Source organism: Streptomyces sp. NPDC051041, assembly GCF_044456065.1.
Classification (GTDB): Bacteria; Actinomycetota; Actinomycetes; order Streptomycetales; family Streptomycetaceae; genus Streptomyces; species Streptomyces glaucus.
Map to the genome: position 1 here is coordinate 244,049 of NZ_JBITFM010000003.1, position 115,343 is coordinate 359,391.

The 115,343-nt window shown below is 74.7% G+C and carries 89 protein-coding genes, 1 pseudogene and 1 riboswitch; of the genes and pseudogenes, 49 read left to right on the forward strand and 41 right to left on the reverse strand.

Features of this window, described 5'->3' with window-relative positions:
* Nucleotides 1–160: 160 nt before the first annotated feature.
* Nucleotides 161–1,615, reverse strand: coding sequence for a glyceraldehyde-3-phosphate dehydrogenase (locus ACIBAI_RS07300; protein ID WP_399031762.1), 1,455 nt, complete (start codon nt 1,613–1,615; stop codon nt 161–163).
* Between the two features lie 481 nt (nt 1,616–2,096).
* Between ACIBAI_RS07300 and ACIBAI_RS07305 the strand changes: the two genes are divergently transcribed.
* The 3 genes from ACIBAI_RS07305 (at nt 2,097) to htpG (ending at nt 5,957) form a co-directional block, all read left to right on the forward strand.
* The gene (locus ACIBAI_RS07305; protein ID WP_399031764.1) at nt 2,097–2,879 is read left to right on the forward strand and encodes a hypothetical protein; all 783 of its coding nucleotides are present in this window, start codon (nt 2,097–2,099) and stop codon (nt 2,877–2,879) included.
* 119 nt (nt 2,880–2,998) lie between these two features.
* On the forward strand, nt 2,999–3,694 hold the full coding sequence (locus ACIBAI_RS07310) for a class F sortase (RefSeq protein ID WP_399031766.1): 696 nt from the start codon (nt 2,999–3,001) through the stop codon (nt 3,692–3,694).
* Nucleotides 3,695–4,037: 343 nt separating this feature from the next.
* Nucleotides 4,038–5,957, forward strand: coding sequence for a molecular chaperone HtpG (gene htpG, locus ACIBAI_RS07315; RefSeq protein ID WP_399031768.1), 1,920 nt, complete (start codon nt 4,038–4,040; stop codon nt 5,955–5,957).
* Between the two features lie 52 nt (nt 5,958–6,009).
* Here htpG and ACIBAI_RS07320 read toward each other — a convergent pair whose 3' ends face one another.
* Genes ACIBAI_RS07320 through ACIBAI_RS07330 form a run of 3 tightly spaced genes read right to left on the reverse strand, consistent with a single transcriptional unit; the run spans nt 6,010 to nt 8,997 of the window.
* On the reverse strand, nt 6,010–7,503 hold the full coding sequence (locus ACIBAI_RS07320; protein ID WP_399031770.1) for a tripartite tricarboxylate transporter permease: 1,494 nt from the start codon (nt 7,501–7,503) through the stop codon (nt 6,010–6,012).
* A 1-nt stretch (nt 7,504) separates the two neighbouring features.
* Nucleotides 7,505–8,017 (reverse strand): tripartite tricarboxylate transporter TctB family protein, encoded by a 513-nt coding sequence (locus ACIBAI_RS07325; protein WP_399031772.1) that lies wholly within the window; start codon nt 8,015–8,017, stop codon nt 7,505–7,507.
* Complete coding sequence (locus tag ACIBAI_RS07330) at nt 8,014–8,997, reverse strand: Bug family tripartite tricarboxylate transporter substrate binding protein (protein ID WP_399031774.1); 984 nt, start codon at nt 8,995–8,997, stop codon at nt 8,014–8,016. Before ACIBAI_RS07330 ends, ACIBAI_RS07325 begins: the two co-directional genes overlap by 4 nt.
* Before the next feature lie 319 nt (nt 8,998–9,316).
* Between ACIBAI_RS07330 and ACIBAI_RS07335 the strand changes: the two genes are divergently transcribed.
* Nucleotides 9,317–10,096 (forward strand): response regulator, encoded by a 780-nt coding sequence (locus tag ACIBAI_RS07335; protein WP_399031775.1) that lies wholly within the window; start codon nt 9,317–9,319, stop codon nt 10,094–10,096.
* 11 nt (nt 10,097–10,107) lie between these two features.
* Here the strand turns inward: ACIBAI_RS07335 and ACIBAI_RS07340 are convergent, their stop codons facing one another.
* Nucleotides 10,108–10,680 carry a hypothetical protein gene (locus ACIBAI_RS07340; protein ID WP_399031776.1) on the reverse strand — a complete coding sequence of 191 codons (573 nt, stop codon included), beginning with the start codon at nt 10,678–10,680 and terminating at the stop codon, nt 10,108–10,110.
* A gap of 321 nt (nt 10,681–11,001) precedes the next feature.
* Here ACIBAI_RS07340 and ACIBAI_RS07345 point away from each other — a divergent pair, with 321 nt between their 5' ends.
* From ACIBAI_RS07345 to ACIBAI_RS07355, 3 genes are read left to right on the forward strand one after another with little or no spacing between them, the layout of a single operon-like run.
* Nucleotides 11,002–12,117: a Gfo/Idh/MocA family protein gene (locus tag ACIBAI_RS07345; protein WP_399031777.1), complete on the forward strand. Its 1,116-nt coding sequence runs from the start codon at nt 11,002–11,004 to the stop codon at nt 12,115–12,117.
* A complete protein-coding gene (locus ACIBAI_RS07350; protein ID WP_399031778.1) occupies nt 12,114–13,037 on the forward strand; it encodes a PmoA family protein in 924 nt (307 codons plus the stop codon). Before ACIBAI_RS07345 ends, ACIBAI_RS07350 begins: the two co-directional genes overlap by 4 nt.
* Nucleotides 13,031–13,804: a cupin gene (locus tag ACIBAI_RS07355; RefSeq protein ID WP_399031779.1), complete on the forward strand. Its 774-nt coding sequence runs from the start codon at nt 13,031–13,033 to the stop codon at nt 13,802–13,804. The genes ACIBAI_RS07350 and ACIBAI_RS07355 overlap by 7 nt, the downstream gene beginning before the upstream one ends.
* A gap of 200 nt (nt 13,805–14,004) precedes the next feature.
* On the opposite strand, the gene ACIBAI_RS07360 is transcribed toward ACIBAI_RS07355, so the two are convergent.
* The 3 genes from ACIBAI_RS07360 to ACIBAI_RS07370 form a co-directional block, all read right to left on the reverse strand.
* The gene (locus tag ACIBAI_RS07360) at nt 14,005–14,664 is read right to left on the reverse strand and encodes a phosphatase PAP2 family protein (protein WP_399031781.1); all 660 of its coding nucleotides are present in this window, start codon (nt 14,662–14,664) and stop codon (nt 14,005–14,007) included.
* A 228-nt stretch (nt 14,665–14,892) separates the two neighbouring features.
* Complete coding sequence (locus ACIBAI_RS07365) at nt 14,893–16,716, reverse strand: glycoside hydrolase family 15 protein (RefSeq protein WP_399031783.1); 1,824 nt, start codon at nt 16,714–16,716, stop codon at nt 14,893–14,895.
* A gap of 95 nt (nt 16,717–16,811) precedes the next feature.
* Nucleotides 16,812–17,945, reverse strand: coding sequence for a methyltransferase (locus tag ACIBAI_RS07370; protein ID WP_399031785.1), 1,134 nt, complete (start codon nt 17,943–17,945; stop codon nt 16,812–16,814).
* A 68-nt stretch (nt 17,946–18,013) separates the two neighbouring features.
* On the opposite strand from ACIBAI_RS07370, the gene ACIBAI_RS07375 reads away from it, so the two are divergent.
* Together ACIBAI_RS07375 and ACIBAI_RS07380 are read left to right on the forward strand one after the other, a co-directional pair.
* Nucleotides 18,014–18,664, forward strand: coding sequence for an alpha-ketoglutarate-dependent dioxygenase AlkB family protein (locus ACIBAI_RS07375; protein ID WP_399031786.1), 651 nt, complete (start codon nt 18,014–18,016; stop codon nt 18,662–18,664).
* Nucleotides 18,665–18,700: 36 nt separating this feature from the next.
* Nucleotides 18,701–19,939: an ROK family protein gene (locus ACIBAI_RS07380; protein WP_399031787.1), complete on the forward strand. Its 1,239-nt coding sequence runs from the start codon at nt 18,701–18,703 to the stop codon at nt 19,937–19,939.
* A gap of 217 nt (nt 19,940–20,156) precedes the next feature.
* On the opposite strand, the gene ACIBAI_RS07385 is transcribed toward ACIBAI_RS07380, so the two are convergent.
* The 5 genes from ACIBAI_RS07385 to ACIBAI_RS07405 all read right to left on the reverse strand — a co-directional run bounded on the left by ACIBAI_RS07385 (nt 20,157) and on the right by ACIBAI_RS07405 (nt 23,562).
* A complete protein-coding gene (locus ACIBAI_RS07385) occupies nt 20,157–21,086 on the reverse strand; it encodes a phosphotriesterase (protein ID WP_399031789.1) in 930 nt (309 codons plus the stop codon).
* Nucleotides 21,083–21,667: a DUF4865 family protein gene (locus tag ACIBAI_RS07390; protein WP_399031791.1), complete on the reverse strand. Its 585-nt coding sequence runs from the start codon at nt 21,665–21,667 to the stop codon at nt 21,083–21,085. Before ACIBAI_RS07390 ends, ACIBAI_RS07385 begins: the two co-directional genes overlap by 4 nt.
* A gap of 9 nt (nt 21,668–21,676) precedes the next feature.
* Entirely contained in the window at nt 21,677–22,264 is a 588-nt protein-coding gene (locus ACIBAI_RS07395) for a TetR/AcrR family transcriptional regulator (protein ID WP_399031793.1), read from the reverse strand.
* Nucleotides 22,265–22,512: 248 nt separating this feature from the next.
* Nucleotides 22,513–23,055 (reverse strand): ATP-binding protein, encoded by a 543-nt coding sequence (locus ACIBAI_RS07400; protein WP_399031795.1) that lies wholly within the window; start codon nt 23,053–23,055, stop codon nt 22,513–22,515.
* Between the two features lie 183 nt (nt 23,056–23,238).
* Complete coding sequence (locus tag ACIBAI_RS07405) at nt 23,239–23,562, reverse strand: hypothetical protein (protein ID WP_344601294.1); 324 nt, start codon at nt 23,560–23,562, stop codon at nt 23,239–23,241.
* 402 nt (nt 23,563–23,964) lie between these two features.
* Between ACIBAI_RS07405 and ACIBAI_RS07410 the strand changes: the two genes are divergently transcribed.
* Entirely contained in the window at nt 23,965–25,125 is a 1,161-nt protein-coding gene (locus ACIBAI_RS07410) for a PLP-dependent cysteine synthase family protein (RefSeq protein ID WP_399031797.1), read from the forward strand.
* A gap of 300 nt (nt 25,126–25,425) precedes the next feature.
* Here ACIBAI_RS07410 and ACIBAI_RS07415 read toward each other — a convergent pair whose 3' ends face one another.
* Nucleotides 25,426–26,250, reverse strand: coding sequence for a DeoR/GlpR family DNA-binding transcription regulator (locus ACIBAI_RS07415; RefSeq protein ID WP_344601291.1), 825 nt, complete (start codon nt 26,248–26,250; stop codon nt 25,426–25,428).
* 325 nt (nt 26,251–26,575) lie between these two features.
* On the opposite strand from ACIBAI_RS07415, the gene ACIBAI_RS07420 reads away from it, so the two are divergent.
* Nucleotides 26,576–28,960 carry a hypothetical protein gene (locus tag ACIBAI_RS07420; protein ID WP_399031799.1) on the forward strand — a complete coding sequence of 795 codons (2,385 nt, stop codon included), beginning with the start codon at nt 26,576–26,578 and terminating at the stop codon, nt 28,958–28,960.
* On the opposite strand, the gene ACIBAI_RS07425 is transcribed toward ACIBAI_RS07420, so the two are convergent.
* The 3 genes from ACIBAI_RS07425 to ACIBAI_RS07435 form a co-directional block, all read right to left on the reverse strand.
* Nucleotides 28,930–31,368 carry a right-handed parallel beta-helix repeat-containing protein gene (locus ACIBAI_RS07425; protein WP_399031800.1) on the reverse strand — a complete coding sequence of 813 codons (2,439 nt, stop codon included), beginning with the start codon at nt 31,366–31,368 and terminating at the stop codon, nt 28,930–28,932. The genes ACIBAI_RS07420 and ACIBAI_RS07425 overlap by 31 nt on opposite strands.
* 294 nt (nt 31,369–31,662) lie before the next feature.
* Nucleotides 31,663–32,490 (reverse strand): MOSC domain-containing protein, encoded by an 828-nt coding sequence (locus ACIBAI_RS07430; protein ID WP_399031801.1) that lies wholly within the window; start codon nt 32,488–32,490, stop codon nt 31,663–31,665.
* A gap of 39 nt (nt 32,491–32,529) precedes the next feature.
* Complete coding sequence (locus ACIBAI_RS07435; protein ID WP_399031803.1) at nt 32,530–32,970, reverse strand: DUF6643 family protein; 441 nt, start codon at nt 32,968–32,970, stop codon at nt 32,530–32,532.
* A 319-nt stretch (nt 32,971–33,289) separates the two neighbouring features.
* Here ACIBAI_RS07435 and ACIBAI_RS07440 point away from each other — a divergent pair, with 319 nt between their 5' ends.
* A complete protein-coding gene (locus ACIBAI_RS07440; RefSeq protein ID WP_399032207.1) occupies nt 33,290–34,558 on the forward strand; it encodes a TerD family protein in 1,269 nt (422 codons plus the stop codon).
* Nucleotides 34,559–34,577: 19 nt separating this feature from the next.
* Here ACIBAI_RS07440 and ACIBAI_RS07445 read toward each other — a convergent pair whose 3' ends face one another.
* Nucleotides 34,578–35,771, reverse strand: coding sequence for a glycosyltransferase (locus ACIBAI_RS07445; protein WP_399031805.1), 1,194 nt, complete (start codon nt 35,769–35,771; stop codon nt 34,578–34,580).
* Nucleotides 35,772–35,810: 39 nt separating this feature from the next.
* Here ACIBAI_RS07445 and ACIBAI_RS07450 point away from each other — a divergent pair, with 39 nt between their 5' ends.
* The 6 genes from ACIBAI_RS07450 (at nt 35,811) to ACIBAI_RS07475 (ending at nt 42,369) form a co-directional block, all read left to right on the forward strand.
* Nucleotides 35,811–36,596 (forward strand): glutamate racemase, encoded by a 786-nt coding sequence (locus tag ACIBAI_RS07450; RefSeq protein WP_399031807.1) that lies wholly within the window; start codon nt 35,811–35,813, stop codon nt 36,594–36,596.
* Between the two features lie 90 nt (nt 36,597–36,686).
* Nucleotides 36,687–37,232, forward strand: coding sequence for a hypothetical protein (locus ACIBAI_RS07455; RefSeq protein ID WP_399031809.1), 546 nt, complete (start codon nt 36,687–36,689; stop codon nt 37,230–37,232).
* Nucleotides 37,233–37,335: 103 nt separating this feature from the next.
* A complete protein-coding gene (gene lnt / locus ACIBAI_RS07460) occupies nt 37,336–38,946 on the forward strand; it encodes an apolipoprotein N-acyltransferase (protein ID WP_399031810.1) in 1,611 nt (536 codons plus the stop codon).
* Between the two features lie 68 nt (nt 38,947–39,014).
* On the forward strand, nt 39,015–39,494 hold the full coding sequence (locus ACIBAI_RS07465; protein ID WP_399031812.1) for an NUDIX hydrolase: 480 nt from the start codon (nt 39,015–39,017) through the stop codon (nt 39,492–39,494).
* A 54-nt stretch (nt 39,495–39,548) separates the two neighbouring features.
* On the forward strand, nt 39,549–40,349 hold the full coding sequence (locus ACIBAI_RS07470; RefSeq protein ID WP_399031813.1) for a 3-hydroxybutyrate dehydrogenase: 801 nt from the start codon (nt 39,549–39,551) through the stop codon (nt 40,347–40,349).
* Between the two features lie 73 nt (nt 40,350–40,422).
* A complete protein-coding gene (locus tag ACIBAI_RS07475; RefSeq protein WP_399032209.1) occupies nt 40,423–42,369 on the forward strand; it encodes a helix-turn-helix domain-containing protein in 1,947 nt (648 codons plus the stop codon).
* Nucleotides 42,370–42,414: 45 nt separating this feature from the next.
* Here ACIBAI_RS07475 and ACIBAI_RS07480 read toward each other — a convergent pair whose 3' ends face one another.
* From ACIBAI_RS07480 to ACIBAI_RS07495, 4 genes are all read right to left on the reverse strand, one after another.
* Nucleotides 42,415–43,788 (reverse strand): MFS transporter, encoded by a 1,374-nt coding sequence (locus ACIBAI_RS07480; protein ID WP_399031814.1) that lies wholly within the window; start codon nt 43,786–43,788, stop codon nt 42,415–42,417.
* Nucleotides 43,789–44,319: 531 nt separating this feature from the next.
* The gene (locus ACIBAI_RS07485) at nt 44,320–45,198 is read right to left on the reverse strand and encodes an ABC transporter ATP-binding protein (protein WP_399031815.1); all 879 of its coding nucleotides are present in this window, start codon (nt 45,196–45,198) and stop codon (nt 44,320–44,322) included.
* Nucleotides 45,195–46,259: a FecCD family ABC transporter permease gene (locus tag ACIBAI_RS07490; RefSeq protein ID WP_399031816.1), complete on the reverse strand. Its 1,065-nt coding sequence runs from the start codon at nt 46,257–46,259 to the stop codon at nt 45,195–45,197. Before ACIBAI_RS07490 ends, ACIBAI_RS07485 begins: the two co-directional genes overlap by 4 nt.
* Nucleotides 46,256–47,320: an ABC transporter substrate-binding protein gene (locus ACIBAI_RS07495; protein ID WP_399031818.1), complete on the reverse strand. Its 1,065-nt coding sequence runs from the start codon at nt 47,318–47,320 to the stop codon at nt 46,256–46,258. Before ACIBAI_RS07495 ends, ACIBAI_RS07490 begins: the two co-directional genes overlap by 4 nt.
* 33 nt (nt 47,321–47,353) lie before the next feature.
* Nucleotides 47,354–47,484, reverse strand: a riboswitch (cobalamin riboswitch).
* A gap of 370 nt (nt 47,485–47,854) precedes the next feature.
* Here ACIBAI_RS07495 and ACIBAI_RS07500 point away from each other — a divergent pair.
* The 7 genes from ACIBAI_RS07500 (at nt 47,855) to ACIBAI_RS07530 (ending at nt 56,376) form a co-directional block, all read left to right on the forward strand.
* Nucleotides 47,855–48,172: a hypothetical protein gene (locus ACIBAI_RS07500; protein WP_399031820.1), complete on the forward strand. Its 318-nt coding sequence runs from the start codon at nt 47,855–47,857 to the stop codon at nt 48,170–48,172.
* A 255-nt stretch (nt 48,173–48,427) separates the two neighbouring features.
* Nucleotides 48,428–48,517, forward strand: coding sequence for a K(+)-transporting ATPase subunit F (gene kdpF, locus ACIBAI_RS07505; protein ID WP_399031822.1), 90 nt, complete (start codon nt 48,428–48,430; stop codon nt 48,515–48,517).
* An 8-nt stretch (nt 48,518–48,525) separates the two neighbouring features.
* The gene (gene kdpA / locus ACIBAI_RS07510) at nt 48,526–50,187 is read left to right on the forward strand and encodes a potassium-transporting ATPase subunit KdpA (protein WP_399031824.1); all 1,662 of its coding nucleotides are present in this window, start codon (nt 48,526–48,528) and stop codon (nt 50,185–50,187) included.
* 32 nt (nt 50,188–50,219) lie between these two features.
* Nucleotides 50,220–52,313, forward strand: a complete 2,094-nt coding sequence (gene kdpB, locus ACIBAI_RS07515; protein WP_399031826.1) for a potassium-transporting ATPase subunit KdpB — start codon at nt 50,220–50,222, stop codon at nt 52,311–52,313.
* 24 nt (nt 52,314–52,337) lie between these two features.
* Nucleotides 52,338–53,006, forward strand: a complete 669-nt coding sequence (locus ACIBAI_RS07520; protein WP_399031828.1) for a potassium-transporting ATPase subunit C — start codon at nt 52,338–52,340, stop codon at nt 53,004–53,006.
* A gap of 130 nt (nt 53,007–53,136) precedes the next feature.
* Nucleotides 53,137–53,820: a response regulator gene (locus ACIBAI_RS07525; RefSeq protein ID WP_399031830.1), complete on the forward strand. Its 684-nt coding sequence runs from the start codon at nt 53,137–53,139 to the stop codon at nt 53,818–53,820.
* Between the two features lie 12 nt (nt 53,821–53,832).
* Complete coding sequence (locus ACIBAI_RS07530) at nt 53,833–56,376, forward strand: ATP-binding protein (protein WP_399031832.1); 2,544 nt, start codon at nt 53,833–53,835, stop codon at nt 56,374–56,376.
* A 75-nt stretch (nt 56,377–56,451) separates the two neighbouring features.
* Here the strand turns inward: ACIBAI_RS07530 and ACIBAI_RS07535 are convergent, their stop codons facing one another.
* Together ACIBAI_RS07535 and ACIBAI_RS07540 are read right to left on the reverse strand one after the other, a co-directional pair.
* Complete coding sequence (locus tag ACIBAI_RS07535) at nt 56,452–57,747, reverse strand: glycosyltransferase (protein WP_399031833.1); 1,296 nt, start codon at nt 57,745–57,747, stop codon at nt 56,452–56,454.
* A 298-nt stretch (nt 57,748–58,045) separates the two neighbouring features.
* Nucleotides 58,046–60,859: a SpoIIE family protein phosphatase gene (locus ACIBAI_RS07540; RefSeq protein WP_399031835.1), complete on the reverse strand. Its 2,814-nt coding sequence runs from the start codon at nt 60,857–60,859 to the stop codon at nt 58,046–58,048.
* Between the two features lie 585 nt (nt 60,860–61,444).
* On the opposite strand from ACIBAI_RS07540, the gene ACIBAI_RS07545 reads away from it, so the two are divergent.
* From ACIBAI_RS07545 to ACIBAI_RS07560, 4 genes are all read left to right on the forward strand, one after another.
* Nucleotides 61,445–62,317 (forward strand): short-chain dehydrogenase/reductase, encoded by an 873-nt coding sequence (locus ACIBAI_RS07545; protein ID WP_399031837.1) that lies wholly within the window; start codon nt 61,445–61,447, stop codon nt 62,315–62,317.
* 303 nt (nt 62,318–62,620) lie between these two features.
* Nucleotides 62,621–70,015, forward strand: a complete 7,395-nt coding sequence (locus tag ACIBAI_RS07550; RefSeq protein WP_399031839.1) for an SDR family NAD(P)-dependent oxidoreductase — start codon at nt 62,621–62,623, stop codon at nt 70,013–70,015.
* A complete protein-coding gene (locus ACIBAI_RS07555) occupies nt 70,012–71,385 on the forward strand; it encodes a hypothetical protein (protein WP_399031841.1) in 1,374 nt (457 codons plus the stop codon). Before ACIBAI_RS07550 ends, ACIBAI_RS07555 begins: the two co-directional genes overlap by 4 nt.
* Nucleotides 71,386–71,407: 22 nt before the next feature.
* The gene (locus tag ACIBAI_RS07560; protein WP_399031843.1) at nt 71,408–72,514 is read left to right on the forward strand and encodes a diiron oxygenase; all 1,107 of its coding nucleotides are present in this window, start codon (nt 71,408–71,410) and stop codon (nt 72,512–72,514) included.
* 177 nt (nt 72,515–72,691) lie between these two features.
* Here ACIBAI_RS07560 and ACIBAI_RS07565 read toward each other — a convergent pair whose 3' ends face one another.
* Nucleotides 72,692–73,249 carry a tryptophan synthase subunit alpha gene (locus ACIBAI_RS07565; protein WP_399031845.1) on the reverse strand — a complete coding sequence of 186 codons (558 nt, stop codon included), beginning with the start codon at nt 73,247–73,249 and terminating at the stop codon, nt 72,692–72,694.
* Nucleotides 73,240–73,698 carry a tryptophan synthase subunit alpha gene (locus ACIBAI_RS07570; protein WP_399031846.1) on the reverse strand — a complete coding sequence of 153 codons (459 nt, stop codon included), beginning with the start codon at nt 73,696–73,698 and terminating at the stop codon, nt 73,240–73,242. The genes ACIBAI_RS07565 and ACIBAI_RS07570 overlap by 10 nt, the downstream gene beginning before the upstream one ends.
* An 803-nt stretch (nt 73,699–74,501) precedes the next feature.
* Here ACIBAI_RS07570 and ACIBAI_RS07575 point away from each other — a divergent pair.
* From ACIBAI_RS07575 to ACIBAI_RS07595, 5 genes are all read left to right on the forward strand, one after another.
* The gene (locus ACIBAI_RS07575; RefSeq protein WP_399031847.1) at nt 74,502–76,805 is read left to right on the forward strand and encodes a nitrate- and nitrite sensing domain-containing protein; all 2,304 of its coding nucleotides are present in this window, start codon (nt 74,502–74,504) and stop codon (nt 76,803–76,805) included.
* Nucleotides 76,802–77,248, forward strand: a complete 447-nt coding sequence (locus ACIBAI_RS07580) for a roadblock/LC7 domain-containing protein (RefSeq protein WP_399031849.1) — start codon at nt 76,802–76,804, stop codon at nt 77,246–77,248. The genes ACIBAI_RS07575 and ACIBAI_RS07580 overlap by 4 nt, the downstream gene beginning before the upstream one ends.
* The gene (locus ACIBAI_RS07585) at nt 77,245–77,646 is read left to right on the forward strand and encodes a DUF742 domain-containing protein (RefSeq protein ID WP_399031850.1); all 402 of its coding nucleotides are present in this window, start codon (nt 77,245–77,247) and stop codon (nt 77,644–77,646) included. Before ACIBAI_RS07580 ends, ACIBAI_RS07585 begins: the two co-directional genes overlap by 4 nt.
* Nucleotides 77,627–78,217, forward strand: coding sequence for a GTP-binding protein (locus ACIBAI_RS07590; RefSeq protein WP_399031852.1), 591 nt, complete (start codon nt 77,627–77,629; stop codon nt 78,215–78,217). The genes ACIBAI_RS07585 and ACIBAI_RS07590 overlap by 20 nt, the downstream gene beginning before the upstream one ends.
* A 571-nt stretch (nt 78,218–78,788) precedes the next feature.
* A complete protein-coding gene (locus ACIBAI_RS07595) occupies nt 78,789–80,921 on the forward strand; it encodes a cellulose binding domain-containing protein (RefSeq protein WP_399031854.1) in 2,133 nt (710 codons plus the stop codon).
* A gap of 126 nt (nt 80,922–81,047) precedes the next feature.
* Here the strand turns inward: ACIBAI_RS07595 and ACIBAI_RS07600 are convergent, their stop codons facing one another.
* Nucleotides 81,048–83,888 carry a M4 family metallopeptidase gene (locus ACIBAI_RS07600; protein WP_399031855.1) on the reverse strand — a complete coding sequence of 947 codons (2,841 nt, stop codon included), beginning with the start codon at nt 83,886–83,888 and terminating at the stop codon, nt 81,048–81,050.
* A 301-nt stretch (nt 83,889–84,189) separates the two neighbouring features.
* Here ACIBAI_RS07600 and ACIBAI_RS07605 point away from each other — a divergent pair, with 301 nt between their 5' ends.
* Nucleotides 84,190–84,855 (forward strand): maleylpyruvate isomerase family mycothiol-dependent enzyme, encoded by a 666-nt coding sequence (locus ACIBAI_RS07605; RefSeq protein ID WP_399031857.1) that lies wholly within the window; start codon nt 84,190–84,192, stop codon nt 84,853–84,855.
* A gap of 289 nt (nt 84,856–85,144) precedes the next feature.
* Here ACIBAI_RS07605 and ACIBAI_RS07610 read toward each other — a convergent pair whose 3' ends face one another.
* The 6 genes from ACIBAI_RS07610 to ACIBAI_RS07635 all read right to left on the reverse strand — a co-directional run bounded on the left by ACIBAI_RS07610 (nt 85,145) and on the right by ACIBAI_RS07635 (nt 88,890).
* Nucleotides 85,145–85,519 carry a hypothetical protein gene (locus ACIBAI_RS07610; RefSeq protein ID WP_399031858.1) on the reverse strand — a complete coding sequence of 125 codons (375 nt, stop codon included), beginning with the start codon at nt 85,517–85,519 and terminating at the stop codon, nt 85,145–85,147.
* Between the two features lie 392 nt (nt 85,520–85,911).
* Nucleotides 85,912–86,340 (reverse strand): SHOCT-like domain-containing protein, encoded by a 429-nt coding sequence (locus ACIBAI_RS07615; RefSeq protein ID WP_399031860.1) that lies wholly within the window; start codon nt 86,338–86,340, stop codon nt 85,912–85,914.
* A 23-nt stretch (nt 86,341–86,363) separates the two neighbouring features.
* Nucleotides 86,364–86,624 carry a hypothetical protein gene (locus ACIBAI_RS07620; RefSeq protein WP_399031862.1) on the reverse strand — a complete coding sequence of 87 codons (261 nt, stop codon included), beginning with the start codon at nt 86,622–86,624 and terminating at the stop codon, nt 86,364–86,366.
* On the reverse strand, nt 86,621–86,986 hold the full coding sequence (locus ACIBAI_RS07625; protein WP_399031864.1) for a DUF2089 domain-containing protein: 366 nt from the start codon (nt 86,984–86,986) through the stop codon (nt 86,621–86,623). The genes ACIBAI_RS07620 and ACIBAI_RS07625 overlap by 4 nt, the downstream gene beginning before the upstream one ends.
* 224 nt (nt 86,987–87,210) lie before the next feature.
* Entirely contained in the window at nt 87,211–88,215 is a 1,005-nt protein-coding gene (locus ACIBAI_RS07630) for a HEAT repeat domain-containing protein (protein ID WP_399031865.1), read from the reverse strand.
* Between the two features lie 6 nt (nt 88,216–88,221).
* Nucleotides 88,222–88,890, reverse strand: a complete 669-nt coding sequence (locus tag ACIBAI_RS07635) for a HEAT repeat domain-containing protein (RefSeq protein WP_399031867.1) — start codon at nt 88,888–88,890, stop codon at nt 88,222–88,224.
* 258 nt (nt 88,891–89,148) lie between these two features.
* Between ACIBAI_RS07635 and ACIBAI_RS07640 the strand changes: the two genes are divergently transcribed.
* The gene (locus tag ACIBAI_RS07640) at nt 89,149–90,384 is read left to right on the forward strand and encodes a TolB family protein (protein WP_399031869.1); all 1,236 of its coding nucleotides are present in this window, start codon (nt 89,149–89,151) and stop codon (nt 90,382–90,384) included.
* Between the two features lie 54 nt (nt 90,385–90,438).
* Here the strand turns inward: ACIBAI_RS07640 and ACIBAI_RS07645 are convergent, their stop codons facing one another.
* Both ACIBAI_RS07645 and ACIBAI_RS07650 read right to left on the reverse strand, forming a co-directional pair.
* The gene (locus tag ACIBAI_RS07645) at nt 90,439–90,852 is read right to left on the reverse strand and encodes a VOC family protein (RefSeq protein ID WP_399031870.1); all 414 of its coding nucleotides are present in this window, start codon (nt 90,850–90,852) and stop codon (nt 90,439–90,441) included.
* 85 nt (nt 90,853–90,937) lie between these two features.
* Nucleotides 90,938–91,729 (reverse strand): ribonuclease BN, encoded by a 792-nt coding sequence (locus ACIBAI_RS07650; RefSeq protein ID WP_399032211.1) that lies wholly within the window; start codon nt 91,727–91,729, stop codon nt 90,938–90,940.
* A 341-nt stretch (nt 91,730–92,070) separates the two neighbouring features.
* Here ACIBAI_RS07650 and ACIBAI_RS07655 point away from each other — a divergent pair, with 341 nt between their 5' ends.
* The 4 genes from ACIBAI_RS07655 (at nt 92,071) to ACIBAI_RS07670 (ending at nt 98,016) form a co-directional block, all read left to right on the forward strand.
* Complete coding sequence (locus ACIBAI_RS07655; RefSeq protein ID WP_399031871.1) at nt 92,071–94,443, forward strand: glycoside hydrolase family 65 protein; 2,373 nt, start codon at nt 92,071–92,073, stop codon at nt 94,441–94,443.
* Between the two features lie 76 nt (nt 94,444–94,519).
* On the forward strand, nt 94,520–95,401 hold the full coding sequence (locus ACIBAI_RS07660) for a universal stress protein (protein WP_399031873.1): 882 nt from the start codon (nt 94,520–94,522) through the stop codon (nt 95,399–95,401).
* Nucleotides 95,402–95,739: 338 nt separating this feature from the next.
* Entirely contained in the window at nt 95,740–97,188 is a 1,449-nt protein-coding gene (locus tag ACIBAI_RS07665) for a purine-cytosine permease family protein (protein WP_399031874.1), read from the forward strand.
* Nucleotides 97,189–97,608: 420 nt separating this feature from the next.
* On the forward strand, nt 97,609–98,016 hold the full coding sequence (locus ACIBAI_RS07670) for an SseB family protein (protein ID WP_344601214.1): 408 nt from the start codon (nt 97,609–97,611) through the stop codon (nt 98,014–98,016).
* Between the two features lie 64 nt (nt 98,017–98,080).
* Here ACIBAI_RS07670 and ACIBAI_RS07675 read toward each other — a convergent pair whose 3' ends face one another.
* From ACIBAI_RS07675 to ACIBAI_RS07695, 5 genes are all read right to left on the reverse strand, one after another.
* Nucleotides 98,081–98,470 carry a MarR family winged helix-turn-helix transcriptional regulator gene (locus ACIBAI_RS07675; protein ID WP_399031877.1) on the reverse strand — a complete coding sequence of 130 codons (390 nt, stop codon included), beginning with the start codon at nt 98,468–98,470 and terminating at the stop codon, nt 98,081–98,083.
* Between the two features lie 308 nt (nt 98,471–98,778).
* Nucleotides 98,779–99,810 (reverse strand): LacI family DNA-binding transcriptional regulator, encoded by a 1,032-nt coding sequence (locus tag ACIBAI_RS07680; protein ID WP_344601210.1) that lies wholly within the window; start codon nt 99,808–99,810, stop codon nt 98,779–98,781.
* Nucleotides 99,807–100,712 (reverse strand): carbohydrate ABC transporter permease, encoded by a 906-nt coding sequence (locus tag ACIBAI_RS07685; protein WP_399031879.1) that lies wholly within the window; start codon nt 100,710–100,712, stop codon nt 99,807–99,809. The genes ACIBAI_RS07680 and ACIBAI_RS07685 overlap by 4 nt, the downstream gene beginning before the upstream one ends.
* Nucleotides 100,709–101,698 (reverse strand): carbohydrate ABC transporter permease, encoded by a 990-nt coding sequence (locus tag ACIBAI_RS07690; protein ID WP_399031881.1) that lies wholly within the window; start codon nt 101,696–101,698, stop codon nt 100,709–100,711. The genes ACIBAI_RS07685 and ACIBAI_RS07690 overlap by 4 nt, the downstream gene beginning before the upstream one ends.
* Nucleotides 101,695–103,014, reverse strand: coding sequence for an ABC transporter substrate-binding protein (locus ACIBAI_RS07695; RefSeq protein WP_399031883.1), 1,320 nt, complete (start codon nt 103,012–103,014; stop codon nt 101,695–101,697). Before ACIBAI_RS07695 ends, ACIBAI_RS07690 begins: the two co-directional genes overlap by 4 nt.
* 231 nt (nt 103,015–103,245) lie before the next feature.
* On the opposite strand from ACIBAI_RS07695, the gene ACIBAI_RS07700 reads away from it, so the two are divergent.
* The 8 genes from ACIBAI_RS07700 to ACIBAI_RS07735 all read left to right on the forward strand — a co-directional run bounded on the left by ACIBAI_RS07700 (nt 103,246) and on the right by ACIBAI_RS07735 (nt 113,442).
* The gene (locus tag ACIBAI_RS07700; RefSeq protein WP_399031885.1) at nt 103,246–105,267 is read left to right on the forward strand and encodes a beta-galactosidase; all 2,022 of its coding nucleotides are present in this window, start codon (nt 103,246–103,248) and stop codon (nt 105,265–105,267) included.
* A 111-nt stretch (nt 105,268–105,378) separates the two neighbouring features.
* Entirely contained in the window at nt 105,379–106,956 is a 1,578-nt protein-coding gene (locus tag ACIBAI_RS07705; protein WP_399031886.1) for an arabinogalactan endo-beta-1,4-galactanase, read from the forward strand.
* Between the two features lie 231 nt (nt 106,957–107,187).
* On the forward strand, nt 107,188–107,709 hold the full coding sequence (locus ACIBAI_RS07710; protein WP_399031888.1) for a fluoride efflux transporter FluC: 522 nt from the start codon (nt 107,188–107,190) through the stop codon (nt 107,707–107,709).
* On the forward strand, nt 107,706–108,080 hold the full coding sequence (gene crcB / locus ACIBAI_RS07715) for a fluoride efflux transporter CrcB (RefSeq protein WP_399031889.1): 375 nt from the start codon (nt 107,706–107,708) through the stop codon (nt 108,078–108,080). Before ACIBAI_RS07710 ends, crcB begins: the two co-directional genes overlap by 4 nt.
* A gap of 461 nt (nt 108,081–108,541) precedes the next feature.
* Nucleotides 108,542–109,243 carry a FadR/GntR family transcriptional regulator gene (locus ACIBAI_RS07720; RefSeq protein WP_399031891.1) on the forward strand — a complete coding sequence of 234 codons (702 nt, stop codon included), beginning with the start codon at nt 108,542–108,544 and terminating at the stop codon, nt 109,241–109,243.
* A complete protein-coding gene (locus ACIBAI_RS07725) occupies nt 109,243–110,265 on the forward strand; it encodes an asparaginase (protein ID WP_399032212.1) in 1,023 nt (340 codons plus the stop codon). Before ACIBAI_RS07720 ends, ACIBAI_RS07725 begins: the two co-directional genes overlap by 1 nt.
* Before the next feature lie 424 nt (nt 110,266–110,689).
* The gene (mptB, locus tag ACIBAI_RS07730) at nt 110,690–112,084 is read left to right on the forward strand and encodes a polyprenol phosphomannose-dependent alpha 1,6 mannosyltransferase MptB (protein WP_399031893.1); all 1,395 of its coding nucleotides are present in this window, start codon (nt 110,690–110,692) and stop codon (nt 112,082–112,084) included.
* Entirely contained in the window at nt 112,081–113,442 is a 1,362-nt protein-coding gene (locus ACIBAI_RS07735) for a glycosyltransferase 87 family protein (RefSeq protein WP_399031894.1), read from the forward strand. The genes mptB and ACIBAI_RS07735 overlap by 4 nt, the downstream gene beginning before the upstream one ends.
* Nucleotides 113,443–113,480: 38 nt before the next feature.
* Here the strand turns inward: ACIBAI_RS07735 and ACIBAI_RS07740 are convergent.
* Nucleotides 113,481–114,368: pseudogene (locus ACIBAI_RS07740) on the reverse strand (D-alanyl-D-alanine carboxypeptidase family protein); the annotation flags it as partial.
* A gap of 193 nt (nt 114,369–114,561) precedes the next feature.
* Between ACIBAI_RS07740 and ACIBAI_RS07745 the strand changes: the two are divergent.
* Nucleotides 114,562–115,287, forward strand: a complete 726-nt coding sequence (locus ACIBAI_RS07745) for a methyltransferase domain-containing protein (RefSeq protein WP_399031896.1) — start codon at nt 114,562–114,564, stop codon at nt 115,285–115,287.
* The last annotated feature ends 56 nt before the right edge of the window (nt 115,288–115,343 follow it).

Below are 115,343 nucleotides of genomic sequence, written 5' to 3' on the forward strand. Positions count from 1 at the left end.
CCCGGGTATTTGGGCGCCCAAAAAGCGGGATCGTCGCCGCCCGGGGGGGGGCCATCGGGGGGCGCGGCGGCCGGGGCGGGGCGCCCCCGCCCCGGCCGCCGTGCTCCCGCCGCCGACGGCGGGAGCACGGCGGAACCCGTGCCCGGGCCGGAGCGCCCGGTCAGGCCGCCGGGGCCGGGTACGTCGGGTACTCCACCCCGGAGACGTACTGGACGACGCGGATGACCTGGCAGGAGTAGCCGAACTCGTTGTCGTACCACAGGTAGAGGATCGCGTTGTCGCCCTCGACCTTGGTGGCGCCGGCGTCGACGATCGAGGCGTGGCGCGAGCCGATGAAGTCGCTGGAGACCGCGTCGGGGGCGCTGATGAAGTCGATCTGGCGCTTGAGCGGCGAGGTCAGCGACACGTTGCGCAGGTGGTCGAGGACCTCCTCGCGGGTGGTCTCGCGCGCGAGCTGCAGGTTGAGGATCGCGATCGAGACGTCCGGCACCGGTACGCGGATCGAGCTGCCGGTGATCTTCGCCTTGAGGTCGGGCAGCGCCTTGGCGACGGCCGAGGCGGCGCCGGTCTCGGTGATGACCATGTTGAGCGGCGCGGAGCGGCCTCGGCGGTCGGCCTTGTGGTAGTTGTCCAGCAGGTTCTGGTCGTTGGTGAACGAGTGGACGGTCTCCACGTGGCCGCGCAGCACGCCGTACTCGTCCGCCATCGCCTTCAGCGGCGGGACGATCGCGTTGGTGGTGCACGAGGCGCAGGACAGGATCCGCTCGTCCGGCTTGATCGTCTCGTGGTTGACGCCGTGCACGATGTTCGGGACGTCGCCCTTGCCCGGCGCGGTCAGGACGACCTTGGCGATGCCGGGGCGCAGGTGCTTCGACAGGCCCTCGCGGTCGCGCCACTTGCCGGTGTTGTCGATGAGGATGGCGTCCTTGATGCCGTACGCCGTGTAGTCCACCGACGCCGGGTCGTCGGAGTAGATCACCTTGATCTCGTTGCCGTTGGCGACGATCGTGCCGTTCGCCTCGTCGACGGTGATGGTGCCCTGGAACTGGCCGTGGATGGAGTCGCGGCGCAGCAGCGAGGCGCGTTTGACGAGGTCCTCGGCGACCCGGCCGCCGCTGTCGCGGACGACGACGGCCCGCAGCCTGAGCCCGTTGCCGGAGCCGGACTTCTCGATCAGCAGGCGGGCGAGCAGACGGCCGATGCGGCCGAATCCGTAGAGCACGACGTCCCGCGGCGCACGGCGCTCGATCTTGTTGGCGCCCGTGGCGCCCGCGACGGCCTCGGCGGTGAACTCCGCCACCGACAGGCCGCGGCCGTCGGTCTTGTACGTCGCGGCGAGCATGCCGATGTCGATCTGCGAGGGGCCGAGATCGAGCGTGGTGAGCGCCTGCAGGAACGGCAGGGTCTCGGTGACCGAGAGCTCCTCGCCGGCGATCTGCCGGGCGAACCGGTGGGCCTTGAGGATGCTGATCACCGATTTGTTCACCAAGGAACGGCTGTGGAGGAGGACGGTGACGTCCCGCTCCCGGTGCAGCTTCCCGATGATCGGGATCATCGACTCCGCGATCTCCTCGCGGTACTTCCAGTGGGTGAACGAGTCCTCGTTGACAGTCACAGGCTTATCTTTCGAGCTAGGCGGCGCTCATATGCTAACCACATGATCGATCGCCCCTTCGTGCAGGGGTCCGCTCACCTGTGATCAGCCGTTCGGATGCCGTCCTGCTCCCGTTCTCCGCGGCGGCACCCCGCGTTCTTCCGGGCGTCACCCGTCCGGCGCCCCGGAACGGGCCGGCCGGAGAGGCGGGCGCGGCGCCTCCGTCCGGCGAGCCGGGGCCGGATCCGTCCAGCCCCGTGCGCCGGCGTGCGGGGCGGGGGCGTCTTCACCCGTGTGCCGGTGTCCGGGGGCGGGCCGGGCGGGCGCGCGGCCGCGGAATCCGGCACGGGTCCCGCGCCCCGCCGGACCGCGGGTGTAACCCGACTGCGCGCCTCGAATGGTGGGCGAGCCCGGAATGACTGACGGTGGATCAAGCCAAGGCCTCGGGTCACACCAGCTGATGTGGCTTCAGCTGCCCGTGCGCCACGGAAGGAACTCTCAGATGCGTTCTGCCCGCATGCTGCTCGCCACCGCGACGGCCACGGCCGCCCTGGTGATCACCGGATCCGCCGCCTATGCCCAGGTGGCGGGTGACCAGGACCGCGAGGACACCTCCTACAGCCAGAAGCACGAGGACACCTCCGGCGAGAAGAAGGAGGACACCTCCTCCGGCGAGAAGCACGAGGACACGTCGTCCGACGAGAAGTACGAGGACACCTCCGACAAGAAGTACGAGGACACCTCCGACGAGAAGTACGAGGACACGTCCGACAAGAAGTACGAGGACACGTCCGACAAGAAGTACGAGGACACGTCCTCCGGCGAGAAGCACGAAGACGGCTCCTCCAGCGAGAAGCACGAAGACACTTCCTACAGCAAGAAGGACGACAAGGACGACAAGTACGACAAGCCCCGCGGTGGGGTCCACACGGGCGGCGGAGCACTGGCGGCGGTGAACAGCGACGACTGGGACGCCGACAAGTACGAGAAGCACGACGAGGAGGGCTACAAGGACAAGGAGGAGGGCTACAAGGACAAGGAGGAGGGCTACAAGGACAAGGAGCACGAGAACGGCGAGGACTCCTGGAACGGCAACCACGAGAAGGACTACGACAAGGGGCACGAGAAGAGCTCCGACCACGACAAGCCGCGAGGCGGGGTGCACGCCGGTGGCGGCGCGCTCTCCCAGCAGGACGTCACCACCAGCGGGCTGGCCGCCCTGGCGGTGGCCGGCACCGGCCTGTACGCGCTGAGGCGCAAGAAGGCGGCTCAGAACGCCGCGTGACATCGACGCCCGACGCCCTGACGACCGGGTCCGCCGCACGCGCACGTCGCGTCGCGGCGGGCCCGGCCCGTCCTCCCGCGTGTCGTGTCCCCTGTCGTGCCCGAGTGAGATGGTGACCGATGGCAGCCCTTCCCTCCGCTCCTCCTTCCTCCGCCGACGGCGATCCGGCGCCGCCGCAGCAGAAATCCCGCACCGGCACGACGCTGCTCTGGGGCGCGGCCGCCCTGGTGCTGGCGATGGGCCTGCTCGGTGGTGAGGACAGGTCGCCCGACTCCGGCCGGGCGCCGCACGCGCCGCCGCCCGTCGCGGCGGCCTCGCCCGCCGCGACGGACTCGCCCACCGCGCGCCCGGCGGGGAAGCAGCTGCCCCGGTCCAGACCGACCCGACTGCTCATCCCCAAGATCTCGGTCGACGCGCCCTTCATCCGCCTGGGCATCGGCCGCTCGGGCGAGCTCGAAGCCCCTCCGGCAGACGACGTCAACCTCGTCGGCTGGTACGCCGGGGGAGCCTCCCCCGGCGAGGCGGGCACGTCGATCATCGCCGGGCACGTGGACACGGCCACGTCGGCCGCCGTGTTCGTCGACCTGCACAGGCTCAGGAGGGGCGACCGGTTCCACGTGGAGCGGGCGGACGGGCGCCGGGCGTCCTTCGTGGTGGACAGCGTGGAGTCGTTCGACAAGGACCGCTTCCCCAACGAGCGGGTGTACGCCGACACCCCCCAGGCGCAGGTCCGGCTCATCACCTGCGCGGGGGACTACGACCGCGCGGCCAAGGACTACACCGAGAACCTGGTGGTCTTCGCCCACCTGGTCTGACGAGCCCGCCCGCCCTCCCCGGCCGGGGCGGCGTCCGCCAGGATCCGGGTGCGGGGTGCGGGGTGCGGGGTGCGGGGTGCGGGGTGCGGGTGCGGGATGTACCGCCGTTCGGTCCGCCGTGGCGGCGCAGGGTCGCAGGAGTCGCAGGAGTCGCGGGGATCGCGGAGTCGCGGGGATCGCGGAGCCGCGGAGTGCGCAGGGCCGCGGGAGCCGTGGGAGTCCTTCCGGGAGCCGCCGGAGTCCGGGGAGAGTGCCGAAGACCGGCATTTCCCCCTGACCGGGTGTCTTACAGTGACAACCACCTGTTCCGGAGACCCAGTGATCTGTGAGGTAATCGCGAACCATGGCGACCGAAACGTTTGAGTTCCAAGTCGAGGCCCGTCAGCTGCTCCAGCTGATGATCCACTCGGTCTACTCGAACAAGGATGTCTTCCTGCGCGAACTCGTCTCGAACGCCTCCGACGCGCTGGACAAGCTGCGCCTGGAGAAGCTGCGCGACGACAGCCTCGACGCCGACGTGTCCGACCTGCACGTCGAGATCGAGGTCGACAAGGACGCCCGCACCCTCACCGTGCGGGACAACGGCATCGGGATGTCGTACGACGAGGTCGGACAGCTCATCGGCACGATCGCCAACTCGGGCACGGCCAAGTTCCTCCAGGAACTGAAGGAGGCCAGGGACGACAAGGACGGCGCCGGGGCCGATGGCCTCATCGGCCAGTTCGGCGTCGGCTTCTACTCCGCCTTCATGGTGGCGGACGAGGTGACCCTGCTGACCCGGCGCGCCGGCGAGAGCCGGGGCACCCGCTGGTCGTCCCGCGGCGAGGGCACGTACACGCTGGAGACGGTCGACGAGGCGCCGCAGGGCACCTCGGTCACCCTGCACCTGAAGCCGGCCGACCCCGACAACCAGCTCCACGACTACACCTCCACCTGGAAGATCAGGGAGATCGTCAAGCGGTACTCGGACTTCATCACCTGGCCGGTCAGGCTGGTCCCGGAGAAGACCGACGGGGACGCCGACGGGGACGAGGCGCCCGAGCCGGAGACGCTGAACTCGCAGAAGGCCCTGTGGGCGCGCTCGCGCGACGAGGTGTCCGACGACGAGTACCACGAGCTGTACAAGCACATCAGCCACGACTGGCGCGACCCGCTGGAGACCATCCGGCTCCAGGCCGAGGGCACCTTCGAGTACCAGGCGCTGCTGTTCCTCCCGTCGCACGCCCCGCACGACCTGTTCACGCAGGGCTTCAAGCGCGGCGTGCAGCTGTACGTCAAGCGCGTCTTCATCATGGACGACTGCGAGGAGCTGCTGCCGCCGTACCTGCGCTTCGTCAAGGGCGTCGTCGACGCGGCGGACCTCTCCCTCAACGTGTCCCGGGAGATCCTCCAGCAGGACCGGCACATCCAGGCGATGCGGCGCCGCCTGACGAAGAAGGTCCTGTCCACCGTCAAGGACATGATGGCCAAGGACCCGGAGCGCTACGCCACGTTCTGGCGGGAGTTCGGCGCCGTCCTGAAGGAGGGACTGGTCACCGACTCCGAGAACCGCGACGCCCTGCTCGCCGTCGCGTCGTTCGCGACCACCCGCTCCGAGGACGAGCCGACCACGCTCCAGCAGTACGTGGAGCGGATGAAGGACGGCCAGGAGGACATCTACTACATCACCGGCGACAGCCGGCAGAGCATCGAGAACTCCCCGCACATGGAGGCGTTCCGGGCCAAGGGCATCGAGGTGCTGCTGCTCACCGACCCCGTCGACGAGGTCTGGGCCGACACCGTCGGCGAGTACGAGGGCAAGCGGCTGCGGTCCGTCGCCAAGGGCGAGATCGACCTCGACGCCGAGGGCGGCGAGAAGGACGGCGGCGAGCGGGAGAAGCAGAACGAGGAGTACGCCGGTCTGCTCGGCTGGATGAAGGAGCAGCTGGCGGAGGACGTCAAGGAGGTGCGTCTGTCGTCGCGCCTGACCGTCTCCCCGGCCTGCGTCGTCTCCGACGCGCACGACCTCACCCCGGCGCTGGAGAACATGTACCGGGCGATGGGCCAGGAGGTGCCGAAGGCCAAGCGGATCCTCGAACTCAACCCCGACCACCTGCTGGTGAAGGGGCTGAACGAGGCGTACAAGGAGCGCGAGGACCGGTCGGGCCTGGTCGAGACCGCCGAGCTGCTGCACGGCCTCGCGGTGCTCGCCGAGGGCGGGCAGCCGAAGGAACCCGCCCGCTTCGTCAAGCTGGTCGCGGACCGGCTGGAGCGCACCCTGTGAACACCCGGGGCGCGGCCCGCACCGGGCCGCGCCCCCGCACCGGGCGAGCGGGTCAGGCCCCGGACCGCCCGCGCGTCACGGCCCGCCGCAGCGCCGGCCAGGCCAGCAGGACGACGATCGTCCCGTACACCGTCACCGCGAACGGCGTGTCGACCAGCCCGGTGACGCTGCCGTCGCTGATCTGCAGGGCGCGCCGCAGCTGCTGCTCGGCGCCCGGCCCGAGGACGACGCCCAGGACGGCGGGCAGCACCGGCAGGCCGTAGCGCCGCATGCCGAACCCGATCAGGCCGATCACCAGCAGGATCACCAGGTCGATCACCTCGCCGCCGACCGCGTACGCGCCGACCGCCGCGAAGAACAGGATCCCCGCGTACAGGTACGGCCGCGGGATGCGCAGCAGCCGCGCCCACACCGGCGCCAGCGGCAGGTTGAGCGCGAGCAGCAGCACCATGCCGACGAAGAGCGACGCGATCAGGCCCCACACCAGATCGGCCTCCCGCTCGAACAGCAGCGGGCCGGGCTGGATGCCGTACTGCTGGAACGCGGCCAGCATCACCGCCGTGACCGCCGTGGTGGGCAGGCCGAGGGTCAGCATGGACACCAGCGTGCCCGCCGCGGAGGCCGACGCCGCCGACTCCGGGCCCGCGACGCCCTCGATCGCGCCCCTGCCCCACTCGTCGGGACGCTTCGACAGCCGTTTCTCCGCGACGTACGACAGGAAGGTGGGGATCTCCGCGCCGCCCGCCGGGATCGCGCCGAACGGGAAGCCGATGAACGGGCCGCGCAGCCACGCCTTCCAGGTCCGGCGCACGTCGCCGCGGCTCAGCCAGGGACGGCCCACCGGGATCGGCTCGCCCGGGCCGCGCCGCAGGTGCGCCGCCACCCACAGGGCCTCGCCGACGGCGAACAGGCCCACCGCGACGATCACCACGTCGATGCCGTCGGCGAGTTGCAGCGAGCCGAACGTCAGCCGCTGCTGACCCGTCAGCCCGTCCAGGCCCACCAGGCCCAGTGTCAGCCCGATCAGCAGGGACGCCAGTCCCCTGACCCGGGACGCGCCCAGCACCGACGTCACCGCGACGAACGCCAGCACCATCAGGGCGAAGTAGTCCGGCGCGCCGATGTCCACCGCCAGGCCGGCGACCGTCGGGGCGAGCGCGACCAGCAGGACGGTGCCGATCGTGCCGCCCGCGAAGTGGCCGATCGCGGCGGCCGCGAGCGCCTGCGCGCCCCGCCCCGACCGCGCCATCGGGTTGCCCTCCAGGGCGGCGACCACGGCGGCGCTCTCACCGGGCGTGTTCAGCAGGATCGAGGTGGTGGAGCCGCCGAACATCGCGCCGTAGTAGATGCCCGCGAACATGATGAACGCGCCGACCGGGTCGAGCCCGTACGTCACCGGCAGCAGCAGCGCGACCGCCATCGCCGGGCCGATGCCGGGCAGCACGCCGATCGCCGTGCCGAGCAGCACGCCGATCGCCGCCCACAGCAGGTTGAGCGGGGTGAGGGCGGTGCCGAAGCCGTCCAGCAGGGAGGTGAGGGCGTCCATGTCACAGCACTCCCATCAGCGGGCCGCCGGGCAGCGGAACCCCGAGCAGCTTGTCGAAGACCGCGTAGGTGACCAGGGAGAGGACGGCCGCGACGAGGGGGTCCCGGTCGGTCCGGCGGCTGCCGAGCGCGAAGGCGGCGCCCCAGAACAGCAGCGCGCCCGCGGCCGGGAAACCGAGCGGCTCGATGAGGACCGCCGCGCCGAGGAACACCCCGGTCAGCAGCAGCACCGTGCGCCGGTCGGCGGGCTCCGACAGGTCGACGTCCTCGCCGGTCTCCGCCCGGCCCCGGCCGCCGCGCAGCACGTCGACGGCGAGCAGGGCGGCGACGGCGAGCAGCCCGGCGCCGACGGCGACCGGGACGGTCCGCGGCCCGACCGGGCCGCGCCGGGCGACGTCGACGTCCATGGCGAGCGCGTCGGTCAGCACCAGCACGCCGAGCGCCAGCAGCAGGACGCACACGCCCAGTTCGGAGTTCTCGCGCAGCCAGGAGCGGCGGCCGGTTCGCGTCGTCACAGCCCCAGCTCCTTCAGCACCGACACCACGCGCCCGTCCTGGGCGTCCAGGAAGGCCCCGAACTCCTCACCGGTGAGGAAGGCGTCGTCCCAGCCGTTCCGCCGCATCGACCCCTGCCACTCCGGCGAGCGGTGCAGCTCCTCGAACAGGCGGACCAGCTTGCTCCGCTCGGCGTCGGACAGGCCGGGCGGGGCGACCACGCCGCGCCAGTTGGTGAAGTCCACGTCGTAGCCCGCCTCCCGGAGGGTGGGCGCGTCGAGACCGCGGGCGCGCCGCGGGCCGGTGACCGCGAGCAGGCGCAGTTCACCCGCCCTGATCTGGTCGAGGCACTCGCCGACGCCGGAGACGCCGAAGGCGACCTTGCTGCCGAGGACCGAGGCGAGCAGTTCGCCGCCGCCGTCGAACGGTACGTAGTTGACCCGCTTCGGGGCGATCCCGGCGGCCCGCGCCGTCAGCATCGACGCGAGGTGGTCGGGCCCGCCGGGCGAGGACCCGCCGCCCACCGGGAGCCCGCCGGGGTCCTCGCGCCAGGCGCCGACCAGCTCGTCGATCGTCCGGTACGGGGAGTCCGCGGCGACCACCACGACGTTCTGCTCCTCGGTGAGCCGGGCGATCGGGGTGGTGTCGGCGAGGGTCTTCGGCGCGTCGTTGGAACGGACGGCGCCCACGACGCCGAGGCCCATCGACATCGCCAGCTTCCCGTTGCCGTGCTCGCTCACCAGCCGGCTCAGCCCCACGGTCCCGCCGGCGCCGGGCAGGTTGAACACCTCGATCGAGTGGGTCAGCCCGGCGTCCTCGGCGTTCTTCGCGGCCGTACGGGCCGTCACGTCGTAGCCGCCGCCGGGCGTGTTGGGGACCATGAAGCGCAGGCCCGGGATCCGCGTGCCGGTGTCGGCGTCCTCGCCCGCCGTCAGCAGCGGCGGCCCCACGAACACGAGCACGGCGGCCCCGAGCAGGGCGAGGGGGGTACGCAGGCGCACGAGTGCCACCACCTGTCGGTCCGGGGGTCGAGGGGTACGGGGGTCCTGCGGGGAGGGGGACGAGGGCCACATGGTGCCCGCGCGCCGGCGAGGTGTCGCGCTTGTGGAACCAACGGTCGTTGTGGTCGTTGTGGTCGCCGCGCGGGCGTCCGTCGCCCCTTCTCGCCGGGCGGGTCCGGCGGCGGCCTGGCGCTCGCCCGGCCGGTCTGCGAACGTCACGGTGGGGAAGATCCCGGCGGCCGGCGCCCCGACGGGCCGCGGCCGCCGCACGCACGACCGTCAGCCGCCTCGTCGGCGAGGCGGCGGAAGGAGCGCCACGATGAGCGACACGTCCCGCGGCGGCACGCCGGGCGGCGACACGTACGGTGCCGGCGCGATCGACGTGCTCGTGGTCGACGACGACTTCATGGTGGCCCGGGTCCACCGCGCCTTCGTCGACCGCGTCGAGCCGTTCCGGGTCGTCGGCGTCGCCCACACCGGCGAGGAGGCGGCCCGCGCCGCCGACGCCCTCCACCCGGACCTGGTCCTGCTCGACCTGTACCTGCCGGACGTCTTCGGCCTGGACGTCATCCCCCGGCTGCGCACCGCCGGGCACGACTGCGACGTCATGGTCGTCAGCGCCGCGCGGGAGGCCGACGCGGTCCGCGGCGCCGTCCGCCGCGGGGTCGTCGACTACCTCCTCAAGCCGTTCGAGTTCGCGGACCTGCGGACCCGGCTGGAGCGCTACGCCGTGCGGCGGGGCCGGCTGCTCGCCGCCGTCGTGCGCAGCCAGGCCGACGTCGACCGGGTCCTGGCCGAGGCGGCCGGGCCGGCGGTCCCCGACGCGCTGCCCAAGGGCATGAGCGTGGAGACCGCCGAGCTGGTCGAGCGCGCGCTGCGCGCCGCGGACGGCACCCTGTCCGCCGCCGAGTGCGCGGCCCTGACCGGCGTCTCCCGGGTCAGCGCCCGCCGCTACCTGGAGCACTTCCACGCCGTCGGCAGCGCCGAGGTGTCCCTGCGCTACGGCACGACGGGCCGGCCCGAGCGCCGCTACCGGTTCCGCGAACCCGACGCGGGACGCCGGACCGGCGACGGGGCGCGGGCCGGCAGCGGTTCCTGAACCGCCCGGGGTCAGCCGGAGGCGGTCCAGGTGTGGGCCACGTCCACCACGACACGCCCGTCCAGCGGCGTCACGCGGAACGGCAGCCGGGCCCGGACGCCGAGTCCGAACTTGGTCTCGCCCTCGAAGCTGCCGGCGAACCGGGCGTCCCGGAACGTGCGGTATCCGGTGAGGTCGACGCCCGGCAGGGGGTGGCCCACCTGCGCGGGGTACGTCGGCGCGCCGGTGCCGGGGTCGTAGGCGGGCGCCGCCACCCGCACCTCCAGGACGGCTCCGCCGTCGACGGGGACCGGCCGGCCCGATCCGTCCTGCTGGATGCGGTCGACGTACTGGACGGAGTAGCCCAGGTCGTCGCGGGCCGCGCCGGGGACGTCGATGACGAACCGGTCGTAGCAGGCGTGCCGGCCGGTCCTGACCTGGGTGACCGGCTCGGCCGTGGCGGAGGTGTCCGTCTCGAGGAGGCTGCCCCAGCCGGTGGGGCAGACGGCCGTCGTGGCGGGGGCGGCGTGGGCCGGGAGGGCGGCTGCTCCCAGCGCGGTGCCCGCCAGGACGAGAGCCGCCCAGGCCGTTCTGGTTCGTGTCACGATGTCCCCCGAAGAGTGTGTGGTTCCGTTGTGCGTCTGTTGTCGGGTGAGACATCCGGGTCGGCCGGAGGGTTGCACCGGGCGGCCGGCGATTTCCGGACGGCGGCCGCGGGCCGGGGCGCGGAGCCCCGGCGTGCCGCACGCCCGGCCCGGGTGGGGGCCGCGCGCGTGCCGGGCCGGACCGCCGGCCGGCCCCGAGGGCGCCGGCGTCCCGGAATCGCCGTAGGGGGGTTGTTCCGGCCATCGCCCGGCACCTAGGGTCACCTCCGTATGCAAGCGCTTTCTACATCTGATGTCCGCCGGACGTCCGAGGAGGACCGCATGTCCCCGCTCCCCGCCCGCCGCCGCGTCGCCGTCGTCGGCACCGGCGCCATCGTCAGCGGCAGCCACCTGTCCGCGCTCAGAGCCCACTCCGGCCGGGTGGAGCTGGTGGCCGCCGTCGACGTGGACCCGGGGCGGCTCGACGCCTTCCGCGAGCTGGCGGGCGGCGAGGTCGCCGGGTACACGTCGACGAGCGCGATGCTGGACGCCGTGCGGCCCGACCTGGTGCTCATCGGCACGCCGCCGGCGCTGCACCGGGAGCAGACCGTCGCGGCGCTGAAGGCGGGCGCCTGGGTGCTGTGCGAGAAGCCGCTGTGCCTGTCGCTCGCCGAGTACGACGAGATCGCGGCGGCCGAGGAGGCGTCGGGGGCGTACGCGTCCGTGGTGTTCCAGCACCGCTACGGCTCCGGCGCCGTGCACGCCCGTGAGCTGATCGCGCGCGGCGAGCTGGGCGCCCCGCTGGTCGCGCACTGCCAGACCACCTGGCACCGGGACGCCGCGTACTACGCGGTGCCGTGGCGCGGGCGGTGGTCCACCGAGGGCGGCGGCCCGACGATGGGGCACGGGATCCACCAGTACGACCTGCTGCTCCACCTGCTGGGGGAGTGGACGGAGGTGCGGGCCATGGCGGCGCGCCTGGTGCACGACACCGAGAGCGAGGACGTCTCCACCGCCCTCGTGCGGTTCGCGAACGGCGCCCTCGCCACCGTCGTCAACAGCGTGCTGTCCCCGGACGAGGTGAGCCGCATCCGGATCGACTGCGCCGACGCCACGGTCGAGCTCACCCACCTGTACGGCCACCGCAACGACGACTGGAGGTACACCCCGGCGCCGCACGTGGCCTCCGAGCGCGTCGCGGCCTGGCGCGCCCCCGCCGCCGACGTGCCCAGCTCGCACACGGCGCAGCTCGGCGCCCTGCTGGACGCGTACGACGACGGCCGCCGGCCGCCGGGCAGCGGGCCGGAGGCCCGCGCCACCCTGGAGTTCGCCGCCGCCCTCTACAAGGCGGCGTTCACCGGGCACCCCGTCCACGCGGGCGAGATCGGGCCCGGCGACCCCTTCTACCCGGCGATGCACGGCGGGCACCCCGACTGGGCCCCCGAGGAGCGCGCATGAGCACCCTGCGGATCAGCCACGTCCACGGCGAGCACATCGCGGTGGCGGCGGGCGGGACCGAGATCCTGCGCTACGTCTACCGCCCCGACCCCGAGCCGTTCGAGTCGCGCAAGCCCTACGCCCACCCGGTGCGCACCCTCGCCGGGCACACGGTGACCGGCTACCGCCCGAACGACCACCGCTGGCACAAGGGCCTGCAGATGACGGCCAGCCACCTGTCCGGGCAGAACTTCTGGGGCGGCAACTCCTACGTGCACGGCCGGGGTTACCTGGCCCTGCCCGAGCGGGTCGGCTCGATGCGGCACGACGGCTTCCCCGTGTTCGAGGCGGAGGACGACCGGCTCACCCTCGCCGAGGACCTCACCTGGGTGGAGAACGGCGGCCGGGAGTGGGCGCGCGAGGAACGCGGGATCGTGCTCCACTCGGTCGACGAACGGGCCGGCGCCTGGGCGCTGGACTGGTCGATCCGCCTGACCAACATCCGCGACGAGCCGCTGGTGTTCGGCTCCCCGACCACCGCGGGGCGGGAGATGGCCGGCTACACCGGGCTGCAGTGGCGCGGCCCGCGGGACTTCACCGGCGGGAAGGTGTTCGCCCCGGACGGCGCCGGCGCGGAGGAGCTGATGGGGCGTCAGGGGCCGTGGCTGGCGTTCACCGCCGAGCACGACGGGACCGACGGGCACTCCACGCTCGTCTTCGCGCACGCGCCCGAGAACCTCGACGCGGGCGGCGCGATCCACCCGTCGCACTGGTTCGTGCGGTCCGAGCCGTTCCCGACGGTCGCGTTCTCCTGGGCGTTCTTCGAGGAGTTCGCGCTGCCGCCCGGCGAGTCCTTCGCCTACCGCTACCGGATCGTCGTCGCCGACGGCGCCTGGGACCCCTACCGGGTGGCCGCCCACCTGGAGGGGCTGCCGTGGTGAGCGCCGCCCGGCCCGCGCCGCCGCACCCGCTGCCGGGCGCCGTCGGCCTGTCCCACCTGAGCGCCTACGACTGGGCCGCCGCCGACGGCGTGTGCGGCGGCAGCCCGCACCTGCACCTGGTGTGCGCCGAGGCGTACGTCGTCACCGGCGGCCGGGGCGCGGTGCAGACGCTGAGCCCCGACGGCTACCGGGACATCCCGCTCCGGCCGGGCTCGGTCGCCTGGTTCACGCCGGGCACCGTGCACCGCATGGTGCAGGGCGGCGGCCTGCGCGTCACCGTGCTGATGCAGAACAGCGGGCTGCCCGAGGCCGGGGACGCCGTCTTCACCTTCCCGCCCGACGTGCTCGCCGACCCGGAGCGCTACGCGGCGGCCGCCACGCTGCCGCCGGGCGCGGGACCGGGGACGGAGGCCGCCGCCCGGCGCCGCCGGGACCTCGCCGTCGAGGGCTACCTCGCCCTGCGCGCGGCCCTGACGGCGGGCGACGACGGCCCCTACCGGGAGTTCCAGCGTGCCGCCGCCCGGCTCGTCCGCGACCGGGTGCCGGCCTGGCGCGAGCTGTGGCGGACCGGCGCGCTGGCCGCCGCCGAGCGCACCGGCGCCCAGCTCGACGCGCTGGCGCAGGGCGATCCCGCGTACCTCGGCGAGGCGACCGCGTACGCGGCGGTGCCCACCCGGCTCGGCGGTTTCGGGATGTGCGGGCGCCGTGACGAGTACGCGCTGCCGGGGACCACGCCGCCCCACCACGACGGACGGCGGGGGGCTTGAGGGGACCGCCCGCGCGAACCGGCCCGCCCGGGCCGCGTACGGCTTCGGCCACCGCGACCACGGGACCGCGGGCGCCGTCGACGCCGGCGGGTCCCGCCTCGGCAGCGCCTCCCGGGAGGACCTCGAACGGGTGTGCGCCCGGTGCGCCGGCGGGACGAGGACCGTCCGCGCCGGCACGGCGCGGATCCGCCGCCGGACCGTCAGGGCCTTCGGCCGACGGCTCGTCCGCCCGGCACCTCGGCCGCCGCCACCGCCGTCAGCGCGGTGGCGGCGCTCGCGATGCCCAGCACGACGCCGGCGACCACGTCGCCCGGATAGTGCACGCCGGTGTGGACGCGGGAGTACCCGACGGCGCCCGCCAGCGCCCCGAGCGGCACCGCCGCGGCGGGCAGGACCACCCCGACGGCGGTGGCGAACGCGACCGCCGACGCCGTGTGGCCGGAGGGGAACGACGCCGACGTGGGCATGGGCACGTGCCGGTCCACGGTCACCCGGGCCGCCTCCCGGTCGGGCCGGGCCCGGCGCACCAGGCGCTTGCCGAGCAGGTTGGCGGAGGCCGAGGCGACGGCGACGGCGCCGACCCCGGCGAGCGCGGCCCTGCGGGGCCGGGGACCGCCCAGAGCGAGGGCGGCGGCGATGGACAGCGAGATCTTGGAGTGGTCGGCCGCGTGCGACAGACGCCGCAGGGCGCGGTCCAGCGTGGGGGTGGGGGTGGCGGCCACGGCCGCGTACAGGGCGCCGTCCACGGCCCGCAGGTCGCGCAGTACCGCGGACAGGGCGCGCCGGGGCCCGGCCGGGGGGGACGCCTTGGCCGGGAGCGGGCCGGTGGTGTCGCCGTCGGCGTCGGTCGGTTCGGTCACGGTGCTCCTCCTCCACAGCGTTCCCGCACACCCTGCCACGAGCCGGTACCCGGCCGGCGTCACGCGGGCGGCGCGGACGGCGTTTCGCGGGACCTGCCCGGTGAGGCGGCCGGGGCCCGCCCGCGCGACGCCGGGGACGCGCTCCGGGCGGCCCGCGCGACACCGGGGGCACCGGCCCTCGACGTCACCGCGGGAAACCGCCCGCGCGGCGGCCCCGGGCACCGGGCGTCAGCCGAGCGCCCGGTCCAGGTTGAACGCGGCGCTGATCAGCGCCAGATGCGTGAAGGCCTGCGGGAAGTTGCCCTGCTGCTCACCGGTGCGGCTGATCTCCTCGGCGTACAGGCCGAGGTGGTTGGCGTACGTCAGCATCTTCTCGAAGGCGAGGCGCGCCTCGTCGAGCCGGCCGGCCCGGGTCAGGGCCTCCACGTACCAGAACGAGCACAGGGAGAACGTGCCCTCGTCGCCGCGCACCCCGTCCGGGCTGGTCCGGGGGTCGTACCGGTACACCAGCGAGTCGGACACCAGGTCCTGGCCGAGGGCGTCGAGGGTGGACAGCCACTTGGGGTCGGTCGGCGCGATGAACTTCGCCAGCGGCATCATCAGCACCGCCGCGTCCAGCACGTCGCCGCCCTCGTACTGGACGAACGCCTGCCGGGTCTCGGACCAGCCGCGCCGCATGATCCGCCGGTAGACGGTGTCGCGGCACTCCCGCCACCGCGGCAGGTCCGCGGGCAGGCCACGCCGGTTGGCCAGCCGGATCGCCCGCTCGACCGCCACCCAGCACATCAGCCGCGAGTACAGGAAGTCCCTGCGTCCGCCGCGGGTCTCCCAGATGCCCTCGTCGGGCTGGTCCCAGTGCGCGCAGACCCAGTCCACCAGCGCGCACACGTCGTCCCACTGGCCGCTGGAGATGGGCTCGGCCCACTTGTCGTAGAGGTAGATCGAGTCGATCAGCGCGCCGTAGACGTCCAGCTGGAGCTGGTCGGCGGCGGCGTTGCCGACGCGGACCGGCGCCGCTCCCCGGTACCCCTCCAGATGGCCCAGTTCCCGCTCGGCGAGGTCGGTGCGGCCGTCGATGCCGTACATGATCTGCAGCGGCCCCGACGATCTGCCGTCGCCCGGACTGATGTGCCGGGTCACGAAGTCCATGAACGCCGCGGCCTCACCGGTGAAGCCCAGCCGCAGCAGCGCGTACACGCAGAACGCCGCGTCGCGCACCCACACGTACCGGTAGTCCCAGTTGCGTTCGCCGCCGGCCCGTTCGGGCAGGCTCGTCGTCGGGGCCGCGACGATCGCCCCGGTGGGCGCGTAGGTGAGCAGCTTGAGCGTGAGGGCGGAACGGTGCACGTGCTCCCGCCACCGGCCGCGGTAGCGCGAGGCGGACAGCCAGCGCCGCCAGTACGCCACCGTCGCCGCGAACTGCTCCTCCGCCTCGGCCCGCGCGCACCGGCGCGGCGCCACGGCACCGCCGACCTGGTCCAGCGCGAACACCGCCGACTCGCTCTGGGCGAGCTTGAAGTCCGCCCGCGCGTCCGGGCCGTCGGCCTCCAGCGGCACGGTCGCCGTCAGCGCCAGGGCCGGTCCGGCGGACTCGAACACCGCCGTGTCGCCGGTCAGGCGGACCGTGTGCGGACGGGTGCCGTAGTCGAACCGCGGCGCCACCCGCGCCCGGAACGGCAGGGAGCCGCGCACGCACAGCACCCGCCGGATCAGCCGGTGCCGCTCGGCCTCCACCGGTCCGCCGCCGACCGGCATGAAGTCCTGCACCTCGCCGACCCCCTCCTCGGTGAAGAAGCGGGTGATCAGGACGTTGGTGTCGGGGAAGTAGAACTGCTTCGTCCGCGCCGGCCCGGCCACCGCGAGCTCGAAGCGGCCGCCGCGCTCGGCGTCCAGGAGCGAGGCGAAGACACTGGGCGCGTCGAAGGCCGGACAGCAGTACCAGTCGATCGTGCCGTCGGTCCCCACCAGGGCCACACTGCGCAGGTCGCCGATCAGGCCGTGCTCGGCGATCGGCAGGTAGCGCCCCGTCCGACCGGTCGGTGTTCCGTCCATCGAGGCCTCCCCTGCCGGCTCACGCCTCAACCCCAGCTTAGGACCCCTCCGACGGGTCCCCGCGGCCCCGCGCCCGCCTGCGGACGACGGGCCGGCTACTCCTTCACGGCTCTGAGCACCACGAACTTCGGATCACTGGCGACCAGCCGGCTGTTCCCGAACAGCCGCCGCAGCTTCACGTGGTACCCCAGGTGCCGGTTGCCGACCACCCACAGCTCGCCGCCCGGCCGCAGGGCGCGCCGCGCGCCGGTGAACATCCGCCACGCGGTCGCGTCGGTCGTCGCCTGATGCGAGTGGAACGGCGGATTGTTGAGCACGACGTCGACGCTGCCGGCCGGCACCCCCGCCAGCCCGTCCCCGACCCGGAACTCGGCGTGCCCCGGCGCCGCGTTCGCCTTCCACGTCGCCTCCGCCGAGGCCACCGCCTGGAACGACTCGTCCACGAACAGCACCTCGGCCCCCGGGTCGGCCAGCGCCACCGCCGTCCCCACGACCCCGTTGCCGCACCCCAGGTCCACCACCCGCCGGCCGGCCAGGCCGCCGGGCAGGTGCCGCAGGAAGAACCGGGTGCCGATGTCCAGCCGGTCGGCGCAGAAGACGCCCGCGTGGTTGACGACCGTGCGCCCCGAGACCGGGCCGATGCCGCCGGGGAGCGGATAGGCGTACGGCCACGGGTTGGCGGGCCGCTCCAGGGACGGGTCCGGGGCGCACAGGACGAGGCGGGCCTTCTTCTCGGCGAGCGACGTCCGGGTGGGGCCGAGGATCCGCTCGAACAGCCGCAGCGTCGAGGTGTGGATCTCCTTCACCATGCCGGTTCCGACCACGACCGTGCCCGCGTGCACCCCGGGCGCCAGCCGCAGCAGCTGGTCCTCCAGCAGCGCCAGGCTCTTCGGCACCCGCACCAGCAGGACGTCGATCCGGCCGGGCGGCGGGTCCTGCGTGGTGAGCAACCGCACCGTGCCGGGCTCGACGCCGTTGCGGGCGAGGTTCGCCCGGGTCGCCTCCTGGGCCAGGAAGGAGTCGGTGATCTGCACCGGCCGGTGCGCGGCGAGCGCGGTGGCCAGCGCGCCCCAGCGGTCCCCGACGACCACGACCGTGCCCGACAGGGGGACCTCCCGCTCCGCGAGGTGCCGCAGAAGGTACGTGTCGGAGGCGTCCCAGGCGCGCAGCCGCTCGCGCGGGTCCTCGGGGAAACGGGCCAGCGCCAGCTCGCCCCACGGTGTCGTCATACGGTCGCTCATCGTGCGTCAAGGCTAGCCGAGCCGCAGGTCGGCGCGGGTCGGGCAGGATGGGAGCCATGGACGCCGAGCTGTTCCCCCGAACCCGTACGCAGGTCGCGCCCGGCGCCGTGCACCTGCCGGACTGGCTGGACGCCGCCGGCCAGTCCGGGCTGCTGGCGGCCTGCCGGGAGTGGGCGCGCCCGCCGGCCGGGCTGCGCACGGTCCGCACCCCCGGCGGCGGCACGATGACCGCCCGGCAGGTGTGCCTGGGCCGGCACTGGTACCCGTACGGCTACGCCCCCACCGCCGTCGACGGCGACGGCGCCCCGGTGAAGCCGTTCCCCGCGTGGCTGGGCGACCTCGGCCGCCGCGCGGTGGCCGACGCGCTCGGCCCCGGGCAGGCCGCGGCGGCCGCGTACGACATCGCGCTGATCAACTTCTACGACGCGGACGCCCGCATGGGCATGCACCGCGACGCCGACGAGAACTCCCCCGCGCCGGTGGTGTCGCTGAGCCTGGGCGACACCTGCGTCTTCCGCTTCGGCAACACCGCGACCCGCGCCCGGCCCTGGACGGACGTCGAGCTGCGCAGCGGCGACCTGTTCGTCTTCGGCGGACCGTCCCGGCTCGCGTACCACGGCGTGCCGAAGGTCCACCCGGGCACCGCGCCGCCCGAGTTGGGGCTGACGGGGCGGCTGAACATCACGCTGCGGGTCGGCGGCCCGTAGGCCGCCGCCCCCGCGGATCATGGGAGACTCGCCCTCATGAGCGGCAAGGCGGACCCCCGGCCGGCGGGGGACGGAACCACCTCGAGGGCGCGGCTGGACCGGGGGCGCGGAGCGCTCGGGCCCGCGTTGGAGCTCGTGCACACCGGACGCGCCCCCACCCGGGCCGTGCTCACCGCCGAACTCGGGGTGACCCGCGCCACGGCCGGTGCGGTCGCGGCCGAACTGGAGGCGCTGGGCCTGATCCGGGTGGACGCCCGGCCCGGCGCGGCGGCCGGTTCGCAGGGCCGGCCCTCGCACCGGCTCGCGGTCGCCGAGGACGGGCCGGTGGCGCTGGCCGCGCAGATCCACGCCGACGGCTTCCGGGCGGCGCTGGTCGGCCTCGGCGGCCGGATCGTCGCCACCGCGCCCGGCTGCGAGGTCGTCGACGCCGACCCGGCCAAGGTGCTCGGCTCCGTCGTCGAGGCGGGCGCGGAGCTGCTGCGGCGGACCGGGCGGCGCTGCGTCGGCGCGGGACTCGCCGTGCCGTCGGCGGTGGCGGAACCGGAGGGGCTGGCGCTGAACCCGCTGCACGTGGCCTGGCCGGCGGGCGCGCCCGTGCGGGAGATCTTCGCCGAGCAGGTGCGGGCCGCCGGCATCGACGGCCCCGCGTTCGCGGCCAACGACGTCAACCTCGCCGCGCTCGCCGAGCACCGGCACGGGGCGGGGCGCGGCGCCCGCGACCTGCTGTGCGTGGCCACCGGCCACCGGGGCGTCGGCGGCGCGCTGGTCCTCGACGGCCGCCTGCACACCGGCAGTTCGGGCCTCGCCCTGGAGGTCGGCCACCTCACCGTCAACCCCGAGGGCCGCCCCTGCCACTGCGGCAGCCGCGGCTGCCTGGACGTGGAGGCCGACCCGCTCGCCCTCCTCACGGCCGCGGGCCGCGAGCCGGGCCCCGAGGTGTCCCTGCTCCAGCAGGCCGACGACCTGGTCCGCGGCCACTACGCCGACCCGGCCGTCCGCACCGCCGCCGAGACCCTGATCGACCGCCTCGGCCTCGGCCTCGCCGGCCTGGTCAACATCCTCAACCCGGACCGGATCATCCTCGGCGGCCTGCACCGCACCCTCCTGGAGACCGATCCGGACCGGCTGCGCGCGGTCGTCGCCGACCGCAGCCTGTGGGGCCGCAGCGGCGGCGTCCCCATCCTGGCCTGCACCCTCGACCACAACAGCCTGGTCGGCGCGGCCGAACTGGCCTGGCAGCCGGTCCTGGACGACCCCCTGGGAGCCCTCACCTGACCCCCGGGCCGCCGGGGACGGGGTACCGCGCGTCCCCGTGCCCCGGCGGCCGGCCGGCCGGACCGTTCCCCGGCACGGCGACGAACACATTCCGCGGCCCGGTCCGGCGGACTCCTCGGCGAGCTCGGCGGTCCGCCGGTACAGCGTCCGCTTCCGGCCGGGCGCGTCGAGCCGGCCGGGTCCGGCGCCGAGCGCGTCGATGCGGACGAGGGACGGGTCAGCGGTGCTCCTCGCCGGGCGGGGACCAGTCGACGGCGAAGGCACGCGCCGGGTTCTCGATGAGGACGCGCGCCACCACCTCCGTGCCGAGGGCCGCCTCCAGCCGCGGCCGCAGCCGGCGCAGCAGATACGGCATCCCCGGGCCGTCCCCGGTCGAGCGTGCCGCGGCGGTCGTGGTGTCGCCGCCGAGCAGCAGCCGGTCGGCGAAACCCGCCTCGGCGAGGGCCTGCACCGCCTCCGGCATCCGCTGGTCCGTGGCGTGATGGGCGCGGGAGGGGCCGTCGAACGCCAGGTAGCAGCCGGACTCGGCGACCCACCGGTGCACCACGGGGTCGGGGCAGCGGTTGAGGTGCCCGAGCACCACCCGGTGCGGCGGCACCCCCAGCCGCCCGCACAGCAGCTCCAGCACGTCCGGCGCGCCCGTGCCCAGCTCCAGGTGGACGGCGATGGGCGCCCCCGTCGCACGGTGGGCCTCGGCCGCCGCCGTCATGGTCCACCGGGCGTGCGCGTCGAGGCCGTGGAAGCCGCCCGCGACCTTGACGAACCCCGCGCGGACCCCCGACGTGCCGATGCCGGCGGTCAGTTCGGTGACGAAGACCTCCGCGAGCCGGCCGCGCAGGGCGCCGAGCGTCTCCTCGTCGTAGTGGACGGCCTGGTGCAGCCCGGTCGCGGCCACCACGTGCACGCCGGTCTCCCGGGACAGCGGCGGCAGATCGGCGGCCCGCCGCCCCAGCCCGTACGGCGTCCACTGCACCACCGTGCCGCCGCCCAGCTCGCGGAAGGCGGCCAGTTCGGCCCGCGCCGCCGGCACGCTCCGCAGCTCCTGCCCGGGCAGCCGCGGACTGCCGAGGAACAGGTGGTCGTGCGCGTCGCACACGCCCAGGTGCTCCGGCGGCACGTCGCCCAGCACCGTGCGGACCGCGCTCACCACTGACGTCCCCGGGGCAGCCGGTCCCGTTCCGGCGCCGACAGGTGCAGCACCCGGAACACCTCCCCCTCGACCCCGGGCGCGGCGTCCTCCCAGAGCGAGAAGTGGACCAGCTCCCAGCGGCTGGTGTCCACGGCCGCCGCCGCGAGCACCGCCCCCTCCCCGGCGGCCAGCCGGCCCGTCTCGCGCACCGCGTCCGCCATCACCCCGGACAGCGGCACCCCCTCGGGCACCCGCTGCCGCCGCCGCACCGCCACCCGCGCGGCGGCGGCGACGGCGGCGCCCTCCTCGTACGCCACCCCCGTCCACTGCCACACCGGCGGCCGGCCGAAGTCGTCGCAGATCCCCTGGAAACCGCCGCCCCAGAGGAAGGAGTTCCGGCCCGCCGCGGAGTTCCACAGGTAGAAGGGGGCGTACTGGTTGACCGGCGAGCCGGCCACGCCGCGTTCGCGTACCAGGTACGCCTTGACGCCGAGCCCGTCCCAGGCGTCGAGCAGGTGCCCCCGCGACGCGACCCGGCGGCGGATGACGTCCATGTCGTAGTCGGCGGGCAGGGTGAGTTCGTACTGCATGGCGTGCACGGGGATCCTCTACGCGGCGGGGGAGCGGGGCGGGGCGAGCAGGGAGAGCAGTCCGCGCACGCCCGTGTCGAAGGCGGCGGGCGAACCGGACGCGCGGGCGAGGACGTAGCCGCCCTGGACGGTGGCGAGGACGGCCGCCGCGATCCCCTCGCCGTCCAGCGAGGCCGCGAACTGGCCCCGTTCCTTGCCCTCCTCGACGATCCCGGCGATCCGCCGCCGGATCCAGTCCAGCGTCTCCTCGACCGGCGCGCGCAGCTCGGCGCTGGCCATCACGTCCGGGTCCATCGTCAGCCGGCCGATCGGGCAGCCCCGCAGCACCTCACGCTCCCGCCGCAGATACGCCTCGATGCGCTCGTACGGCGTCCCGCCGCCGCCGAGCACTCCCTCGGCGACGGCCCGCATCTCCTCGGCCGTCCGCCGGATCGCGGCCAGCGCCAGATCGGGCTTGCCCTTGAAGTGGTGGTACATGCTGCCCTGCCCGGCGCCCGCGCGCTCCAGGATCGCCTTGGGGCTGGTGCCCACGTAGCCGCGTTCCCACAGCAGCTCCCGGGTGGACTCGATCAGTCGCTCGGAGGTGTTCACACCCGTACTGTACATACTGGTAGTTACAGAAGTCGACCTCCGGTGGGAGCGGGGCCGGGGCATCCGCCCGCTCCCCGCGGGGCGCACACCGCCGCCGGCCGCGCCCCGGCCCGCGCCCCCTGTCGGAGCCGGTCCCGGAGCGTCACCGGTGCACCCGGCCCGGGCGGTCGGCGCCGGCGCGGCCCGCCCGCGGGACGTGCGCCGACCGGGCGACGGCCCGCGGGCGGCCGCAGCCGACGGGGCGGGAGAGGGTCACCGCCCGGTCAGCCGGCAACGACGGACCGGGCGGGAGCGTGGTGCGGGTTGTGCAGCTCGGCCGGCTCCCCGACCTCGGCGAACGGGTGCGCGGGCTTCTCCCCGGCCGCGCGTCGCGGCGGGCGCGCCGGGCCGGTCCGCGCGGCCGCGGGGGTCGGCAGGGTGAACCAGACGACCTTGCCCGAGTCGCCGTCCGGCAGCACACCCCAGCTCTCGCTCAGCGCGGCCACCATGGCGAGCCCGCGCCCGCGGGTCGCCAGCGGCGCGATGTCCCCGGCGTCCTCGGCCACCGGCAGCCGCGGGTCGTGGTCGCGTACCGAGACCTTGAGCCGGTCGAGCAGCAGCTCTATCTCCACGGTGCACGTCTTGTCGGGCCGGGCGTGCAGGTGGACGTTGGTCAACAGCTCCGTCACGCCGAGCGTCGCCCGGTCGATCAGGGAATCCAGATGCCAGTAGCGCAACTGCGCAGATACGATTCTGCGGACCTGGCCGATCCGCGACGGCAGGGCTTGGAGCTCCACCGTGCAGTGCCTGCTTGGGTGACTGATCACGGCTGCGACTCCCCGACGTGAGGTCCGGAAGAACACGGAGTACGGATCCAGCGGGGCGTCTGCGTCAAGCCTCCACCCGCTGTCGTGGCCGGCGGGCTGGTTCGCAGCGTTATCGCCGGTAGACCCAGAGTGACGTGAGACCAGCGTGACGCACGGGGTTCGGTACCGCAACTCACGGACATCTCAACCGCTGTGCCCGGCCGCCCTGCGCACGGCCTCGACGAACCGGCGTGCCGCGGGCGGGCCCGGCTCGCCCGGAGCGGGGTCGTGCTCGCCCAGGGTGAGCAGGTAGCGGTTGCCGTTGAGGTCCGCGAGGGCCCGGCCCTCGGGGGCGTACCAGGGCTGGGAGGCGCGAACCGCCTGCACCGGCGCGCTGTCGATCTCGCTGCCGTAGCTGGTGAGCAACTCCACCCGGCCCTTGTCGATCCGGACCTGCCCGGCCCGGGTGAGCGAGCGCAGCCGCTTGTCGATCCGTACCCCCGTGGCCGTGAACTCCGGCTCCGCCATACCGCCCTGCCCCCTTGTGCTCGTCGTGGGCCGGACCGCCCCGTCGTCCGGGGCCGGGGTCCGGCGCTTCGCGTCGCGCTCGTGGTCTCGTGATCCAGTGTGCGCCCCCGTCGGGGACCTTTCGTCCCGTCCGGATCGCAGTCTGCCCGCCCCCGGCGTGGAGCACCAGTCCGCACGACGCGCTCGCGACCGGCGCAACGGAGCACACGCGTGAACGCGCCCCCGGGGCCGTGCACCCCCCTTGCCCCCGGGTGCCTTCGGGGCGCTCGAAGGCATGTCCCGCAGGGTGCCTTTGAGGCGCTCAAAGAAGCGTTTATGCAGGTGAGAAGGGTGAGAGAGATGTCTATCATCGGTGTGCCGGCCGCGCGACGCGCCGTCGGAGCGCAGCGTGAGGAGCCCGCCGTGAGCACCGACCAGCCGACCCGCACCGGTGAGACCCTGGACGTCGACCGCACCGACCCCGCCTACCGGGCATGGCTGAAGGAGGCCGTCCGCAGGGTCCAGGCCGACGCCAACCGCTCGGCCGACACGCATCTGCTGCGCTTTCCGCTCCCGGAGCGGTGGGGCGTCGACCTCTACCTCAAGGACGAGTCGACCCACCCGACCGGCAGCCTCAAGCACCGGCTCGCCCGCTCGCTCTTCCTCTACGGGCTGTGCAACGGCTGGATCCGGCCGGACCGTCCGGTGATCGAGGCGTCCAGCGGCTCGACGGCCGTCTCCGAGGCGTACTTCGCGAAACTGATCGGTGTGCCCTTCGTCGCGGTGATGCCCCGCACGACCAGCGCCGAGAAGATCCGCCTGATCGAGTTCCATGGTGCGCGCTGTCACTTCGTGGACGATCCGCGCGGGGTGTACGAGGCCGCCGCCGCCCTCGCGGCCGAGACCGGCGGTCACTACATGGACCAGTTCACCTACGCCGAACGGGCCACGGACTGGCGCGGCAACAACAACATCGCCGAATCCATCTTCCGCCAGCTCAGGCTGGAGCGGTTCCCGGAGCCCGCCTGGATCGTCGCCACGGCCGGCACCGGCGGCACCTCCGCGACCCTCGCGCGCTACGTCCGCTACCAGCAGTACGACACCCGCGTCTGCGTCGCCGACCCGGAGAACTCCTGCTTCTTCGAGGGCTGGACCACCGGCGATCCGCACGTCACCTGCGACTGCGGCTCCCGCATCGAGGGCATCGGCCGGCCCCGCATGGAGCCGAGCTTCGTGCCCGGCGCCGTCGACCGGATGATGAAGGTGCCCGACGCGGCCGCCGTCGCCGCGGTGCGGGCCCTGGAGCGGGCCATCGGCCGCAAGGCGGGCGGCTCGACCGGCACCGGGCTGTGGAGCGCGCTGAAGATCGTCTCCGAGATGGTGGCCGAGGGGCGCACAGGGAGCGTGGTGACGCTGCTGTGCGACCCCGGTGACCGGTACCTCGACAAGTACTACTCGGACACGTGGCTGGCCGCGCAGGGCCTGGACATCGGGCCCTACGCGGCGACGATCGAGTCGCTGCTGCGGACGGGCGTCTGGCCCGGCCGGCCCACCGGCCGCCCAGGCGCCGGCCCAGGCGTGTGACGGCGTCCCGGAAGGCGCGCTCCGGCCCCGCCCGGGCCGGCACGTCGTCGGCGAGCGCGCGGAGGACCGCCCCGGGGACGGCGGGGACCGCGCGGGCGAAGACGAGCCGCACGGGAGCGGTCCGGACGAAGCAGGGCCCCACCGGGCGCAGACGGTGACTCATGGACGCACCCCCTCGCGGACCCACGATCCCGGGCCGTCCTGGATGACGGACCGTCAGCCGTCGGGCCGCGCGGCCGGCCCTTCCCGGCCCCGGCCGCCGGCGCCGCGGGGCCGGTCCCCCGGCCCCGGCCCCCGGGGTCAGTCCTGCCCGGCCTCCGGCTCGCCCGCCACGATCACCCGCAGATGCTCCGCGATCTCCTCGCGCGCCGCGGCCTCCAGACCGGCGTCGGTCACCAGCGTGTCGACCTGCTCCAGCTTCGCGAATGAGCTCAGCCCCACCACGCCCCACTTGGTGTGGTCGGCGACCACCACGACCCGCCGGGCCGACTGCACCAGGCGCCGGTTGGTCTCCGCCTCCGCGAGGTTCGGCGTCGACAGGCCCGCCTCGACCGATATCCCGTGCACCCCGAGGAACAGCAGGTCGAAGTGGAGCGCCGCGATCGCCTGGTCGGCCACCGGCCCCACCAGCGAGTCGGACGGGGTGCGCACCCCGCCGGTCAGCACCACCGTGGCCGCGCCCTGCCGGGGGCCCGAGCTGCGCTGCGCCGCGTGGAAGACGTCGGCGACCCGCACCGAGTTGGTCACGACCGTCAGGTCCGGCACGTCGAGCAGCCGGTGCGCCAGCGCGTACGTCGTCGTCCCGCCCGACAGCGCGATCGCCGCGCCCGGCGCGACCAGCCGGGCCGCGGCCCGCGCGATGTCCTCCTTGGCGGTCGGCTCCAGACCCGACTTGGCCTCGAAGCCCGGTTCGTGCGTGCTCGCCTCGACCACCGGCACCGCGCCGCCGTGCACCTTCTCCAGCACGCCCTGCCGGGCGAGGGCGTCGAGATCGCGGCGCACCGTCATGTCCGACACGCCGAGCTTGCGGGTCAGTTCGTTGACCCGGACACCGCCCCGGCGGCGGACCTCGTCGAGGATCAGGGCGCGCCGCTGCTCCGCGAGGAGGTTCTGATTCTCGCTCACGTACGCTCCGGTCCTTTCGCCTCACAGCCGTCCGACACGCCCGGCGCACCCCCACCGGGACCCGGCTCCGCCCGAGCGGGGGACCCCCGTCGGCGAGGGCGTTCTCTCCCGGCCCCGGTGCGCGGACGTCCCATCCTCGCACGCCCCGCCACGGGCCGCGCCACCGGCCGCCCGGCGCGCACATGACACCCGGGCAACATCCGTGTCTCACTTGTCACACGGATCGGGGAGATTCGGTGCCGACAGGTGTACGCGGCCGCCGGCGGCGGAGATCCTTGTGCGCGCACCACACAGCCGACGGGGCGTCACGGGGGACGAGGAAGCAGTGGAACGAACGCAGGAACGCGCCGGGGCGGGCGGTCCGCAGGAGCCCGCCCCGGCGCACCGGGAAGCCGGGACCGCGCTGGAACTCCTGGTCCACGGCGTGGGCGGGACGACCCCGCAGGAGATGCTGAACGACCCGCGCACCGTGCGGATCACCGGCGACGACACGGCGGCCGTCTTCCGGCGCGCCGAGGACGCCGACGCCGAGCAGCGGCCCGGCGACCACCGGGGCGAGCCGGTGCCCGAGGCCTACGTCTGGTGCAACCTCACCTCCGGCAACGGCTCGCGCGCCCTGTGGCTGCTGCTGCTGCCGTTCATGGTGGTCAACCTCGCCCACTGGATGCGGCCCGCCGCCCACGGCCGCCGGCGCGCGGTCCGCCTGTACGGGCTGCTGGTGCGGCTCGCCGGGCTGTCCCTGACGGTGCTGCTGGTCGCGGCCGCCTGCGAGGTCGCCCTCGACCTCACCGCCTGGCAGTGCGCGGGCACGCTCGCGTGCGCCGAGCGGCACTCCTGGCTCGGCTTCCTGTCGCCCCAGGTCTCCGGCGGCGGCTGGTGGAGCCCGCCCGGCCGCAGGCTCGCCCTCGCCGCCCTGGTGCCGACGGCGCTCACCGGCCTGCTGTGGTACCTCTCCCTGCGCACCTGGAACGCGTACGAGTCCCAGCAGCCGATGGACCGCGGCGACGAGCCCGACGACGACACCGGCCGCACCGCACTGGGCCGCCCCGGCTTCTGGTACGGCCGCCGCCTGGTGGCCCGGCTGCGCGCCGCGCACACCGCCGCCGGGCTGCTGACGGTGGCCGCCGCGGTCGGTCCGGCGGCGGCCCGCTTCGACCGCCGGCCCGGCGGCCCGGCCGTCCTCGACACGCTGGGGTGGCTGCTGACGGCGGCGCTCGCGGCGGGCGCGGTCGCCGTGGTCGCGGTGGTCTCCCGCCGGGGCCGCAGCGAGCGGCGCCTGGACCGGAAACTCGACGAGCGGCTCGTGCGCCGGCTGCCGCTCGCCGCGCTCGGCCTGCTCCTGCTCACGCTGGTGTACGCCGGATGGGCGCGCCCCGGCTGGGAGTCGGCCGGCCGGCTGCCCGGGGACGCCGCCTTCGGCGCGCTCACCCTGGCGCAGGGGCTGCTCGTGGTCGCCCTCGGCGTGGTCGCCCACGCGCTGCACCGCACCCGTCCCGATCCGCGCGCCGCGATGCGGGGCCTCGGCGGACCCGCGGTCGCCCTGCTGGCCTGCGCCCTGGGCGGCGTGATGTCCGGCGGTGTCGCCCAGCGGGTGTCCGACTGGCTGGACGGCACCGGCGCGTCCCTGGACGGACCACCGGTCCTGCTGACCTGGCAGGCGTCCGTGATCCCGCTGCTGCTGGCGGTGCTGCTGGTGCTGTGCGGCGCCCTGGCCCGGCGCACCGTGCGGCTGGCCCGCGCCGAACGCGCCGCCGTGGAGGCCGGTCTCGAGGGGGAGCCCGGCGACCCGGGACGCACCCGCAGGATCGCCCGCGCCCGCGCGATGGCCGCGCTCACCGACCGGGGCCCCCTCCTCGTCGCCGTCACCTCCGCCACGACCCTGCTGCTGGGCACCGCGGCACTGGTGGGCGCCCTGACGACCGGCGAGGTGCCGGCCGAGGCCGCCGAGGGGACGTACGCCTTCGCGCACGGCGCCGCCGAGACCGCGCAGGCACTGGGCTCCTGGCTGGTCGGCCTCGGCTTCCTGCTGTTCGTCACCTGGGGCAGGCGCGCCTACAAGGACGCCTCCGCCCGCCGCACCATCGGCATCCTGTGGGACGTCGGCACCTTCTGGCCGCGCGCCGCCCACCCCTTCGCACCGCCCTGCTACGCCGAGCGCGCGGTCCCCGACCTGACCTGGCGGATCGCGACCTGGACCCGTGCCACCGGCGGCCGGCTGGTGATCTCCGGGCACTCCCAGGGCAGTGTGCTCGCCGCCGCGGCGGCCTGGCAGCTGGCGGCCCCCGACCGCAAACGCGTCGCCCTGCTGACCTACGGCTCCCCGCTGGAGCGCCTGTACGGCCGCTGGTTCCCGGCCCACTTCGGGCCGGCCGCGCTGACCTCCCTGCACCACGACGTCGACTGCTGGCGCAACCTGTACCGGCTCACCGACCCCATCGGCGGCCCGGTGCGCCTGCCCGGCGACCGCGGCCCCGAGGTGGACCGGGCACCGCTGAAGGACCCGCTGGCGTACGGCCGTACCGAGCGCCTTCCGCTGCCCGCGCCGATCCTGGGCCACTCCGACTACCAGGCGGACCCGGCGTTCGCCGAGGAGCGGCAGCGGCTGCTGGCCCGGCTGCGCCCCGGCGTACCCGCCCCGCGCCGCACCGGGCAGCCGTCCGAGGCGGACGCCGACGGCGCTCAGGGCAGTTCGGGCAGGTCCTCGGCGTAGAGCAGGGTCAGGTCGTCCGTGCTGGGGTCGTCCACCTGGGCGACCCGGCTCGCGTGCCGCTCCACCATCGCCTCGAAGGTCTGCCGCGCGGTGCGGCCGTTGCCGAACGCGGGGCCCTTGGGGATCGCCGCGAAGTACTCCAGCAGCGCCCGGTCCGCGCCCGGCGCGAGCCGGTACTCGTGCTCCTCCGCCTGCTGCTGCACGATCCGCAGCAGCTCCTCGGGACCGTAGTCGCCGAAGGTGATGGTCCGTGAGAAGCGGGAGGCGACACCCGGGTTGACCGAAAGGAACCGTTCCATCTCCGCCGTGTAGCCCGCGACGATCACCACGACCGCGTCCCGGTGATCCTCCATCAGCTTCACCAGCGTGTCGATGGCCTCCTTGCCGAAGTCGCGGCCCGCGTCCTCGGGCGACAGCGCGTACGCCTCGTCGATGAACAGCACCCCGCCGCGCGCCCTCTCGAACGCCTCCTGGGTGCGGATCGCGGTGGAGCCGATGTGCTCGCCGACCAGGTCGACGCGGGACACCTCCACCAGGTGGCCCTTCTCCAGCACGCCGAGGGAGGCGAGGATCTCGCCGTAGAGGCGGGCGACCGTGGTCTTGCCGGTGCCGGGGGAGCCCGTGAAGACCAGGTGGCGCTTGACGGAGGCCGCCTTCAGACCCGCCCGCTGCCGGCGCCGGCCCACCTCGATCATGTCGGTCAGGGCGCGCACCTCGCGCTTGACGCTCTCCAGGCCCACCAGCGCGTCGAGTTCGCTCAGCACGTCCTGCGACGTCCGCACCGGCTTCTCCGGCTCCTCGGGCGTGAGCAGCGGCTCCTGCTCGGTGCTGCGCTGCCCGGGGATCGCCCCCAGCAGTCCCGGCGACCGGTTCACCGTCTGCACGGCCGTCTCGCGCGCCGCGGGCGGCCTGAGGCCGCCGCTCTCGTCGCTGGTGCAGTCCTCCACCAGCGGTCCCGCGTCCGGGCTCGCGTCCGGCCCGCCGTCCGCGAACTCGTACCCGCCGCGCGCGCACCGCTCGGTCCGGCACTTGCGCAGCGTGGTGCGGCAGCCGTCGATCACGTGGAAGCCGTAGCCGCCGCTGCCGGTCACCCGGCAGTGCAGGAAGCTGCCGCGGCCGCCCGCCGAGACGTAGAAGCCGGCTTCCGCGGGGGAGTCGACCGTGCAGCGCTCGACGGTGGGGTCGGCGCCCTTGGTGACGATCACGCCGGTCTGCGTGCCGTCCAGGGTGCAGTTGTTCAGGGTGCCGCCGCTGCCGTGGTCGCGGAACCAGGCACCGGTCGCCGCGTCCCGGATGCGGCAGTCGTCGAGCTGCGCGGTGGCGCCGTCGCTCACCGACACGGCCGTGTTGCGCACCTGCGACAGATCGCTGTCGACGACGTCCGCGCGGGAACCGCGGTCGAGGACGAACAGGGCGTCCGGCACGTCGTGCACCCGGCAGGAGTCGAGGACCGCGGTCGCGCCGTCGCTGACCCACACGGCGGGGTAGTCGCCGGTGCTGTCGAAGATCTCGCACTGGTTGGCGTCCACCCGCGTGCCCGGGTCCCACACCGACAGGCCGTTGCGGCCGAACTGCCGCACGCTGGTGCGGGTCAGCGTCAGCACCGAACGGGAGCGCAGGTCGACCGCGTTCTCCGGGATGTCGTGGATACGGCAGTCGGCGAGGGTGAGCACGGCGTCCGTGTCGAGCGTGACGCCGTCGGCGGTGGTGCGGTGCACGTCGCAGTCGGTGAGGTGCGCGGTGGCCCGGCCGGTGACCTGGACGCCGCTGCCCCGCACCTCGTACACCTCGCACCCCACGGCCTCCAGCGCGGAGTTCTCGCCCGTCGCCGTCAGGCCCGAGCCCGAGGCGTGGTGCACGCGGCAGCGCTCCAGCCGGGGGTGGGCGCCGCCGCGCACCGCGACGCCCGCCTGGCCGGCGGCGACGACCTCGCAGTCCTCGAACACCCCGCCTCCGCCGTCCAGGACGGCGATGCCGATGCCGCCCGGGTTGTCGACGGTGCAGCGCCGCACGGTCGGCCGGGCGCTGCCGCGTACCTCGATCCCGGTGGCGGAGCGCGTCACGACGCGGACGTCCGTCAGCTCCGGCGTCCCCTCCTCGACGAGCACGGCCGGCGCTGCGGCGTCCTGGCCCTCCACGTGCAGGTCGTGGACCACCGCCGAGGCGCGCACCGTCAGCGGCACCCCGTCCACGGGCGCGATGCGCACCGAACCGGAGGAGCCCTCGGGGCCGCGCAGGGTCACCGCCCGCTGGACGACCAGGTTCTCCCGGTAGGTGCCGGGGGCGATGGTGAGCACGTCACCGTCGGCCGCGGCCTCCAGAGCGGCGGCGAGCGATGCGTACTCACCCGTGCGGCGCCGCCACCGCGACGTGCCGGTGTGCGTCACCTGGACCGTGCCCTGTGCCATGGCGTTGCTGTGCCCCCACCTCGTCGTACTGCGCGGGTTGTCGCCGATCGGTTCGGCCGGTCCACCGTAGCGTGCGCGCGGGCGGCGGGTTGACCGGAGGCGGCAGGTCGCCGGCTGCCGGTGCCCGTCCCGCCCCGGTCCGGTCCCGCTCGGTCCCGCGCCCGGTACCAACGGGCGTACCCGCGGCGGACCGTGCGCCGGACGAGCAGCCGCCGGACGGCCTCGACGCAGCCGGCGGCGGGGCCCGGCGCCGGCTGCGTCGGGGACGGCGCGCCTCGCCGCCTCGCCGAGCGGCTACGGGAGGACCGTGACCGGGTCGCCGACCCGGACCGTGCCGCGGGAGCAGGGCACCAGGTTCTGCCCGAAGACCAGCTTGCCGTCCAGGCGGCGGTGCAGCCCGAGGGTGTGCAGGGGCTCCCGGCCGCGCTCGGCGGTGCCCTGGTCGGTCGTGGTCACCACGCACCGCCCGCACGTCTTGGCGACGCGGAAGGCGACCTCGCCGATGGTGACGCGGGACCAGCCGTCCTCGGCCCAGGCCGCGGTGCCCGCCACGACGACGCCGGGCCGGAAGCGGTTCATGGGCACCGGGCCCTCGTCCGCGTGCTTCCCCTGCGCGATCAGGGAGTTGAGGGCGTCGAGGGAGGCGGTCGCGGTGAGCAGCAGCGGGTAGCCGTCGGCGAAGGAGACGGTCTCGCCCGGCAGTGCGTACTCCGGGTCGACGGGCCGCCGCACGGCCGGGTCGTCCAGGTGCACGAGCCGCACGCCTGTCCCGAGATAGGCGCTGCACCAGGCGTGCGCGGCGGCGTCCTCGGCGGGCACCGCCTCGATCCTGTCGCGGAAGATCTCCACCGGCACCGTGCCCGCCGGCCGGGGAACCGGCACCGTCAGCGGCCGCATGCCGGGAGCGGACAGCCGCACGCCGCCGCCGGGCAGGAGCTCGGCGGCGGCCAGGGCGAGGCGCGGCTGCCGGCGTTGTGTGACGACCCTTCCCCCGTCGTCGATCAGCGCCCAGCGCCGGTCTCCGGCCAGCCCCCAGGGCTCCACGGCGCACTCCCGGAGCGCCAGGCCCCGCAGCGCCTTGACCGGATGGATGTGGATCGACTGCAGTCGCGCGTTCCCCATGGGGTCATCGTGCCAGGCGGCACGACGACCCGGGGCGGCTCAGTAGCCGCGGTACTGCTGCTGGTTGCCGTACGGATCCTGGTACGGCGCCGGAGCCGGCCGGGGAGCCGCGGGGCGCATCGCCTCGTACCCCGCGGGCGCCGGCGGACGCGGCTGCTGCTGCGGCTGCTGCGGGCCGGGGTAGCCGCGCGGAGCCGTCGCCTGCTGCGGGATGTAGGCGGCGGGCGCCTGCTGCAGCGGCGCGGACTGCGGAGCCTGCTGCGGATAGCCGTAGGAGGGCTGGGCCGGGGCCGCCGGGAGGGCGGGCAGTGCCGACGGGAGCGCGGGCAGCTGGCTGCTCGGCGTGTCGTACGGCGCGGGGACCCGGATCGGGGCGATCTGCGGGGTGCCCCGCTCGGCCACGAGCGAGTCGTAGATCGGGGTGTCCGGGAAGGAGGCGGAGTAGTAGCCGCCGCCATAGGTGGAGCGGGGGGAGGTCATGGCACATAAGTTAAGCCCACGATGTGCTGGTTGGGGAGACCGATAAGAGGGTTGTTTTCCGTGTCCGGGATGACGTGGAACCCCCAATGTGAGCGAATTCGGCGAAAAGGGACGACGCGCAGATCAGCCGTCGTGTAAAGGCCGAGTTCCGGACGGGTTACCGGCGGTCGGCCGGGAGTGTTCCGGCGCGTTCGCGCGTTCCCCGGGGGGAGTCCGCCGCCGCGGGCACCAGGTTGTCCGCGGGTACATGCCGGGCGACTGGACCGCCGGGCTGCCGGACGGCCTGGCGCGGTGACACGTGATGGGAGCGGTCATGTCGATGCCGAAGGGATCGAACACTCCGGTGCCGGCCACGGCACTGCGGGTGGAACTGGGCTGGCGGGCCGGTCCGGGGGTGCCCGACGCGGACGCCTCCGCCCTGCTGCTGACGGGCGGAAGGGTCCGCTCCGACGAGGACCTCGTCTTCTACAACCAGCCGGCGCACCCCTCCGGCGCGGTCCGGCACGAGGGCAAGCGCACGGCGGACGGCCGGGTGGCCGACAGCCTCCTCGTGGACCTCGCCCGCGTGGAACCGGAGGTCGAGACCGTGATCCTCGCCGCCTCCGCGGACGGCGGGACGTTCGGGCAGGTCCCGGAGCTGTACATCGAGGTCCGGGACGCGGCCCGGGGCACGGTGGCGGCCCGCTTCGACAGCCCGGGCGCGACCGTGGAGACCGCCTTCGTACTGGGCGAGTTCTACCGCCGGCAGGGCTCCTGGAAGTTCCGCGCCGTCGGCCAGGGCTACGACAGCGGCCTGGAGGGCCTGGCCACGGACTACGGCATCACGGTGGACGAACCCCGGCACGCCGCCCCGGCCGCGGCGCCGTCCGCGCCCGCGGCGGCCCCGCCCCCGCAGGCCACGCCGCCGGCACCTCCGGCGACGCCGCCGGCCGCGCCGGCCCCGGAACCGGTCCGTCTCACCAAGGTGACGCTCACCAAGGCGGCCCCGTCGGTCTCGCTGACCAAGCAGGGCGGCACCGCGGGCGCCCTGCGGGTGAACCTCGACTGGCAGGCGCGCAGGCAGTCCCCGGGCTGGGCCGGCAAGCTGGGCCGCTCGATCGCGCCGCACAGCGACCTCGATCTCGACCTGTGCGCCCTGTACGAACTGACGGACGGCAGCAAGGGGGTCGTCCAGGCCCTCGGCAACGCCTTCGGGGCGCTGCACCACCCCCCGTACATCCACCTGGACGGCGACGACCGCACCGGTGCCGTGGCGACCGGTGAGAACCTCACCGTCAACCTGGACCACCGGCAGGTGTTCCGGCGCGTCCTCGTCTTCGTCACCCTCTACGAGGGCGCCCGCTCCTTCGCCGGCCTGCACGCCACGGTCACCCTCCGGCCGCAGTACGGCGCCCCGATCGAGTTCTCGCTCGACGAGTGCACCGTCCCCTCGACGGTGTGCGCCCTCGCGCTGATCACCAACACCGGCACCGACCTGGTGGTCCGGCGCGAGGCCCGCTACCTGGTGCCCGAGCGCGGCGTCAGCCCGCAGCGGACCGTCGACCGCGCCTACGGCTGGGGCATGAACTGGACCCCCGGCCGCAAGTGACCCCCGCCGGGGCGGACGGTCAGCTCTCGTCGGGCACGGCGCCCGGACGCGCGTAGGTGCGGCCCTTCCAGGCCGCACCCCGCCCCCGGTGGTGCCGCACGGCGGAGTCGACCGTCATGAGGAGGTACAGCAGCGCCGTGAACGGCAGCAGGGGGGCGAGCCACGGCGGCTGCCGGTAGTGGCGCAGCATCGGCAGGTACGTCCCCGCCATCACCAGCCACGCCAGGCCGCCCACGGCCGCGGCCGCCGCGCCGCCCGTGACGACGCCCGCGCACACCGCCAGCGGCGGCACCAGGTACACCAGCGCGAGCCCCGCGACCGTCCCGGCCAGCACCACGGGGCTGTGCCGCAGCTGCGCGTACGCGCTGCGGGAGACCATCCGCCACAGGTCGCGCAGCCGGGGACAGGGCCGCACGCTGTCCACCCGGTCCGCCAGCCCCAGCCAGATACGGCCGCCGCCGTCCTTGACGGCGCGGGCGAGCGCCACGTCGTCGATGACGGCGCCCCGGACGGCGTCCGGGATCCGCGCCCGCTCGGCGGTCTCCGCCCGCAGCAGCACGCAGCCGCCCGCGGCGGCCGCCGTCCGCGCCGTCTCCCTGGCGATCAGGCGGAACGGGTACAGCTGCGCGAAGAAGTAGACGAAGGCCGGCACGAGGAGCCGCTCCCACCCGCTCCGCGTCCGCAGCCGGGCCATCTGCGAGACGAGGTCGAAACCCCCGGTGCGGGCCGCGGCCACCAGCTGCCGCAGGCTGTCCGGGGCGTGGGCGATGTCGGCGTCCGTCAGCAGCAGGTACTCGGGGGACCGCGCGCGGGCCAGGGCGATGCCGCGGCGCACGGCCCAGAGCTTGCCGGTCCAGCCCGCCGGCGGCTCGCCGGGCGAGTCCACGGTGAGGGGCAGCCCGCCGTGGCGCCGCGCCAGCTCGCGCGCCAGCCGTCCGGTCCCGTCCGAGCTGCCGTCGTCGATCAGGAAGACCTCCGCCCGCCCCGGGTAGTCCTGCGCGAGCAGCGTCGGCAGGGTCCCGGGCAGGACGGCCGCCTCGTCACGGGCCGGGACCACGACGCACACCGGCGGCCAGCCGCCGGGTTCCCGCCGCGGCGGCAGCCCGACGTCCGTGCGCCAGAACATGCCCCGGCACAGCAGCAGCCACAGCCAGGCGGCGAGTGATACGGCGGCGGTCCACACAACGGCGCTCACGTGCGCAGTCTGCCCCACGGGAGCGGCCCGAGAAGCCCCATCGTCTATCGTGGCCGGGTGAAGATCGCGCTCATGGACTCCGGAATCGGTCTGCTGGCGGCCACGGCCGCGGTACGGCGTCTCCGCCCCGACGCCGATCTCGTCCTCTCCCTCGACCCCGACGGCATGCCCTGGGGGCCGAGGACCCCCGAGGACCTCACCGAGCGCGCCCTGGCCGTCGCCGAGGCGGCCGCGGCGCACCGGCCCGACGCCCTGATCGTCGGCTGCAACACCGCGACCGTGCACGCCCTGGCCGCGCTGCGGGACCGCCTGGAACCCGGCCTGCCGGTCGTCGGCACGGTCCCGGCCATCAAGCCCGCCGCGGCCGGCGGCGGCCCCGTCGCGATCTGGGCCACCCCCGCCACCACCGGAAGCCCGTACCAGCGCGACCTGATCCGCGACTTCGCCGCCGGCGTGACCGTCACCGAGGTGCCCTGCTGGGGGCTGGCCGAGGCCGTGGAGCACGCGGACGAGGCGGCCGTCGACGAGGCCGTCGCCGCGGCCGCCGCCCTGACCCCCGACGACGTCACGACCGTCGTCCTCGGCTGCACCCACTACGAGCTGGTCGCCGAACGCATCCGGGCCGCCGTCCAGCGCCCCGGCCGCCCGCCCCTGGTGCTGCACGGCTCCGCGGGCGCGGTCGCCGCCCAGGCGCTGCGCCGCATCGGCGCGCAGCCCGCCCCCGACGCCGGCGCCGCGGGCACGCTCACGGTGCTGCTGAGCGGCCGGGAGGGCGCGCTGCCCACGGCCGCCCTGGCCTACGCGGAGGGCCGGCTCCTGGGGGAGACCGCCGCGACCCGGTGAGCGGCGGACCGCCCCGGCCGCCGCACCCCGGACGTGGCCACCCCACGTGACGATGCGCCGACGCGGTGAAAGCTGAGTAACCTCGTAGGCATGAGGCACCACCGTCACGGCCCGCACGCCCCGGACCCCGAGGTCTGGACCGGGCGGGCCACCAACCGGATCCAGTGGCTGCCGGCGCTCGCCGGGGCCGGCTGCATGGCGCTGGGCATAGAGCTGGCCGTCGACCCCGCGTGGACCTCCGGTGCGGCCCCGCTCGTCATGGCCGTCGTCGGCTGCATCGCGGCCGGGCTGCTGGTCCTCTTCGGCACGCTGGCGTTCGTGCACGTCGCCCTGCGGGTGGACAGGGAGTGCCTCGAGGTGCGCTGCGGCCACATCGGCGTGCCGCGCCGCCGCATCCCGCTGTCCCAGGTCGCCGGCGCCGAGTTCGTCCCGCACGTCACCCCGCGCCACTGGGGCGGCTGGGGCTACCGCTGGCGGCCCGAGAGGGGCACCGCGGTCGTCGTCCGGTGCGGCGAGGGCGTCGCCCTCCGGCTGTGGGACGGCCACACCTTCACCATCACCGTGGACGACGCGGAGGCGGCCGTGCGCGTGATCCGGGACCGGCTGCGGCCGCGGACGCCCGGCCCCGCCCACTGAGGCCGCCGCGCGGCCGTACGTCCGTCATGCCCGCGCCGGCGGGCGGCGCGGGCCCCGCGGACCGCGTCGCCCGCGGTGAGGCCGCCCGCCGTAGACTCCCGGAGTGACCGTCACCGCAACCTCCGCCGGCGAGTCGGACCGACTGCAGCCGCGGGTCGTGCCCACCGCGCGCGGCGCGCGGCTCCTGCGCCTCGTCCCCGCCGTCGCCGCCGCGCTCTCCGGAGCGCTGCTCTACCTCAGCTTCCCGCCGCGCACCCTGTGGTGGCTCGCCCTGCCGGCCTTCGCGGTCCTCGGCCGGGTGCTGCGCGGCCGCGGCTGGAAGGCGGGCCTCGGCCTCGGTTACCTCTTCGGCCTCGGCTTCCTGCTGCCGCTGCTGGTGTGGACCGGAGTGGAGGTCGGCCCGGGGCCGTGGCTCGCGCTGGTGGCGATCGAGGCGCTCTTCGTCGCGCTGGCCGGCGCGGGCATCGCCGCGGTGTCGAAGCTGCCCGCCTGGCCGGTGTGGGCGGCCGGGATGTGGATCGCCGGTGAGGCGGCACGCGCACGCGTGCCCTTCCACGGCTTCCCCTGGGGCAAGATCGCGTTCGGCCAGGCGGACGGCGTCTTCCTGCCGCTCGCCGCGGTGGGCGGCACCCCGGTGCTCGGCTTCGCCGTCGTCCTGTGCGGCTTCGGCCTGTACGAGTGCGTGCGCCTCGCCGCCCGGGCCCGGCGCACCCGGGCCGTACGGCGGGGCGCGGCGGCCCTCGCCCTGTGCGCCGCGGCCGTGCCGGTGGCGGGGGCCGTGGCGGCCCGGCCGCTGGTCGGCGACCGGGCGGAGGACGGTTCCGTGACCGTCGCCGTCGTCCAGGGCAACGTGCCCCGCGCGGGCCTCGACTTCAACGCCCAGCGCCGCGCGGTGCTCGACCACCACGCGCGCGAGACGGAGCGCCTGGCCGCCGAGGTCAGGGCCGGCAGGGTCGCCAGGCCCGACTTCGTGCTCTGGCCGGAGAACTCCTCCGACATCGACCCGTTCGCCAACGCCGACGCGCGCGCCGTCATCGACGCGGCGGCCAAGGCGATCGGTGTGCCGATCTCGGTCGGCGCCGTCGTCGAGCGCGACGGCAGGCTGCTCAACGAGCAGATCCTGTGGGACCCGGCCGAGGGCCCCGTCGACACCTACGACAAGCGGCAGATCCAGCCCTTCGGGGAGTACCTGCCGCTGCGCCCGCTCATCGGGGCGATCAACGACACGTGGACGTCGATGGTCCGCCAGGACTTCAGCCGGGGCACCGAACCGGGCGTGTTCACCATGGCCGGCGCCCGGGTCGGCCTGGTCACCTGCTACGAGGCCGCCTTCGACTGGGCCGTGCGCTCCGAGGTCACCGACGGCGCGCAGCTGATCTCGGTGCCGAGCAACAACGCCACCTTCGACCGCAGCGAGATGACCTACCAGCAGCTCGCCATGTCCCGCGTCCGCGCCGTCGAGCACAGCCGGACCGTCACCGTGCCGGTGACCAGCGGGGTCAGCGCGATCATCCTGCCGGACGGCACGATCACCCGGCGGACCGGCATGTTCGTGGCGGACTCCCTGGTCCAGGAGGTGCCGCTGCGCTCGTCGAGGACACCCGCCACGCAGCTGGGCGTCCTGCCCGAGACCGCCCTGGTGCTGCTCGCCGCGGGCGGGCTCGGCCTGGCCGTCGCCGCCGGGATGCGCGGGCGACGCGCCGGTGACGCGTAGCCGTACGCCCGCCGCACGTTCCTCGAAGTCGCCGGGGGCCGCGCGGACCGCCCGCTAGGGTCGGGGCCATGGCCACTCCTGACTTCATCCGCACACTGCGCGCCTCCGCCGGACACCAGCTGCTGTGGCTCCCCGGAGTCACCGCCCTCGTCTTCGACGAGGCGGACAGGGTGCTGCTGCACCGGCGGTCCGACACCCGCAGGTGGTCGGTGATCGGCGGCATCCCGGAACCGGGGGAGCAGCCCGCCGCCTGCGCCGTGCGCGAGGTGTACGAGGAGACCGCGGTGCGCTGCGCCGCCGAGCGGATCGTCCTCGTCCAGGCCCTGGACCCGATCACCTACGACAACGGCGACGTCTGCCAGTACATGGACATCACCGTCCGCTGCCGGGCGGTCGGCGGCGAGGCGCGGGTCAACGACGACGAGTCGCTGGAGGTGGGCTGGTTCGCGGTGGACGCCCTGCCGGAACTGAACGAGCCCGGCCTCTTCCGGATCAAGCAGGCCCTGGCCGACGCACCCACATGGTTCGACCCCACTGGATCCTGCTGAACTGTGGGGCGTGACCACATGGGGCGGGGCGCGGTCGCCGCCTAGGGTCGGGCCATGACCTCGCCCAGCGTCCCCCCGGCCTCCCACGCTGCCCCGCTCGACCTCGGCGGCCGCACCGCCCTCGTCACCGGCGCCGCCGGAGGCATCGGCCGCGCCTGCGCGCTGCGGCTGGCGGCCGCCGGGGCCGAGGTCAGAGCCGTCGACCGGGACACGGCCGGCCTCGACGCGCTCGCCGCGCACTCCGCGGGCCTGGCGGGCGCCGTCGAGCCGCACGTGCTGGACCTCACCGACCTGGACGCCGCCGAGCTCGCCGCCGCGGGCACCGACATCCTGGTCAACAACGCCGGGCTGCAACTGGTGCGGCCCATCGAGGAGTTCCCGCCGGACGTCTTCCACACGGTGCTCACCGTGATGCTGGAGGCGCCGTTCCGGCTCATCCGCGGCGCCCTGCCGCACATGTACGGGCAGGGCTGGGGCCGCATCGTGAACATCTCCTCCGTGCACGGCCTGCGCGCCTCGGCCTACAAGGCGGCGTACGTGGCAGCCAAGCACGGCCTGGAAGGACTGTCCAAGACCGCCGCCCTCGAAGGCGCCCCGCACGGGGTCACCTCCAACTGCGTGAACCCCGCCTACGTGCGCACCCCGCTCGTGGAGCGGCAGCTCGCCGACCAGGCCCGGGCGCACGGCATCTCCGAGGAGCGCGTCCTGACGGAGGTGCTGCTGCGGGACAGCGCCGTCAAACGGCTCATCGAACCGGCCGAGGTCGCCGAGGCCGTGGCGTACCTGTGCAGCCCGCAGGCGTCCTTCGTCACCGGCGCCTCCCTGGTCCTGGACGGCGGCTGGACCGCGCACTGAACGAGCCCGCGATGGTCCGCCGAGTCGTCCACAAGGCTGACGCCGCGGTGCGCTCATGAGCGATCCTGTGAACATGTCCCGCGATCACGTCCAGTCCGCCCGGCGCCCGGCCGCCGGCGCCCCGGCGCCCGCCGGCGGCGCCGAGACGCCGTTCCTGGAACTGCTCGCCCGCGGCGCGTCCGCCGACGCCTACGAGCAGCCGGTGCTGCTCGCCCGGGCCGAGGGCCGGCCGGCCGAGCGGATCGCCGCGCTCGAGGACGCCAAGCTGCTGGCGCTGCGGGTGCGCGCGGAACTGGAGGGACGGCGCCGGCGCGAGGCGGAGCTGTCCGCGCTCTTCGAGACCGCCCACGACCTGGCCGGACTGCGCGACCTGGACGCCGTACTGCGGGCGATCGTGCAGCGCGCCCGGTCCCTGCTCGGCACGGACGTGGCCTACCTCAGCCTGAACGACCCGGCCAGGGGCGACACCTACATGCGGGTCACCGAGGGCTCGGTCGCGGCCCGCTTCCAGCAGCTCCGGCTCGGCATGGGCGAGGGACTCGGCGGCCTGGTCGCGCAGACCGCCCGCCCCTACGTCACCGAGGACTACTTCCAGGACGACCGCTTCCGGCACACCCGCACCATCGACGCGGGCGTGCGCGACGAGGGGCTCGTGGCCATCCTCGGAGTGCCGCTGACGCTGGGGCACCACGTCATCGGGGTGCTGTTCGCCGCCGACCGGCGGGCCCGGGTCTTCGAGCGGGAGCAGATCGCCCTGCTCGGCTCGTTCGCCGCGCTCGCGGCGGCCGCCATCGACACCGCCAACCTGCTGGCCGAGACCCGCTCGGCCCTCGCCGGCCTGGAACGGGCCAACGAGATCATCCGTGACCGCAGCGCGGTCATCGAGCGGGCCTCCGACGTGCACGACCGGCTCGCCGAACTCGTCCTGCGCGGCGGCGGGGTGCACGACGTGGCCGCCGCCGTCTCCCAGGTCCTCGACGGCACCGTCGAGTTCGCCGAGGCCACCGCCGCACCGGCCCGGGCCCTGGAGGCGTCCCGCGCCGAAGGGCACGCGGTGCGCCACGGGGACGACTGGATCGCCGCCGTCGCCGCCGGCGGCGAGCTCCTCGGCGCGCTCGTGCTGCGCGGCCACCCGGGACTCGACCCCGTCGACCAGCGCACCCTGGAACGCGCCGCCATGGTCACCTCGCTGCTGCTGCTCGCCCGGCGCTCGGCCGCCGAGGCCGAACAGCGCGTCCGCGGCGAACTGCTGGACGACCTCCTCGACGCCCGCGACCGCGACCCGCGCCTGCTGCGCGACCGCGCCGCGCGGCTGCACGCCGATCTCGACGCCACCCACGTCGTGCTCGCCGCCCGCCTGGACGGGACCGCCGCCGACGCCGGCCAGGAGGCGGACACCCGCAGACGCCTGGGGGCCGCCGCCGCCCACCTCGCGGCGACCCGGCAGGGCCTGTCCGCCGCCCGCGACGGCGGCACCGTCCTGCTGCTGCCCCTCGACCCCGGCGACACCGCCACCGCCGTGGCCCGCCGCACCGCCCGCCAGCTGGGCACGGCCGTCCACGAACCGGTCACCGTCGGCGCCTCCGCCCCCGTCGAGGACCTCGCCGCCCGGCCCGACACCGTGGCCGCCGCGTACGCGGAGGCCCGGCGCTGCCTCGACGTCCTGCCGCTGCTGGGCCGCTCCGGGGACGGCGCCGCCGCCGAGGACTTCGGCTTCCTCGGCCTGCTGCTGGCCGGCGACCGGGACATCACCGGCTTCGTCGACCGCACCGTCGGCCCGGTCGCCGCCTACGACGAACGCCGCGGCACCGAGCTGCTGCGCACCCTCGAGGCCTACTTCGCCTGCGGCATGAGCCCCGCCCGCACCAAGGACGCGCTGCACGTCCACGTCAACACGGTCGCCCAGCGCCTGGAACGCGTGGGCCGCCTCCTCGGCGCCGACTGGCAGCACCCCGCCCGCGCCCTGGAGATACAGCTCGCCCTGCGCCTGCACCGGCTGGCCGCCCCCGCACGGCACTGACCCCCGCCGCGCCACGCGCGCACGGGGGCCGGACGGCGAGCGGGATCAGACGGTGCGCGCGTCCGCGGCCCGGGCGGCCTCCGGCTCCCCGGCGGCGGAGGGGCCGACCGCGGCGAGGTCCCGGTGACGGGTCTCCCGGCCCGCCGCCACGGCGATCACCGTCACCACGGCCGCGGCGATCACGTACAGCGCGATCGGGGTGGAGCTGCCGTGGTCGGCCAGCAGCGCGGTGGCGATCAGCGGGGCGGGGGCGCCCGCCGCGACCGAGGCGAACTGGGCGCCGATGGAGGCCCCGGAGTAGCGCATCCGCGTCGCGAACATCTCGGAGAAGAAGGCGGCCTGGGGCGCGTACATCGCCCCGTGCAGGACCAGGCCCACGGTCACGGCGACGAGCAGGCCGCCGAAGCTCCCGGTGTCGACGAGCCCGAAGAACGGGAACATCCACAGCCCGACGCCGGCCGCGCCCAGCAGGTACACGGGACGCCGGCCGATCCGGTCCGAGAGCGCGCCCCACGCCGGGATGACGGCGAAGTGCACCGCCGAGCCGATCAGCACCGCGTTGAGCGCGGTCTGCTCGGAGACGCCGGCCGACGCGGTGGCGTAGACGAGGATGAACGCCGTGATGACGTAGTAGCCGATGTTCTCCGCCATGCGCGCGCCCATGGCGACCAGCACGTCGCGCCAGTGGTGGCGCAGCACGGACACCAGCGGCGTCCGCTCGGCGCCCGCCGTGCGCGCCTCGGCCTGCGCCAGCGCCTGCCGGAAGACGGGCGACTCGTCGACGGACAGCCGGATCCACAGACCGACGATCACCAGCACACCGGAGAGCAGGAACGGGATCCGCCAGCCCCAGCTGCCGAAGGCGGCGTCCGACAGGACGGCGGTCAGCAGCGACAGCACGCCGGTCGCCAGCAACTGCCCCGCCGGCGCGCCGGTCTGCGGCCACGACGCCCAGAACCCGCGCCGCCGCGCGTCCCCGTGCTCGGACACCAGCAGGACGGCCCCGCCCCACTCGCCGCCGAGCGCGAACCCCTGCACCAGCCGCAGCACGGTCAGCAGCACGGGCGCGGCGGTCCCGATGGTCGCGTGCGTGGGCAGCAGCCCGATCGCGAAGGTCGCGCCGCCCATCAGCAGCAGACTGAGCACCAGCAGCTTCTTGCGGCCGAGCCGGTCGCCGTAGTGCCCGAACACCAGCGCGCCGAGCGGCCGGGCGGCGAAGCCGACGGCGTACGTCAGGAACGACAGGAGCGTGCCGACGAGCGGGTCGGACTCGGGAAAGAACAGCTTGTTGAAGACCAGCGCGGCGGCGGAGCCGTAGAGGAAGAAGTCGTACCACTCGATGGTGGTGCCGATGAGGGACGCGGCGACGATGCGCTTGAGGTTGCCGGGGGGCGGGGGAGCGGTTGCCGGGGAGGCCATGTGCGCCACTTCCTCGTGTGCGGTGGGGACGGGTACGTGTCGGCACACCGTAGGAACACGCAGGTCAGGCTCACATGTGGCGGGGCACCACAGTTCGGGGACCGGGTATGCGCGCGGCCACCATGCCGGCTCGGGGAAGGGGGATTCAGGGGCCCGGGAAGGCCGGGACGGGCGCTGCCCGGGAGGCGCGGTCGGGAACGGGGAACGCGGTCGGCTCGTCCGGGAGGGCGGCTGCGGGCCCCTGGGCGAGAGCGTGGGCGGCTGCGGGCTCCTGGGCGAGAGCGCGGGCGGTCGGCACGCGCCGGCGTTCGCCGCCGGGGAGCCGGCCGAAGGGGCGGGCGGGCCAGGCAGGTGGCGTCCACCGCGGCGGGCGCCGACCGGATCGGGCCGGCGCCCTCGGGCGTGTCCCCGTCGAGCAGCCGTCCGTGCCGGGCGGGGCCCGTCGCGACGGCCTCGCGCGCGGAGAGGCCGAAGCCGGCACCCGCCTCCTGCACCGCCGTCGCCCCCTGCGATGCCGGCCCCGGGCCGCCGTCACTCACCGGCCATCGTGCCCAGGAAGCGGATGTGCGGCCGGTCGCCGGGGCCGGGGCGGGTGACCGTGGCGCGCACGCCGTAGACGTCGGCGATCAGGGACTCGGTCAGCGTGTCGCCCGGGGAGCCGGCGGTGACCACCCGGCCGTCCCGGAGGACGACGACCTGGTCGCAGTACATGGCCGCCAGGTTCAGGTCGTGCAGGGCGACGACGCTGGTGACGGGTAGCTCGGCGATCAGGTTCAGCAGGTCGAGCTGGTGCTGGATGTCGAGGTGGTTGGTGGGTTCGTCCAGCAGCAGCTCGCGCGGCTCCTGGGCCAGGGCACGGGCGATCTGTACGCGCTGGCGCTCGCCGCCGGAGAGCGTGTGCCAGGGCTGGTGCGCGCGGTCGGCGAGACCGGTGCGCTCCAGGGCGGTGCGCACGACCTCCTCGTCCGCCGCGGTGGCGGGGGCCCAGACGCGCCGGTGCGGGACGCGGCCGAGGCGTACGACGTCGAGGACGGTCAGCTCCACGAGGGTGTCGGCGTGCTGCTCGACGACGGCCACGCGCCGGGCCACGGCGCGGCGGCCCCAGTCGCCGAGTGGACGCCCGTCGAGGGTGACGACGCCGGAGGCGGGGGCGAGGACGCCGGACAGCAGCCGCAGCAGCGTCGACTTCCCCGAGCCGTTGGGGCCGAGCAGTCCGGTCACGGAGCCGGGCCGGGGGGTGAGGCTGACGCCGTCGAGGATCAACCGCCCGTCGAGGGTGCGGGTCACGCGGTCGGCGGCGAGGGCGGGCGGCCCGGCGGGCGACGCTTTGCCGGGCGCCTGCCCGGCAGTCGCCGGTCCACCGGCCGGCGGCCGGGCACCGTCGCCCCGCCGCTGTGCGCGGGCCGTCATCGCGTCCTCCTCGTGCGGTACAGGACCAGGACGAACGCCGGAACACCGACCAGTGAGGTCACCACGCCCACCGGCACCTCCCGCGGATCGAGGACGGTGCGGGCCAGGGTGTCGGCCCAGACGAGGAACACCGCCCCGGCGAGCGCGGTGACCGGCAGCAGCCGGGCGTGCCCCGGGCCGGCGAGGGCGCGGGCGGCGTGCGGCAGGACCAGGCCGACGAAGCCGATGGCGCCCGCCGAGCTGACCAGCGCCGCGGTCAGCAGCGCGGTCACGCACAGCAGCACCAGCCGGGTCCGGGCGACCGGGACCCCGAGCGTCGCCGCGGCGTCCTGACCGAAGGCGAAGGCGTCCAGGGCGCGCGCGTGGCCCAGGCACACCACGAGGGCGAGCGTCAGGACGGCCGCGCACAGTCCCACCTCGGTCCAGTCGGCGCCGCCGAGCGACCCGAGCAGCCAGAACAGCACGCCCCGGGTGGTCTCCGCGTCGGCCGCCGTCGTCACCACGAACGAGGTCAGGGCGGAGAACAGCTGCATCGCCGCCACCCCGGACAGCACCACCCGGTCCGTCGTCCCGCCGAGTGTGTGGCTGAGCAGCAGCACCAGCGCGAAGGAGCCGACCGCACCCACGAACGCGCCGCCGGAGACGGACAGGACACCGCCGCCGGCGCCGAGGACGATCACGACGACGGCGCCGGTCGACGCCCCGGAGGAGACGCCCAGGACAAAGGGGTCGGCGAGGAGGTTGCGCAGCAGCGACTGCATCACCGCGCCGCACACCGCGAGTCCGGCTCCGCACACCGCGGCGAGCAGGGTGCGCGGCAGCCGCAGGTTCCAGACGATGCCCTCGCGGATCGCGGTGAGATCCGTCGTGCCCCAGCCCAGGCGGGAGGCGATTACGGACCAGGCGTCGCCCACACCGATGTCGGCCGGGCCGATGGTGACGGCGACGGCGACGGACGCGGCGAGCACGGCCAGCCCGCCGCCCAGGCCGGCCACGAGGCGCAGCCCGCCCGCCGCGCCCCGCGGCGGGCGGGCCGGGGAAGACCGCGGAGCGGTCCTCATCCGGCGAGCCCGTGCTCGCGCAGCGCCGCGGCCACCTTCTCCACGCCCTCGACCGTACGGATCGTCGGGTTCATGGCCTGCCCGCTGAGCAGCACGTACCGCTTCCTTCTCACCGCCTCCATGTTCTTCGTCGCCGGATTCGACTCCAGGAACGCGATCTTCTTCGCGGCCGACTCGGCGGTCTGCGACCTGCGGGTGAGATCACCGATGACGAGCACGTCGGGGTCGCGGTCGGCGACGGTCTCCCAGTTGATCCGGGGCCACTCCTGGGTGCTGTCGGCGAAGACGTTCTTCGCGCCGAGCGCGTTCGTGATGATGCCGGGCGCGCCGCAGCAGCCCGCCATGTAGGGGGACTCCTGGCTCGCGAACCAGTACAGAACGGTGGTGTTCCCGGCGCGCGTCCCCGACGCGGCCTGCGCGATGCGGCTCTCCAGCCGGGCGATGAGCTTCTCGCCGCGGTCCTCCACCCCGAAGACCCGGGCCAGTTCCCGCACCTCGCGGTAGACCGTCTCCATGGCCAGGAGCTTCGTCCGTGAGCCGTCACCGTCGCCGCTGTTGTCCTTGCCCTCGCAGTCGGCGGGCGACAGATACGTCGGCACGCCGAGCTCCTCGAACTTCTCGCGGGTGGCCACTCCGCCCTTGCCCAGAGTGGACGCGAAGGAGGAGGCCACGAAGTCCGGTTCGGCGTCCAGCACCCTCTCGAACGACGGCTGGTCGTCGGCCAGCCGAGGCACCTTCGCGTCGGCCCGCTCCAGTCCCTTCATGACGGGGTCGGTCCAGGTGGCGGTTCCCGCCATCCGGTCGGCCAGGCCGAGGGAGAGCAGGATCTCGGTGGTGCCCTGGTTCAGGGACACGGCCCGCTTCGGCGGAGCCTCGACCGTCACCTTCCGCCCGCAGTTGTCGAACGTGACGGCTCCCGCGCCGGAACCGGCGGACTTCGCGGACGAGCCGGCGCCGGAACCGCATGCGGCGAGCAACAGGGCCCCGGTCAGGAGCAGGAGGGAGCGGCGAGCGGGACGTGACAGGTGCACAGTGTCGGCTTTCTCAACGTCAGGACCCATGCGCGGGGCCCGTGCGGACGGTCGGGTGCCAGCAGGTCTTCGGACTCGGGGTCATCCCGGCGGGACGCCTTCCCGGACCCGGCCGTGACCGTCGTCCAGTGGCTGCTGTCCCGCCCGTCGCCCTCACCGCTGCGCGTCAGTTCCGGACTCCCACCGGATTCCCTGACCCGTGCACGCGTGGCCGCGTTCACGAGTTCGACTGGCGTCCGGAAGGTACCACGCCCCGCCCGCGCGGCCCGAGGCGCCCGCCGCGCCCCGGGCGCGGGAACGCGCGGCCGGGACGGACGCGGCCGTCGAGGCCGTACGGCGGCGGATCGCGAGCCGAGGGGGCGGGGTGTGTGGTGCGCACCCGCAGGACGCGGCCGTGCGCGGGGCGTCCTCGGCCGCAGAGGCCTGCCGGCGCTCGCTCCGGTCCGGAGGCTTCGAACACGGCTCGCGCAGCCTCCCGTCCACACGTCGCGCGGTACGTCGAAGCGCGGTCCCACCGCACGGCGACAGCCCGGCGCCGTCTCCCCCGGCGACGAGGTGCGTGCGGTGACCGTCTGTCACCCCGACCCCGGGGACCGGCCGCACACGCGTGTTCCAAAGCGGACCCGGGCCGAGTGGGTCCCCGCCGCACCGCTGATCCGGCCGGCCCGCGGGCGCCGCTCGCCCGGCCGTCCCCTCGCCGCGTACGTCCGTGAGGCCGTCGCGGCCGGGCCGGGCACGCGGGTCACCGTGCCGATCCCGGGGACGGGGCCGGAGCGGCTGTGGCAGCGGTTGCTGCGGAACCCGCGGGGCGCGGTCGGCGCGCACGCCGTACGGCGGGAAACGGACGCGGTGATCCGCCGCCTCCGCTTCCGGCTGCGGTGAAGCTGCCCACCTGCAATCCCCTTCCTTACTCACGGGTACGGACAGGCGGCGTATGAGTTCCGTCAAAAAGCTCCGCGATGCCGTAAGGGAGTCGTCAATGGACGCTCCCATCCGGCCGTAAAGGCGCTTTCCTCTACTCGTCCGTTTCAACCGAGCCCGACTTCAGGAGTGCGCGATGGCCGATCTGGCCTTCGTCGTCACCACGCTCGCGGTCTTCGCGCTGGTGGCCCTCATCGCCAAGGGGGTGACGAAGCTGTGACCGCCGAGAACGCCGTCGGCCTGGTCGTGGCCGTCTCCCTGCTGGGTTACCTCATCCTCGCCCTGATCTTCCCGGAGAGGTTCTGAGCCGCAGCATGGGTCCCGTAACCGCCGGCGTGCTCCAACTGCTCGCCCTGACAGGCGCGCTGGCACTCGTCCACATCCCCCTCGGCAATTACCTGGCCAGGGTCTACTCCTCCACGAAGCACCTCCGGGTCGAGAAGTGGATCTACAAGGGCATCGGCGCCGACCCCGACACCGGGATGCGCTGGCCCGCGTACCTGCGCGGCGTCCTCGCCTTCTCGCTGAGCGGCGTCCTGTTCCTGTACCTGCTCCAGCGGCTCCAGGGCGTCCTGCCCGGTTCGCTGGGCTTCGACGCGATCGACCCGGACCAGGCGTTCAACACGGCCGTGTCCTTCGTGACCAACACGAACTGGCAGTCGTACCAGGGCGAGCAGGCCATGGGCCACATCGTGCAGACCGCCGGACTGGCCGTGCAGAACTTCGTCTCCGCGGCCGTCGGCATGGCCGTCGCGGTGGCGCTGGTGCGCGGTTTCGCGCGGTCCCGCTCCGGTGAGCTGGGCAATTTCTGGTCGGACCTGGTGCGCGGTGTCGTGCGCGTCCTGGTGCCGTCGGCGTTCGTCGCCGCCCTCGTGCTCGTCGCATGCGGTGTCCTCCAGAACTTCTCCGGCATCCACGAGGTCGGCCGGTTCACGGGCGGCCCGCAGCAGTGGAACGGCGGCGCGGTCGCCTCGCAGGAGGCCATCAAGGAGCTGGGCACCAACGGCGGCGGCTACTTCAATGCCAACTCCGCCCACCCCTTCGAGAACCCCACCCCGTTCTCGAACCTCTTCGAGATCTTCCTGATCCTGGTCATCCCGTTCTCGCTGACCCGCACCTTCGGCGTCATGGTCGGCTCCGTGAGGCAGGGGTACGCGATCCTCGCCACGATGGGCACCGTCTGGGCCGGTTTCGTCTCACTGACGATGTGGACCGAGTTCTCCCACAACGGCCCGGCCTTCGAGCTGGCGAACGGGGCGATGGAGGGCAAGGAGGTCCGGTTCGGCGTGGGGGCCTCGGCGATCTTCGCGACCTCGACCACGCTCACCTCCACCGGCGCGGTGGACTCCTCCCACTCCTCCTTCACCGGTCTGGGCGGCGGCATCACCCTGCTCGGCATGATGCTGGGCGAGATCGCGCCCGGCGGCGTGGGCTCCGGCCTGTACGGCATGCTGATCATGGCGGTCATCGCCGTGTTCGTCGCCGGCCTGATGGTCGGCCGCACCCCGGAGTACCTGGGCAAGAGGATCGGCGTCCGCGAGATCAAGCCGGCGGCCTGCTACATCCTGGTCACCCCGGCGCTCGTGCTGGTCCTCACCGCCGTCGCGATGGCCCTGCCGACCCCGGCGAACTCCATGACCAACAGCGGGGCGCACGGGTTCTCCGAGATCCTGTACGCCTACACCTCGGCCTCGAACAACAACGGCTCGGCCTTCGCCGGCCTGGACGCGGACACCCGGTGGTTCAACACCACGCTCGGCATCGCGATGCTGCTCGGCCGGTTCGTGCCGATGGTGTTCGTGCTGGCCCTCGCCGGCTCGCTGGCCCGGCAGACGCCGGTGCCGGCCACCGCGGGCACCCTGCGCACCGAGAAGCCGCTGTTCACCGGGCTGCTGGTGGGCGCCATCCTGATCATCACCGGTCTTACGTACTTCCCCGCCCTCGCGCTGGGCCCGCTCGCCGAGGGGCTGGCGTGACGACCACCCGCACCCAGAACCCAGAGGACTCCATGTCCACATCCACCCTGGCGCCCCACCGGGACGCGCCGACGGGTCACAAGGCCCCCGAGGGCCGTGCCGGCGCCGGTCTGTTCGATCCCGAGCAGCTGGTGAGATCGCTGCCGGACGCGTTCCGCAAGCTCGACCCGCGGGTGATGGCCAAGTCTCCCGTGATGTTCGTGGTCCTGGTGGGCTCCGTCCTGACGACGGTCTTCTCCTTCGCGGACCCGGGCGACTGGTTCGGCTGGACCGTCAGTGCCTGGCTGTGGCTCACCGTGATCTTCGCCAACCTGGCCGAGGCGGTGGCCGAGGGCCGCGGCAAGGCGCAGGCCGACACCCTGCGCAAGGCGAGGACCGGCACGGTCGCGCGCCGCCTTCTCCCGGAGGGCACCGAGGAGCGGGTACCCGGCACCGGGCTGAAGGTCGGCGATCTGGTCGTCTGCGAGGCGGGAGACGTCATCCCCGGCGACGGTGACGTGGTCGAGGGCGTCGCGTCCGTTGACGAGTCGGCCATCACCGGTGAGTCGGCGCCCGTCATCCGCGAGTCGGGCGGTGACCGCTCGGCCGTGACCGGCGGTACGAAGGTCCTCTCCGACCGCATCGTCATCAAGATCACGACGAAGCCGGGCGAGACCTTCATCGACCGGATGATCGACCTGGTCGAGGGTGCGGCCCGGCAGAAGACGCCGAACGAGATCGCGCTGAACATCCTGCTCGCCTCGCTGACGACCGTCTTCCTGCTGGCGGTGGCGACCCTGCCGCCGTTCGCGGACTACGCGGGCTCCCACCTGCCGACGGTGGTGCTGGTCGCCCTGCTGGTGTGCCTGATCCCCACCACGATCGGCGCCCTGCTCCCCGCGATCGGTATCGCGGGCATGGACCGCCTGGTGCAGCGCAACGTCCTGGCGATGTCGGGCCGTGCGGTCGAGGCCGCCGGTGACGTCTCCACACTGCTGCTCGACAAGACCGGCACCATCACGCTCGGCAACCGCCAGGCCGCCGAGTTCGTGCCGGTGCGCGGCACCACCGAGGCCGAGGTCGCCGACGCCGCCCGGCTCTCCTCCCTGGCCGACGAGACGCCCGAGGGCCGCTCCATCGTCGCCCTGGCCAGGGCGAAGTACGGGCTGCGCGAGCGCCACCAGGGCGAACTGGCGGGCGCCGAGTGGATGGAGTTCACCGCGCGGACCCGCATGTCGGGTGTGGACGTCGACGGCAGGAAGATCCGCAAGGGGGCGGCCGGCTCGGTCATCTCCTGGGTCGAGGAGCGCGGCGGCCGGGTCGCCGAGGACGCCGGCACCGCCGCCGACCGCATTTCCGAGGCCGGCGGCACCCCGCTGCTGGTCGCGGTCGAGGACGCCGACGGCGCCCGGGTCCTGGGGGTCGTCCACCTCAAGGACGTCGTCAAGGAGGGCATGCGGCAGCGGTTCGAGGAACTGCGCCGCATGGGCATCAAGACGGTCATGATCACGGGTGACAACCCGCTGACCGCGAAGGCGATCGCCCAGGAGGCGGGCGTGGACGACTTCCTCGCGGAGGCCACCCCCGAGGACAAGATGGCCCTCATCGAGCGGGAGCAGGCCGGCGGCAAGCTGGTCGCGATGACCGGTGACGGCACCAACGACGCGCCCGCGCTCGCGCAGGCGGACGTCGGCGTGGCGATGAACACCGGTACGTCGGCCGCCAAGGAGGCCGGCAACATGGTCGACCTCGACTCCGACCCGACCAAGCTGATCGAGATCGTCGAGATCGGCAAGCAGCTGCTGATCACCCGGGGCGCGCTGACGACGTTCTCCATCGCCAACGACGTCGCCAAGTACTTCGCGATCATCCCCGCCCTGTTCGCGGCCGTCTACCCGGGCCTGGACAAGCTCAACATCATGAACCTGTCCTCGCCGGACTCCGCGATCCTGTCCGCGGTGATCTTCAACGCGCTGGTCATCGTCGCGCTGGTGCCGCTGTCCCTGAAGGGCGTGCGGTACCGGCCGGCCGGCGCCGACAGGATGCTGAGGCGCAACCTCACCGTCTACGGCCTCGGCGGCCTGGTCGCCCCGTTCATCGGCATCAAGGCCATCGACCTGCTCATCTCCCTCGTCCCCGGACTGTGATTCTCGAAAGGCGTGCTGATCGCCATGAACAACTCGGTTACGAACACCGCCCGGTTGCTCGGCGCGGGCCTGCGCGCCCTCCTCGCGCTGACCCTGGTGACCGGCGTCGCCTACCCGCTGGTGATCACCGGCATCGCGCAGGGGCTGTTCAGCGACAAGGCGAACGGCTCCGAGACCAAGGCGGACGGCGAAGTCGTCGGCTCGTCCCTGATCGGGCAGTCCTACCACCTGCCGCTGAAGAAGGGCGAGGAGACCCCGGCACCCGACCTGAAGTGGTTCCAGGGCCGCCCGCAGAACGGCCTCGGCACCAACAGCGTCAACACCCGGTACAAGCTCGTCGTGTCCGGCGCGACCAACCGGTCCGGCGACGACGAGGAGCTGATCCAGTGGGTGAAGGAAGCCAAGGCCGCCGTCGTGAAGGACAACTCCGTCCCCGGCCACACGGTCGAGCCCTCCGAGGTGCCCGCCGACGCGGTCACCTCCTCCGGCTCCGGCCTCGACCCGCACATCTCCCCGAAGTACGCGGACATCCAGGTCCACCGGGTCGCCGAGAGGAACGGCCTGCCCGTCGCTGAGGTCCGGAAGCTGGTCGACGCACACACCGAGGGCCGTACCCTCGGCTTCATCGGTGAGCCCCGGGTCAACGTGCTCGCGCTCAACATCGCCCTCCGGGAACTCCTGGCCAAGAGCTGAGGACGTCACGCGATCCCCACGGAAGCCGGCGGTCCGGGGACATCCCGGACCCGCCGGCTCCCACAGCCGTAAAGTCGGTTCTCCCGCCGGCGCGCCCGGCCCGACGTATCACAGGAGAGGCGGCACACCCATGACCCGGGTGCTCGTGGTGGAGGACGACCCGCAGCTCGTGCGGGCCCTTGTGATCAACTTGCAGGCACGTCACTACGGCGTGGACGCCGCCCCCGACGGGGCCACGGCCCTGCGGCTCGCCGCCACGCGCCGGCCCGACGTCGTCCTGCTCGACCTCGGCCTGCCCGACATGGACGGCGTCGACGTCATCAAGGGCCTGCGGGGCTGGACCCGGGCGCCGATCCTGGTCCTGTCCGCCCGGCAGTCGTCCGGCGAGAAGGTGTCCGCGCTCGACGCCGGCGCCGACGACTACATCACCAAGCCGTTCAGCATGGACGAGCTGCTGGCCCGGCTGCGGGCCGCCGTGCGCCGCACCGAGGACCTTCCGCTCACCCCGGAGACGACTCCGGTCGAGACGGACGACTTCACCATCGACCTGCTCGCCAAGAAGGTCGTCCGGGGCGGGCAGGACGTACGGCTCACCCCGACCGAGTGGCACCTGCTGGAGATCCTGGTCACCCATCCGGGCCGGCTCGTCACCCAGAAGCACCTTCTCCAGGAGGTCTGGGGCATTTCCCAGAGCAGCAAGACCAACTACCTGCGCGTCTACATGGCCCAGCTGCGCCGCAAGCTGGAGAAGGACCCCTCCCACCCCCGTTATCTGATCACCGAGCCCGGCATGGGCTATCGCTTCGAAGCCTGACCGGGGAACGACATGGCACGCGGCACACTCCGGATCTACCTCGGCGCGGCACCCGGCGTCGGCAAGACCTACGCGATGCTGTCGGAAGGACACCGCCGCGTCGAGCGCGGCACCGACTGCGTGGTCGCCTTCGTCGAGCACCACGACCGGCCGCGCACCGAGGTGATGCTGCACGGTCTGGAACAGGTGCCGCGCAAGGAGATCGAATACCGGGGCGGCACCTTCACCGAGATGGACGTGGACGCCGTTCTGCGGCGCGCCCCGGCCGTCGCCCTGGTCGACGAGCTGGCCCACACCAATGTGCCCGGCTCCCGCAACGCCAAGCGGTGGCAGGACGTGGAGGAACTGCTCGCCGCCGGCATCGACGTGGTCTCGACCGTCAACATCCAGCATCTGGAGTCGCTGGGCGACGTGGTCGAGTCGATCACCGGGGTGCGGCAGCGCGAGACCGTCCCCGACGAGGCCGTACGGCGCGCCGACCAGATAGAGCTGGTCGACATGTCGCCGCAGGCGCTGCGCCGCCGGATGGCGCACGGCAACATCTACAAGCCCGACAGGGTCGACGCGGCCCTGTCCAACTACTTCCGCCCCGGCAACCTCACCGCCCTGCGTGAACTGGCGCTGCTGTGGGTGGCCGACCGGGTCGACGCGTACCTGACCGAGTACCGCAGCGAGCACCGGGTGTCGAGGATCTGGGGCTCGCGGGAGCGGATCGTGGTCGGCCTGACCGGCGGCCCGGAGGGACGCACCCTGATCCGGCGCGCGGCGAGGCTGGCGGAGAAGGGCGCCGGCGGTGAGGTGCTGGCCGTCTACATATCCCGCAGCGACGGCCTGACCTCCGCCTCCCCGAAGGAGCTGGCCGTCCAGCGCGCCCTGGCCGAGGATCTGGGCGGCACCTTCCACCACGTCGTCGGCGACGACATACCGGCCGCTCTGCTCGACTTCGCCCGCGGGGTGAACGCCACGCAGATCGTGCTGGGGGTCTCCCGCCGCAGAAGCTGGCAGTACGTCTTCGGTCCCGGCGTCGGCGCCACCGTGGCCCGCGATTCCGGCCCCGACCTCGACGTCCACCTCATCACGCACGGCGAGGCGGGCAAGGGCCGTGGTCTGCCGGTGGCCCGCGGGGCACGGCTCGGACGGTCCCGCGTCGTCGCGGGGTGGCTGGCCGGCGTTCTCGGACCCGTCCTGCTCACCCGGCTCCTGACCGGCGTCGTTCCGGACGTCGGTCTCGCCAACGACATGCTGCTGTTCCTGTCGCTGACGGTGGCGGCGGCCATGCTGGGCGGGCTCTTCCCGGCGCTGGCGTCCGCGGGGGCGGGCTCGCTGCTGCTCAACTGGTACTTCACCCCGCCCGTCGACACGCTGACCGTCGCCGACGGCAAGAACATCGTCGCCATCGCGGTCTTCGTCGGGGTCGCCGTGGCCGTCGCGTCGGTGGTGGACCTGGCGGCCCGCCGCACCCATCAGGCGGCGCGGCTGCGGGCCGAGTCGGAGATTCTCTCCTTCCTCGCCGGCCATGTCCTGCGCGGCGAGACGAGTCTCGACGCCCTTCTGGAACGGGTCCGCGAGACCTTCGGGATGGAATCGGTGGCGCTGCTGGAACGCGAGAGCGACGTGGCGCCCTGGACCTGCGCCGGCAGCGTCGGCCCACGCCCCTGCGCCACCCCCGACGAGGCGGACGTCGACGTCCCGGTCGGCGACCACACGGCCCTGGCCCTGTCCGGCCGGGTCCTGCCGGCCGAGGACCGCCGGGTACTGGCCGCGTTCGCCGCTCAGGCGGCGGTGGTCGTGGACCGCCGGCGCCTGAAGCAGGAGGCGGACCAGGCCAAGGAGCTCGCCGAGGGCAACCGCATCCGCACCGCCCTGCTCGCCGCCGTCAGCCACGACCTGCGCACACCGCTCGCCGGCATCAAGGCGGCGGTCACCTCCCTGCGCTCCGACGACGTCGAGTGGTCCGAACAGGACCGGGTGGAACTGCTGGAGGCCATCGAGGACGGCGCCGACCGGCTCGACCACCTCGTCGGCAACCTGCTCGACATGTCCCGCCTCCAGACCGGCACCGTCACCCCGATCATCCGCGAGACCGACCTGGACGAGGTCGTCCCGATGGCGCTCGGCGGCGTACCCGAGGACAGCGTGGACCTGGATGTCCCGGAGAGCCTGCCCATGGTCGACGTCGACCGCGGGCTGCTGGAACGGTCGGTCGCCAACGTCGTCGAGAACGCGGTGAAGTACAGTCCGCCGGGCGAGCGCGTCCTGGTCTCCGCGAGCGCCATAGCCGACCGGGTGGAGGTCCGGGTCGTCGACCGCGGCCCCGGTGTCCCGGACGAGGCCAAGGACCGCATCTTCGAACCCTTCCAGCGCTACGGCGACGCCCCGCGCGGCGACGGCGTGGGCCTCGGCCTCGCGGTCGCCCGCGGCTTCGCCGAGGCCATCGGCGGCACCCTGCACGCAGAGGACACCCCGGGCGGGGGCCTGACCATGGTGCTCGCCGTACGGACGGCACCGCGGCACCGGCGGGAGCAGCCGAACGCGTCCTCCGCAGCCACGTCCTGACGGCCCGGAGCCCGCCGGTGCGCGGAGCGTGAGCGGCCGGGGCGTGGGGCCCGGCGCGCCCGGGGGCCGGTGGGGTCAGCCCGTGGCGGCCCGCTCGATCAGATCCGCAGCCCGGTACAGCCCGTTGCGGGCCCGGATCGTCTCGCCGACCTCGGTGAGAGCGCGCCGCAGGGCCGTGTCGCCGAGCAGGCGGTCGATCGCGCCGTGGAGCTGGGCGTCGGTGAAGCGGTACGGGTCCAGCCGGACGCCGTAGCCCAGCTCGGCCATGCGCTGGGCGTTGTCGTGCTGGTCCCAGAACAGCGGCAGCAGGATCATGGGCTTGCCGAAGTGGAGGGCCTCGGTGGTCGTGTTGTTGCCGCCGTGCGTGATGACGAGGTCGACGAGCGGGAGGATCCGGGGCTGCGGCAGGAACTCCTCGCCCCACATGTTCGGCGGCAGCTCGATCTCCTCGTGCAGCGGGCCCTTGGAGACGATGTAGCGGTGCGGGGTGCGGGCGAGCGAGGCGATGACCCTGCGCATGAGGTCCACGTCGGCCGAGCCGAGCGAGCCGAGGCTGAAGTAGATCAGCGCGCCGCCGCCGGCCGGGCCGGGCGGCAGCGCGAACCTCTCCCGGGTCTCGCGGACCGAGGAGTCCAGCCGGTGCCAGGCGGGGCCCAGCGGACGGGCGCCCGTGTAGTCGGCCGCCTCGGGATAGACGTACAGGTTCAGGTCGCCCTCGTGGATGAACTCCAGGTCGGGCAGCGGGCGCGCGCCCTGCTCGGTCACCCAGGCGTTGAAACCGCTCCACAGGCTGCGGTGGGTGCGGTCGTACGCGGCGCGGAACTCGGCCCACCCGCTCCGGTCCCCGGTCGGGTACCCGGAGAACGGCGGCGGGACGTGTTCGCCTTTCATCTCCAGCGGGTTGCACGAGACGATCCGCACGAAGGGCACGCCCGCCGTGGTCAACGCCGGGAAGCACACGACGTTGTCCTCGACGATCACATCCGGCCGGACCCGGCCGATGATCTCCTTCAGCCGCGGTTCGCAGTACCGGGCGCCGGAGATCAGCTCCTCCCACACCGGTTTGATCCAGGTGTCCAGCTGCTCGACGGTCGGCTTCCGGAACTCGGGCGCGGTGTCGCGGACGAAGTCCTTCCAGAACTGGCCCGCGTCCTGGGGGTGTTCGGGCGGCGGGGCCAGATCGACCAGTTCCTCCTCGAAACCGAGCGGTGCGAGGCGGCCCTTCCAGGACGTCTCCGCGGCGAACACCACCCGGTGCCCCCGGCGGCGCAGGACGTCCCCGATCCCCACGCAGTTGTTCGTCGGCCCGTACGCGCTCTCCGGCGCGAAGAGGACGGTCAGGGGCCGTAACGGTCTTTCCGCAGGTGACAAGTCCCACTCCTCTACCGGTGAAAGCGGTTCCGAAGTCTCGCACCGGGCCCGAACGCCGGGCAAGACCGCCGTCCGGCGGCGGGCCCCGGTCCGCGTGTCGTCCCGCTCGGCCGGGACGGCTCCTCCACGAGCGGGGTTGCGCCGGACGATTCGAAGGCCCGGCGAGCACAAGGTCCCGGGGCCGGCCCGCCGGGTTTCCGGACGGTCCCGTCACGGTCCTGCCGGAGGAGCGGACGAGCGCGAGGGCGTCCCGTTCATACTCCGCCGAGCGGTTCCGGCCGTGGTGCCGGCCGGCGGGTCAGCCGAGGTCGTCGAACATGGCCAGCAGCGCCTGCTCGTCCGTCTCCGGCGGCGGCTGCTCCGGCTGCGGGATCTGCTCGGCCCACACCGTTTTGCCCTGCGGCATGTAGCGGGCGCCCCAGCTCTTGGTGAACTGCGCCACGAGGAACAGGCCGCGCCCGCCCTCCTCGGTCGTGGCCGCCCGCCGGATGCGCGGGGAGGTGTTGCTGCGGTCGGAGACCTCGCAGATCAGCGAGCCGTCGCGCAGCAGCCGCAGGCCCACCGGCCCCGGGCCGCCGTACCGCACGGCGTTGGTGACCAGCTCGCTGACCACCAGCCCGGTGTTGAAGTCCAGCTCCGACATGCCCCAGGCGGCGAGCTGGGCACGGGTGAGCGCCCGGGCCCGCGCCACGGCCGAGGGCTCGGACGGAAGCTCCCAGGACGCCACCCGGTCCCCGGGCAGCGCGTGCACCCGGGCCAGCAGCAGGGCCACGTCGTCGTGCGGGCCGCCGGGCGGGAAGGTGCCCGCGACCCGGTCGCAGATGTCCTCCAGCGCCGGGCCGGCGAGGTTCAGCAGGGCCAGCAGCTGCCCGGTGCGCGCGTCGGTGTCCCCGTAGCCGCGGCTCTCCTTGAGCAGGCCGTCGGTGTACATCGTCAGCAGGCTGCCCGCGGGCAGGCCGACGGTGGCGGACTCGTACGGCTGGATCCCGCCGAGCCCGAGCGGTGGACCGGCGGGGAGGTCGAGCAGCTTTGCCGTCCCGCCGGGTGTCAGCAGGACGGGCGGCGGGTGACCGGCCCGTGCGGCCGTGCAGCTGCAGGACACCGGGTCGTAGATCGCGTACAGGCAGGTCGCCCCGGTCGCGGGGTCCTGTTCGTCGCCCGACTCGTCGGGGGCGCGGCTGACCAGGTCGTCCAGATGGGCCAGCACCTCCTCGGGCAGCAGGTCCAGCCCGGCCAGCGTCCGCACCGCCGTACGCAGCCGGCCCATGGTCGCCGCCGCCTGCAGACCGTTCCCTGGCACGTCCCCGACGACCAGCGCCACGCGCATCCCGGACAGCGGGATCGCGTCGAACCAGTCCCCGCCCACGCCCGCCCTGGCGTCCGCGGGCAGATAGCGGGAGGCCAGCTCGACGGTGCTCAGCCGGGGCAGGACGTGCGGCAGCAGGCTGCGTTGCAGGGTGAGGGAGGCGTGGCGCTCCCGGCGGTAGCGGCGGGCGTTGTCCACGCTGATCGCGGCACGGGCCGCCAGCTCGCCCGCCAGCGTCAGGTCGTCCTCCTCGTACGGCCTCGTCCTGCCGCGGCGGTAGAACCCCGCCAGGCCCAGGACGGAGCCCTGCGCGGACAGCGGAGCGCCCAGGTAGGAGTGCTCGCCCTCGCCGAGCAGGTCGACGGGGTGCACCCGGTCGGCCAGGGCGGCGGTCACCACCGAGTCCGTGCCCGGCTGCCCGCTCTCCAGGCACCGGGCCTGGGGCGTGCCGGCGGGGTAGCCGACCGGCTCGTCCACGCCGCCGGCCGCGGTGTCGCGGAAGTCCTGGTCCGGCCAGGCGGCCACCCGGCGCAGCGCCACGCCGGGGCGCAGCCGTCCGGGCTGCGGCTCCTCGCCCGCGAGGACGCTCTCCACCAGGTCGACGACGACCAGGTCGGCGAAGCACGGCACGGCGATCTCCGCCAGTTCCTCGGCGGTACGCCGCATGTCCAAGGTGGTGCCGAGCCGGACGGCCGCCTCGTTCAGCAGGGACAGCCGCCCGCGCGCCTCGGCGGCGAGCCGGCCGACGCCGGGCTCGCCCACGAGCAGCAGCCACGCGTCGGCCGGTCCGGCGGCGTGCGGTCCCCCCGGCGCACCGGAGGTGTCCGCCCCCGCCGTCCCGGCGGGACGGCGCAGGAGCGGCACACGGCGGCCGTCGGGGGCGGTCGCGGTGGCCGGGCCCGGTGCGCCCGTGCCGCGGGTGTCTTCGAAGCTGACCTCGACCGCCGCGCCCTCGGCGTCGCCGTGGTGCAGCTCCCGGCGGCGCAGCACGGCCGTGCGACTGCCCGCGAGGGGCACCTCGGCGAATGTCTCGTCCGCCGAGGAGATCAGCTCGACGGCACGCTCCAGCAGTGTCAGCCGCTCCTGCGCGGCCAGCCGGGGCGCCGGTCCGCCGAGCCGGGACAGCTCCCCCGAGCCGAGCTCCAGCTCGGCGTGCCCGCCGCGTTCCCTGGCCCGGCGGAAGGAGCGCATGAGCTCGAGCTCGCGGGCCGTGCTCAGCTCCAGCAGGCGCTCCCCGATGCGTTCGGTGGCCTGCTGCAGGACCAGCGCCATGCCGGGCTCGGCCAGCTCCCGGGGCACGGAGAGGTTGACCGCGCCCCGCACGGCGCCGCCCACCGGGTCGCGCACCGGCGCGGCCATGCAGGTCAGCTCCTTGAGGTCGTGCAGGAAGTGTTCGTGGCCGACGACCACGAACGGCGCCCTGGTGCTCAGCACCATGCTGACGCTGCTGGTCCCCATGAACCGCTCGTCGACGTTGGCGCCCGGCACCAGGGAGGCGGCGTCCATCAGCTCCAGCCCCACCGGGTCGCCCCACCGGTCCACGATGTTCGCCCGCGAGTCGGCCAGCGCCACGGTCACCGGTATGCCCGAGAAGCGTTCGCACAGGCGGTCCAGCACCGGCGCGGCGGCCCTGATCAGCCGGGAGTCGGGATCCAGGTCGCGGTCGATCGGCAGGGCCGCCCGCTCGCGGTCGATGCCGAGGGACTGCGAACGCCGCCAGGAAGCGAGGATCTCCGGGCGTACCGCGGTGACCGGCAGCGCCCGCTCGCCGTGATCGCTGCCCGAAGGCGTTGGATACGACCCCACAGAGCCAGGATAGTCGGACAAATGGGGCGTTCGCTTCGGTGGGGGACGTCCGGCCGCCCGCGTTCCGGAGCGAACGGGGACGAAGGGGCCGGGCCCGGCTCCGGGGACGCGCCCCGTCGAACGGGGCGCGAGGCCGCGGGCGACGCCGGCCGGCGGCTCCGCGGGACGGCGGGCGGAGCGCGCGTGCCCGCCGGCCATCGGCCGGATCCGGCAGGGGCGGCCGATGTGCGCCCGGCTGTGCTGCCCTGTGCCCCCCGTGCCCCCGATTCATTCCATCGGGGCCGAAGGGGCCGATCGTCGTACGGCGGACGGTTCCTCCCTTCGACGATGGGACGGTGACCGGCGCGGAGCGGCCGCCACCCCGGTGCTCCCCTGGGTCGCGCAGTCGGCAGTGCAGGCGAAGCGACGAAAAGGGCAGGGGGACGGCATGCGTCCGACTCCGCACGAGGAGCAGCACCCGCTGATACACGGGGCGGCGGGTGCCGCACGGCGGCGAGGGCACGGGGCGCTGCCGGACCGTCCCGGGGCCACGGCGCCGACGGCCCCCGGCGCGGACCGCCGGCTGCGCGGATGAGGACGCCGTCCGTGCCTCGTCACCCACTCGCCGGCAGGACCGTGCTCGTCACCGGCGCCGCCGGCGGCATCGGCACGGCCTGCGCGAGGGCGCTGCGGGCCCGGGGCGCGAACCTGGCGCTGGCCGGCCGCAGTGCTTCCTCGGTCGCGGCGCTCGCGCGCGAACTGGGCGAAGAGGGCACGCTGCCCCTGGGCGTGGACGTGACGGACCGGGCGGCGCTGGACGACGCGGTGGCCCGTACGGTGGACCGCTTCGGAAGGCTCGACGTCGTGTTCGCCAACGCGGGGATCGCCCCCGCGCGCCCCGCCACCATCGCCACCGTCGACCCGGCGGCGTTCGAGCGCGTGATCGAAGTGAACCTCCTGGGCGCCTGGCGTACCGTGCGGGCGGCGTTGCCCCAGATCATCGCCCACCGCGGTCACGTGCTGGTCAACGCGTCCGTCTACGCTTACGTCAACGGCGCGGTGAACTCCGCCTACGCGGCCTCCAAAGCCGCGGTCGAGCAGCTCGCCCGTGCTCTGCGCGTGGAGCTGAGCCCCCACGGGGCCACCGCCGGTGTCCTCTACCCGGGGTGGGTGCGGACCGGGATGGCCCGCCCGGCCTTCGGCGGGGACGACCTGGCCACCAGGATGCGCGAGGCCGGCTTTCCCGGTTCCTTCGCCGCGGCGATCCCCGCGGAGGCCGTCGCGAGACGCGTGGTGACGGGGATCGAGCGGCGCACCGCGAGGATCACGGTGCCCCGTCGCTGGCAGCCGGTCGGAATCCTGCGCGGCGTGGTCAACCCCTTCTGCGACCGCCTCCTGATCAGCAATCCCAGGTTCCGGCCGCTGCTGCGAGCGCTCGAGGACGGGATGTCCGGGGCCGCTTCCGCGGACGACGCATGAGGCCCCCGCGGCCGGGCGAGGGCGTGCTGGAGATCACCACGCCGCTGCTCGCCGCCGCCCCGGCGTTCGGCCTCCGCGTGGACTACGAGGTCCTCCTCGTCCTCCGCACGGCGGAGGAGTGGCGGCGCACCCGCCGGAACACCGCCTCCATCGTGTTCGGCGCCGAGCACACCGGCCGGAACGCCCCGCCCGCAAGCGGCGGTGCGGACCGGTCGAGCGCACGGGTTCCCGATGGGCCGACCGGCCGCCGGACACACCCGGGGGCCCTCTTCCGACCTTCCGACCTTCACCGTGAGGAGTTCCATGGCCGAGCTGGCTCAAGCCGTCGCCGTGATCGGCGCCGCCTGCCGCCTACCGGGCGGCATCAGTGACCTGGACGGGCTCTGGACCGCCCTGGTCAAGGGGGACGACCTGGTCGGGGAGGTCCCGCCGGACCGGTTCGACGCGGCGGACTTCCTGGACGGCGGCCGGCGCCGGCCCGGACGGTCCTACACCGTGGCGGGCGGCTTCCTGCCGGACATCCAGGGCTTCGACTGCGAGTACTTCCGCGGCATCTCCCCGCGAGAAGCGCAGCACATGGACCCGCAGCAGAGGATGCTGCTGGAGCTTGCGGTCGAGGCGCTGGACGACGCCGGGGTGGACCCGGCGGCCTGCGCGGGCGCCGACGGCGCGGTCTTCGTCGGCTGCTCCAGCCACGACTTCGGCCGTCTCGCGCAGGCCCGGCCCGCCCGGGGCGACGTCCACTCGATGACGGGCATCGCCCTGGCCAACACCGCCAACCGCATCTCGCACCTGCTGGACTGGCACGGGGAGAGCTTCGCGCTCGACACCGCCTGCTCCTCGGCCCTGACCGCGGTCCACCGGGCCTACGAGCACCTGTGCGCCGGCCGTACCCGCATGGCCCTCGCGGGCGGCATCAACATCCTGCTGGACCCCCGCGTGTTCGCCGGTTTCTCCGCCGCGTCCATGCTGTCGCCCACCGGCCGGTGCCGGGCCTTCTCGGCGGACGCGGACGGCTACGTCCGCTCCGAGGGCGGCGGCCTGCTGCTGCTCAAACGGCTGTCCGACGCCCTGGCCGACGGCGACCGCGTCCACGCGGTCATCCTCGGCAGCGGCGCCAACAACGACGGCCGCACCCCCGGCATCGCCCTGCCGAACGGGCAGGCGCAGCAGAGCCTCCTGACGGCCGCCTACGCCGCGGCGTCGGTGCACCCGGACCGCCTCGTCTACATGGAGGCCCACGGGACCGGCACCGCGATCGGCGACCCCGTCGAGTGCGAGGCCATCGGCCGCGCACTCGGGACCCGGCGCACCGTCGGCCCCCTGCCCATCGGCTCGGTGAAGACCAACCTGGGCCACCTGGAACCGGCCTCCGGGGTGCCCGGCCTGCTGAAGGCCATCCTGGTGCTGCGGCACGGCCTGGTGCCGCCCACCCTGCACGCCGAGCCGCTGAACCCGCGCATCGGCTTCCACGAACTCAACCTCGCCCCCACCGTCCGGCCGCACCGCGTCGAGGTGTCCCCCGACGCGGTCGTCGGTGTCAACTCGTTCGGCTTCGGCGGCGCCAACGCACACGTGCTGCTGGGCCCCGCCCCGTCCGGCCCCGGCCCGCGGGCGGCGGCCGGGGGCCCGCTGCCCGTCATGGTCACCGCCCGGGGCCGGGGCGCCCTCGCCGAGGCGTGCGGCCGGCTGGCCGAGCGCCTGGAGGAAGCCGACCCGGGCGCCTTCTACGGCATCGCCCACACCACGACGCGCCGCCGGGCCCGGCACGACCACCGCACCGTGGTGCTGGCCGAGACCGCGCAGGAGGCGGCGTCCGCCCTGACGGCGGCAGCCCGCGGCGAACGCCCGGCGCCGGGTTCGGCCACGGCCAGGACGGTGGCGCACGGCCGGGTGGCGTTCGCCTTCACCGGGAACGGATCGCAGTGGCCCGGCATGGGCGCCGAGCTGCTGCGCGCCGACCCCGTCTTCCGGCAGGCCGTGGAGAGGGCCGCGGGCGTCCTCGACGACCTGCTGGGATGGTCGGTGGTCGACGCGCTCGCGGCGGGCGACGCGCAGCGGCTGAAGTCCACCGGAACCGCCCAGCCGCTGCTGTTCGCCTACCAGCTCGGTGTCGTCGAGGTGCTCCGCGCGCACGGGGTGCGGCCGCAGGCCGTCGTCGGTCACAGCGTCGGGGAGATCGCCGCGGCCTGCGTGGCCGGAGCGCTCGACCTGGCGTCCGCCGCCCGCGTGGTCGCCGCGCGAAGCCGGGCCCAGGAGACCACGGCCGGCACGGGGCGCATGGCGGCCGTCGGACTGGGCGAGGAGGAGCTGGCGGCCGAACTCGCCCCCTACGGCGGCCGGCTCGAACTGGCCGGCGTCAACAGCAGGACCGACACCACGGTCGCCGGGCCGGGCGCCGACGTGGCGCTCCTCGGCCGGCACGTGCAGGAGCGCGGGGTGTTCGCACGCGAACTGGACCTCGACTACGCCTTTCACAGCGCCGCGATGGACCCGATCAGGGAGGCGCTGCTCACCGGCCTGGCCGGCCTGACGTCCACGGAGCCCGCGCTGCCGTTCGCCTCCACGGTGACCGGCAGCGTCCTGGACGCCGGCCCGCTGGACGCCGAGTACTGGTGGCGCAACGTCCGCGAGCCGGTGCGGTTCGCGCCGGCCGTCGAGGCGCTGGCCGCCCAGGGCTTCGACGTCTTCGTCGAGATCGGCCCGCACTCCGTCCTCGGCCCCTACCTGCGCCGGCTGACCCGGGGCGGCTCCCCGCCCGCCGCGGTGGTGAAGACCGGCTCCCGCCGGGCCGACGGCCCGGCGGCCCTCAGGGGAACCGTCGCCCACCTGCTGGCCGCCGGGGCCGCGGTCGACACCGACGGGCACTTCCCCCGGCCGGTCCCACCGGTGGAACTGCCCGCCTACCCGTGGCAGCGGGAGCGGTACTGGGAGGCCGAGCCCGGCTGGTGGTCCGGCATCGCCGGCGACGGCGTGTCCCTGCACCCGCTGCTCGGCCAGCGCGCCGTCACGGCCGGACCCGCCTGGCACGGCGTGCTGAGCACGGTGCGCAGCCCGTGGCTGTCCGAGCACCGGGTCGGCCGGACCACCGTGCTGCCGGCCACCGGGCACCTCGAGATCGCGCTCGCCGCAGGCCGTCACCTCCTCGACACGACCGTGCTGGAAGTCACCGACCTCTCCCTCACCAGCGCCTGCGTCCTGCCCGGCGAGGACAGCACCGACGACCTGCTGCTCCAGACCGGCCTGGAACCGCGGACCGGGACCGTGACCATCGCCGGCCGCACCGGACCGGAGGCGCCCTGGCAGCACCACGCGCAAGGACGGGTACGCCGCCTGCTGCGGCCGGCGCCCGCCCCCCTGGACCTGGCCGCGCTGCGCGACCGGCTCCACCCCGACCCCGTGCCCGCCGCCGCGCACTACCGGGGCCTGGCCGCCGGCGGCATCACGCACGGTCCGGCCTTCCAGGTCCTCACCGAGTTCCGGCTCGGCGAGGGGGAACTGCTCGCCTCCTACCGCACCGACCAGAGCACGGACGGCTACCTCGCCCACCCGGTGGTGACCGACGGCGCCCTCCAGGCCGGAGCCCCGCTCCTGGCCGGGGTGGCGGGGGAGGCGCTCTTCCTGCCCGTCCAGCTGGCGGCCGTGCGCCTGTGGCACCCGCCGGCCCCCGAGGGCCATCTGCACCTGCGGCTGGTCGGGGCGACCGGCCGGGAAGCCGTCTGGGACGTGTCGCTGACGGACCGGGACGGCCGGGTCTGCATGGAGCTGGAGGGCTGCCGGCTGCGCCGGTTCGACCAGCACGGCGGCACCCCCGCCGCACTGCAGGAACTCGTGCTCCGGGCGGCGCCACGGGGCGGCGCCGCGCCGGTGCGGCTGCCCGCCCCCGCCGAGCTGATGGCACGGACGGCCCCCGCCCGGGCGCGCCTGCGCGACCGCATCGACGACCGCTACGAGCAGGTGACGGCCCGCACCGGCCAGATCGCGGCGCTGTTCGCCCGGCGCGCCGTCGAGACGCTCCTGCCGGGCAGGACCGACTTCGGGCTCGACGACCTGTGCGAAGCCGGCGCGCTGCCGAAGTACCGGCCCTACCTCAGCCGGCTGGCCGCGACCATGTGCGCGTTCGGCCTCGCCGAACGGACCGCTCACGACCGCTGGCGGCTGACCGGAGGGACGACCGCCGCGGACCCGCTGGACCGGATCCGCCCCCTTCTCGCCGACCTGCCCGACGCGCTGACCCTGACCCTGCCGGGGCTGCGCTGCGGGCTGCGGCTCGCCCGCCTGCTGCGCGGGGCGGACGATCCCCGCGAGGTCCTCTTCGGCGAGACCGACCAGCACTTCCTCACCCAGCTCTACGGCACCGCGCCCCACCTGCGCCTGCACAACGCCTACGCCGGGAAGCTGCTGGGCGCGATGGCCGAGCACTGGCCCGCCGACCGGCCGCTGCGCGTCCTGGAAGTGGGCGCCGGGACCGGCGGCATGACCGGCGCGCTGCTGCCCGTACTGCCTCCCGAGCGCACCCGCTACCTGTTCACCGACCGCTCGGCCGGCTTCCTGGCGAAGGCGAAGGCCCGGTTCGCCGCGTACGACTTCGTCGAGTACGCCACCTTCGATCTCGACCACGACCCCGCCGGGCAGGGCATGCACGCGAACCAGTTCGACGTGGTGGTCGCCGCCAACGCGCTGCACACCGCCAAGGACCTGGGCGCCGCCGTCGACCGGCTCGCCGCGCTGCTCGCCGACCGGGGCATGCTGCTGGCGCTGGAGAGCCACGACAGCGACTGGGTGTCCACCTTCTTCGGCGTGCTGGACGACTACTGGGACTACACGGACACCGACCTGCGGCAGGACTCCCCCCTGCTGGCCCGCGAGCAGTGGAAGGCGCTGCTCGGCGCGCACGGATTCGACGCCGTGGCCTGCACCGGGGAGGCGCCGGACGCGGAGCGCGCGAGCGACTCGGTGATCCTCGCCCGGCGCGCGACCGCACCCGCGTCCCCCTGCCCGCCGCCCGCCACGGCGCCGCCGCCGGCCGGCCGGTGGCTGGTGGCGGCGGACGGCCCCGACGCGCTCCCCGGCCGGCTCGCCGGGGCGCTCGGCGCCCGGTCCCTGCCGCTCGACGGGCCGGACTGGGCCGCGGCCGTGCCGTCCGGGCCGGACTCCCGCGTGCACGCGGTCCTGCTGCTGGATCCCGCGGACCAGGCCGGACCGGCCGGCTCCGCCGCCCCGGCGCCCGACCCGGCCGCCGCGATCACCCGTGCCGCCTGCCGCGTCCGGGACGTGGTGGCCGCCCTCGGCACCTGCCGGGAGGCCTCGCTGTGGCTGGTCCTGCCCCCGACCGGTCTCTTCCCGGCCCCGGAGCGCCCCCGGGCGCCCGAGGCCGCCGCCCTCTGGGCGCTCGGCCGCACCGTCGCCGGCGAGCACCCCGGGATCGAGGTGCGGATGATCTCGCTGGAGCGTTCGGGGGACACCGGCCGGGACGCGGCACGGCTGCTCGCCGAGCTGCACGACCCCGGGGCCGAACGGGAGATCGTCCTGACCGGCGGCGGCCGCTTCGTCCCCCGGTTCACCACGGCCGCGCCGCCGGTCCGCCGGCAGGCCGACGGATACCGGCTGAGCCTGCGCGACCCCGGCATGGCCCACCGCCTGGTCTGGGAACCGCACGACGTCCCCGTTCCCTCGGCCGGCGAGGTGCTGGTCGCCGTACGGGCCGCCGCCCTGAACTACCGCGACGTGATGCTCGCCACCGGGCTGATCCCGGACGACCGGCCGGTACCCGGTCTCCGGGGCCCCGCCCTCGGGCTGGAGGGCGCCGGCGAAGTGGTCGCCGTCGGAGCGGGAGTGACCGGCCTCGTCCCCGGGGACCGCGTCTTCGGCAGCGGAGTCGGCTGGTTCGCCTCGCACGTCGTCGTCCGGGCCGAGCAGCTGGGCCGGGTCCCGGAGCGGATGTCCTTCGCCGAGGCGGCCACCCTGCCCGCCGTCTTCCTCACCGTCCAGTACGGGCTGGAGCGGCTGGCCCGCCTGCGCGCCGGAGAGCGGGTGCTGGTCCACGGAGCGGCCGGCGGGGTGGGCCTGGCCGCCCTGCAGTACGCGTGGTCCGTGGGCGCCGAGGTCATCGCGACCGCGGGGGCCCCGGCCAAGCGAGACCTGCTGCGGATGCTCGGTGTCCGGCACGTCCTGAACTCGCGGGACCTGCGCTTCGCCGAGGACGTCCGCGAGCTGACCGGCGGCCGCGGCGTCGACGTGGTGCTGAACTCGCTCGCGGGCGAGGCCATCGCACGCGGCCTGGAGTGCCTGGGCCCCGGCGGCCGGTTCGTCGAACTCGGCAAACGCGACCTCTACGCCAACACCCCCCTCCTGCTGGGCCCCTTCCGGCGCAACATCGCCTACTTCGGCGTCGACGTGGCGGCCCTGCCGGAGCAGCTGCCGCAGGTCGCGGCCGAGGAGTTCGCCGAACTGTGCCGCCGGGTCGCCGACGGCCGCTACCGGCCGCTGCCCCACCAGGTCCACCCCGCCGACGCGGTGCCCGAGGCGTTCCGCTCCCTGCGCCACTCCCACCACCTGGGCAAGATCGTCATCGAACTGGGCGAGCCGGTCCCGGTGGAACAGCCGGTGTCGCCGGCCGCCCCGGACCCCACCGGCAGCTACCTGGTCACCGGAGGCCTGAGCGGGCTCGGGGCGGCGCTGGCGGAGCACCTGGTGCGACAGGGGGCCCGGCACCTCGTCCTGGTCGGCCGGCGCGGCGCGGACTCCCCCGAGGCGCCGGCGCTGCTGAAGCGGCTGGCGGCGGCCGGGGCGCGGGTGACGGCGCTCGCCGCGGACGCGGCGGACCGCGAGGCGATGCGGCAGGCGATCGCCGACGCGGACGGCGCGGGGCATCCGGTGCGGGGCGTCCTGCACGCGGCGATGGTCCTCGACGACGCCCCGCTCGCCCAGCTGACGGCCGAACGCTTCGACGCCGTCCTGCACCCCAAGGTGCGCGGGGCCGCCGTCCTGTCCGACCTCACCCTCGACCGCGAGCTGGACTTCTTCCACGTGTGCTCCTCCGTGGCCGCCCTCGGCGGCAACAAGCTCCAGAGCGCCTACGTCGCCGCCAACGCCTACCTGGAGGCCCTGGTCCGGCGACGGCGCGCCCAGGGCCTGCCCGGGTCCGCCCAGGCCCTGGGCGGCGTCGCCGAGACCGGCTTCGTCGTCCGGACCGGCTTCGAACAGACGCTGCACCGCATGGGGTTCGGCTCGGTCACGCCGGCGGAGATCTGGCAGGCGTTCGAGAGGCAGCTCGGACACGGGCCCCACGTGGCGGTGTTCGGCCGGGTGGACTGGGAGAGGATGGGACAGCTGCTCGCCGGGCTGAACCGGCCGGCCTTCGCCGCGTGCCGGCAAGCCGCCGGCCGCGCGGGGGTCAGCCGCGCCGAGGCGCTGCGCTCCAGGCTCGCCGCGCTCTCCGGCGACGAGGCGGTCGAGGCGGTCTCCGCGGAGCTGGCGGCGCTGGTGGCCGAGGTCGCGCAGACCACCCCCGAGCGGGTCGACCGCACCTGCAAGCTGGACCAGCTGGGACTCGACTCGCTCATGGTCGTCGAACTCTCCGTCGCCGTGGACCGCGCGCTGGGATGCAACATCCCCGCGCTGGAACTGATGGCGGCGAGCTGCCTCGACGACCTGGCGCGCCGTGTCCTGCCGCTGGTCGCCGGAGGCGCCCGATGACCGGCCCGCAGGACCGCCCGGCGGTGCGGCTCGACGAACTGCCGTGGTGGCGGCCGCTGGTGGTGCAGGTCGCCGGGCGGCCCCACCCGGACGACACCGCGCTGGGCGTCTTCGTCCGCCAGCTCGCCGCGGCCTTCGAGGAACAGGGACACGCCGTCGTGGAGTCGTCGCACGGCGACGTCGACCTGCTGCTGATCGTCACGCACATCCCCGCCGGCCCGCGGCCCCTGCCCGACCGGGTTCCCGAGCAGAGCCCACCGCTGAGCGCCCGGACCTGCGGCGAACTCGGGCTGCGCGTGGGCTCGCGCCGGACGGTGGTGATCGCCCAGGTTCCCGAACGCCTCGCCGGCCTGCGGCACACCGAGGCGGTCGGGATCGGGCGGACCGTCATGGCGCGGACCGCGGCCCCCCGCGTGGTCCTGGTCAACCGCGACGGGCGGGAAGCCACCTTGTTCACCCTGGAAGGAGGCCATCCCACCGAGACCGGGCAGCCGGCCGACCGGATCCGCGACCGGCTGGTCACCGCCGCCTGCGCCCGGGACGTCGGCGACCGCTACGACGTGGTCCGCGACGCCCTGCCCGCCGCCGCCTGGGCCGCCTCCGAGGCACCGGGACACCTGGCGGCGGCCGGGCGGCGGATGGGCCGGCTCGGCCTGCTCCCCGAACCGGTCCGCATCGACCGCTACGTCTCGGCCGGCCTCGCCTCGCTGTACCGCGAGTACCTCGGCTGGAAGCGCCTCAGCGAGGGCATGCTGTTCCTCTACGACCCCGGCCTCGACGCCGTCGTGGTCACCGCCTCCGGCAGCTGGGACGTCGACAAGCGGGACCTGCGGGAGGACGAGGTGACCGTGCTCCGCCCCCGCAGCCGCGGCGACCGCCTGCGGGTCCTCGCCCCGGAGGGCCTCGTCCCCAAGGGGCCCTCGGTGGAGGCATGGGAGGTGTGCGCCCTGCTCTCCTCCGTGCCCACGGTCCGTCTGGGGCGGTCGGCGAGCGGGCACTGGGCCGTGGACCCCGACGGCGAGCGCACCGCCCCGCTCATCCGCGGCGGCGTGCACGCCCACGTGGGGGTCGACCGGGCCGACGCCGCGGTCATCGAGTCGGTGCCGCCCAACCGGGAGCTGTACCCGTACGGCTTCGGCTGCGGGACGGACCTGATGGCCGACGTGGCAGCCGACACCGTCGCCCGGTCGCGCGCCGTCAACGACGCCGCGGACCCCCGGCTGTACGTCCGCTGGCCGATGCTCTACCACGGCGAGATGGCGGTGGAACTGTGGAAGCCCGGCCTGCCCGAACGCCCGCTGCAAGGACTGCTGGACGCCTACGCCCACGCCGTCCGCTACACCCCCGATCACGTCGACCAGCCGCTGTGACACCGGAAGGAGGACAGCGCTCGTGACCTCTCCCGCCCCGCCCCCGCCCGCCGCCGGCCACTGGACCGTGCCCGCCGGCGCGGCGAGCACCTTCTCCTGGGAGTACGACGACGGCCGCGAACGACTGCTCGCGCTCTACCAGCGCGGCAAGGACCGGCAGTGGGACGCCGTACGCCGGATCGACTGGCGTCTCGACGTGAATCCCGACGACCCCCTGGGCACCCCCGACGAGGCGCTCCCGCTGCACGGCACCCCGTACTGGGAGCGCCTGGGACCCGAGCGGCGAAGCGAACTGCGGCGGCACTTCGCCGCCTGGCAGTTCAGCCAGTTCCTGCACGGCGAACAGGGCGCCATGATCTGCGCGGCCCGCATCGTGGAGACCACGCCCGGCCTGGACGCCAAGTTCTTCGCGGCGACCCAGACCATGGACGAGGCCCGCCACGTCGAGATCTTCTCCCGCTTCCTGCGGGAGAAGATCGGCTTGAGCTACCCGGTCGGCGACAGCCTGCGCACGCTGCTGGACGACACGCTGCGCGACTCCCGCTGGGACATGCCGTACCTGGGCATGCAGGTCCTCGTCGAAGGGCTGGCGCTGGCGGCGTTCGGACTGCTGCGGGACACCACCCGGCAGCCCCTTCCCCGGCACCTGCTCGCCTACGTCATGCAGGACGAGGCCCGCCACGTGGCCTTCGGCCGCATGGCCCTGAGGGACCACTACCGCGGCCTGACCGCGGGCGAACTGGCCGAGCGCGAGGAGTTCGTCGTCGAGGGCTGCCACCTGATGCGGAACCGGTTGCGCGGCACCGAGGTGCTGGAGAACTTCGGCGTGCCCCGTGCCGCGGCCGTGCGCATCACGGAGGAGAGCGGTGGCCTGCGTGCCTTCCGCCGGGCGCTGTTCTCCCGGATCGCGCCCTGCGTCAGGGACATCGGGCTGTGGAGCCCCGAGGTCCGGGAGGCGTTCGCCGAGCTGTGCGACGGGGACGTACGGGGGAGCGACCTGGACCGGCTGATGCGCCAGGACGACGAGATCGCCGAGGAGCTGGACGCGCGACGGTTCGCCGCCGAGGAGGCGGCGCGCGCCGCGGAGATCACCGAGATGATCGCCCTGGGGGAGGACACGGACCGGTGACCGCCGGTCCGCGGGCCGGGTGCGCGGGAGGGCACCGGTGGGCCCGGCGGCACGGCGCCGGCGCCGAGGGCGGCGGGACAGCGTCCGTGCGGCCGGGCCCGGCCGACGGTGGTGCGTTCGCCGAGGCGGGCGGGGTCTTTGCCGGCGGTCCGCGGGGAGCGCCGCCGGGCGGTGGTGTCAGCTCGGGGCCGGCTGGGGGACCCGGCGGTGCGGGGCGCGGACGGCGGGACACGCGCGGGGCGCCGGGCGGAGGGCGTGGGCGAAGGAGGCGACGAGCTCGCCCGCCTGGCCGGGGCCCTGGGTGAGCGCGCGGACGACGGGGGTGCCGATCACGACGGCGTCGACCAGGGGGGCGACGTCGGCCGCGCGGCGGGGCGTGGAGATGCCGACGCCGGAGACGACCGGGAGCGGGCCGGCCCGGCGCAGGCGCCGCACGGCCGCGGCCAGGGCCGGCACGTCGAGCGGGCCGCGGTAGCCGGTGGGGGCGGCGCTGGCGGGGGCGTAGAGCCATCCGGAGGCGTGCGCGGCGATCGCGGCCAGCTGGCGCGGGGGAGTCGCGCGCAGGGCGAGGCGCGGCGCGGTGAGGCCGAGCGTGGCGGTGAGGCGGTGCCAGGCGCCGGCTTCCTCGTCGGGCAGGTCGACGACCATCACGCCGGCGGCGCCGGCTTCCCGCAGGGAGCGGGCCAGCCTCTCGGGGCCGTGGCGGCGGACGGGTTCCCAGTAGGTCATGACCACGGCCGGTGCGTGGCCGGCGGCGGGGGGGGGGGGGGGGGGCGGGCGGGGGGGGGGGGGGGCCGCGCGGGGGGGGGGGCCCGGGGGGGGGGGGGGGGGGGGTCGGGGGGGGGGGGGGGGGGGGGGGGTGGGGGGGGGGGGGGGGGGGGGTCCCGGGGGGGGGGCCGGGGGGGGGGGGGGGGGGGGGGGGGGGGCTGGCCGGGGGGGGGGGGGGGGCCCCCCACGGCTCCTTCGTCCAGGATGCGGCGGTAGGCGGACTGGATGACGGGTCCGTCGAGGAAGGGCGTGTGGTGGGGGAGGCCCACTTCGAACAGGTCGGCGCCGGCCGCGGCGAGACGGGCGAGGGTCCGGCGTTCGGCGGCCGGCGGGTACAGGCCGGCGGGGACGAACACGCCGAGGCCGCAGCGCGGTTGGCCGAGGGCGTTCTGGAGGGCTTGAGCAGGGGTGGGCATGGTGTCTTTCGTGTCCGAGATGCTGGGCCGCCGGAAAGCGGGCGGCACCGCACTAACGGCGGTACGGGGGTGTGCGTGGCGGTGCCTCCCGAAATGGGGCCCTGCGCCGGTATCGGCGGGCGCGCGCGACCGCGTGGCGGCGGTCCGGCGGGCGCGGTCCGGCGGGCCTCGCGCCGGTCGTGCCGGGGGACTTCGGCCGCGTCGCGGATCCGGCCGGCGGGCCGCGGCAGGCCGCGGCCGTCTCGTCCCCGGCGCGGACGCCGACGGCGCGACGAACCGGATGCGGCTTCGGGCGCGCTCCTCCGCCGCGCGTGACGAGGCGGCGCCCCCGGAGGACCCGCGCGTGTGCCCGCGCGGCGGGTCCCCGGCCGAGCGGGCGGCCCGTTCGGCCGCTGTGCCGCGGGCACCCCCCGAAGCGGGCGCCCCTCCCGCCGCCGCACGGACCGGCGTCGACGGTCCGGCGGCGCCGGCCGGGTCGACCGGCGTGGCGAGAAATGAAGGGAGTGGATCTTCCCTTACAGGGCGATAAGCCCGTTTCTGCGGGCCGTATTCCCTTGTGACGTCGAATGCATTTTCGGTGTCCGTGCGCTGTATGGCTAATATCAGGCCACCAACCGCTACTGTCTGGCGCTTTTTCGTCACAGGTGCGGCTGATCAGTGACGAGGAGAGTGTCCTGCGGGTGAGCGGATCGAACAGGGGCGGACGGCGCGGAACGGACAGTGCGCGGACCGGCCGCCGACGGAGGGGCGCGGCGGACAGACGGCCGCGGACGGCCGGCGAACGGCGTCTGCCGCTGCGCACGGTGCTGCTGGTGCTGCTGCTCGTGCCGAGCGTGGCGCTGGTCTCGCTGTGGGGCCTGGCCACGTACGAACTGGGCAGCGAGTACCGGGAGCAGTCCGTCCAGCACGACCTGAAGACGACCGTGGGCCCGCTGAACGCGGCGCTGTTCAACTCCCTGGAGCGGGAACGGCGGCTGACCCAGGAGGTGCTGGCCTCCCCCCGGGCGTCCCGGACCGCCCTGATCCGGCAGCGCACGGTCACCGACCGCGCCCTGCGCGCCTTCGAGCCGCTGACCTCCGCCGACACCAGGGACGGCCAGCGCGGCCTGGCCGCCGCGATCTCCCGGGCCGTGCGGGTGACCGGCCGGCTCGCGCAGGAGCGCCGCGCGGTGGACGCCGGGACCGCCGACGCGGACCGGGCGTTCGCCTACTACACCGAGGCCATCGAAGCCGGCACCGGGGTCTTCGCGGCGATCTCCCACGGCGCCAACGGTGAGGTGACCGGCCTGTCCGAGGTCCTGTTCGACCTGAACGGGGTCGTGGACATGATCGGCCGTGAGGACGCGGTGCTGGCTCGCGGCTGGGCCTCGGGCCGGCTGTCCGCCGAGGACTACGACCTGGTCATCGACGCCATCGGCACCCACGAGTACCTGCTCGAGTCGCGTGTGGTGCCGAACCTGAGCGCCGAGGAGAGCCGGCTGTACACGGCGATGACCCGGAGCGAGGCGTGGAAGACGCGGGTCGCGCTGGAGGAGCGGCTGCAGGCCGCCGACGGCGACGGCATCGCGCTGTCCCCGGCCCGCGCCCGGCAGTGGCGGACCGCGACGGACGGCTCGCTCGCCCGCCTCGAACAGCTCATCGGCGTGCACAGCCAGGTCTCCAACGCCGCCGGCGCCGCCGCCGTGCAGGAGCTGAGGCTGTACCTGTACGCCACCGCCGCCCTGGGCCTGCTCGCGGTCACCTTGGTCGTGCTGGTCACCTGGCGGCTGACCACGCTCCTGCGCCGGCGCATCCTGGCCGTGCACGGCCAGGCGCAGGACCTGGAACAGCGGCTGCCGCACGTGGTCGCCCGGCTGGAACAGGGCGAGGACGTGGACGTGGACGCCGAGGTGCCGGAACTGTCCCCGGCCCCGGACGAGTTCGGCCAGCTGAGCCGGGCGCTGAACCTGGCCAGCCGCACCGCGGTGCACACCGCGGTGCGCCAGGCGGAGCAGCACCGCGGCTTCGAGCGGCTGCTGCAGCGCATCGCGCGCCGCACCCAGCTGCTGATCGGCCTGCAGCTGAAGAAGCTGGACCAGCTGGAGCGCCGGCACGAGGACCCGCAGGTGCTGGAGGGCCTGTTCGACCTGGACCACCTCACCGCCCGGCTGCGCCGCTACGAGGAGAACCTGGTGATCCTCGCCGGCGGCCAGCCCCGGCGCCGCTGGCGCAGACCGGTGCCGCTGCTGGACGTCCTGCGCGCCGCGCAGGGCGAGGTCCAGGACTACCGGCGCATCGAGATCGACGTCGAGGGCCGGCCGTGGATCTCCGAGCGGGCGGTGGGACCGCTGATCCACATCCTGGCCGAGCTGATGGAGAACGCGACCGCGTTCTCCAAGCCGCCGGCTCCGGTCGAGATCAAGGCGACGCCGGTCAGCCGGGGCATCGCGGTGGAGATAGAGGACCGCGGACTGGGCATGGAGGCCGAGCAGTACGAGGCCGCCAACGCCCTGATGCAGGCGCCCCCGCAGATGGACGTGATGACCCGCGCCGACGACGTGCGCCTGGGCCTGTACGTGGTGGCCCGCCTGTCGAAGACCCTGGGCCTGCAGGTGGAACTGCGGCCGTCGGCGTTCGGCGGCACCCGCGTCATCGTCCTCGTCCCGCAGGACCTCGTGGCCGAGCGGCCCCGGTCGGTGCCGGACGCGGCCGGCGGCCCGTCGCCGAACGACGCCGCCCCCCTCCCCCCGCAGCACCGGCACGCCGGCCCCCGCCCCGCGGACGGCCCCCGCCGCGCGGACGGCCCGGACGGCCTGCCGGTACGGTCGCGGGGACAGGCGATGGCCGACGTCACCGCGCAGGCACCGGCCCCCGCGGGTCCCCCGGACCCGCAGACCGGGCCCGTACCGCTGCCCCGCCGGACGCGCCAGGCCAGCCTGGTGGCCGAACTGCGCGCGCCGGTCCCGCCGGACCCCACGGCCGCCCCGGCCCCGCCCGGCGCCCCGGCCCGCTCCGGCGCCACCATCGGCGCCTTCCAGCGGCAGTCCCGCAAGAACCGCGCCGGCGCGCGGCCGCCCGCGCCCGGCACCGACCAGCCCGAACCGCTCACGACGGAAGACCGAGGATGACTCAGCGAACCACCGCCACCGACGCAGACCTGGACTGGCTCCTCGACGGACTGGTCGACCAGGTCGCCGGCACCCGGCATGCCATCGTGCTGTCCGACGACGGCCTGGTGATCAGCCGCTCGAGAACCGTCGAGCGCTCCGACGCCGAGCGCCTGGCCGCGATCGCCACCGGTCAGCAGAGCCTGGCCCGTGGCGTCGGACAGCTCTTCCAGGGCGGCCCGGTCCACCAGGTCATCGTCGAGATGGCCGATCTGTGGCTGTTCATCACCGCGGCCGGCCGAGGCACCCACCTGGCCGTGGTCGCCTCCCAGGAGGTCGACGCCGAAGTGATGGCGGTCGCCATGCACACCCTGGTCCAGCAGGTGGGCCAGAAGCTGGGCACCGACGCGCGCGTCCCGCAGTCCGACCCGTCCCCGCCCGCCGCCCCCGGGGCCGGCGCATGAGGCACTGGACGGAGGACCTGGAGGACGACGACGCCGACGAACCGCTGGTCCGTCCCTACACCATCACCGGCGGCCGTACCACCGCCGGCCGCGACGACCTGACCCTGATCACTCTGATCACGGCACGGACCGCGCCCGGCACGGACACCGCGGCCGGCCGGTCCGCCCTGCAGCCGGAACACCGCACCATCCTGCGCCTGTGCGCGCGCAGGCCCGTCGCGGTGGCCGAAATCGCCGCCGGGCTGGACCTGCCGGTGTCGGTGACCAAGATCCTCATCGGCGACCTGATCGACGCCGGCCGGGTACGGGCCCGGCCGCCCCTGGCCTTCGCGCACAACGGCACCCTCCCCGACATGACGATCCTTGAGGCGGTGAGAGATGGGCTCCGCGGGCTCTGATCCGGCGCAGACGGCCCAGGCCGTGAAGATCCTGATCGCCGGCGGCTTCGGCGTGGGCAAGACCACCCTGGTCGGCGCGGTCAGCGAGGTCGCCCCCCTGCACACCGAGGAATACCTGACCCGTGCCAGCGTCGGCGTGGACGACCTGGTCGGCATCGACGCCAAGACCACCACCACCGTCGCCCTGGACTTCGGACGGATCACCATCAGCGACGAACTGGTGGTCTACCTGTTCGGCACCCCCGGCCAGGAACGCTTCTGGTTCATGTGGAACGACCTGGTGCACGGCGCCCTGGGAGCGGTGGTGCTGGTCGACACCCGCCGCCTGGAGGTCAGCTTCGCCTCCATCGACTTCTTCGAGAGCCGCGGCGTCCCGTTCGTCGTCGCGGTCAACTGCTTCCACAACGTCCGCGACCGCACGCTCCAGGAAGTCCGCAGTGCCCTGGACCTGGACCCGCAGGTCCCCCTGGTGATGTGCGACGCGCGCGAACGGGCCGAAGGCCGGGACGTCCTGCTCACCCTGATCGAACACCTCATGGCCCGCCACTCCGCACCCCGGCCGGCCGTGTGACCCCCGCCCGTGCCGCCTCCTCCCGGAGCGCGGCACGGCCCGGTTCCCTGCCGTGACCGGCGGCAGCGCGGCGGCCGTCCTCCCCGTACGGAGCAGGACGTCCCGGAACCCCTCGGAGTCCGGCCGCGCGCTGCGGTGGCGGCCCGGTGCCCGCTCCCGGGCCGCGGTGTCCTCGACCGGGACCCCGCGCAGGACATCACGGCGCAGTCCGCCGCTCCCCGACGGCGCGACCGCCGCCGGCGCGGCCCGGCCCCGGCCTCTCGCCCGGGCCGGCGTCCGGGACCGCGCGGAGCCGTGCCCGGGTCGCCGCCCGGGGGACCGTCGGAGGGCCCGCCTCGCGTTCCCCCTGTCCCGTCCGTTGACAGGACGTCACCCCGCTCCCATCATGGGAGCGCTCCCATCGGCGGGTCCGACCGCCACCCCGCCCGTGCACGACCGCACCGCGTCCCCGCACCGTCCCCGTGCCGCCGGCGCGGAACGTCCTGCTGCCGCGTCGGCGCCCCGCCCGTCCGGCCGCACGGTCCGGCACCCGCCGCCCCGCCCGTGCCGCCGGACCCCGAGGGAGGAACCCATGCCCTTACCGCACAGATCCGGCCGTCCGGCCGGTACCGGCCCCCGCCGCCCCACCCGCGCCGCCGCCGTCCTGGCCGCCGCGCTCGCCCTGCTGTCCCCGCCGATCGCCGCCGGCGCCGCGTCCGCCGCGCAGGAGGAGGCCCCCGCCGCGGATGCCGTCGTCCGGGTCAACACGCAGGCGTCGCTGGGCCGCATGCCCGACACCGCGCGCGGCGTCAACGCCGCCGTCTGGGACGCGCACATGAACGATCCCGAGGTCGCGGACCTGATGCGGGCGGCCGACGTCGGGGCGATGCGCTACCCCGGCGGTTCGTACGCGGACATCTACCACTGGGAGACGCACACGGCGCCCGGCGGGTACGTCGCCCCCGGCACCGGCTTCGACTCCTTCATGGGCACCGTCCGCGCCGCCGGCGCCCAGCCGATCCTGATCGCCAACTACGGCTCCGGCACGCCCGAGGAGGCGGCCGGCTGGGTCCGGTACGCGAACGTCACCAAGGACTACGGCGTGCGGTACTGGGAGATCGGCAACGAGATCTACGGCAACGGCCACTACGGCAACGGCTGGGAGCACGACGAGCACGAGGACAAGAGCCCCCGCGAGTACGCCCGTCAGGTCCGCGCCTACGCCGCGGCCATGAAGGCCGTCGACCCCGCCGTCAGGATCGGCGCGGTCCTCACCACCCCGGGCCACTGGCCGGACGGCGTCGTCGGCGAGGGCGACCCGGGCGACTGGAACCACACCGTGCTCTCCGAGGTCACCGACGTCATCGACTTCGTGAGCGTCCACTGGTACGCGGGCGGCTCCGACACCACCGCCGAGGCCGCCATGACCAGGCTGGCCAGGCTGCCCGGCGAACTGCGGGAGGTGCGCAACCAGATCGACCGGTACGCGGGCGCCGACTCGTCGCGCATCGGCATCGCCCTCACCGAGATCAACACCAACACCGGGGGCGCCCTGCTCACCGCCCGTCCCAACGGCCTGTTCGCCGCCGACGCCTTCCTGACGGCCCTGGAGAACGGCGTCTTCACCGTCGACTGGTGGAACACCCACAACGGCCCGGGCCGGATCACCACCGTCGACGGCGAGACCGACTACGGCGACATGGGGATGCTGTCCAGCGGCGGCTGCACCGGCGACGTCTGCGAACCACCGCCGAACACGCCGTTCCACCCCTACTACGGCATGAAGATGACCAGCGAACTGGGCACCGCGGGCGACACCCTGGTCGCCGCCGCGTCCTCCGCGCAGGACGTCTCCGCGCACGCCGTGCACCGCCGCGACGGGCGGCTGAGCGTCCTGCTCGTCAACAAGGACCCGGACGCCGCCCGGACCGTGGACCTCGAGTACGCGGGCTTCACCCCGTCCGCCGCCGCGCCCGAGGCCAGCCGCTACGCGCGCGGCGACAGCGACATCACCGACGTCACCGGCGGCGCGGCGTCCGCCTCCCGGGTCACCGTGCCGCCGTACGGGATGCTCGCCGTCACCCTCACCCCGCGGGCGGGCACCGGACCCGGTGCCTCCGACGCCGAGGCCCCCGGGGCCCCGCGGCTGGAGGAGGCGACCGACACCACCGCGCGCCTGTCCTGGGAGGGCGCGCGGGGCGCCGCCCGCTACCTGGTCCAGGAGCGCGACGGCGCCCACACCCGGCTGGTCGGCGAGACCACCGGCACGTCCGTGACCCTGCGGAACCTGCCCCCGGGCAGCACCCACACGGTCAACGTGCTGGCGGCCGACGCCTCGGGGCGGCTCTCCGCCCCGTCCACTCCGTTGACCTTCACCACCGGCACCCCGCCGGACGCCGCCTGCGCGGTGACCTACCACCGCGACACGAGCTGGGGCAACGGCTTCGTGGCCACGGTCACCGTCCGGAACCTCTCGGACGCCCCGGTCACCGGCTGGACCGTGGACTGGGACTGGCCGACCGACCGCCAGTCGGTGTCCTCCGGCTGGAACGCCGCGTTCCACCAGACCGGCCGGCACGTACGGGTGACCGCCCCCGAGGGCGCGGGACCGCTGGCCCCGGGCGGCGGGTCGACGGCCTCGTTCGGTTTCGTCGGCGCCAACGACGGGCCCAACCCGGAGCCGACGGTCTTCCGCCTCAACGGCGCCGTCTGCTCGGGCGGCTGACCCCGTCACGCCCGGGCCCGGTGGCAGGGCGGCCTGCCCCCGGATCCCGGGCGGGACGGCCGGTCCCGCCGGTCACCCCGAGCGCCGCGCGAACCGCGGGCGCCCCCGCGTCGGCTCCCGCCGGCCTCAGCCGCACCGGCCGGCCGGCCGGGCCCGGGTCACCACGTTGCTGACGCCGGTGGTGGCGTCGAGCCACAGCACCCGGGTGCCGGCGGCGGCCGCGGCCGACAGCTGCTCGCCCCGGTTGCAGGACACCCGGCGCGGATCCTCGCCGTCGGACGCCGCCGAGAACTGCCAGAGCTTGGCCAGGTGCTCGTTGCGGATGTCCGGGAGCGGAGTGCGGGCCTCCATCGTCACCGCCTCCTCGGAGGCCGTCACCTCACGGACGTTCAGCGCCGCCGGGCCGGTCTCCGGACTGAGGTCCGTGACGCCCGATCCGTCGAGTCCGGCACGGCGCAGGGCCGTCGTCCCGTCCTGGCTGATCTCGTCGAGCAGCCAGTAGACGTGCCGGCCGGTGAGGGCGGTCGGGCCGAGACCGGCCCCCGGGGCGGCCTGCTGGACCACCGTGCTCTCACCGGTCGCCACGTCCAGCAACCGGGTCGTGTACTCGTACGTGCTCCGGGCCACCCGCTGCCGTGTCTGGTAGGCGATCCTGCCGTCGCTCAGCGACGGGAAGAACGCCTGGCTGTAGGTGCCCCCGCCGAGCGAGACCTTGTTCGCCGGATCCTTCAGACTCAGATATGTCACCCCCCGCCGTCCGCCGTGGTTGTGGTGCTCGAAGGTCACGACGTCGCCCTCGACGGCCACGGAGGGACCCGTGCCCCGGCCGGACCACAGCTGCTTTACCGGACCGCCGGCCAGCGGTCGCGCCAGCACCTCCACGGGTCCGGACCCGTACGCCACCCACACCACCGTCCTGCCGTCGGTGGCCGGATTCACGTGGTAGCGGCCGTCGTTGGGGCTCATGAGCTTCATCTGGCCCTTGCCGTCCGTGCGCCCGGCCCACACCGAGTACGGCTCGGAGCCCTCCTCGTCGGACCGCGACGCCGCCCACCAGCCGCCGCCCGCGCCCAGCCGCGAGTCGTAGGTGTTGACGCGTTCGAGCACCACATCGGAGTCGACGCCGAGGGCCAGCTCCCAGTTCGGGACGATGCCGTGGGCGTTGAACGCCCGCTGCACGGCCGTGAGACCCTGCCCGCCGACCTTCAGGTCCTTGGCCGCGGCGATCACCGCGGCCCGCCCCTGGGTGAAGCCGTCGAGCGGGGTGAGGTACTCGGTGAGCGCCTTGTACACGACGGCGTCGGCGAGTTCGGGACCGAGCTCCTCCCGGATGTCCCACAGGGCACCGGAGAAGAGGGTGGAGTTCAGGTGGACGCCGCCGTTGTCGGTGCCGAACCCGACACCGAGGAAGGACCCGCTGGTGGTCCGCCCGTCGTTCAGGTCGCGGAGCGCGCACGCGCGGGGGGTCCTGGTGCGGCACAGCGCCTCTCCCACGAGCCCGGCATCCGGGCTGTCCATGGGGATGCCGAGGACGTCCGTCTCGACGGCGTTGCCGAAGTAGTCCGCGATCGCCTCGTTCAACGCGCCGGACTGGCCCGCGTAGACGAGGCCGGCGGAGTGCTCGACGACCCCGTGGGTCATCTCGTGGCCGACGACGTCCAGCGCGGCCGAGAGCGGGCGGTACTCGTCGTCGCCGGAGCCGTACACCATCTTCCGGCCGTCCCAGAAGGCGTTGACGTACGGCTGCCCGTAGTCGGTGACCCCGACGAGGGAGTCGATCGTCATGCCCCGCCCGTCGAGGCTGTTCCGGCCGTGCCTGTTCCTGTAGTAGTCGTAGACCTGCCCGGCGGCCCAGTGCGCGTCCACCGCGCCCGCCTCGGTCGCCTCGGCGCCGAAGGCCGGCGTCGGCGAGGCGAACTCCTGGAGGGTCTCGGGCCAGGCGCCGGCCCAGTCGCTGGCCCACTTGCCGCGCGCGTCCCAGGTGGCGAGGACACCGCCCGTGTCGCCCGGGATGCGGGAGCGGTCGCGCAGCACGTAGGCGCCGCGCGACTCGTCGCGGGTGACCTGGAGGTCGACCGCCGTGCCGTCCAGCTTGACCCCGGAACCGGCCTCGGCGGGGACGGGTTCCTCGGCGAGGCGGCTCGCCGCCCGCCCCCCGGCGGCCGCCCGCGGCGCGCCGAACGTCTTGATACCGCTGTACTGGAGCACCGGATACCCGGCCCGCGCGTCGACGTACACCTCGCGCAGCACCGGCTCGCCGAGCGCCGGATCGGTGCCGCGCACGGTGACGTGCCGGGTGAGCACGCCCGTACCGGAGGGCAGGACGACCAGGCCGTGGGAGGTCCCGGTGAGCGGTGTCCCGTCCTCCTCCGCGGCCTCGAACGCGTCGAAGTCCTCCCTGCCGAGCTCGCTCACCACGGCGTCGACCGCCCGCTCGACGGCGAGCGCGTCGTCGACCTCGGCGGCGGTGTCCGTCCGCAGCCCGGTGAAGTACTTGCCCGAGGTGCCGGTGACCACTCGTCCGCCGTCCCGCCCCCGCTCCATGCGCACGATGTACTCGCCCCCGAGGACCGGCACACCGCGGTGCTTCTGCCGCAGCCGTACGACCTCCTGGCCGCCGTCCGCGGTGACGGTCTCCGCGGGCGTCAGGTCGCGCTCGGCGTGCGCGATGCCGTAGCGGTCACGCTGCGCGGCGAGGTACGCGCGTGCCGCGCCCGCCGCGTTCCGCGCTGCCGGAGCCGGCTCCCGGATGCCCTCCACCAAGGCGGGTGTTCGTGTCGTCTGCCCGGGCACGACCTCGCCCGGGCTCGGCGGCGGCGGTGCCGCCTCGGCCGCCGTCGCCTCGGCGGGCACCACCGAGACGACGAGTGCGGCGACGCCGATCAGCGCCGCCGCACCGGATATGCCGCTTCTTCGGGCTTTGGACGATCTCGTCCGTCTGCCGGAACTCGCTCTGGACCGACTCACGGTCCCCCCCCCATCCCACTGGAATCGAACCGGCGGCGGACGCCGCCGGGCAGGGCCATGAAACCCATGAGGTGCCGGGGTCTCAATGGGGCAGGGGTTTCCACAGGCCATTTCCGGCCCCGTCGGGGCGGTGCGGGCGGGCCAATCTCCCCGCGGGGTGAGGGGCGTGAGGAAAGATCGCTCACGGGCGATGACTTCGCCCCGGAACAGCGGTCCCCCTCGTGGAAGCCCTCGCCGGACGCCCACCCGGTCCGGCCCCGAGGCGCTGCAGAACTCGACCGGCGACAGGAGAACCTCCCACATGACCGATCCGGAACGGACAGCGGACCGCGGCCGCGGGACCGGGGTCTGGCCCTTGATCCGCGCTCAGCGGGCGGCGCTGGCGGCCGATCTCGCGGATCTGACCGACGAGCAGTGGACGACGCCGTCGTTGTGCGCCGGGCTGACGGTGCGTGAGGTGCTGGCGCACCTCACCGCGGGCGCGAGCCTCGGCGCCGTGCGCTGGCTGGCGGGGGTGATCCGCTGCGGGTTCGACTTCGACAAGCAGGTGGCCATGCGGCTGGCCGAGCAGCTGGGCACGACCCCGGCCGAGACCCTCGAGCGATTCCGGCACGCCGTCCCGAGCACCACCAAGCCCCCCTTGCCCGCCATCGCCCTGCTGGGCGAGACGATCGTGCACGCGGAGGACATCCGGCGCCCACTGGGCATTCGTCACGACTACCCGATCGAGGTCGTCACGCAGGTGGCCGAGTACTACCGGGGGACGGACCTCGTGGTCGTCGCCAAGGGACGGATCGGCGGCCTGGAACTCGTCGCCGACGACGGTCCCTTCACGACGGGTTCCGGGAAGCTCGTGTCCGGCCCCACCTTGGCCCTGGTGATGGCCATGACCGGACGCGCGACCTGCTGCGACGACCTCGAAGGCGACGGTGTGGAACTCCTGCGCAGCCGCTGCGGGACGGCGTGACCCGCTCTCCCGGCATCGAGCCCGGCCCGCACCCGTGGCCGGTGCGGAGCCCGGGCCGATGAGGATCTTCCCGTCGTCCTCCCGTCGACGGCCCGGACGGCTCCGACGGGCTCGTCCCCGGAGCGACGGCGGGCGCGGATGCCGCGCGCCTTCCGCCGCTGAGCGGGCGGGACGTCGCCCGCGCGAGGCCGAAGACGCCGGCGGAACCGGTTCCCGGCACCCGTCGGGCGGCCCGCGCCCGGTGGAGCGCCGGGCCGGTGGGCGGTGCGGCGGATGACCCGCCTCCGGGTCAGCAGGAACTGCCGCAGGACGACGAACCGCTCCCGCACGACGACGAGCTTCCGCAGGACGACGAACTGCTGCCGCAGGACGACGAACCGCTCCCGCACGACGACGATCCGCCGCTCGACGAACCTCCGTCCGCGCCCGCCTCCCACCAGGACGAGTGGCCGAGGGAGCCGCCGGCGCCGTGCGCCGATGTCCCGCCGTGCGCGCCGGCTCCGATCGGCCACGCTCCAAGGCCGGGCCCGGCACTCCCGCTGCGCGCGGTCGCCCGCGTCCCCAGATCGTCCCAGGCGTGGCGCCACGCCCGGCGCACCATCCAGGTGACCACCGTGACGAGCACCAGTACGCACCCGCCCACCAGCACGAACGCGATCACCATGACGTTCCCCCTTCCGTCGGGCCCGCGCGCCGACTGCTCGCAGGATGCCCCGCGCTCCGGTGAGCCGAAGCGCCCTTTGAGCAAGCCCAGAGCTTCGGCGTGCCACGGCCCGGCCGGACCGCCGCCTCCGCACGAGCCCGGAGCGGCTCCCGCCGGTTCCTGGCTGGCCCGGCGCGGTGCGGTCCGCGGCACGGGAGGGCGCCGTGGGTCCGGACGGTGCGGTTCCCGATGAACGGCGCGGGGGCCGCGGAAGCCCGTGGCCCGGTCGTGGCGGCTGTCACCGGGACGGCCCGCCCGCGAGAACTGCCCGGCGACCCCGATCGCGGCCCGTGCCCCGTCCTTCGGAGCGGCAGGTCATGGGGCGAGTCGGGGCCGGCCTCGGCGGGGCGGTGTCACTCGCAGTAGACCCGCATCTTGGAGCCGGGCTCGTCGAGGTCGACGACCATGTCGTCGAGGTGTTCGATGAGGTCCTCCAGGTGCTGCGGCTTGAGTTCGGCGAGGTCGATCGGCACGCCGGCCTTGTCCAGCTCCGCGTTGACCCTGGTGACGGCCGCCGGCGGGAGGAGGGCGGTGAGCCGGACGCCGGCGCGCAGCAGCTGCAGCGGGATGCGGATGTTCATCCGGCTGGCGCCGTCGCCGCCGGTGCCGTCCTCGGCGTCCATCACCACGCGCAGGTACTTGGGGCGGGCCTTCGGGCGGGACGTCGCTCCCGGCGCCTCGGGCCGCTCCCGCTCAAGAGCCCCGATCAGCCGCTCGGCCTCGTCCGCGGTGAGTTTTCCCTCGGCCAGCATCTCCAGGATCTGGCGGCGCTGCTCATTCATGGTGTGCTCCTGCTTCTCCCGAGTCATCTGACGCTGATCAGCAGGGCCGTCCGGCCCTGCGCCATCTCGAACCGGGTGCCGGGCAACGCCCACAGCACCCGTGCGGCCCCGCGCAGCGCGCCCGCCGGGCTGACGCGGAAGATGCGGCAGGCGATGCATCCCCCCAGCACGGCGAGCAGCAGCAGCGGCGACAGCACCAGCGCCACCGGCACGACGGGGAGGTGCACCCGCACCCGGCGGCCGTCGGACCGGCGCACGCGCACCGTGACCAGCTGCGGGATCATCGCCCCTCCAGCTCGGCCAGGGCGTCCTCGGCGCTGATCTCTCCCCGGCGCAGGCGGTCGACGACGTCGGCGGCGCCGGTGGGCGCCGGGTCGACGTCGACGAAGTCGAGCTGCTCGGCGATCCGCTTCAGCCGGGACTTGACCGTCGGGTAGCTCACCCCGAAGACCCGCTCCATCTCCTTGATGGAGCCGTGCGCCCGGACGAACGCGGCGACGAACACCTGGTCGTCGGTGCTGAGCCGGGCCAGTTGCGGCGGCTCGAACCGCCCCTCGATCGCGACGCCGTTGTCGGCGAGGCGGACCCGCTCGACCACGAACGGCCGGCCGCGCGTCAGCTCCGTCAGGTCCTGCCAGTCCACCATCGGCTCCCTGCTCTGGGCGACCTATTCATATTTCATGTCTACCTTGAGATTTTTAAGGAATCAATGAGTAAGTCTTTATTTTTTCAATCCAGGACTTTGATGTGTCGGTGCCGGGGCCGGCTCCGCCGCCCCCGCGGAGCCCGTCCGCATCCGTCGCGCGGGCGCCGGCGGACGCTCGTCCGCCGGCGGGCGGCCCGGGCGTCCGGTGAATCGGGAAAGGTCCCTCACCGCGCGGTGCGCAGCCCGAGGACGTACGCCGCGGTGAGCGCGACGGCGCGATCCTCGTCGTGTGACAGGTCCGCGAGCGCCCGTGACGTCGTGATCCCCGGGACACCGGCGAGCGCCTGGGTCAGCCGCCGGCGCGCGGACGGCTCGACGGTGCCGCGGGCGAGGCGGTCGACGAGCCCGGTGGCGATCCGGTCCGCCGACGCGGAGTCGCTCGCCAGCGCGCTCAGCGCATCGGCCGCGTCGACGTCGTTCGTACCCTCGACGATCATGTCGATGAGCGTCGGGACCGCGTCGGCCGCTCCCCGTGCCCCGAGCGTCAGGGCCGCGCACCTGCGGACCACGATGTCGGAGTGCGTCAGGGCGTCCCGCAGCAGTGCGGTCGCCGCAGCGTCCGGAATCTCGGCGATGGACTGGACGGCGCGTTCGCGCACCTCGGCCACGGGTGAGCCGAGGCCCTCCGCCAGCAGCGCCAGTCCGTCACCGCCCGATCGCGCCAGAGCCCATCGGAGCGCTCCGGCGACGTTCGGGTCCGTCTCGCCCAGCACCGCCTCGACCAGGGCCGCCACCGGCACCGGAACCCCCTCGGTCGGGGACAGGGCCGCGCGCTGGCGCTTCCCGGCGCTCTCCGACCCCAGGTCCTGCAGGAGCGCGACGATCCGGAGGACGTCCTCCCAGCCGTCGGGTTCCGCGGCGCCGATCCGGCGGAGCCGCCCGAGCAGCTCCGTCTCGTCCGCGATGCGCTCCCGCGTCCGGCGGATCAGGTCGCCGACGAGTTCCGCGGGCGTGAAGCCCGGATCGTCCAGCGCGCGCCCGACCTCACGCAGCGACAGTCCCAGGGACCGCAGGCTCTCGATGTGGAAGATCCGCCGGATGTCCTCGCCGGAGTACTCCCGGTAGCCGGCCCCGGTACGGCCCGTCGGCCGCACCAGGCCGAGCGATTCGTAATGCCTGAGCATGCGGGCGCTGACCCCGGACCGCCGCGCCACCTCGCCGATCAGCACCGCTTGTCACATCCCCGGTCCGGTCGTGCCGAGAGCCACGATGCGCTTCGCCTCCTCGACCGCGAACCCGAGGCCGGCGTCCGGGTCGCGCAGCATCCGTTCCGTGGCGGCCGCGTGCCGGCGCACATCGGGGCCGGGACCGGTCATCGCGGCGCGCAGGACCGGCACGATCACCTCGCCGAGCGCGACCAGCGCCCGGCTGAGGCTCAGCCAGGTCTCCCGCTCGCCGCGCCCGAGCTGTGTCGCCAGTACTTCGGCCAATTCCGTCTCCTCCCCCTCGGGTACCAGGACGACCGCTGCCCGCCAGGCGCTCCGCGCCACCTCGTCGTCGGCATCGGCCAGCAGCGCCCGGGTGATCGCGGGCCACGCCCGCCGGTCCCCGACCTTGGACAACGTGTGCAGCGCCTGGCTTCGTGCCTGCGCACGCTCCGAGCGGAGCTCGGCGACGAGCCTGGGGACCGTCGTCGACGGGGAGTGGCGGGTGAGCGCCCATGTGAGCATGTCACGCACATGGAACTCGGGCTCGACCGCGCATCGTTCGACGAGTCCGTCGACGAACCCGGGGTCCGGGGCCGTGCCCGCCCGCAGCGCCGCCCGCAGCCGCACCGACGAATCGCTGTTCTCCAGCCCCCGGAGAACCCGCGTCATGTTCGTGTCCTGTTCCGGCATGGTCATCCGGACCACCTCCTCGGTCGCAGTGAAGGCCTTGCCACCGTGTCAAGGTCAAGCGGGACCGGCGCGTCCCCGGTTCGCTCCGCCCGGTCCCGCGGCGGCCCCCGAGGCGGGCGGCCCCCGCGGACGCGCGGGCGCGGACAGTCGATCAGACATCCGGGTTGTACGGCGATGAGCGCATTGACCGGGCAGGTGCGAGCCGATTGCATGAACGTGAGTCCTGGCCGCGGAGCCGGGGAGACGTGTCGACCGGGGGGAAGAATGCGTCTTGGGGGCAGAGCGGCCGCCGTCGCCGCCGTGGCGACGGTGTGCGCGGCCGTGCAGACGACGCCCGCGGGGGCGTTGGAACTGCAGCCGGGCACCGTCTACGCGAACGTCACGTCCGACGACGTGATGGGGAACGGACCGAGCCGGTACGCCGCGATCAGCGCCAACGGCCGCTATGTGGCCTTCTGGTCACAGGCCTCGAACCTCGCGCCCGGCGACACCGACGACGTCCACGACGTCTACGTGAAGGACCTGCGGACCGGGCGGGTGCACTGGGCCAGCGACCTGGCCGACGGCATGGACGCGGGAGCGCCGTACACCGCCCCGGCCATCAGCGCCGACGGCACGCGGGTGGCCTTCCCCACCCTGGACGGGACGCGGGCCTATACGTACGACGTGCGCACGGGCCGCACCGAACTGGTCAGTGACGGCACCCACGCCCGGTTCAGCGGTGCGAACGCGCCGTCCATCAGCGGAAACGGACGGTACGTGACCTTCACGGCCCGGTCTGCGCAGGACCCGGCGGGACGCTCCCGCATCCGTCTGCGCGACCTCGGGCGGGGCACCGGCGAGTGGTTCGACGACCCGGCGGCCGGCGACGAGCAGCGGGTCGCGATGGTGTCCCTGAGCCATGACGGCCGGCGCATCGCCTACCTGGCGTCGGACCCCGGGGCGGACGACCCCGAGGACGGCGGGACCCACGTCTACGCGCTCGACCGCCGCACGGGCGAGCGGACCCGGATCGACCCCGAGTGCGAGGACGACCCGGCCGAGCACGGGGTCGACGACCCGGTGATGGGTCCGGACGGCCGTCACGTCGTGTTCCGCTTCAAGTGCCGCACCTTGCGGCCCACAGGCACCAACGACGCCGGTGACGTCTTCCTCAGGGACCTGGGGAGCGGAGCGCTGCGCCGCGTCCTGGGCCCGAAGCCGCAGTTCGCCACGCACACCGGCCGCCTGAGCGCGGACGGCCGGCACGTCGTCTTCGTGGCGGCCGAGGAGCGGGAGCCGCGCGGCCCGCTCCAGGTGATCTACCTGCTGGACCTGCGCACCGGCCGCACGGACATGATCACCGCCCGGCCCGACGGCACCGCCAACCAGAGGCCGGCGTCCGGCCCGACCCTCGACGCGCACGGCCGCGCGGTGGCGTACGACGCGGTACCGCGTGACCTGCTGGGGGAGCCGTCCGCCGCCGGCGACCGGCAGGTCCTCGTCACACGTCCGCGCTGACGGCCACCGCCCCCGACGCGACGGAAGCCGCCGGGACCGGCGGGTCGGCCGGGGTCAGCTCCTCGGCCGGCCGATGGCCACCATCCAGGGGACGCCGAAACGGTCCGTGCACATGCCGAGCACATCGCCCCACACCTGCTTCTCCAGCGGTACGACCACCTCGCCGTCGGCGGACAGCCGCTGCCAGCAGCCGCGCAGTCCGGCGTCGTCGTCGCCGCTCAGGCTCACGGCGAAGTTGTTGCCCGGGATGTGGTCCGTGCCGGGCGGGACGTCGGCGCCCATCAGGACCAGGCCGTCCGGGGTCTCCAGCATGCCGTGCATGATCCTGTCGGCGCCCGGGGCGTCCGGCGGGCCGAACTCGGCATAGGTGCTGAACCTGAGCGTGCCGCCGAAGATCTCCTGGTAGAACTCCAGGGCCTGCCGGGCGTCACCGGCGAAACTGAGGTAGGGATTGAGACGCACGGCCATGAAACCTCCCAGAACGGGCAAATAGTTCGATGGGCGCAGAGTAGCGCGCGGCACCGGCGACGGCCCGGCGACGGCCCGGCGACGGTCAGCCGCCGGTGTGCGGCCACCCGTGGTGGTCCAGCAGCCAGCGGCCGAGGAGGGCGCCGCCGTGCACGACGAACCCGACGCCGATCAGCCAGGACTCCACCACGAGAACGATGCCGACGGCGCCGTAGCTGATCGCGTTGGTGACGATCAGCGGGGTGAAGACGAAGTAGGAGAAACCCCGCAGCCCGATCAGCCCCGCCATGGTGGCGAGCGCGCCCGGCAACAGGTCCCGCGGGCGGACCTGGCCGCCCAGCAGGAAGTACTGGCCCCACCAGAAGAACAGGACGCCGGTCGCCGAGACCAGCGCGATCCGCAGCGGCCCGGGCAGCAGGACCCGGGTCTGCACCTCCTGGTAGAGGTACGCGGTCAGCGCGAGCAGCCACACCGCCTGCCGCCAGACGCGGTGCCACGGGCCGGCGGGCAGGCCCCAGATCCGCTCGTAGCCGTTCTGCACGCTGCCCGCGAACGTCACCCCGAACACGACGAGCGCGACCCCGCCCAGCGCGCTCGTGGTGCCGATCACCGTGCGCGGCGGGCTGATGACGTCCGTCAGGACCTGCGCCGAACGGCCGGACAGCCCCATGCCGTCGACCAGCCAGGACGCGAAGCCGCCGCGTCCCAGGGGATCGGCGGCGGCGACCACGATCAGCAGCGGGGCCAGGGTGACCAGGGCCAGCGTGGCGAAGCCCAGGGCCCGGTGCATCAGCTCCAGATCACGGCCGCGCCGGACCAGGTCGTAGGCGCCCAGCCGGTTCCAGCCCCGGCGGACCAGGCCGGCCAGCCGGTTCACGGCCGGCGCCCCGTCCGCCGGGCGGGCGGCCACGGTGATCCGCTGACGACCATCTTCCGTCCGACTCCCGCAGGGCCCGTCGCTCGCTCACGGATGTGGCCCCGGGTGACCGTCCCGCCGACCGGGCAAACACCCGGGCCGCCCGGCGGCCGGCCGGGGAAGGCGCCCCGGCCGGCCGGGACGCCGGCCCGAGCGGACCCGGCCGCCGCCGCGGGGCGAGCGCGCCCGGCCGCCGGGGCGGACCGCCCGGGGGCCGCGGGAGCCGGGCGGGACCGGTGCGGCACGGCACCGGGATCCGGGGTACCCGGCGGACGGAGACCGCTCGAAGGGGGACCACCGCGGTGACGGACCGGACCTGGGAGTACGAGGGGTACGACGCCTCGGCCGAGCGCCTGAGGGAATCGCTGTGCACCCTCGGCAACGGCTACTTCGCCACCCGCGGGGCGCTGCCCGAGTGCGCCGCGGACGACGTGCACTACCCGGCCACCTACGCGGCCGGCTGCTACAACCGGCTGACCTCGCTCGTCGCGGGCCGCCGGGTGGAGAACGAGGACCTGGTCAACCTGCCCAACTGGCTGCCGCTGGCCTTCCGGCTCGCGGACGGCCAGTGGCTCACGCCGGAGACGGCGCCGGTGCTCCACCACCGCCAGGTCCTGCACCTGGACAGCGGCCTGCTGGAACGCGCCACCCGGTACGGGCTCGGCGGGGACCGGGAGCTGTCCGTGCGGCAGCAGCGCCTGGTCCACATGGCCGATCCGCACCTGGCCGCCCTGCGCACCGAGTTCACGCTGCACGGCCCCGGCGCGGCGGAGCTGGTCGTGGCGGCCGCGCTCGACGGGGGCGTCACCAACGCCGGGGTGCCCCGCTACCGCGACCTGGAGGGCCGCCACCTCACCCACGTGCACTCCGGCACCGCCGCACCCGGCACGGTGTGGCTGCGCTGCCGCACCCGCACCTCGGACATCCGCATCGGCATGGCGTCGCGCGTGACGGCCGGCGCGCCCGTCCTGGACGAGCACGAACCCCCGCGCGCCGTCCAGCGGACCCGGCTGCGCCTGGAGCCCGGCACCACCGTCACCGTCGACAAGACCGTGGCCCTGCACACCTCGCGCGACCCGGCTATCAGCAACCCGCTGCAGGCCGCCCTCGACCGGGTGGACGCCGCCCCCGGCTTCGACGAACTGCTGGGACCGCACCTGACGGCCTGGGCCCAGCTGTGGCGCCGGGCCGAGCTGGAGGTCCCCGGCGAGGCGGGCCACATCCTGCGTCTGCACCTGTTCCACGTGCTGCAGACGCTCTCCCCGCACACCGCCGACCTGGACGTGGGCGTACCGGCCCGGGGGCTGCACGGCGAGGCCTACCGCGGCCACGTCTTCTGGGACGAGCTGTTCGTCCTGCCCTACCTCAACCTGCACTTCCCCGAGGTGTCCCGCGCACTGCTGCACTACCGGCACCGGCGTCTGGAGCGGGCCTGCGCCGCGGCCCGGGCGATCGGCCGGCGGGGCGCGCTGTATCCGTGGCAGAGCGGCAGCGACGGACGCGAGGAGACGCAGCAGCTGCACCTCAACCCCCGCTCGGGGCGCTGGCTGCCGGACCACTCCCACCTCCAGCACCACGTCGGGTCGGCGATCGCGTACAACGTGTGGCAGTACTGCGAGGCCGGCGGCGACGCCGAGTTCCTGCACACCAAGGGCGCCGAGATGCTGCTGCAGATCGCGCGCTTCTGGGCGGACTCGGCCGTCTGGGACGACTCCCTGGGGCGGCACCGGATCCGGGGCGTGGTCGGCCCCGACGAGTACCACGACGCCTACCCCGGGGCGGTCCTGCCCGGCCTGGACGACAACGCGTACACCAACGTCACCGCCGCCTGGGTGCTGTCCCGCACGCTCCAGGTGCTGCGGACGCTGCCCGAGCCCCGCCGCCGCGAACTCGTCGAACGCACCGGGCTGGACGGCGGCGAGCTGGAGCGGTGGGAGGAGGTCTCGCGCACGCTGCACGTGCCCTTCCACGAAGGGGTCATCAGCCAGTTCGAGGGGTACGGCGACCTGGCCGAACTCGACTGGGACGGCTACCGCGAGCGGTACGGCGACATCCGCCGCCTGGACCGGATCCTGGAGGCGGAGGGCGACACCGTCAACCGCTACCAGGCGTCCAAGCAGGCCGACGCCCTGATGCTCGGCTACCTCTTCTCGCCGACCGAGCTCCAGGGCCTGTTCGCCCGGCTGGGACACCGGCTGGACGAGGAGACCTGGCGGCGCACCGTCGACTACTACCTGGGCCGCACCAGCCACGGCTCCACCCTCAGCGGCCTGGTCCACGGCTGGATCCTGGCCCGGTGCCGGCGCGCCGAGGCGTGGGCGTTCTGCCAGGAGGCCCTCAAGGGCGACGTCGCCGACCTCCAGGGCGGCACCACCGGCGAGGGCATCCACCTCGGCGCCATGGCCGGCACGCTCGACCTCGTCCAGCGCGGCCTGACCGGCCTGGAGACCCGCGCGGGCGCCCTCCGGCTGGACCCCGTTCCCCTGCCGGAGCTGTCCTCGTACGGCTTCCCCCTCCGCTACCACGGCAACTGGGGCGTACGGCTGCGGCTGGAGCACCGGCACCTGGACATCGCCGTCTCCTCCTCCGACGGCCTCCCGGTCGACGTCCACCTGCCCGACCGCGCGTTCCGCGTCCAGCCGGGCGAGATCTGCCGCCTGGTCCTGCCCGACTGACCCCGCGCGTCCGGTCGCGTGCCGGTGGAGGCTGGAAAGGGGGAACCCGGGGCGTGGGGGACGAGGAGGTGCCGGCATGGTGGATCCGGTGGTGGCCGGGGTGGACGGGTCGCCCTCCAGCCTGGAGGCGGTGGAGGTCGCGGCGCGTGAGGCCGCTCTGCGCGGGACGGGGCTGCGGCTGGTGCACGCCTTCGGCTGGCCGTCGGTGCACGTGCCGCCGGGGGTGCCGCCGTGGCGCCACGGCCCGCCGGGGCTGCGGGAGATGGTGGACGGCACCCTGGCCGGGGCGGAACGGCGGGCCCGCGCGGCCGCTCCGCGGGTGGAGGTCGCGCGGGAGGTCGTCGTGGGCGAGCCGGTGACGGTTCTGGAGATCGAGTCGCGCACCGCCTCCCTGGTGGTGATCGGCAGCCGGGGGCTGAGCGCCTTCGGCAGCCTGCTGCTCGGCTCGACGGCCGTGCATCTGGCGGCCCACGCCCGCTGCCCGGTCCTGGTGGTGCGCGGACGGCCCGATGCGACGGGCCCCGTCCTGCTGGCGACGGACGGCTCACCGGCGGCCCGGGGAGCCGTCGAGTTCGCCTTCGCCGAGGCGTCCCTGCGCGGCGCGGACCTGGTCGCCCTGCACGTGTGGACCACCCGCACCGAACGCGCCTACGACGGCCCGGCCGACCCGCCCTTCGTCACGTACGACGAGGACCACCTGCGCGAGGAGGAGGAGCGCGTGCTCGCCGGGGTGCTGTCCGGCCCCGCGCGGGCGCATCCGGACGTCGCCGTGCACCGCCGGCTGGTGCGCGGCCGGGTGAGGCCCACGCTGATCGACGCCAGCGCCCAGGCCCAGCTCGTCGTGGTCGGCGCGCGCGGCCGGGGCGGTTTCACCGGGCTGCTGCTGGGGTCGGTCAGCCAGGCCGTCCTGCACCACGCGCGGTGCCCGGTCGCGGTCGTCCGGTCCCGCCCGGCGTGAGGGGGCGGCAAGCCGTACCGGCGGGCCCGCGCGGGGCCATGAGCGCTTCTCCCGGTCCGCGGCCCGACGACCTCCGGGGCCTCCCGGGCAACCCCACCGCCGCGGCGGGCACCCCCGGGCCGGCCGACCGCACCCGTGCGCGTCGGCCGCGGGCGCGCCCTTGATCCTTACGGCCGGCCCGCCTAGCCTGCGCTGAACACGTCCGGACAGGCAGGTCGACGATGGCGGGCTCCTCGGATTCCCCCGGTTCCCCGGGTTCCTCCCGTTTCCCCGGTTCCCGGGGCGGTCCCGGTGCCTCCGGTCCCCCCGGGACGGGCGCGGCGGCCCGGCGGCTCCCGGTGGAGACGCACGGCCTGGACGTGATCGGCGACGCCGAACGCAAGGGCGCTCCGCGCACCCTGTTCTGGCCCTGGTTCGGCGCCAACGTCTCCGTCCTCGGGCTGAGCTACGGCTCCTTCGTGCTGGGCTTCGGCATCTCCTTCGGACAGGCCCTGGCCGCCGGGGCGCTCGGCATCGTCTTCTCGTTCCTGCTGTGCGGCTTCGTCGCGGTCGCCGGCAAGCGCGGCTCCGCGCCGACGATGGTGCTCAGCCGCGCCGCGTACGGGGTGCGCGGCAACCGGCTGCCGTCCGCGGTCTCGTGGCTGCTCACCGTCGGCTGGGAGACCGTGCTGTGCGCGCTCGCCGCCCTGGCCACGGCGACCGTCCTCGGACGGCTCGGCTGGGGCGGCGGCACCGGGACCAAGGCGGCCGCGCTCGTCGTGGTCGGCGCGCTGGTCGTGGTCGTCGGCGTGGCGGGCTTCGACCTGATCATGCGCCTGCAGACGGCGATCACCGTGGTCACCGGCGTGCTCACCCTGGTCTACGTCGGGCTCGTCGCCGACCACGTGCGCTGGGACGCCGTCGGAGCCGTCCCGGCGGGCTCCGCGCAGGAGTTCGTCGGCGCGCTGGTGTTCATGATGACCGGGTTCGGCCTGGGCTGGGTCAACGCCGCCGCCGACTACGCGCGCTACCTGCCGCGCACCGCGTCTGGCCGGGGCGTCGTCGGCTGGACCGCCTTCGGCGCGTCGCCGGCACCGCTGCTCCTGCTGGTCCTCGGGCTGCTGCTGGCCGGCTCCTCCGGCGAGCTGAGCACGGCCGTCGCCGCCGACCCGATCGGTGCGCTGACGACGCTCCTGCCCACCTGGTTCCTGGTCCCGTTCGCCGTGGTCGCGGTGGCGGGCCTGGTCGGCGGCGCGGTCCTCGACATCTACTCCTCCGGCCTGGCCCTGCTCGCGGCGGGCCTGCGGGTCCCCCGCTACCTGGCCGCGCTCGTCGACGGCCTCCTGATGATCGCGGGCTCGGTGTACATCGTGTTCCTCGCCGACGACTTCCTCGGCCCGTTCACGGGTTTCCTGACCACGCTGGGCGTCCCCGTCGCCGCCTGGTGCGGCGTCATGCTCGCCGACCTGGCCCTGCGCCGCCGCGGCTACGACGAGCCCGACCTCTACCGCCCGTCCGGCCGCTACGGCGACGTACCCCTCACCCCGCTCGTGCTCACCCTCGCCGCCACCGCGCTCGGCTGGGGCCTGGTCACCAACGCGGCGGCCGGCTGGCTCGACTGGCAGGGCTATCTGCTCGCCCCGCTCGGCCTGGGCGGCCGCACCGGCGACTGGGCGTACGCCAACCTGGGCGTCCTGGCCGCCCTCGCCCTCGGCTTCCTCGGCACCCTGGCGCTCGGCCGCGGACGGGTACGGCGGCAGGAGGCGCAGGCGCCGAGCCCGGCCGACGCGGGGGCGCCGCCGCCGTGACCGGCCCCGGCGGACGGCTCGCCGTCATCGGCGCGCAGCGCGTCTTCGCCGGCCCCGGCAGCCCGTGGGCCGCGCCCCGCTTCGCCGCGGCCGGGGTGGAGGTGTGCCGGCCGCCGCCGACGCCTGCGCGGGCGCGGACGGCGCCTCCCACGCCCGGGCGCTGCCCGTCATGGACCTGTACCGGCCGCTGATCCGCGTCACGACCGGTGCCGGGCCGGTCGGCGGGGAGAGCCGACGTCCCGCACGGCCCGGCACGCGCCGCGGGCCCCGGCGCTCCGGGCGGCGCGGACACGGCGCGGACGAACCACGCGGACCGCGCAGGATTGCCCCGGACGCGACCGGGTACGCGGGGCTGGACCGCGCCCCGGGGCGAGCGCGTCCCGGGCGGGCCGCACGACCGTCGCTATCAGGGAACCTGCCATGGACACACCCGCGAACGACAACACCGCCACGCCCGCCCAGCGGGCCCTGGACGCGCTTGTCGAGAACACCGAGGACCGGGCGGCGCTGGACGCGCTCGCGAGCAGCGACGTGCTCGTCCCCGTGCCCGACGACGCCGACGACGCGGAAGCCGCCGACCCCACGGCCGTGGCGCTGCCCGTCCTGGAACAGCCGGGCGGCACACCGGTGGTGCCCGTGTTCACCTCGGAGCTGGAGATGACGGAGCTGCTGCCGTTCGTCTCCCGCTACCGCCTGGTGCCGCTGGGCGCGCTCGCCGCGCAGTGGCCCGCGGACGACCTCTCGCTGTCCATAGACGGCAACTCCGACCACCGGCTCACCCTCACCTCGGAGGGGGTGCGCACCCTGCTGGCCCGCCCGCAGGGCTGACCGTTCCGTCCCGCCGGGAGGCGTACAGCCGGAAGGCGCGCATCGGGCGCTGCGCCCGCGGCGCCTACTCGCCCAGCATGCGCGCCAGCACGGCCCGTTGCAGCGGCAGCACCTGCGCGTGCAGGTCACGGCCCTTGCGGGTCAGGGCGACCCACACCCCGCGCCGGTCCTCCGCGCAGACCGACCGCTCCACCAGGCCGTCCTTCTCCAGCCGGGCGATGAGCCGGGACAGCGCGCTCTGGCTGAGGTGGAGCCGGCCGACCAGGTTCTGCACCCGGCACTGCCGCCCCTCCTCGGGCGCGGCGGACGCGAGGACGTCGAGGACCTCGAAGTCGCTGGCGCACAGGCCGTGCGGGTGCAGCGCCCGGTCGATCTCGCACATCGTGCGCGCATGCACCGACAGGATGTTCCGCCACTGTTCCTCCAGCCGCGTGCCGGCCGTTTTCGCTGCCATACCTGCACGGTAACACCGCGCCGCACATTCGTTGAGTGTGCAATTAGTGCATGCGCAAGGACGGTGGGGAAGGGCGGTCGGCGGACGGCTACCGCGCCGACAAGGTCTTCCGCGAACCGGCCGAACCGGCACGGGCGCCGGCCGAGGTCCGCCGTGTGCTGGACCGCCGAGCAGCGCGCCCGTGCGGAGCGGGACCGGCTCTTCGCCGCCGTGCCGGTGCTCGTGGCCTCGGCCACCGCCCGCGGCACGGACGACCGCCTCCGGCACGGCGGAAGCCGCCCCCGCCACCGCGTCACCGGCCGCCCTCGTCAGGCCGACCCCCGCTTCACCAGCTCCGTCGGCAGGATCACCGCCGCCGGGTCCTCGCCGCTCATCTGGGCCAGCAGGACCCGGACCATCTCGGTGCTGATGCGGTCCCAGGGCTGGCGGATGGTGGTCAGCTCGGGGCTGGCGGCGACGGCGGCGGGGGAGTCGTCGAAACCGCCGACCGCGACGTCCTGCGGCACCCGCCGCCCCGCCCGCTGCAGCGCCGTCAGCACGCCCTGCGCCATCAGGTCGGACGCGACGAACACCGCGTCCATGTCCGGCGCCCGGGCGAGCAGCCGCTCGGCGCCCGCCTCGCCGCCGGCCCGGCTGTAGTCGCCCTCGACGATCAGCTTCTCGTCGAGGGCGATGCCCGCCTCGGCGAGCACCTCCCGGTAGCCGGCGAGGCGTTCGACACCGCCCGGCGTGTCCAGCGGGCCGGTGACCACGCCGATCCGCCGCCGGCCCAGCGAGAGCAGATGCCGCACCATGTCCCGGGCGCCGTCCCGGTCGTCGGCGGCCACGTAACTCACCTTCGAGCCCAGCCCGATCGGCTTGCCGCACGCCACCAGCGGCACCCCGGCCGCGCGCAGTTCCTCGGCGACCGGGTCGCCGGAGTGGCTGGAGACCAGCAGCACCCCGTCGACGTGCCCGGCGGTGATGTACCGCGTGATCCGCCGCCGTTCGTCCGGCGTGCCCGCCAGCATCAGCAGCAGCGCGATGTCGTGCGCGGCCAGCGCCTGGGTGCAGCCGCGCAGCAGAACGTTGAAGTTGGGGTCCTCGAAGAACCGCTCCTGCGGCTCGGTCAGCAGGAAGCCCACGGAGTCCGAACGTCCGGTGATCAGCGAGCGGGCGTGCCGGTTGACGACGTAACCCGTCCTGCGGATCGCCGCGTTGACCGCCTCCTGCGCGGCCGGGCTGACGTAGTGGCCGCCGTTGAGCACCCGTGAGACGGTGCCGCGCGAGACTCCCGCCTCGCGCGCCACGTCGTGGATCGTCGGCGCCCTGCGTCGGCCCCCGGTGTTGCTCATGCTCATGACTTTACGGCCCCGGAGAGCAGATCGAGGCTCCAGAACCGCTGGACGACCAGGAACAGCGCGACCAGCGGCAGCACCGCGAGGAACGCGCCGGTGATCACCAGCGTGTACAGCGCGGGCGTGTTGGCGCCCTGTTCGAGCAGGGTGTGCAGACCCAGCGTGATCGGGAACTTCTCGTCGTCGCTGAGCATGATGTACGGCAGCAGGAAGTTGTTCCACACGGCCACGAACTGGAACAGGAACACCGTCACCAGGCCGGGCACCATCATCGGCAGCGCCAGACGCGTGAAGATCCGCCATTCGCCCGCGCCGTCCATCCGCCCGGCCTCCACCACGTCCGCGGGCACCGCGGCGGCGGCGTAGATCCGCGCCAGGTAGACGCCGTACGGGGAGAGGATCTGCGGGAGCAGCACGGACAGGTACGAGTCCGTCAGATCGGCCTCGGCCAGCAGCAGGTACTGCGGGACGGCCAGGATCACCGGCGGCATCAGCACGCCCGCCAGCAGCACGTTGAACAGGGTCTCCCGGCCGCGGAAGCGGTAGGTCGCGAGCGCGTAGCCGCTGACCGCGGACACGGCCGTGGACAGCAGGGCGCCCAGGCCGGCGTAGAGCGCGGAGTTGCCCATCCACCGCCAGTAGACGCCGTCGCGGTAGGCGCTCAGGTCCGAGAGGTTCTGGGCGAAGCCCGTGCCCGGCAGGAAGGTGAAGGTGGAGAACAGCTCCCGGCCGGACTTGGTGGCCGCGATGACCACCCAGGCGACCGGCAGCAGACAGTAGACCGCGCCGAGCAGCAGCGTCACCGTCGGGACGAACGCGATCCGGCGGCGCAGCGGGGGCCCCTGGGCGGCGCCGGGCGTGGTGCCCGCCGCCGGCTGGGCCTTGCGGACGGCGAGAGAACTCATCGGGCGGCTCCTTGACTGTCGTCCCGCTTGGTGCGTCGGTTCGCGGCCCGCAGGAAGCCGAAGGACAGCAGCAGCGTGACCAGGGCGATGACCGTGGCCTGGGCGGCCGCCGCGTGCACGTCGCCCTTGCCGAAGGCGTCCTGGTAGACCTTCATCAGCGGACTCCAGGTGGTGGACACGGAGTTGGTGAGCGGTTTGAGGGTGGTCGGCTCGCTGAACACCTGGAGCGTCGCGATGATCGAGAAGAAGAAGGTCAGCACCAGCGAGGGCGCCACCATCGGGATCTTGATCCGGAGCGCGATCTGCAGCGGCGTGGCGCCGTCCAGCTTCGCGGCCTCGTACACCTCGGCCGGGATGGCCCGCAGCGAGGTGTAGATGACGATCATGTTGAAGCCGGTGCCGCCCCAGACGGCGATGTTCGACAGGGCGAGGTAGAGCGGACCGCCGTCCAGCAGGTCGGGCTGCGGCAGGCCCAGCCGGTCGAGCACGAAGTAGAAGGGACTGACGTCCGGCAGGTAGAGGAAGCCCCACAGCAGCGCCGCCACCACGCCGGGGATCGCGTACGGCAGGAAGATCGCGAGCCGGGTGAAGGGGGCGAGCCGGACCTTCTCGGAGTCCAGCATCAGCGCGAACAGCAGGGCGAGCCCGAGCATGACCGGGACGACGATGCAGCCGTAGCCCAGCACGCGCAGCGCCCCGTCCAGCAGTTCGCCGTCGGAGAGGGCGTCGGTGTAGTTCTCCAGTCCGGCCCAGACCTCCTTGCGGGCGCCGGCGCCCAGGCCGAGCCCGGAGACCTGCACCTTGCGGAAGCTGAGCCAGACGGCGTACCCGATGGGCAGGGCGAAGAACAGCAGGAACAGGGCGGCCGCGGGGAGGAGGAAGAAGTAGGGGGCGCTCCGCCCCCGGCCGCGGGCGGTGGGGGAGGGGCGGGTGTCCGGGGCACCCTCGGCCCCGTACGGCCTCCGGCGTGTCGTGGTGCTGGTCACCGAGCGACCTCGAAGCCCTGCTTCTTCAGGTCGGCCACGGTGTCGTCCTGCATCGTGGCGAGCGCGGCGGCGAAGTCCGACCTGTTCTTGGCGGCGGCGCCGAACGCGTCCTTGAACGACGTGTAGGCGACGTTGACGTTCGGGCCCCAGGCGGCCGGCGCGGTGGTCTTCGCGATCTCGGCGGCCTTGGTGTAGAAGTCGGGCTGGTTGGAGAAGTACTCCGGCGGGTTGGTGAAGGCGCCGCTGAGCTGGGCCGAGCTGGAGGCCGGGTAGATGCCGCTCTCCTTCGCCAGCGCGTTGAGGGCGTCGCGGTCGGTGTTCAGCCAGGCGGCGAACTTCGCGGCGGCCTCCTTGTGCTCGGAGTCGGTGGTGACGCCGGTGGAGGAGCCGCCCCAGCTGCCGGTGCGGTTCTCGCTCTTGGACCACTGGGGGAGCGGGGCCATGGCCCACTTGCCCTTGGTGTCGGGCGCGGCCGTGGTCAGCGTGCCCGGCGCCCACACGGCGCTGACCCAGGCGATCTGCTTGCCGGTGTTGAGGGCCTTGTTCCACGCCGGGGTGTACATCGGCTGGTTGTCGATGACGCCCTCCTCGACGAGACCGCCCCAGAACTCGGCGACCTTCCGGGTGGCGTCGTCGTCGATGCCGACCTTCCACTTCTCGCCCTGGGCCGTCCACCACTTGGCGCCGGCCTGCTGGGCGAGGCCCGCGAACAGGCCGGAGTCGTTGGCGGAGAAGGTGGTGAGGTCCTTGTCCGGGGCCTTCTTCTTCAGCTGCCGGGCGGTCTCGGCGAACTCGTCCCAGGTGGTGGGGACCTTCAGGCCGTACTCCTCGAACAGGTCCTCGCGGTAGTAGAACATCATCGGCCCGATGTCCTGCGGGACCGCGTAGACCGCGTCCGTGCCCAGCGTGGTCTGCTGCCAGACCCCTTCGGCGAACCTGCCCTTCACGTCGTCGACCTCGCCCGATATGTCGGCGAGCGCGTCATTGCTGACCAGCGTAGGGATCGCCTGGTACTCGGCCTGGACCAGGTCGGGCGCCTCGCCCGCCTTGTGCGCGGTGAGGATCTTGGTGACCAGCGTGTCGCCGGACGCCTGCTTCTTCACCGTGACGGTGATCTGCTCCTTCTTGCCCGGGCCCTTGTTCCACAGGTCGACGACCTTGTCCATGCCGGGCGCCCAGGCCCAGTACGTCAGCGAGACCGGTCCCGACCGGGCCCCGCCTTCCTCCTCGGACGAGCCGCAGGCGGCGAGTGCGGTGGCGCCGAGCGCGACGGCGACGGCGGAAGCCACGAGGCGACGGTGCTTCGTGTACGGCATGGATATCTCCCCTGACCTGGGTCCCCGCCTGCTGCGGGAACCTGCCATGCAGATGCGAGCCGGCCCGGGTCCCCGCCTGCCGCGAGTCCCTGCCATGCTTCTGTGAGCGTTCACAGTAGAGAAACGTCCCGGACACTTGTCAATGGTTGTTGCTGTGCGGTTATGTTGCCCTCGCGCCGCAGCGGTTGTGTGTGCACGTTCCCAATCGATCGATCACCCGGGAGAGAATCCATGCCGGAGACCGCCCCCAAGGGCCTGACCAGGCTCGCCTTCGGTGGGGACTACAACCCCGAGCAGTGGCCGGAAAGCGTCTGGCAGGAGGACGTCCGGCTGATGCGGGAGGCCGGCGTCACCATGGTGAGCGTCGGGATCTTCTCCTGGGCGCTGCTGGAGCCCGCGCCGGGGGAGTACGACTTCGGCTGGCTCGACCGGATCATGGACCTGCTGCACGCCAACGGCATCCGCGTCGACCTCGGCACCCCGACCGTGGCCCCGCCGGCCTGGTTCTACCGCGCCCACCCCGAGGCGCTGCCGGTGACCGCCGACGGCGTGCGCTACGAGTTCGGCTCCCGCGCGGCCATCTGCCACAGCAACGCGCACTACCGCGCCGCCGCCGCGGACATCACCACGCGGCTCGCCGAGCGCTACGGCGACCACCCCGCCCTGGCGCTGTGGCACGTGCACAACGAGTACGGCGTCCCCGTCTCGGCCTGCTACTGCGACTCCTGCGCCGCCCACTTCCGCCGCTGGCTCGCGGCGACGTACGGCACGGTGGACGCCGTCAACGAGGCCTGGGGCACCGCCTTCTGGGGCCAGCGCTACGCGGACCTGGAGCAGATCAACCCGCCGCGGACCACGCCGACGGTCGGCAACCCGGCCCAGGCGCTGGACTACCGGCGGTTCGCCGACGCCACCATGCGCGAGAACTTCCGCATGGAGCGGGACATCCTGCACCGCCTGTCCCCCGGCGTCCCGGTCACCACCAACTTCATGACCGCGCTCAGCCAGTGCGACTCGGTCGACTACTGGGCCTGGGGCCGCGAGGTCGACCTCGTCACCAACGACCACTACCTGATCACCGACGGCCGCCGCACCCACGTCAACCTGGCGATGGCCGCCGACCTCACCCGCTCGGTGGCCCGGGGCGCGCCCTGGCTGCTGCTGGAGCACTCCACCTCGGGCGTCAACTGGCAGCCCCGCAACCCCGCCAAGGCCCCCGGCCAGATGGCCCGCAACTCCCTCGCCCACGTGGCGCGCGGCTCCGAGGGCGCGATGTTCTTCCAGTGGCGGCAGTCGCGGCGCGGCGCCGAGAAGTTCCACTCGGCGATGGTCCCGCACGGCGGCACCGACACCCGCGTCTGGCGCGAGGTGGTCGAACTCGGCGCCGCCGTCGACGCCCTGGCCGCCGTGCGCGGCACCCGCACCGAGGCCGACGTGGCCGTGCTGTGGGACTGGCACTCCTGGTGGGCGCAGACCCTCCAGTGGCGCCCCAGCGAGGACCACGACCCGCGCGAGCGCGCCGACACCTTCTACGAGGTCCTCTACGACCGCCACCTCACGGTCGACTTCGCCCACCCGGAGGCCGACCTGTCGGCCTACCCCCTGGTCGTCGTGCCGGCCCTGTACCTGATGACCGAGGCGGCCGGGCGCAACCTCAGGGCCTACGTCGAGGGGGGCGGCACCCTCGTCGTGTCGTACTTCTCGGGCATCGTCGACGAGCACGACGCCGTGCACGAGGGCGCCCACCCGGGCCCCCTCAGGGACGTGCTCGGCCTGACCGTCGAGGAGTTCTCACCGCTGCTGCCGGGCGAGCGGGTGCGCCTCACCGGCCCGGACGGCAGCGAGCTCGACGGCGACGTGTGGACGGAGTTCGTGGTGCCGCGCGGCGCCGAGACCGTCTGGAGCTACGCCGACGGCCTGCCCGCGGGCCGTCCGGCCGTCACCCGGCACCGCCTCGGCGAGGGCACCGCCTGGTACGTCTCCACGCGCCTGGGCGCCGACGGCCTCGACGCGCTGCTCGGCCGGGCGCTGGCGGACGCGCGGGTCGCGCCGCGCGCCGGCCTGCCCCGCGACGTCGAAGTGGTGCGCCGCACCGGCGAGTCGGGCACCTACCTCTTCGCGATCAACCACACCGCGTCGGACGCCGAGGTGCCGCTGGAGGCGCACGGCACCGAGCTGCTGACCGGTGAACGCGCCGCGGACCGCCTGACGGTCCCCGCGGGAGCCGTCCGGGTCGTACGACTCGACGGCTGAGCCGACCCCCCTCCGCCCGTGCGAGCCGCGAGCCGCGGGCGGAGGGGAACCCTCCGGCGCCATCAGGAGGGCATTCCCCAACCCATCACGTCGAAGGGACGACGGACGACGATGTTCCATCCCAGACGCACCCTCAGGGCCCTGCTGCTCCCCCTCGCGGCCGGGCTCGCTCTCACCGCCCTGCCCGCCACCGCCGCCCAGGCCGCCACCGCCGCCCAGGCCGCCGCCACCCTCGCCAATGGCGGCTTCGAGGCCGACGGTTCGGGCGCGGACACCCCCGCCGGATGGTCCGAGTACGGCTCGACCGGCGCCTCCTTCGTGGAGTCCGGCGGCCACAGCGGGAGCTACCGCCTGAGCCACTGGGCGTCCTCCGCCTACGAGGTGGAGACGTACCAGTACCTGTCCGGACTCGCCAACGGGAACTACAAGCTCACCGCCTGGGTCCGCTCCGGCGGCGGACAGAACGCCGCTTACCTGGCCCTGAAGAACTGCGGCGGCGCCGAGCAGCGCACCGACCTGCCGGTCTCGGCCAGTGGGTGGATCCGCATCGTCGTGCCGGTCAAGGTGACCACCAAGCAGTGCACGATCAGCGTCCACAGCGACGCGAACGCCGGCAACTGGATCAACGTCGACGACCTGAGCTTCGCGCCGGGCGCCTCCGGCCTGTCCGTCAAGGGCGCCGACATCTCCTCCCTCGCCAAGAGCGAGGCCAAGGGCGGCGTCTACCGGACCGCCTCGGGCCGCACCGGCGACGCACTCGCCATCCTGAAGTCCGCCGGCATGAACTACGCCCGGCTGAAGGTGTGGGTGAACCCGGCCGACGGCTACAACGACAAGACCCACGTCCTGGCGACGGCCAAGCGCATCAAGGCGCAGGGCATGAAGCTGCTGGTCGACTTCCACTACTCCGACACGTGGGCCGACCCGGGCGCCCAGGCCAAGCCGGCCGCCTGGGCCGGGCACTCGTACGACCAGCTGAGGACCGACGTCTACCAGCACACGTACGACGTGCTGAACGCGCTGAAGGCCCAGGGCATTACCGCCGACATGGTCCAGGTCGGCAACGAGATCAACGGCGGCATGCTGTGGGACGAGGGATCCACCTCCGACTGGACGCAGCTCGCCGGCCTGCTCAACTCCGGCTACGACGCGGTCAAGGCGGTCAGCCCGTCCACCGCCGTCGCCCTGCACCTCGCCAAGGGCGGTGACCTGGCCGGCACCCGCTGGTGGTTCGACAACGCCGTCTCCCACGGCGTGCGGTTCGACGCGATCGGCCTGTCCTACTACGGCTACTGGCACGGCACGCTCCACGACTTCCAGACGACCCTGGACGACGCGGCCGCCCGCTACGGCAAGCCGGTCTTCGTCGCGGAGACGGCCTACCCGTTCCGGCTGGACAGCAAGGACGCGCACGAGAACATCATCGACATCGCCGACGAGCTGGTGGCCGGCTACCCGGCGTCCACCGCCGGGCAGACCCGCTGGATGAACGACGTGGCGAGCATCGTGGAGGCCGTCCCGAACGGCCGCGGCCTCGGCCTCTTCTACTGGGAGGCCACCTGGACCGCGGTCGCCGGCAACGGCTGGGACCCGGCCGACCCCTCCTCCGGCAACGGCTGGGAGAACCAGGCCCTGTTCGGCTACGACGACCGGGCACTGCCGGCGATGTCCTGGTTCGGCCACCGCTGAGCCCCCGGAGCCGGGGCCCGGCCGCACACCCGCGGCCGGGCCCCGGCCCGTCCGGACACGACCCGGCGGGCGGCCCGCGTTACCCTGGACCGCGCCGCGACCACCGCTCGCGGCGCGGCGGTGGGGCCCGCCGCACCCGAACCGCGGCAGTGCCGCCGCCGACGGTCCCTGCTTGTTGAAGGCGCGCGCCCCGCATGTCCGGGCCCCTTGAGCGAGTGGGAGAGGTACGACATGACAGCCCGGGACGCCCGGACCCCCCGCCCCCGGTCCCGCACCCCCCGCCGGACCGTCCCGCGCTCGCAGGGGCCCGTCGTCGCGGCGGTCGCGCTCGGCGGCGGCCTCGGCGCCGTGCTCCGGTACGCGATCTCCCTGCGGTGGCCCGCGCAGGCCGGCGGCTTCCCCTGGACGACCTTCTGGGTCAACGTCGCCGGCTGCGCCGTGATCGGCGTGTTCCTGGTGGCCGTCACCGAGGTGTGGGCCGCGCACCGCCTCGTGCGCCCGTTCCTGGGCACCGGTGTGCTCGGCGGGTTCACCACCTTCTCCGCCTACGCCGTCGACGTCCAGCAGCTGATCGACACCGGCCACACCCGCACGGGCCTGGCCTGCCTGGCCGCGACCCCGCTCGCGGCCCTCGCGGCGGTGTCGCTGGCAGCCGCCGGAACCCGCCGCGTCCTGGGACGCCGGTCCGCGGCCCGCGACGGCGCCCCGGGGGCACCGGTGCGAGAGGACACGCGGGGCGAGGAGCCGGCGTGAACTGGCTGCTGGTGATCGTAGGCGCCATGATCGGCGCTCCGCTGCGCCACCTCACCGACCGGGCGGTGCGGTCCCGCCACGGCTCGGACTTCCCCTGGGGCACCCTCACGGTGAACGTCGTCGGCTGCCTCGTCCTCGGCCTGCTCACCGGGGCGACGGTCGCCGGAGCCGCGGGCTCCTCCCTGCGGCTCCTGCTCGGCACGGGGCTGTGCGGGGCGCTGACGACGTACTCGACCTTCTCCTACGAGACGCTGCGGCTGGCCGAGACGGGCGCCGGCCGCCGTGCCGCCGTCAACGTGGTGGCGAGCGTGGCGGCCGGTCTGGGGGCGGCATACGCCGGCGTGGCGCTCGCCCGCGCGATCTGGACGTAGGCACCGCCCAGCCGGCCGCCGGGGCCGCCCCCGCACCTGCCGGGGCCGCTCCCGCCTCCGCCGGCGCGGCCTCACGGCCGCCGGCGCGTCCGTCCCGGCCTCCCGGCACCCCGTCCGTCCCGGCTGCCCGGTCTCCCGGCCGTCCCATCCGTCCCGTACATCCCGGCTGTCCCGTCCGTCGTGGTCCGCGCTTGCGCCGGCCGGGTCGCCGGAGTCCGCCGGCGGACACTTCGACGGCGTCTTCGGGACCCGCCGGACCGCCGTCGGGACGCCGTCGCCCGGGCCGCCGGCCACGGATCCGCCGCGCGGCGGATCCGTGGCCGGGAGGAGTCCGTGCGGCCTCCCGGTCCGGAATTGTTCCTTCCGTTCCTTGACAGGCGCCTCCCGGCACCCGCAGGATCACCTCCGTGAATCTGTCAGACAGCCAGACAGGTGGCCCGGCTCCGCGACGTGTCAGTGCCATGGAAGCGGTGCTCGGCCACCTCCGCGGCGCCATCGAGCGCGGCGACTACGCGATCGGCGACAAGCTCCCCTCCGAGGCGGAGCTGTGCCGCACCCTGGAGGTCTCCCGACCGGTGCTGCGCGAGGCGCTGCGGGCCCTGCAGACCATGGGCCTGACCGTCTCCAGGACCGGCAGGGGCACCTTCGTCGTCGCGGACACCGTCGAGGAACCCACCTTCGGCGACTACGCGGCCGGCGACCTGCTGGAGGTGCGCCGCCACGTCGAGATCCCGGTCGCCGGATACGCGGCGCTGCGCCGCACCCCGGAGGACCTCGACCACCTGACCCGTCTGCTGGACCGCATGGAACGGGAGACGGACACCACCGCGTGGGTCGCGATGGACGCGCTCTTCCACCTCGCCGTGGCCGAGGCCACCCAGAACCCGGTCTTCCGCCGGGTCATCGAGGAGATCCGGCACGCGCTGGCCCGCCAGTCCGCCTTCCTCAACGAGCTGGGCGGACGCCGCGAGCAGTCCGACCGGGAGCACCGGGCGATCGTCGAGGCGCTGATCGACGGCTCCGAGCGCGACGCCACCGAGGCCATGACCCACCACCTCGACCGCGTCGGGACGACCCTCACCGACATCCTGTCCCGTACGGCGGCACCCCGCCCACCGGCGGCAGCCACGTCCCCCCACCGACCCACGACCCCCAGGCAGTGATGCGCACCAGTTCCCCCGCGGACGCACCCCTCGTCCGTGAACCCCTCCACGCCCCCGTCGCCCACCTCGTCCGCGGCGGGGTGGTGGAGGGCGTCCACTACGGCTCCGTCGTCGTCCTCGGCCCCGACGGGGACACCCGGTTCCGGCTCGGCGACGTCGAGGCCGCCTTCTACCCCCGTTCGGCGCTCAAGCCCGTCCAGGCCGTCGCCATGGTGCGGGCCGGGCTCCCCCTCGACGGCGAGCTGCTGTCGCTGGCCGCGGCCAGCCACTCCGGCGAGGAACGCCACCTCGCCGGCGCCCGGCGCATCCTCGAGCTCGCCGGGCTCACCGAGGACGACCTGCGCAACGTCCCGGACCTGCCGTTCGGCCCGGCCGTCCGGGACACCTGGGTGCGCGCGGGCCGCCCGCCCTCCCGGCTCGCCCAGAACTGCTCCGGCAAGCACGCGGCCATGCTCCACACCTGCAGGCTCAACGGCTGGTCCCTGGACGACTACCTCGACCCCGCCCATCCCCTCCAGCAGGCCGTCGCCGAGGCCGTCGAGGACCTCACCGGGCAGCGCGTCGCCCGGGTGACCGTCGACGGCTGCGGCGCGCCCCTGTTCGCCGTCTCCCTGCGCGGCCTCGCCCGCGCCGCCGCCCGCATCGTCACCGCCGCGCCCGGCACACCCGAGGCGCGCGTGGCGGACGCGATGCGCGCGCACGCCGAGATGGCCTCGGGCGCCGGCCGGGACGTGGCCGCGCTGATGCGGGCCGTGCCCGGACTGCTCGCCAAGGACGGCTTCGAGGGCGTCCAGGTCGCCGCGCTGCCCGACGGCCGGGCCGTCGCCGTGAAGATCGCGGACGGCGCCGACCGGGCGCGGATCCCGGTCGCCGCGGCCGCTCTCGCCCGCGCCGGCGTCGACCCGGCGGCGCTCGCCGGGTTCGCGGGGGAGCCGCTGCTCGGCGGTGGCCGGCCGGTCGGCGCCGTCCGGCCGGTGCGCGCGCTCGACCCGCTCGCCCACCTCGCCCCCACCGCGCCCTGAGACCCGGGGCCCGGCCCCGCACGCAGCGCGGGTCCGGGGCCCGGGTGCCCGCTCCACCCGCACCGCGGTCCGGGGGAGGACCCGGCCCCGCCACGACGGCCGCGGCCACCCACAGCGGGCACGGCCTGCTCGGCGAGCGCGGCGCGCCCCCGCCGAGGCGCACCGGGACGGCGGACGGGGACGGGCGGCTCCCGCCCGCGGCCGCCCCGGGCCGGGTCGCCCGGCCTCCCGCCTCGCGGCCGGCCTCGACCGCCCGAGGCCGCGGCACCGGGGGCGGGACCGGCGGACGACGGGGGCGCCTGCGGGCGCCGTCGTCCGCGTGCCCGTGCGCCGATCGCGAGCCGGTCACCCGCAGGCCGCCCCCCGGCGAGCGGCGTGTCAGTTCCCGGCCACCCGGCACCGACACCCTTGCCGAGTGTTGGTCATGGCTCTTCCCGTCGATCTCCACCGCTGCCAGATGCTCGGCCTGGCCGGTACCGCCGTGCTCGCGCTGGGCGGTGAGACGGCCGGGGCCCTGCCGGTCCGGGAACTCCTGCACCCGGCTTCCGGCCGCGCCGCCCTGGGTGTCGTCGGCGTCTACTTCGGCGTCGTCCTGCTGATCGCGGCCTGGGTGTCGCTGGGCCGGGCGGTCCGCGGACCCGAACCGCCGGCGCCGCGCGCCCTGCTGCTCGTCCTCGCCGTCTGGGCGGCGCCCCTGCTGCTCGCGCCGCCGCTGTTCAGCCGGGACGTCTACAGCTACCTCGCCCAGGGCGCCATGGTGGAGGCGCACATCGACGTGTACGCACACGGCCCGTCCCGGCTCGGCGGCCCGCTCGCGGCCGAGGTCGCCCCGCTGTGGCGGCACACCGGCGCCCCGTACGGACCGGTGTTCCTCGCCGTGGCCTCCGCCCTGTCCGGGCTGACCCACGGCCAGATTCCGGCGGGTGTGTTCGGGATGCGGCTCGTCGCGCTGGCCGGCGTCGCGCTGATGGCGGCGGCGCTGCCCCGCCTCGCCCGGCACAGCGGAGCCGACCCGGCCGCCGCGCTGTGGCTCGGCGCGCTCAACCCGCTCGTCCTGCTCCACCTGGTCGCGGGCGCCCACAACGACGCGGTCATGCTCGGCCTGCTCGGCGCCGGACTGGTCGCGGCGCTGGGCCGGTGGCCGGTGGCGGGCGCCGTCCTCGTCACCCTCGCCGCCCTGGTCAAGGCGCCCGCCGTGCTGGGGCTCGCCGCGGTCGTGGTGCTCCAGGCGCGCGCGGGCCGCCACCCGGTACGGGCCGCGGCGACGACCGCCGCCGCCGCGGCGGTCACCACGGTCGCCGCGACGGCGGCGGCCGGCACGGGATACGGCTGGATCGGCGCCCTCGACACCCCCGTCTCCCCGCAGAACTGGGCCCTCACCAGCCTCCTCGGCCGCGCCACCCGGTCCCTGCTGGAACGCCTCGGCAGCGATCTGGCGCCGCTCGCCGTCCCCGCCTGGCACACCCTCGGCACCGCCCTGGCCGTGGCCGCGACCGTCGTCATCTGGCTGCGGCTGCGCCCCCGCCCCCTCTACGCGCTCGGGCTGAGCCTGGCCGCGGTGGCCGCCCTCGGGCCGGCGATCCGCCCCTGGTACGCCCTGTGGGGCCTGTTCCTGATCGCCGCCGCCGCGCCCAGCGCCTCCGTACGGCACCGGACGGCGGCCGTGACCGGCGTGCTCGCGCTGTCGGTGCTGCCCGGCGGCGGCCCGGCGGACGCCGGGCAGCTGGTGCTGGCCGTCTCCGGCGGTGTGCTCGCGATGGTCGTGCTGTTCCAGGCCCACCAGGCCGAACTGGCCCCGGTCCTGGGGCGGACCGCGTGAGAGCGCCCCGCACCGACCGCGGCCGGCTGCTGCTGGTGCTCGTCCTGGCGGCCGCCGTGACCGTCTTCACGGCGACCGTGCCGCTGCTGCGCGACTGGTTCGACCTGCGCGTCTACCACGGCGCCCTCGACCACTGGGTCCACCGCGGCGGCCGGCTCTACGACTACCGGGTGCCCGGCACGCCGTACGGCTTCACCTACCCGCCGTTCGCCGCCGTCGCCATGGGGCCGATGGCCCTGCTCGACCTGCGCACCGCGATCGCCGTCGCCCTGCTGCTCGACCTGGCGGCCCTGGCGCTGGTCCTGCGCGTCCTGGCGGGACCGGCCCGGCCCCGCCACGGCTGGTACGGCTGGGCGCTCGTCGCCTGCGCGCTCGCCCTGTTCGAACCGCTGCGCGACACCGTCAGCTTCGGCCAGGTGAACGTCCTGCTGCTGGCCCTGGTCCTCGCCGACGCGTGGCTGCTCACCACCGGGCGGACCCGGTGGGCGGGCGCCGGCATCGGGCTGGCGGCGGCGGTCAAGCTGACGCCCGCGCTGTTCATCGGCCTGCTGCTGGTGGCCCGGCGGTGGCGCGCGGCGGCCGTCGCGACGGCCGTGGCCGCCGGGGCCACCGCGCTCGCGGCCCGGATCGCCCCGGACGCCTCGCGCTTCTACTGGACCGAGGCCATGTGGGACACCACCCGGATCGGCCGTCTCGACTACGTCTCCAACCAGTCCCTGCAGGGCGTGCTGGCCCGGCTCGGCGAGACGGGCCACGCCGTCTGGGCGGCCGCAGCGCTGCCGGTCCTCGGCGTGTGGGCGTGGCGGGCGCGGCGGGCGGCCGCCGCCGGGGAGTGGACGGCCGCGTTCGCCCTGACCGGGCTCGCCGCGTGCCTGGTCAGTCCGATCACCTGGGTGCACCACCTGGTGTGGCTGCTGCCGTCCTTCGCCGTCCTGGTCCGGGCCGGCCGCCCGCGGGTCGCGGGCGCCCTGTACGCGGTGCTGTGCACCAGTGTGGTGTGGCTGTGGTCCGACGACGCGTCCGGCGTCGACGGCTTCCTGGGGAGCAACGCCTACACCTGGGTCACCCTCGGCCTGCTGCTGTGGCTGCCGGTCGGTCACTCCCGCGGAAGACGGCTGAGCGCGAGCAGCAGCAGCAGCGCCGCCGCGCTGACGCCTAGCCCGACGGCGCCCGCGACCGTGCCCGCACCGCCGGACCGGCCGGACCGGCCCGCCGGCGCCGCCACGGTCGCCGCCGCGGCCGCCCCGGCCTCCGGGCCCGGCCGCGGCCGGGGACGCAGCGCGTCCAGCGAACCCACCGGATCGACCCGGCCGGCCGCCCCGAATCCCCAGTCGAGCAGCGAGCGGGCCTCCTCGTAGACGGCGAGGCCACCGCCCGCCCGGGGATTCAGCACCGTCACCACGAGGGTGCGCCCGCCCCGGCGGGCGGCGGCGACGAGGGTGTGGCCCGCGCGGCTGGTGTAGCCGTTCTTGATCCCGACCAGCCCCGGGTACCGCTCGACGCCGTCCGCGCCGGTCAGCAGCCGGTTGGTGTTGCGGATCGGATACGACTGCCCGCTGCCGCGGCCCGGGAAGACGGCCTGCACCGTGGCGCTGTACCGCGCGAACTCCCGGCTGCGCAGCCCCGCCCGGCCGAAGACCGCCAGGTCGTACGCCGACGACACCTGGCCCGGGGTGTCGTAGCCGTCGGGTGAGAGCACCCGTGTGTCGTGGGCGCCGAGGGCCCGGGCCCTGGCCTGCATCCGCTCGGCCGCGGACCGCCAGCCGCCGGTGAGCGCGGCCAGGACGCGCACGGCGTCGTTGCCGGAGCTGAGGAAGACTCCGTGCCACAGGTCGGACACCCGGTAGGTGCGGCCCTCGGCGACCCCGACCAGGCTGCTGCCCGGCCCGATGCCCCGCAGTTCCCGCTCGTCGACCCGGTGCCTGAGGCCGCCGGGCAGCACCGGCAGCACCGTGAGGGCGAACAGCGTCTTCAGGGTGCTGGCGGGCGGCAGCCTGCGGTGCGCGTCGTGCGCGGCGAGCACCTCGCCGGTGCGGACGTCGGCCACCAGCCACGACCGGGCGGAGACGTCCGGGACCCCGGGCGCTCCGGGACGCGGCCGGACCTGCGTCCCGGAGCGGTACAGCAGGGCCGGTCCCGGGACCCTCGCGCGTGGACCGCCCGGCGCGCCGGGCTCCGCCCCCGCACCGCCCCCCGCCACCGCGGCGGGCGTGAGCGCCAGCAGACCCGCCACGCCGAGAGCGCAGGCGGACGCGACGCCCCGGGAAGTCGATCCGATCTTCATGCCGCAAACGTAGGAACAGCGCCTCGGGACGCCGCGCTGCCCGGGCCGAACGGCGTCCGGCAGCACCCGGACGGGGGATGCGGCCCGGGCAGCGCGGCGCGCGGGCGGCGTCGGCCGGATCCTCCGGTACGCGCGGCCCGTGACGCCGCGGCAGCGGCTCCGCGCGAAGGGATCCTCCCCGTAGGCTGGTCGGGTGTTCAGCCCCCAGGGCCCCGGCCCGCGCGAACTCGCCGTCCAGGCGCTGTCGTCCGTGGAGCGCGGCTACGACCTGCTCGCGCCGAAGTTCGACCACACCCCGTTCCGGACGCCGGGTCCCGTGCTCGACGCCGTCGCCTCGGCGCTGGCGCGGACGGGGCCCTTCGAGACCGGGCTCGACCTGTGCTGCGGCACCGGCGCGGGCGTCGGGGTGCTGGCGCGGGTGTGCCGGCGGAGCGTCACCGGGGTCGACTTCAGCGCGGGCATGCTCGCCGTCGCCCGTGAGCGGACCCGGCCCGCCGGGGTACCGGTCGCCTGGGTCCGCGCGGACGCCCGCGCGCTGCCGTTCGCGTCCGCCTTCGACCTCGTGGTGAGCTTCGGCGCGTTCGGGCACTTCCTGCCCCGCGAACTGCCCGGGCTGTTCGCCCAGGTGCGCTCCGTGCTGCGGCCGGGCGGCCGCTTCGCCTTCCCGGTCGTCGCCCCGCCCCGCCCCGGATCCCCGGCGTACTGGGGGCTGCTGGGCTTCGACACGGTGATGCGGGTGCGCAACGCGCTGTGGCGTCCGCCGTTCGTCATGTACTACCGCACGTTCCGCTTCGGGAACGTGCGGCGGGAGCTGCTGCGCGCGGGGTTCGGGGTGGAGCTGTACGCCCTGCCCGAGTTCGGACGGCGCGGTGACGGCAGTCCCCGCGTCCGGCTGGTCGTGGCCCGCCGCCCGGACTGACGGGCACCCTTTCCCGCCCCGCCCACCGGGACACCGCCCGCGGCGACCGCGGGCAG

What these genes read in the sequence shown, in the direction of transcription:
- ACIBAI_RS07305 (WP_399031764.1), top strand. Translation starts at nt 2,097, where the DNA reads ATGCGTTCTGCCCGCATGCTGCTCGCCACCGCGACGGCCACGGCCGCC.
- ACIBAI_RS07310 (WP_399031766.1), top strand. Translation starts at nt 2,999, where the DNA reads ATGGCAGCCCTTCCCTCCGCTCCTCCTTCCTCCGCCGACGGCGATCCG.
- htpG (WP_399031768.1), top strand. Translation starts at nt 4,038, where the DNA reads ATGGCGACCGAAACGTTTGAGTTCCAAGTCGAGGCCCGTCAGCTGCTC.
- ACIBAI_RS07320 (WP_399031770.1), bottom strand. Translation starts at nt 7,503, where the DNA reads ATGGACGCCCTCACCTCCCTGCTGGACGGCTTCGGCACCGCCCTCACC.
- ACIBAI_RS07335 (WP_399031775.1), top strand. Translation starts at nt 9,317, where the DNA reads ATGAGCGACACGTCCCGCGGCGGCACGCCGGGCGGCGACACGTACGGT.
- ACIBAI_RS07345 (WP_399031777.1), top strand. Translation starts at nt 11,002, where the DNA reads ATGTCCCCGCTCCCCGCCCGCCGCCGCGTCGCCGTCGTCGGCACCGGC.
- ACIBAI_RS07350 (WP_399031778.1), top strand. Translation starts at nt 12,114, where the DNA reads ATGAGCACCCTGCGGATCAGCCACGTCCACGGCGAGCACATCGCGGTG.
- ACIBAI_RS07365 (WP_399031783.1), bottom strand. Translation starts at nt 16,716, where the DNA reads ATGGACGGAACACCGACCGGTCGGACGGGGCGCTACCTGCCGATCGCC.
- ACIBAI_RS07370 (WP_399031785.1), bottom strand. Translation starts at nt 17,945, where the DNA reads ATGACGACACCGTGGGGCGAGCTGGCGCTGGCCCGTTTCCCCGAGGAC.
- ACIBAI_RS07375 (WP_399031786.1), top strand. Translation starts at nt 18,014, where the DNA reads ATGGACGCCGAGCTGTTCCCCCGAACCCGTACGCAGGTCGCGCCCGGC.
- ACIBAI_RS07380 (WP_399031787.1), top strand. Translation starts at nt 18,701, where the DNA reads ATGAGCGGCAAGGCGGACCCCCGGCCGGCGGGGGACGGAACCACCTCG.
- ACIBAI_RS07395 (WP_399031793.1), bottom strand. Translation starts at nt 22,264, where the DNA reads ATGTACAGTACGGGTGTGAACACCTCCGAGCGACTGATCGAGTCCACC.
- ACIBAI_RS07405 (WP_344601294.1), bottom strand. Translation starts at nt 23,562, where the DNA reads ATGGCGGAGCCGGAGTTCACGGCCACGGGGGTACGGATCGACAAGCGG.
- ACIBAI_RS07425 (WP_399031800.1), bottom strand. Translation starts at nt 31,368, where the DNA reads ATGGCACAGGGCACGGTCCAGGTGACGCACACCGGCACGTCGCGGTGG.
- ACIBAI_RS07430 (WP_399031801.1), bottom strand. Translation starts at nt 32,490, where the DNA reads ATGGGGAACGCGCGACTGCAGTCGATCCACATCCATCCGGTCAAGGCG.
- ACIBAI_RS07435 (WP_399031803.1), bottom strand. Translation starts at nt 32,970, where the DNA reads ATGACCTCCCCCCGCTCCACCTATGGCGGCGGCTACTACTCCGCCTCC.
- ACIBAI_RS07440 (WP_399032207.1), top strand. Translation starts at nt 33,290, where the DNA reads ATGCCGAAGGGATCGAACACTCCGGTGCCGGCCACGGCACTGCGGGTG.
- ACIBAI_RS07455 (WP_399031809.1), top strand. Translation starts at nt 36,687, where the DNA reads ATGAGGCACCACCGTCACGGCCCGCACGCCCCGGACCCCGAGGTCTGG.
- ACIBAI_RS07465 (WP_399031812.1), top strand. Translation starts at nt 39,015, where the DNA reads ATGGCCACTCCTGACTTCATCCGCACACTGCGCGCCTCCGCCGGACAC.
- ACIBAI_RS07470 (WP_399031813.1), top strand. Translation starts at nt 39,549, where the DNA reads ATGACCTCGCCCAGCGTCCCCCCGGCCTCCCACGCTGCCCCGCTCGAC.
- ACIBAI_RS07475 (WP_399032209.1), top strand. Translation starts at nt 40,423, where the DNA reads ATGTCCCGCGATCACGTCCAGTCCGCCCGGCGCCCGGCCGCCGGCGCC.
- ACIBAI_RS07480 (WP_399031814.1), bottom strand. Translation starts at nt 43,788, where the DNA reads ATGGCCTCCCCGGCAACCGCTCCCCCGCCCCCCGGCAACCTCAAGCGC.
- ACIBAI_RS07485 (WP_399031815.1), bottom strand. Translation starts at nt 45,198, where the DNA reads ATGACGGCCCGCGCACAGCGGCGGGGCGACGGTGCCCGGCCGCCGGCC.
- ACIBAI_RS07490 (WP_399031816.1), bottom strand. Translation starts at nt 46,259, where the DNA reads ATGAGGACCGCTCCGCGGTCTTCCCCGGCCCGCCCGCCGCGGGGCGCG.
- ACIBAI_RS07495 (WP_399031818.1), bottom strand. Translation starts at nt 47,320, where the DNA reads ATGGGTCCTGACGTTGAGAAAGCCGACACTGTGCACCTGTCACGTCCC.
- kdpA (WP_399031824.1), top strand. Translation starts at nt 48,526, where the DNA reads ATGGGTCCCGTAACCGCCGGCGTGCTCCAACTGCTCGCCCTGACAGGC.
- kdpB (WP_399031826.1), top strand. Translation starts at nt 50,220, where the DNA reads ATGTCCACATCCACCCTGGCGCCCCACCGGGACGCGCCGACGGGTCAC.
- ACIBAI_RS07520 (WP_399031828.1), top strand. Translation starts at nt 52,338, where the DNA reads ATGAACAACTCGGTTACGAACACCGCCCGGTTGCTCGGCGCGGGCCTG.
- ACIBAI_RS07525 (WP_399031830.1), top strand. Translation starts at nt 53,137, where the DNA reads ATGACCCGGGTGCTCGTGGTGGAGGACGACCCGCAGCTCGTGCGGGCC.
- ACIBAI_RS07530 (WP_399031832.1), top strand. Translation starts at nt 53,833, where the DNA reads ATGGCACGCGGCACACTCCGGATCTACCTCGGCGCGGCACCCGGCGTC.
- ACIBAI_RS07550 (WP_399031839.1), top strand. Translation starts at nt 62,621, where the DNA reads ATGGCCGAGCTGGCTCAAGCCGTCGCCGTGATCGGCGCCGCCTGCCGC.
- ACIBAI_RS07555 (WP_399031841.1), top strand. Translation starts at nt 70,012, where the DNA reads ATGACCGGCCCGCAGGACCGCCCGGCGGTGCGGCTCGACGAACTGCCG.
- ACIBAI_RS07570 (WP_399031846.1), bottom strand. Translation starts at nt 73,698, where the DNA reads ATGCCCACCCCTGCTCAAGCCCTCCAGAACGCCCTCGGCCAACCGCGC.
- ACIBAI_RS07580 (WP_399031849.1), top strand. Translation starts at nt 76,802, where the DNA reads ATGACTCAGCGAACCACCGCCACCGACGCAGACCTGGACTGGCTCCTC.
- ACIBAI_RS07585 (WP_399031850.1), top strand. Translation starts at nt 77,245, where the DNA reads ATGAGGCACTGGACGGAGGACCTGGAGGACGACGACGCCGACGAACCG.
- ACIBAI_RS07590 (WP_399031852.1), top strand. Translation starts at nt 77,627, where the DNA reads ATGGGCTCCGCGGGCTCTGATCCGGCGCAGACGGCCCAGGCCGTGAAG.
- ACIBAI_RS07595 (WP_399031854.1), top strand. Translation starts at nt 78,789, where the DNA reads ATGCCCTTACCGCACAGATCCGGCCGTCCGGCCGGTACCGGCCCCCGC.
- ACIBAI_RS07605 (WP_399031857.1), top strand. Translation starts at nt 84,190, where the DNA reads ATGACCGATCCGGAACGGACAGCGGACCGCGGCCGCGGGACCGGGGTC.
- ACIBAI_RS07610 (WP_399031858.1), bottom strand. Translation starts at nt 85,519, where the DNA reads ATGGTGATCGCGTTCGTGCTGGTGGGCGGGTGCGTACTGGTGCTCGTC.
- ACIBAI_RS07615 (WP_399031860.1), bottom strand. Translation starts at nt 86,340, where the DNA reads ATGAATGAGCAGCGCCGCCAGATCCTGGAGATGCTGGCCGAGGGAAAA.
- ACIBAI_RS07620 (WP_399031862.1), bottom strand. Translation starts at nt 86,624, where the DNA reads ATGATCCCGCAGCTGGTCACGGTGCGCGTGCGCCGGTCCGACGGCCGC.
- ACIBAI_RS07625 (WP_399031864.1), bottom strand. Translation starts at nt 86,986, where the DNA reads ATGGTGGACTGGCAGGACCTGACGGAGCTGACGCGCGGCCGGCCGTTC.
- ACIBAI_RS07635 (WP_399031867.1), bottom strand. Translation starts at nt 88,890, where the DNA reads ATGACCATGCCGGAACAGGACACGAACATGACGCGGGTTCTCCGGGGG.
- ACIBAI_RS07640 (WP_399031869.1), top strand. Translation starts at nt 89,149, where the DNA reads ATGCGTCTTGGGGGCAGAGCGGCCGCCGTCGCCGCCGTGGCGACGGTG.
- ACIBAI_RS07645 (WP_399031870.1), bottom strand. Translation starts at nt 90,852, where the DNA reads ATGGCCGTGCGTCTCAATCCCTACCTCAGTTTCGCCGGTGACGCCCGG.
- ACIBAI_RS07660 (WP_399031873.1), top strand. Translation starts at nt 94,520, where the DNA reads ATGGTGGATCCGGTGGTGGCCGGGGTGGACGGGTCGCCCTCCAGCCTG.
- ACIBAI_RS07670 (WP_344601214.1), top strand. Translation starts at nt 97,609, where the DNA reads ATGGACACACCCGCGAACGACAACACCGCCACGCCCGCCCAGCGGGCC.
- ACIBAI_RS07675 (WP_399031877.1), bottom strand. Translation starts at nt 98,470, where the DNA reads ATGGCAGCGAAAACGGCCGGCACGCGGCTGGAGGAACAGTGGCGGAAC.
- ACIBAI_RS07680 (WP_344601210.1), bottom strand. Translation starts at nt 99,810, where the DNA reads ATGAGCATGAGCAACACCGGGGGCCGACGCAGGGCGCCGACGATCCAC.
- ACIBAI_RS07685 (WP_399031879.1), bottom strand. Translation starts at nt 100,712, where the DNA reads ATGAGTTCTCTCGCCGTCCGCAAGGCCCAGCCGGCGGCGGGCACCACG.
- ACIBAI_RS07695 (WP_399031883.1), bottom strand. Translation starts at nt 103,014, where the DNA reads ATGCCGTACACGAAGCACCGTCGCCTCGTGGCTTCCGCCGTCGCCGTC.
- ACIBAI_RS07700 (WP_399031885.1), top strand. Translation starts at nt 103,246, where the DNA reads ATGCCGGAGACCGCCCCCAAGGGCCTGACCAGGCTCGCCTTCGGTGGG.
- ACIBAI_RS07705 (WP_399031886.1), top strand. Translation starts at nt 105,379, where the DNA reads ATGTTCCATCCCAGACGCACCCTCAGGGCCCTGCTGCTCCCCCTCGCG.
- ACIBAI_RS07710 (WP_399031888.1), top strand. Translation starts at nt 107,188, where the DNA reads ATGACAGCCCGGGACGCCCGGACCCCCCGCCCCCGGTCCCGCACCCCC.
- ACIBAI_RS07720 (WP_399031891.1), top strand. Translation starts at nt 108,542, where the DNA reads ATGGAAGCGGTGCTCGGCCACCTCCGCGGCGCCATCGAGCGCGGCGAC.
- ACIBAI_RS07725 (WP_399032212.1), top strand. Translation starts at nt 109,243, where the DNA reads ATGCGCACCAGTTCCCCCGCGGACGCACCCCTCGTCCGTGAACCCCTC.
- mptB (WP_399031893.1), top strand. Translation starts at nt 110,690, where the DNA reads ATGGCTCTTCCCGTCGATCTCCACCGCTGCCAGATGCTCGGCCTGGCC.